104 protein-coding genes and 1 pseudogene (1 of these 105 cut by a window edge) are annotated in these 113,203 nt (G+C 71.2%); 61 read left to right on the top strand and 44 right to left on the bottom strand.

Annotation, left to right across the window (positions count from 1 at the left end; genetic code table 11):
• The 9 genes from ET989_RS07580 to ET989_RS07540 form a co-directional block, all read left to right on the top strand.
• Nucleotides 1-121 carry the end of an FhaA domain-containing protein gene (locus ET989_RS07580; RefSeq protein WP_131167935.1) on the top strand. 587 nt of this gene lie to the left of the window's left edge, so only the last 121 of its 708 coding nucleotides appear in the window; its start codon lies beyond the left edge, outside the window; it ends in the stop codon at nt 119-121.
• Nucleotides 114-584: an FHA domain-containing protein FhaB/FipA gene (locus ET989_RS07575; protein WP_131167934.1), complete on the top strand. Its 471-nt coding sequence runs from the start codon at nt 114-116 to the stop codon at nt 582-584. Before ET989_RS07580 ends, ET989_RS07575 begins: the two co-directional genes overlap by 8 nt.
• Before the next feature lie 3 nt (nt 585-587).
• On the top strand, nt 588-2,117 hold the full coding sequence (locus ET989_RS07570) for a PP2C family protein-serine/threonine phosphatase (RefSeq protein WP_131167933.1): 1,530 nt from the start codon (nt 588-590) through the stop codon (nt 2,115-2,117).
• Nucleotides 2,118-2,166: 49 nt separating this feature from the next.
• Nucleotides 2,167-3,675, top strand: a complete 1,509-nt coding sequence (locus ET989_RS07565) for an FtsW/RodA/SpoVE family cell cycle protein (protein WP_131168003.1) — start codon at nt 2,167-2,169, stop codon at nt 3,673-3,675.
• Nucleotides 3,672-5,108, top strand: a complete 1,437-nt coding sequence (locus ET989_RS07560) for a peptidoglycan D,D-transpeptidase FtsI family protein (RefSeq protein WP_131167932.1) — start codon at nt 3,672-3,674, stop codon at nt 5,106-5,108. The genes ET989_RS07565 and ET989_RS07560 overlap by 4 nt, the downstream gene beginning before the upstream one ends.
• A gap of 98 nt (nt 5,109-5,206) precedes the next feature.
• Nucleotides 5,207-7,048: a Stk1 family PASTA domain-containing Ser/Thr kinase gene (gene pknB / locus ET989_RS07555; RefSeq protein ID WP_131168002.1), complete on the top strand. Its 1,842-nt coding sequence runs from the start codon at nt 5,207-5,209 to the stop codon at nt 7,046-7,048.
• Between the two features lie 50 nt (nt 7,049-7,098).
• On the top strand, nt 7,099-7,404 hold the full coding sequence (locus ET989_RS07550) for a cell division protein CrgA (RefSeq protein WP_131167931.1): 306 nt from the start codon (nt 7,099-7,101) through the stop codon (nt 7,402-7,404).
• A 17-nt stretch (nt 7,405-7,421) separates the two neighbouring features.
• Nucleotides 7,422-8,180: a DUF881 domain-containing protein gene (locus ET989_RS07545; protein ID WP_131167930.1), complete on the top strand. Its 759-nt coding sequence runs from the start codon at nt 7,422-7,424 to the stop codon at nt 8,178-8,180.
• A gap of 131 nt (nt 8,181-8,311) precedes the next feature.
• Nucleotides 8,312-8,944 carry an aminodeoxychorismate/anthranilate synthase component II gene (locus tag ET989_RS07540; protein WP_131167929.1) on the top strand — a complete coding sequence of 211 codons (633 nt, stop codon included), beginning with the start codon at nt 8,312-8,314 and terminating at the stop codon, nt 8,942-8,944.
• Nucleotides 8,945-9,057: 113 nt separating this feature from the next.
• Here ET989_RS07540 and lysS read toward each other — a convergent pair whose 3' ends face one another.
• Nucleotides 9,058-10,584: a lysine--tRNA ligase gene (gene lysS / locus ET989_RS07535; RefSeq protein WP_131167928.1), complete on the bottom strand. Its 1,527-nt coding sequence runs from the start codon at nt 10,582-10,584 to the stop codon at nt 9,058-9,060.
• Nucleotides 10,585-10,633: 49 nt separating this feature from the next.
• On the opposite strand from lysS, the gene ET989_RS07530 reads away from it, so the two are divergent.
• On the top strand, nt 10,634-11,479 hold the full coding sequence (locus tag ET989_RS07530; RefSeq protein ID WP_131167927.1) for an SGNH/GDSL hydrolase family protein: 846 nt from the start codon (nt 10,634-10,636) through the stop codon (nt 11,477-11,479).
• A gap of 40 nt (nt 11,480-11,519) precedes the next feature.
• Nucleotides 11,520-12,896 (top strand): glucose-6-phosphate dehydrogenase, encoded by a 1,377-nt coding sequence (locus ET989_RS07525; protein ID WP_131167926.1) that lies wholly within the window; start codon nt 11,520-11,522, stop codon nt 12,894-12,896.
• A 105-nt stretch (nt 12,897-13,001) separates the two neighbouring features.
• Here the strand turns inward: ET989_RS07525 and ET989_RS07520 are convergent, their stop codons facing one another.
• The 3 genes from ET989_RS07520 to ET989_RS07510 all read right to left on the bottom strand — a co-directional run bounded on the left by ET989_RS07520 (nt 13,002) and on the right by ET989_RS07510 (nt 16,807).
• Nucleotides 13,002-13,886, bottom strand: coding sequence for a sugar ABC transporter permease (locus ET989_RS07520; RefSeq protein ID WP_131167925.1), 885 nt, complete (start codon nt 13,884-13,886; stop codon nt 13,002-13,004).
• Nucleotides 13,886-15,475, bottom strand: coding sequence for an ABC transporter permease subunit (locus ET989_RS07515; protein WP_241656258.1), 1,590 nt, complete (start codon nt 15,473-15,475; stop codon nt 13,886-13,888). The genes ET989_RS07520 and ET989_RS07515 overlap by 1 nt, the downstream gene beginning before the upstream one ends.
• A gap of 93 nt (nt 15,476-15,568) precedes the next feature.
• Nucleotides 15,569-16,807 (bottom strand): sugar ABC transporter substrate-binding protein, encoded by a 1,239-nt coding sequence (locus tag ET989_RS07510; RefSeq protein ID WP_131167924.1) that lies wholly within the window; start codon nt 16,805-16,807, stop codon nt 15,569-15,571.
• A gap of 263 nt (nt 16,808-17,070) precedes the next feature.
• On the opposite strand from ET989_RS07510, the gene ET989_RS07505 reads away from it, so the two are divergent.
• Entirely contained in the window at nt 17,071-18,090 is a 1,020-nt protein-coding gene (locus ET989_RS07505; protein ID WP_131167923.1) for a LacI family DNA-binding transcriptional regulator, read from the top strand.
• Between the two features lie 53 nt (nt 18,091-18,143).
• Here the strand turns inward: ET989_RS07505 and ET989_RS07500 are convergent, their stop codons facing one another.
• From ET989_RS07500 to ET989_RS07490, 3 genes are read right to left on the bottom strand one after another with little or no spacing between them, the layout of a single operon-like run.
• Complete coding sequence (locus ET989_RS07500; protein ID WP_131167922.1) at nt 18,144-18,626, bottom strand: methylated-DNA--[protein]-cysteine S-methyltransferase; 483 nt, start codon at nt 18,624-18,626, stop codon at nt 18,144-18,146.
• Complete coding sequence (locus ET989_RS07495) at nt 18,623-20,095, bottom strand: AlkA N-terminal domain-containing protein (protein WP_180320767.1); 1,473 nt, start codon at nt 20,093-20,095, stop codon at nt 18,623-18,625. Before ET989_RS07495 ends, ET989_RS07500 begins: the two co-directional genes overlap by 4 nt.
• A complete protein-coding gene (locus tag ET989_RS07490) occupies nt 20,095-21,129 on the bottom strand; it encodes a diacylglycerol/lipid kinase family protein (RefSeq protein WP_131167920.1) in 1,035 nt (344 codons plus the stop codon). Before ET989_RS07490 ends, ET989_RS07495 begins: the two co-directional genes overlap by 1 nt.
• 237 nt (nt 21,130-21,366) lie before the next feature.
• Here ET989_RS07490 and ET989_RS07485 point away from each other — a divergent pair, with 237 nt between their 5' ends.
• Genes ET989_RS07485 through ET989_RS07475 form a run of 3 tightly spaced genes read left to right on the top strand, consistent with a single transcriptional unit; the run spans nt 21,367 to nt 25,362 of the window.
• A complete protein-coding gene (locus ET989_RS07485; RefSeq protein ID WP_421958214.1) occupies nt 21,367-23,121 on the top strand; it encodes an ABC transporter ATP-binding protein in 1,755 nt (584 codons plus the stop codon).
• Nucleotides 23,118-25,070 (top strand): ABC transporter ATP-binding protein, encoded by a 1,953-nt coding sequence (locus ET989_RS07480; protein ID WP_131167919.1) that lies wholly within the window; start codon nt 23,118-23,120, stop codon nt 25,068-25,070. Before ET989_RS07485 ends, ET989_RS07480 begins: the two co-directional genes overlap by 4 nt.
• On the top strand, nt 25,063-25,362 hold the full coding sequence (locus ET989_RS07475) for a TDT family transporter (RefSeq protein ID WP_131167918.1): 300 nt from the start codon (nt 25,063-25,065) through the stop codon (nt 25,360-25,362). Before ET989_RS07480 ends, ET989_RS07475 begins: the two co-directional genes overlap by 8 nt.
• A gap of 219 nt (nt 25,363-25,581) precedes the next feature.
• Here ET989_RS07475 and ET989_RS07470 read toward each other — a convergent pair whose 3' ends face one another.
• The 3 genes from ET989_RS07470 to ET989_RS07460 form a co-directional block, all read right to left on the bottom strand.
• Nucleotides 25,582-27,798: a glycoside hydrolase family 3 C-terminal domain-containing protein gene (locus ET989_RS07470; RefSeq protein WP_131167917.1), complete on the bottom strand. Its 2,217-nt coding sequence runs from the start codon at nt 27,796-27,798 to the stop codon at nt 25,582-25,584.
• 36 nt (nt 27,799-27,834) lie between these two features.
• Nucleotides 27,835-28,575 (bottom strand): VIT1/CCC1 transporter family protein, encoded by a 741-nt coding sequence (locus ET989_RS07465; RefSeq protein WP_131167916.1) that lies wholly within the window; start codon nt 28,573-28,575, stop codon nt 27,835-27,837.
• Nucleotides 28,576-28,704: 129 nt separating this feature from the next.
• Complete coding sequence (locus ET989_RS07460; RefSeq protein WP_131167915.1) at nt 28,705-29,043, bottom strand: BlaI/MecI/CopY family transcriptional regulator; 339 nt, start codon at nt 29,041-29,043, stop codon at nt 28,705-28,707.
• A gap of 59 nt (nt 29,044-29,102) precedes the next feature.
• On the opposite strand from ET989_RS07460, the gene ET989_RS07455 reads away from it, so the two are divergent.
• From ET989_RS07455 to ET989_RS07415, 9 genes are all read left to right on the top strand, one after another.
• Nucleotides 29,103-30,623, top strand: a complete 1,521-nt coding sequence (locus ET989_RS07455) for a cytochrome ubiquinol oxidase subunit I (protein ID WP_131167914.1) — start codon at nt 29,103-29,105, stop codon at nt 30,621-30,623.
• A 16-nt stretch (nt 30,624-30,639) separates the two neighbouring features.
• Nucleotides 30,640-31,701, top strand: coding sequence for a cytochrome d ubiquinol oxidase subunit II (cydB, locus tag ET989_RS07450; protein ID WP_131167913.1), 1,062 nt, complete (start codon nt 30,640-30,642; stop codon nt 31,699-31,701).
• Nucleotides 31,702-31,878: 177 nt separating this feature from the next.
• The gene (gene cydD / locus ET989_RS07445) at nt 31,879-33,504 is read left to right on the top strand and encodes a thiol reductant ABC exporter subunit CydD (protein ID WP_131167999.1); all 1,626 of its coding nucleotides are present in this window, start codon (nt 31,879-31,881) and stop codon (nt 33,502-33,504) included.
• Nucleotides 33,504-35,066 carry a thiol reductant ABC exporter subunit CydC gene (gene cydC / locus ET989_RS07440; protein WP_131167998.1) on the top strand — a complete coding sequence of 521 codons (1,563 nt, stop codon included), beginning with the start codon at nt 33,504-33,506 and terminating at the stop codon, nt 35,064-35,066. Before cydD ends, cydC begins: the two co-directional genes overlap by 1 nt.
• A gap of 235 nt (nt 35,067-35,301) precedes the next feature.
• A complete protein-coding gene (locus ET989_RS07435; RefSeq protein ID WP_131167912.1) occupies nt 35,302-36,264 on the top strand; it encodes a siderophore ABC transporter substrate-binding protein in 963 nt (320 codons plus the stop codon).
• Nucleotides 36,264-37,286: an ABC transporter permease gene (locus ET989_RS07430; RefSeq protein ID WP_131167911.1), complete on the top strand. Its 1,023-nt coding sequence runs from the start codon at nt 36,264-36,266 to the stop codon at nt 37,284-37,286. Before ET989_RS07435 ends, ET989_RS07430 begins: the two co-directional genes overlap by 1 nt.
• A complete protein-coding gene (locus tag ET989_RS07425; RefSeq protein WP_206662265.1) occupies nt 37,279-38,307 on the top strand; it encodes an iron chelate uptake ABC transporter family permease subunit in 1,029 nt (342 codons plus the stop codon). Before ET989_RS07430 ends, ET989_RS07425 begins: the two co-directional genes overlap by 8 nt.
• Nucleotides 38,304-39,065, top strand: a complete 762-nt coding sequence (locus ET989_RS07420; protein WP_131167910.1) for an iron ABC transporter ATP-binding protein — start codon at nt 38,304-38,306, stop codon at nt 39,063-39,065. The genes ET989_RS07425 and ET989_RS07420 overlap by 4 nt, the downstream gene beginning before the upstream one ends.
• Nucleotides 39,066-39,240: 175 nt before the next feature.
• Nucleotides 39,241-39,753, top strand: a complete 513-nt coding sequence (locus ET989_RS07415) for a DUF4112 domain-containing protein (protein WP_206662264.1) — start codon at nt 39,241-39,243, stop codon at nt 39,751-39,753.
• A gap of 117 nt (nt 39,754-39,870) precedes the next feature.
• Here the strand turns inward: ET989_RS07415 and ET989_RS07410 are convergent, their stop codons facing one another.
• Nucleotides 39,871-41,340, bottom strand: coding sequence for an MFS transporter (locus ET989_RS07410; RefSeq protein ID WP_131167909.1), 1,470 nt, complete (start codon nt 41,338-41,340; stop codon nt 39,871-39,873).
• A gap of 239 nt (nt 41,341-41,579) precedes the next feature.
• On the opposite strand from ET989_RS07410, the gene ET989_RS07405 reads away from it, so the two are divergent.
• From ET989_RS07405 to ET989_RS07385, 5 genes are all read left to right on the top strand, one after another.
• The gene (locus tag ET989_RS07405) at nt 41,580-41,873 is read left to right on the top strand and encodes a thiamine-binding protein (RefSeq protein ID WP_131167908.1); all 294 of its coding nucleotides are present in this window, start codon (nt 41,580-41,582) and stop codon (nt 41,871-41,873) included.
• On the top strand, nt 41,870-42,424 hold the full coding sequence (locus ET989_RS07400; RefSeq protein ID WP_131167907.1) for a GNAT family N-acetyltransferase: 555 nt from the start codon (nt 41,870-41,872) through the stop codon (nt 42,422-42,424). The genes ET989_RS07405 and ET989_RS07400 overlap by 4 nt, the downstream gene beginning before the upstream one ends.
• A 99-nt stretch (nt 42,425-42,523) precedes the next feature.
• Nucleotides 42,524-44,161 (top strand): NAD(P)-binding protein, encoded by a 1,638-nt coding sequence (locus ET989_RS07395; protein ID WP_131167906.1) that lies wholly within the window; start codon nt 42,524-42,526, stop codon nt 44,159-44,161.
• 27 nt (nt 44,162-44,188) lie between these two features.
• The gene (nifJ, locus tag ET989_RS07390) at nt 44,189-47,755 is read left to right on the top strand and encodes a pyruvate:ferredoxin (flavodoxin) oxidoreductase (protein WP_131167905.1); all 3,567 of its coding nucleotides are present in this window, start codon (nt 44,189-44,191) and stop codon (nt 47,753-47,755) included.
• A gap of 5 nt (nt 47,756-47,760) precedes the next feature.
• Entirely contained in the window at nt 47,761-48,771 is a 1,011-nt protein-coding gene (locus tag ET989_RS07385) for a dihydroorotate dehydrogenase-like protein (protein ID WP_131167904.1), read from the top strand.
• Between the two features lie 219 nt (nt 48,772-48,990).
• Here the strand turns inward: ET989_RS07385 and ET989_RS07380 are convergent, their stop codons facing one another.
• Nucleotides 48,991-49,896, bottom strand: coding sequence for an SDR family oxidoreductase (locus ET989_RS07380; RefSeq protein ID WP_131167903.1), 906 nt, complete (start codon nt 49,894-49,896; stop codon nt 48,991-48,993).
• 136 nt (nt 49,897-50,032) lie between these two features.
• Here ET989_RS07380 and ET989_RS07375 point away from each other — a divergent pair, with 136 nt between their 5' ends.
• A complete protein-coding gene (locus ET989_RS07375; RefSeq protein ID WP_165490082.1) occupies nt 50,033-51,358 on the top strand; it encodes a glycosyltransferase in 1,326 nt (441 codons plus the stop codon).
• Nucleotides 51,351-51,731 carry a YchJ family protein gene (locus tag ET989_RS07370; RefSeq protein ID WP_131167901.1) on the top strand — a complete coding sequence of 127 codons (381 nt, stop codon included), beginning with the start codon at nt 51,351-51,353 and terminating at the stop codon, nt 51,729-51,731. Before ET989_RS07375 ends, ET989_RS07370 begins: the two co-directional genes overlap by 8 nt.
• Before the next feature lie 177 nt (nt 51,732-51,908).
• Here the strand turns inward: ET989_RS07370 and ET989_RS07365 are convergent, their stop codons facing one another.
• The 3 genes from ET989_RS07365 to ET989_RS07355 form a co-directional block, all read right to left on the bottom strand.
• Entirely contained in the window at nt 51,909-54,179 is a 2,271-nt protein-coding gene (locus ET989_RS07365) for a heavy metal translocating P-type ATPase (protein ID WP_277751354.1), read from the bottom strand.
• Nucleotides 54,180-54,315: 136 nt separating this feature from the next.
• Nucleotides 54,316-54,768 carry a heavy-metal-associated domain-containing protein gene (locus tag ET989_RS15565; protein ID WP_241656257.1) on the bottom strand — a complete coding sequence of 151 codons (453 nt, stop codon included), beginning with the start codon at nt 54,766-54,768 and terminating at the stop codon, nt 54,316-54,318.
• 25 nt (nt 54,769-54,793) lie between these two features.
• Nucleotides 54,794-55,180, bottom strand: coding sequence for a metal-sensitive transcriptional regulator (locus tag ET989_RS07355; protein WP_131167900.1), 387 nt, complete (start codon nt 55,178-55,180; stop codon nt 54,794-54,796).
• A 442-nt stretch (nt 55,181-55,622) separates the two neighbouring features.
• Here ET989_RS07355 and ET989_RS07350 point away from each other — a divergent pair, with 442 nt between their 5' ends.
• Nucleotides 55,623-58,280 carry a replicative DNA helicase gene (locus ET989_RS07350; protein ID WP_131167899.1) on the top strand — a complete coding sequence of 886 codons (2,658 nt, stop codon included), beginning with the start codon at nt 55,623-55,625 and terminating at the stop codon, nt 58,278-58,280.
• A gap of 119 nt (nt 58,281-58,399) precedes the next feature.
• Nucleotides 58,400-58,789, top strand: a complete 390-nt coding sequence (locus tag ET989_RS14895; RefSeq protein WP_165490081.1) for a hypothetical protein — start codon at nt 58,400-58,402, stop codon at nt 58,787-58,789.
• Between the two features lie 339 nt (nt 58,790-59,128).
• On the opposite strand, the gene ET989_RS07340 is transcribed toward ET989_RS14895, so the two are convergent.
• The 4 genes and pseudogenes from ET989_RS07340 to arsB all read right to left on the bottom strand — a co-directional run bounded on the left by ET989_RS07340 (nt 59,129) and on the right by arsB (nt 61,756).
• Nucleotides 59,129-59,737, bottom strand: a complete 609-nt coding sequence (locus tag ET989_RS07340) for an arsenate reductase ArsC (RefSeq protein ID WP_241656256.1) — start codon at nt 59,735-59,737, stop codon at nt 59,129-59,131.
• Nucleotides 59,738-59,747: 10 nt separating this feature from the next.
• Nucleotides 59,748-60,155, bottom strand: a complete 408-nt coding sequence (locus ET989_RS15555) for an arsenate reductase ArsC (protein ID WP_241656266.1) — start codon at nt 60,153-60,155, stop codon at nt 59,748-59,750.
• A 159-nt stretch (nt 60,156-60,314) separates the two neighbouring features.
• Nucleotides 60,315-60,602, bottom strand: a pseudogene (locus ET989_RS15550) (arsenate-mycothiol transferase ArsC); the annotation flags it as partial.
• 8 nt (nt 60,603-60,610) lie between these two features.
• On the bottom strand, nt 60,611-61,756 hold the full coding sequence (gene arsB / locus ET989_RS07330; RefSeq protein ID WP_131167897.1) for an ACR3 family arsenite efflux transporter: 1,146 nt from the start codon (nt 61,754-61,756) through the stop codon (nt 60,611-60,613).
• A 71-nt stretch (nt 61,757-61,827) separates the two neighbouring features.
• On the opposite strand from arsB, the gene ET989_RS07325 reads away from it, so the two are divergent.
• The 9 genes from ET989_RS07325 (at nt 61,828) to ET989_RS07285 (ending at nt 70,700) form a co-directional block, all read left to right on the top strand.
• A complete protein-coding gene (locus ET989_RS07325; protein WP_131167896.1) occupies nt 61,828-62,205 on the top strand; it encodes an ArsR/SmtB family transcription factor in 378 nt (125 codons plus the stop codon).
• Between the two features lie 95 nt (nt 62,206-62,300).
• A complete protein-coding gene (arsD, locus tag ET989_RS07320) occupies nt 62,301-62,672 on the top strand; it encodes an arsenite efflux transporter metallochaperone ArsD (RefSeq protein WP_131167895.1) in 372 nt (123 codons plus the stop codon).
• A gap of 30 nt (nt 62,673-62,702) precedes the next feature.
• Complete coding sequence (gene arsA / locus ET989_RS07315; protein ID WP_131167894.1) at nt 62,703-64,478, top strand: arsenical pump-driving ATPase; 1,776 nt, start codon at nt 62,703-62,705, stop codon at nt 64,476-64,478.
• Nucleotides 64,479-64,879: 401 nt separating this feature from the next.
• Nucleotides 64,880-66,274, top strand: coding sequence for an MATE family efflux transporter (locus tag ET989_RS07310; protein WP_131167893.1), 1,395 nt, complete (start codon nt 64,880-64,882; stop codon nt 66,272-66,274).
• Between the two features lie 385 nt (nt 66,275-66,659).
• Nucleotides 66,660-67,652 (top strand): ABC transporter substrate-binding protein, encoded by a 993-nt coding sequence (locus ET989_RS07305; protein WP_131167892.1) that lies wholly within the window; start codon nt 66,660-66,662, stop codon nt 67,650-67,652.
• A complete protein-coding gene (locus ET989_RS07300; protein ID WP_131167891.1) occupies nt 67,649-68,746 on the top strand; it encodes a FecCD family ABC transporter permease in 1,098 nt (365 codons plus the stop codon). Before ET989_RS07305 ends, ET989_RS07300 begins: the two co-directional genes overlap by 4 nt.
• Nucleotides 68,743-69,603, top strand: a complete 861-nt coding sequence (locus ET989_RS07295; protein WP_131167890.1) for an ABC transporter ATP-binding protein — start codon at nt 68,743-68,745, stop codon at nt 69,601-69,603. The genes ET989_RS07300 and ET989_RS07295 overlap by 4 nt, the downstream gene beginning before the upstream one ends.
• A complete protein-coding gene (gene cobO, locus ET989_RS07290; protein ID WP_131167889.1) occupies nt 69,600-70,166 on the top strand; it encodes a cob(I)yrinic acid a,c-diamide adenosyltransferase in 567 nt (188 codons plus the stop codon). The genes ET989_RS07295 and cobO overlap by 4 nt, the downstream gene beginning before the upstream one ends.
• 54 nt (nt 70,167-70,220) lie before the next feature.
• On the top strand, nt 70,221-70,700 hold the full coding sequence (locus ET989_RS07285) for a hypothetical protein (protein ID WP_131167888.1): 480 nt from the start codon (nt 70,221-70,223) through the stop codon (nt 70,698-70,700).
• Between the two features lie 77 nt (nt 70,701-70,777).
• Here the strand turns inward: ET989_RS07285 and ET989_RS07280 are convergent, their stop codons facing one another.
• Nucleotides 70,778-72,064 carry an ammonium transporter gene (locus tag ET989_RS07280; RefSeq protein WP_241656255.1) on the bottom strand — a complete coding sequence of 429 codons (1,287 nt, stop codon included), beginning with the start codon at nt 72,062-72,064 and terminating at the stop codon, nt 70,778-70,780.
• A 175-nt stretch (nt 72,065-72,239) separates the two neighbouring features.
• Entirely contained in the window at nt 72,240-72,890 is a 651-nt protein-coding gene (locus ET989_RS07275; protein WP_131167887.1) for a hypothetical protein, read from the bottom strand.
• A 201-nt stretch (nt 72,891-73,091) separates the two neighbouring features.
• On the opposite strand from ET989_RS07275, the gene ET989_RS07270 reads away from it, so the two are divergent.
• A complete protein-coding gene (locus tag ET989_RS07270; protein WP_131167886.1) occupies nt 73,092-75,428 on the top strand; it encodes a RecQ family ATP-dependent DNA helicase in 2,337 nt (778 codons plus the stop codon).
• Between the two features lie 24 nt (nt 75,429-75,452).
• On the opposite strand, the gene ET989_RS07265 is transcribed toward ET989_RS07270, so the two are convergent.
• The gene (locus ET989_RS07265) at nt 75,453-76,805 is read right to left on the bottom strand and encodes a M23 family metallopeptidase (protein ID WP_131167885.1); all 1,353 of its coding nucleotides are present in this window, start codon (nt 76,803-76,805) and stop codon (nt 75,453-75,455) included.
• Between the two features lie 165 nt (nt 76,806-76,970).
• Between ET989_RS07265 and ET989_RS15545 the strand changes: the two genes are divergently transcribed.
• Nucleotides 76,971-77,177: a hypothetical protein gene (locus ET989_RS15545; RefSeq protein WP_165490077.1), complete on the top strand. Its 207-nt coding sequence runs from the start codon at nt 76,971-76,973 to the stop codon at nt 77,175-77,177.
• Nucleotides 77,174-78,667, top strand: a complete 1,494-nt coding sequence (locus ET989_RS07260) for an ATP-dependent DNA ligase (protein WP_338324531.1) — start codon at nt 77,174-77,176, stop codon at nt 78,665-78,667. The genes ET989_RS15545 and ET989_RS07260 overlap by 4 nt, the downstream gene beginning before the upstream one ends.
• 645 nt (nt 78,668-79,312) lie before the next feature.
• On the opposite strand, the gene ET989_RS07255 is transcribed toward ET989_RS07260, so the two are convergent.
• Nucleotides 79,313-80,299 (bottom strand): pirin family protein, encoded by a 987-nt coding sequence (locus ET989_RS07255; protein ID WP_131167884.1) that lies wholly within the window; start codon nt 80,297-80,299, stop codon nt 79,313-79,315.
• Between the two features lie 181 nt (nt 80,300-80,480).
• Between ET989_RS07255 and ET989_RS07250 the strand changes: the two genes are divergently transcribed.
• Nucleotides 80,481-81,767, top strand: a complete 1,287-nt coding sequence (locus ET989_RS07250; RefSeq protein WP_131167883.1) for a thymidine phosphorylase — start codon at nt 80,481-80,483, stop codon at nt 81,765-81,767.
• A gap of 160 nt (nt 81,768-81,927) precedes the next feature.
• Here ET989_RS07250 and ET989_RS07245 read toward each other — a convergent pair whose 3' ends face one another.
• Genes ET989_RS07245 through ET989_RS14885 form a run of 3 tightly spaced genes read right to left on the bottom strand, consistent with a single transcriptional unit; the run spans nt 81,928 to nt 84,177 of the window.
• Nucleotides 81,928-83,055, bottom strand: a complete 1,128-nt coding sequence (locus tag ET989_RS07245; RefSeq protein WP_131167882.1) for a trans-sulfuration enzyme family protein — start codon at nt 83,053-83,055, stop codon at nt 81,928-81,930.
• Nucleotides 83,052-83,981, bottom strand: a complete 930-nt coding sequence (locus ET989_RS07240) for an NAD(P)H-dependent flavin oxidoreductase (protein ID WP_241656254.1) — start codon at nt 83,979-83,981, stop codon at nt 83,052-83,054. Before ET989_RS07240 ends, ET989_RS07245 begins: the two co-directional genes overlap by 4 nt.
• Entirely contained in the window at nt 83,974-84,177 is a 204-nt protein-coding gene (locus ET989_RS14885; protein WP_165490076.1) for a hypothetical protein, read from the bottom strand. The genes ET989_RS07240 and ET989_RS14885 overlap by 8 nt, the downstream gene beginning before the upstream one ends.
• Before the next feature lie 138 nt (nt 84,178-84,315).
• Here ET989_RS14885 and ET989_RS07235 point away from each other — a divergent pair, with 138 nt between their 5' ends.
• Both ET989_RS07235 and mgrA read left to right on the top strand, forming a co-directional pair.
• Nucleotides 84,316-84,465, top strand: coding sequence for a hypothetical protein (locus ET989_RS07235; RefSeq protein WP_206662262.1), 150 nt, complete (start codon nt 84,316-84,318; stop codon nt 84,463-84,465).
• A 53-nt stretch (nt 84,466-84,518) separates the two neighbouring features.
• Nucleotides 84,519-85,553, top strand: coding sequence for an L-glyceraldehyde 3-phosphate reductase (gene mgrA, locus ET989_RS07230; protein WP_131167881.1), 1,035 nt, complete (start codon nt 84,519-84,521; stop codon nt 85,551-85,553).
• Nucleotides 85,554-85,765: 212 nt separating this feature from the next.
• Here the strand turns inward: mgrA and ET989_RS07225 are convergent, their stop codons facing one another.
• Both ET989_RS07225 and ET989_RS07220 read right to left on the bottom strand, forming a co-directional pair.
• On the bottom strand, nt 85,766-85,987 hold the full coding sequence (locus ET989_RS07225) for a hypothetical protein (protein WP_131167880.1): 222 nt from the start codon (nt 85,985-85,987) through the stop codon (nt 85,766-85,768).
• Between the two features lie 5 nt (nt 85,988-85,992).
• Nucleotides 85,993-86,346, bottom strand: a complete 354-nt coding sequence (locus ET989_RS07220) for an SHOCT domain-containing protein (protein WP_131167879.1) — start codon at nt 86,344-86,346, stop codon at nt 85,993-85,995.
• Nucleotides 86,347-86,489: 143 nt separating this feature from the next.
• On the opposite strand from ET989_RS07220, the gene ET989_RS07215 reads away from it, so the two are divergent.
• From ET989_RS07215 to ET989_RS07200, 4 genes are all read left to right on the top strand, one after another.
• A complete protein-coding gene (locus ET989_RS07215; RefSeq protein WP_165490080.1) occupies nt 86,490-87,668 on the top strand; it encodes a sensor histidine kinase in 1,179 nt (392 codons plus the stop codon).
• Complete coding sequence (locus ET989_RS07210) at nt 87,665-88,327, top strand: response regulator (RefSeq protein WP_206662261.1); 663 nt, start codon at nt 87,665-87,667, stop codon at nt 88,325-88,327. The genes ET989_RS07215 and ET989_RS07210 overlap by 4 nt, the downstream gene beginning before the upstream one ends.
• A 154-nt stretch (nt 88,328-88,481) precedes the next feature.
• The gene (locus ET989_RS07205; RefSeq protein WP_131167877.1) at nt 88,482-89,147 is read left to right on the top strand and encodes an SIMPL domain-containing protein; all 666 of its coding nucleotides are present in this window, start codon (nt 88,482-88,484) and stop codon (nt 89,145-89,147) included.
• Nucleotides 89,144-89,488, top strand: coding sequence for a GNAT family N-acetyltransferase (locus tag ET989_RS07200; RefSeq protein WP_131167876.1), 345 nt, complete (start codon nt 89,144-89,146; stop codon nt 89,486-89,488). The genes ET989_RS07205 and ET989_RS07200 overlap by 4 nt, the downstream gene beginning before the upstream one ends.
• Nucleotides 89,489-89,518: 30 nt before the next feature.
• Here the strand turns inward: ET989_RS07200 and ET989_RS07195 are convergent, their stop codons facing one another.
• Together ET989_RS07195 and ET989_RS07190 are read right to left on the bottom strand one after the other, a co-directional pair.
• The gene (locus ET989_RS07195; protein ID WP_131167875.1) at nt 89,519-90,664 is read right to left on the bottom strand and encodes an acyl-CoA dehydrogenase family protein; all 1,146 of its coding nucleotides are present in this window, start codon (nt 90,662-90,664) and stop codon (nt 89,519-89,521) included.
• 82 nt (nt 90,665-90,746) lie between these two features.
• Nucleotides 90,747-91,610, bottom strand: coding sequence for an exodeoxyribonuclease III (locus tag ET989_RS07190; protein ID WP_131167874.1), 864 nt, complete (start codon nt 91,608-91,610; stop codon nt 90,747-90,749).
• Between the two features lie 560 nt (nt 91,611-92,170).
• Between ET989_RS07190 and ET989_RS15790 the strand changes: the two genes are divergently transcribed.
• The gene (locus tag ET989_RS15790) at nt 92,171-92,296 is read left to right on the top strand and encodes a hypothetical protein (RefSeq protein WP_277751353.1); all 126 of its coding nucleotides are present in this window, start codon (nt 92,171-92,173) and stop codon (nt 92,294-92,296) included.
• A 70-nt stretch (nt 92,297-92,366) separates the two neighbouring features.
• On the opposite strand, the gene ET989_RS07185 is transcribed toward ET989_RS15790, so the two are convergent.
• The 11 genes from ET989_RS07185 to ET989_RS07135 form a co-directional block, all read right to left on the bottom strand.
• A complete protein-coding gene (locus tag ET989_RS07185; RefSeq protein ID WP_131167873.1) occupies nt 92,367-92,657 on the bottom strand; it encodes an antitoxin in 291 nt (96 codons plus the stop codon).
• Nucleotides 92,658-92,889: 232 nt separating this feature from the next.
• The gene (fumC, locus tag ET989_RS07180; protein ID WP_131167872.1) at nt 92,890-94,284 is read right to left on the bottom strand and encodes a class II fumarate hydratase; all 1,395 of its coding nucleotides are present in this window, start codon (nt 94,282-94,284) and stop codon (nt 92,890-92,892) included.
• On the bottom strand, nt 94,281-94,607 hold the full coding sequence (locus ET989_RS07175) for a 4a-hydroxytetrahydrobiopterin dehydratase (RefSeq protein WP_131167871.1): 327 nt from the start codon (nt 94,605-94,607) through the stop codon (nt 94,281-94,283). The genes fumC and ET989_RS07175 overlap by 4 nt, the downstream gene beginning before the upstream one ends.
• 93 nt (nt 94,608-94,700) lie before the next feature.
• The gene (otnC, locus tag ET989_RS07170) at nt 94,701-95,318 is read right to left on the bottom strand and encodes a 3-oxo-tetronate 4-phosphate decarboxylase (protein ID WP_131167870.1); all 618 of its coding nucleotides are present in this window, start codon (nt 95,316-95,318) and stop codon (nt 94,701-94,703) included.
• A 17-nt stretch (nt 95,319-95,335) separates the two neighbouring features.
• Nucleotides 95,336-96,745 (bottom strand): GntP family permease, encoded by a 1,410-nt coding sequence (locus ET989_RS07165; protein ID WP_131167869.1) that lies wholly within the window; start codon nt 96,743-96,745, stop codon nt 95,336-95,338.
• An 11-nt stretch (nt 96,746-96,756) separates the two neighbouring features.
• Complete coding sequence (denD, locus tag ET989_RS07160) at nt 96,757-97,722, bottom strand: D-erythronate dehydrogenase (RefSeq protein WP_131167868.1); 966 nt, start codon at nt 97,720-97,722, stop codon at nt 96,757-96,759.
• Between the two features lie 126 nt (nt 97,723-97,848).
• Nucleotides 97,849-98,619, bottom strand: coding sequence for a DeoR/GlpR family DNA-binding transcription regulator (locus ET989_RS07155; RefSeq protein ID WP_131167867.1), 771 nt, complete (start codon nt 98,617-98,619; stop codon nt 97,849-97,851).
• Nucleotides 98,616-99,395: a 2-oxo-tetronate isomerase gene (gene otnI / locus ET989_RS07150; RefSeq protein WP_131167866.1), complete on the bottom strand. Its 780-nt coding sequence runs from the start codon at nt 99,393-99,395 to the stop codon at nt 98,616-98,618. The genes ET989_RS07155 and otnI overlap by 4 nt, the downstream gene beginning before the upstream one ends.
• A gap of 27 nt (nt 99,396-99,422) precedes the next feature.
• The gene (otnK, locus tag ET989_RS07145; RefSeq protein ID WP_131167865.1) at nt 99,423-100,667 is read right to left on the bottom strand and encodes a 3-oxo-tetronate kinase; all 1,245 of its coding nucleotides are present in this window, start codon (nt 100,665-100,667) and stop codon (nt 99,423-99,425) included.
• A 113-nt stretch (nt 100,668-100,780) separates the two neighbouring features.
• A complete protein-coding gene (locus tag ET989_RS07140) occupies nt 100,781-101,188 on the bottom strand; it encodes a VOC family protein (RefSeq protein WP_131167864.1) in 408 nt (135 codons plus the stop codon).
• A gap of 1 nt (nt 101,189) precedes the next feature.
• Nucleotides 101,190-101,525, bottom strand: a complete 336-nt coding sequence (locus tag ET989_RS07135) for a DUF2218 domain-containing protein (protein WP_206662260.1) — start codon at nt 101,523-101,525, stop codon at nt 101,190-101,192.
• A gap of 173 nt (nt 101,526-101,698) precedes the next feature.
• On the opposite strand from ET989_RS07135, the gene ET989_RS07130 reads away from it, so the two are divergent.
• The 3 genes from ET989_RS07130 to ET989_RS07120 are packed head-to-tail and all read left to right on the top strand — an operon-like array spanning nt 101,699 to nt 106,198.
• Nucleotides 101,699-102,625, top strand: coding sequence for a DMT family transporter (locus ET989_RS07130; RefSeq protein ID WP_165490079.1), 927 nt, complete (start codon nt 101,699-101,701; stop codon nt 102,623-102,625).
• Nucleotides 102,626-102,638: 13 nt separating this feature from the next.
• Complete coding sequence (locus ET989_RS07125) at nt 102,639-104,429, top strand: glycoside hydrolase family 2 protein (RefSeq protein ID WP_131167862.1); 1,791 nt, start codon at nt 102,639-102,641, stop codon at nt 104,427-104,429.
• Nucleotides 104,430-104,485: 56 nt separating this feature from the next.
• Nucleotides 104,486-106,198 carry a glycoside hydrolase family 13 protein gene (locus ET989_RS07120; protein WP_131167861.1) on the top strand — a complete coding sequence of 571 codons (1,713 nt, stop codon included), beginning with the start codon at nt 104,486-104,488 and terminating at the stop codon, nt 106,196-106,198.
• Here the strand turns inward: ET989_RS07120 and ET989_RS07115 are convergent.
• Entirely contained in the window at nt 106,191-107,264 is a 1,074-nt protein-coding gene (locus ET989_RS07115) for a GNAT family N-acetyltransferase (RefSeq protein ID WP_131167860.1), read from the bottom strand. The two genes, ET989_RS07120 and ET989_RS07115, sit on opposite strands and share 8 nt — an antisense overlap.
• Nucleotides 107,265-107,475: 211 nt before the next feature.
• Here ET989_RS07115 and ET989_RS07110 point away from each other — a divergent pair, with 211 nt between their 5' ends.
• Nucleotides 107,476-108,945: an MDR family MFS transporter gene (locus ET989_RS07110; protein ID WP_131167859.1), complete on the top strand. Its 1,470-nt coding sequence runs from the start codon at nt 107,476-107,478 to the stop codon at nt 108,943-108,945.
• Nucleotides 108,946-109,141: 196 nt separating this feature from the next.
• On the opposite strand, the gene ET989_RS07105 is transcribed toward ET989_RS07110, so the two are convergent.
• Nucleotides 109,142-109,771, bottom strand: coding sequence for an IMPACT family protein (locus tag ET989_RS07105; protein WP_131167858.1), 630 nt, complete (start codon nt 109,769-109,771; stop codon nt 109,142-109,144).
• 44 nt (nt 109,772-109,815) lie between these two features.
• Between ET989_RS07105 and cobT the strand changes: the two genes are divergently transcribed.
• A complete protein-coding gene (cobT, locus tag ET989_RS07100; RefSeq protein WP_131167857.1) occupies nt 109,816-110,832 on the top strand; it encodes a nicotinate-nucleotide--dimethylbenzimidazole phosphoribosyltransferase in 1,017 nt (338 codons plus the stop codon).
• Complete coding sequence (locus ET989_RS07095; RefSeq protein ID WP_131167856.1) at nt 110,832-111,617, top strand: adenosylcobinamide-GDP ribazoletransferase; 786 nt, start codon at nt 110,832-110,834, stop codon at nt 111,615-111,617. Before cobT ends, ET989_RS07095 begins: the two co-directional genes overlap by 1 nt.
• A 3-nt stretch (nt 111,618-111,620) precedes the next feature.
• Here the strand turns inward: ET989_RS07095 and ET989_RS07090 are convergent, their stop codons facing one another.
• Nucleotides 111,621-112,151, bottom strand: coding sequence for a bifunctional adenosylcobinamide kinase/adenosylcobinamide-phosphate guanylyltransferase (locus ET989_RS07090; RefSeq protein ID WP_131167855.1), 531 nt, complete (start codon nt 112,149-112,151; stop codon nt 111,621-111,623).
• 42 nt (nt 112,152-112,193) lie between these two features.
• On the opposite strand from ET989_RS07090, the gene ET989_RS07085 reads away from it, so the two are divergent.
• Both ET989_RS07085 and ET989_RS07080 read left to right on the top strand, forming a co-directional pair.
• Entirely contained in the window at nt 112,194-112,742 is a 549-nt protein-coding gene (locus tag ET989_RS07085) for a histidine phosphatase family protein (RefSeq protein WP_131167854.1), read from the top strand.
• Between the two features lie 142 nt (nt 112,743-112,884).
• Nucleotides 112,885-113,203 (top strand): hypothetical protein (locus tag ET989_RS07080; protein ID WP_131167853.1); only part of this gene is annotated, 319 nt, incomplete at its 3' end.

Here is a 113,203-nt window from a genome sequence, read left to right as displayed (position 1 = left end):
CTCGACCAACGGCATCGTGGTCGACGGCCGGCGCGTCCAGTCCGCGCCGCTGCGGGACGGCTCGCGCGTGGAGCTGGGCAACACGCGCATGCTGGTCAGGTCCCCGGTGACCGATGTCTGAGCTCCTGGTCCTGGCCCTGAAGTTCGCGTTCCTCGCCCTGCTGTGGGTCTTCATTCTGTTCACCGGCGCCGTCATCCGCTCCGACCTGTTCGGACGCCGCGTGCCAGCCGCCGTGGCCGCCGCACCCGTGGCGTCCGCCCGCGCGCAGGGCCGCCGGAACCGCCGCAAGGGGAGCGTCCCGACCACACTGCGCATCACCAAGGGCAAGCAGGCCGGCCTCACCATGGGCCTGGGCGATCACCTGAAGATCGGGCGCAGCACCGACTGCCAGCTGATCCTCGACGACGACTACGTCTCGACCCGCCACGCCCGCATCTACCGCTCCGACGGGGGCTACCTGGTCGAGGACCTGGGCTCCACCAACGGCACCTACCTCAACAACGAGCGGCTCAGCTCGCCCGCCCCGTTCACCCCGGCCGACACGCTGCGCATCGGCCGGACCCTTCTGGTCGTGGAGGCCTGAGCCATGGCCCTGACGCTCGGCTACGACTCCCACTCGGAGATCGGGCTGGTCCGCAGCAACAACCAGGACTCGGCCTACACGAGCCCGCACATGCTCATGGTCGCCGACGGCATGGGCGGCGCCGCCGCTGGTGACCTCGCCTCCGCGGTCGCGACGTGGGAGCTGCGCAAGACCGACGAGTCGCTGGCCGACCTCATCGCCGCGGCCCGGGCCGAGCGCCTCGCGGCCGCCGCGGAGGCGGCCGAGGAGTCGGCCGAAGCGCCCGCGGACATCGACGAAGGTGACGACCCCGGCGACCTGGTGGACGTGCTGACCGTCATGGCCGGCGCGCTGGCCCGCACCAACGACCGGCTGGTCGAACTCGTCGAGGACGACCCCGAGCTGGCCGGCATGGGCACCACCGTCTGCGGCTTCGTGCTCGACCAGGACCGGCTCGCCGTGGTCAACATCGGCGACTCGCGCGCCTACCTCGTTCGCGACGGCGCCCTGCACCGGGTCACCCGCGACCACAGCTGGGTGCAGACGCTCGTCGACGAGGGCCGCATCACCGAGGAGGAGGCGCTGAACCACCCGCACCGCTCCCTCGTCCTGCGCGTGCTCAACGGCTCCTCCCAGCACGAACCCGACCTCGGCTGGCTCGACGTCACCCCCGGCGACCGTCTGCTGGTGTGCTCCGACGGCCTGTGCGGCCTCGTGACGGACGCCGCCATCGCGTCCGTGGCGACCGCCGGGCTGCCCCGCACCGAGACGATCGAGAAGCTGGTCGACCTCGCCCACCGCGCCGGCGGCTACGACAACATCACGCTCATCGTCGCCGACGTCGAGGCTGACGGGACGCCCGGGCCGGTGTCCATGATCGGTGCCGCCGCGATCGTCGAGGCGCCGACGGGCGCCGAGCACACTGCCACGATCACCGGGCTGGACGCCGACGCCGACGTCGACGGGGTCGCCGACGAGCGCGCCATCACCGAGGACGAGCGCTACGCCTTGTCGGGCCGTCGCAGGGCATCCACCTGGGTGAAGCTCACCCTCGCGATCCTGCTGCCCGTGCTCGCCTTGGCCGGCGGCGCGTTCGGCTGGTACTCCTACACCCAAACCCGCTACTTCATCGGTGAATCCGACGCCAACGTGGCCCTCTACCGGGGTGTCCCCGACCGCGTGCTCGGCCTCGACCTCTCCACCCTCCTCGAGACCGACACCACCCGCATCGCGGACCTGCCGCCCTACTACGCGGCCAAAGTGAACGCGACTATTGGGGTGGCCGACCTGCCGTCGGCCCAGAGCACGCTCATCGAGCTGCGCGAGAAGGCCAACCAGTGCATCGCCCAGCGCGAGGCCCGCGCCCGCGCGACCGCCGTCCCCACCCCCGCGCCGACACCCACGGCATCGGTCCTCGATCCGTCCGGGGCCCCGACGCCGGGGGTCAACCCCACCGCCGCGCCCGTCGAGGGCGCCACCGCGACCCCGACCCCCGAGGCGACCCCATCCCCGACCCCGAGCGCCACCCCCGTCACCGCCCCCGAGGAGTGCTGACGTGGCCGAGGTCGTCGTCCACCGTCGCCGCACCGGCACCTCCCTGGTGATGATGCTGTTCGCCCTCGCGCTGGGGGCGGCTGGCTACGTGCTCACGAGCCTGAACCAGAACGGCACCTTTCCCGCCGACTGGCTGATGTCGGCCGGGCCGCTGCAGTTCGGCGGGCCCTGGTTCGTGGGTGTGGCCGCCTGGTTCGCCCTGGGGCTGCTGTGCTGGGGCATCACCGTGTGGCGCCTGCCGTACGCCGACCCGCTGATCCTGCCCGTGGCGTTCCTGCTCACCGGGCTGGGGGTCTCGATGATCCATCGCCTCGACCAGGCCGACGGCAAGCGCAGCGCCGAGCTGCAGATGCTGTGGCTGTTCCTGGCCGTGGCCGTGTTCATCGCCGTCGTGGTCTGGTTGCGCGACCACCGCCGCCTGCAGCGCTACACCTACCTGTGGTTCCTGGCCGGCTTCCTCCTGCTGCTGGCGCCCCTCCTGCCGGTGCTGGGCAAGGAGAACCACGGCGCCCGCATCTGGATCGAGGTCGGCCCCTTCAGCTTCCAGCCCGCCGAGATCGCCCGCATCGTGCTGTCGATCGCCTTCGCCGCCTACCTGGTGGAGAAGAAGGACGTGCTGGCGATGGCCGGACGCCGCTTCCTGGGCATCGACTTCCCCCGACCGCGCGACCTGGGGCCCATCCTCATCGCGTGGGGCTTCGCCCTGGTCATCCTCGTCTTCCAGAAGGATCTCGGCACCACCCTGCTGTTCTTCGGCCTCTTCGTGGCGATGCTGTACGTCGCGACCGAGCGGCCCAGCTGGGCGATCCTCGGCACGCTGATGGTGGTCGTCCTCGGCGTCGTCGGCTACAACGCCTTCGGCCATGTCCAGACCCGCTTCGAGTCGTGGCTGAACCCGTTCGCCGACTACGACCGCAACGGCCAGGTCATCAACGCACAGTTCGGGTTCGCCTGGGGCGGCCTGTTCGGCAGCGGCTGGGGCGAGGGGCGTCCGTACCTGACGCCGCTGGCCAAGAACGACTTCATCGCCGCCGCCCTGGGCGAGGAGCTCGGGCTGTTCGGGCTCGTCGCCGTGATCCTGCTGTTCGGTTTCATCGTCGCCCGCCTGTTGCGCGCGGCGCTCGGGTCGGGCGAGGGCTTCGGCAAGCTGCTGGCCACCGGCCTGGCGTTCGTGTTCGCGCTGCAGGTGTTCGTCATCGTCGGCGGAGTCACCCGCCTGCTGCCGCTGACCGGCCTCACCACGCCGTTCGTGTCGCAGGGCGGCAGCTCGCTGCTGTCGAACTTCCTCCTGCTCGGGCTGATGCTGACGATCACCCACCAGGTCCGCCGCCCGCCGCTGGAGCACGCCGAGACCGGCGAGTACGTCCTGCTCTCGGCCGACGCCACGCAGACACTGCCGGTCGTCGGGGGGGCACGCGCGGCGACCGAGCCCGCCGCGCCCGCCGCCGGGGCCGTCGACGCACCGCGTCCGGACCCCGAGGACTTCGGCGCCCCCGGCCCCGAGCCCATCGCCGCCTCACCGATAACCGCACCTCCGCCGGACGGGGAGGCGCCGTGAACGGCCCCATCCGCCGCGTCGCGGTCGTCGTGATGCTCATGTTCCTCGCGCTCATGCTGAACGCGTCCTACAGCTACGTGTTCCGCACCGAGTCGCTCAGCTCCGACCCGGCCAACCGCCGCGTCCGCGACGCCGAATTCGGCACCGACCGCGGCGACATCCTCGTCGGCAACACCCCGATCGTCACCTCCACCCCGGTCGAGGACCGGTTCGGCTTCCAGCGCACCTACAACCAGGGGCGGCTGTACGCCGGTATCACCGGCTACTACTCGTTCCTGTACGGCGGGTCGGGGCTGGAGCGGACGTACTCCAGCCAGCTCGCCGGCACCTCCGACGTACAGGTGCTGCAGAACATCGTGGACGCCGCGTCCGGCAGGCGTCCGCAGGGCGCCAGCCTCCAGACGACCCTGGACGCCCGCGCCCAGCAGGCTGCTGCGCAGGCCCTGGGCGACCGCCCCGGCGCCGTCGTGGCGCTGGACTACACCACCGGCGGCGTGCTGGCGATGGTGACCTCACCGTCGTTCGACCCCAACGCTCTGGCATCCCACGACATCGCCGCCACCCAGACCGCGTGGCAGCAGCTCAACGACGACCCGGCCAAGCCACTGACGAACCGGGCCGTCCGCGAGGTGTACCCGCCCGGGTCGACGTTCAAGCTCGTCGTCAGCGCCGCCGCACTCGAGTCGGGCATGACCCCGGACACCACGGTCGCCTCGCCGGCGTCCCTGCGCCTGCCGGACTCCACGTTCGAGATGACCGGCGACTGCGGCGGCGAGGAAGTCTCGCTGCGCCAGGCGCTGCAGGTCTCCTGCAACACCGCCTACGCGCTGCTCGGCGACCAGCTGGGCGCTGACGCCCTGCGCCGCCAGGCCGAGAAGTTCGGCTTCGGCTCGCCGGTGATGCCCGAGCTGAACGGCGTCCCCTCGCGCTTCCCCACCGACCCGGACCGGGCGCAGACCATGCTCAGCGCCATCGGCGGTTTCGACGTCGCCGCGTCACCACTGCAGATGGCGATGGTGGTCGCAGGCATCGCCAACGACGGCGTCGTGATGGAGCCGCACGTGGTCAGCCAGGTGCGCGGCGCCGACCTGAACGTGATCAGCACGCACGCACCGCGTCCGCTTTCAACGGCCATGTCCGGCGCGAATGCCCGCGCCCTGCAGGACATGATGGTGAGCGTGGTTGAGAACGGGACCGGCCGACGCGCCCAGATCCCCGGCGTGCGCGTCGGGGGCAAGACGGGCACGGCCGTCACGGCGTCCGCCGGCAGCGGCTCGACCCGCGTCCCGTACGCCTGGTTCGTGGCCTTCGCCGAGGATCCGACGGTCGCCGTCGCGGTGTTCGTTCAGGACGCCGGGGTCGACGGCTCCGAGATCTCCGGCGGGCGCTACGCCGCCCCCGTCGCCCAAGCCGTGATCGAGGCGGTGCGATGACCGACGAACACATCCCCCGCAGGGCCAAGCAGGGCCCTGACGGGTACGCGCAGGAGCGGGACCGATCGGGCCCCGACCCGCACAGCAGGGAGGGCAACATGACCGACCAACCCAGGATCCTGGGTGGCCGCTACGAGATAGGCCGCGTCATCGGTCGAGGCGGGATGGCCCTGGTCAGCCAGGCGCGCGACCTGCGGCTCGGCCGCGACGTGGCCATCAAGGAACTGCGCACCGACCTGGCCGGCGACCCGACGTTCCAGGCGCGCTTCCGCCGCGAGGCCCAGGCCGCCGCCGGCCTCAACCACCCGAACATCGTCTCGGTCTACGACACCGGCGAGGAGATGGACCCGCAGTCCCAGACGCCCGTGCCGTACATCGTCATGGAGCTCGTCCAGGGCCGGACGTTGCGCGACATCCTCCGCGACGGCCGCAAGATCCTGCCGCGCCGGGCGCTCGAGTTCACCGTCGGCGTCCTCGAGGCGCTGGCGTACAGCCACAAGTCCGGCATCATCCACCGCGACATCAAGCCGGCCAACGTCATGCTGACCTCCACCGGCATCGTCAAGGTCATGGACTTCGGCATCGCCCGGGCCGTGGCCGACACGTCCTCGACGATGACGCAGACGGCCGCCGTGATCGGCACCGCCCAGTACCTCTCCCCCGAGCAGGCCCGCGGCGAGACCGTGGACGCCCGTTCCGACATCTACTCCGCCGGCTGCCTGATGTACGAGCTGATGGTCAGCCGCCCTCCGTTCCAGGGCGACTCACCGGTCTCGGTGGCCTACCAGCACGTGCGCGAGCAACCGGTCCCGCCCTCGCAGCTCGACCCCGAGATCACCGCCCCCATGGACGCGGTCGTGCTCAAGGCCCTCGCCAAGGACCCCGACGACCGGTACGCCACGGCCGGGGAGATGCGGGACGACGTCCAGCGCATCCTCGGCGGCCAGCGGGTCACCGCCACGCTGCCGCCTCCCGTCCCCCCGCTGGTGGCCGCACCCAGCGCGTCCGCCGCCTCCGCGGCGACCGCCGTGCTGCCCGCCGGTGCCGCCGCCGCAAACATCCCCGTCGACCAGACGATGGGCGGGATGGGCGCCACGATGGGCACCGGCACCATGCCTCCCGTGGGCCCCGAGCAGCGCAGGAGCCGCGCCGGCCTGTGGTGGACGCTCGCGATCGTCTCCCTGCTTCTGGTCGGCCTCGTGGCCGGCTGGCAGCTGATGCTGCGCAACCAGGAGCCCGCGGTCAAGGAGGTGCCGGTCCCGGCCGGCCTGCTCTACAAGACCGAGGCCCAGGCGACCGCCCTGCTCCTCGAGGTGGGCCTGAAGGCCCGCACGTCCAGCGAGGAGACGGCGGACGCCACCACCATCGGCCAGGTGCTGCGCACCGACCCGATCGCCGGCACCCCCGTGCCCGAGGGCAGCGAAGTGCTGCTGGTGATCAACGCCGGCCCGAAGATGGCGACGATCCCCGAGGGGCTGTTGCGAATGAAGGAGGAGGACGCCCTCAAGGCGCTCGCCGACGCCGGGCTCACCGGGCGCGCGGTCGCGGCCAACGACGAGGACAAGGACGACGTCAAGGGCACGGTCATCAACGTGACGCCTGCCGAGGGTACGTCGATCCCCGCCACGCAGGTCGTCACGCTGACCATCGCCACCGGCCAGAGCCGCCTGCCGTCCCTGTTGGGCATGACCCGGGAGGAGGCACTGCAGGAGGCGGCCGACTACGGCTTCAACAACCTCGTCTTCGAGCCGGAGGACGGCACCACGGTGCTCCGCACCGACCCGCAGCCCCAGACGCTCATCGACCGGGACGCCCGGGTGACCGTCCACCTCCAGCCGGCGGCGCCGAGCCCCTCGCCGACGCCGGCCCGTCGGACGCCCGACCCGACGACGGAGCCCGACCCGAGTGAGCCCACCCCGTCGCCATCGCCGACCCCATGACGCCCGCGGGTATGCTGTGGCACGTCCCCCCTGAGCAGGAGTGAACGCACGTGCCGGAATCCAAGAGCCGCAAGCAGGCCGACCTCAAGAAGAAGTCCGCCCGCCAGGCCGCCGTCGCCGAGGAGCGTGCCGAGAAGAAGAGACTCGGCAAGGCGGGCCTCGGTGAGTCCCGCGGTTGGGTCGTCCCCACCTTCATCACCCTGATGCTGCTCGGCGTGCTGTGGCTGGTCGTGTGGTACCTGACGGCGTCCACAGGCATCTACGTGCCCGGCATGAGCGACATCGGCAACTGGAACCTGCTGATCGCGATGCTGCTGATGGGCGGCTCCTTCGGCGTCGCGACGCTCTGGAAGTAGTGCCGAGAGGAGCGGCCATGGACACGGGTGACACGCTGCGTCGCGCCCGCGACAAGGCGCGCGCCACCCGCGGACCGCTCCGCATCGCGACGGTCGTCGTGTGCGTCCTGGCCGGCTTCATGATGGCGACCGGCGCGCTGGCGTCACGCGGGAACGACCTGCGGCCCGCGCGCACCACCCAGCTTGCCGCCCTCGTCCAGGCCGAGGCCGACCGCGCCGACCAGCTCGCCCGGACGGCCGCGAATCTGCGCTCGGAGGTCGACGGTCTGGCGCGCACGCGTGCCGACGACGCGGGCGGCCCCGCGGTGGCTGACCTGACGGCTGCGGCCGAGCGGGCCGACTCCGTGCCTGTGTCCGGCCCCGCGCTGACCGTGACGCTGCGGGACGCCCCCGCGTCCGTGCAGCCGGCGGGCGTGGACGCCGACCTGCTGATCGTCCACCAGCAGGACATCCAGGCCGTCGTGAACGCCCTGTGGGCCGGCGGCGCGGAGGCCATGACCATCCAGGGCCAGCGCGTCTCGTCGCGGACGGGCATCAAGTGCGTCGGCAACACGGTCGTGCTGCACGGCGTCCCGTACGCCCCGCCGTACCGGATCACCGCGATCGGCGACGTGGCGCAGTTGGAAGATGCTCTGCGGACCAGCGACTACCTGCGCCTCTACCGCCAGTACGTGGACGCCTACCGTCTCGGCTACGACGTCGCCCGCGCCGGTCGGGTCGAGATGCCCGCCTATGCCGGCCCCGCCGAGTTCACCCACGCGGAGGTCACCCGCTAGCCCGCCGAGGGCTTGGGTTCGATCCGTCGAGGGCTTGGGTTCGGGACGCCGAGGGCTTGGGTTCGGGACGCCGAGGGCTTGGGTTCGGGACGCCGAGGGCTTGGGTTCGCGGCATCGGCGAGAATGTCCCCATGGCTCGGATCCTCGTCGTGGACAACTACGACTCGTTCGTGTGGAACATCGTCAGCTACCTCGCGCAGATCGGCGCCGAGGTGGAGGTGTGGCGCAACGATGACCCCCGCTTCGACGACGAGTCCTGGACTGACGGGTTCGACGGCGTCCTGCTCTCCCCCGGTCCCGGGACGCCCGAGGCCGCCGGCGTGTGTATCGACGTGGTGCGCACCAAGGGCGAACAGATCCCCATCTTCGGCGTCTGCCTGGGCCTGCAATCGATCGGCGTCGCGTACGGCGGCGTCGTCGGGCGGGCACCCGAACTGCTGCACGGCAAGACGTCGCTCGTGCACCACGATGGACGCGGCGTGTTCGCCGGCCTGCCCAACCCGTTCACGGCGACGCGCTATCACTCGCTCGCCATCGACCCCGAGACGGTGCCGGACGAGCTGGAGGTCAGCGCCCGCACCGATTCCGGCGTCATCATGGCCGTCCGGCACCGGACGCTACCGGTCGAGAGCGTGCAGTTCCACCCCGAGTCGGTGCTCACCGAGGGGGGCTACCAGATGCTCGCCAACTGGCTGGCGGCCTGCGGCGACACGGACGCCCCGGCCCGTGCGGCCGGCCTCGCGCCGCTGATGTCCGCGCGCTGAACCCAAGCCCTCGGCGTCCGGAACACAAGCCCTCGGCGTCCGGAACCGAAGCCCTCGGCGGATCGAACCCAAGCCCTCGGCGGATCGAACCCAAGCCCTCGACGGGGGGGCTGTCAGCCCTGGGGCTTGAGCAGCGGGAAGAGGATCGTCTCGCGGATGCCCTTGTTGGTGAAGAGCATGATCAGGCGGTCGATGCCCAGGCCCAGGCCGCCCATCGGCGGGGCGCCGAACTCGAGGGCGTTGAGGAAGTCCTCGTCGAGCTGCATGGCCTCGGGGTCGCCCTTGGCGGCCAGCAGCGACTGCTCGGTGAAACGCTCGCGCTGGATGACCGGGTCGATCAGCTCCGAGAAGCCGGTGCCGCGCTCCATGCCGCCGATGATGAGGTCCCAGGCCTCGACCAGACGCGGGTCGTCGCGGTGCGGACGGGCCAGCGGCTGGGCGATGGCCGGGTAGTCGCACACGAACGTGGGCTGGATCAGCGTGGGCTCGACGACCTCCCCGAACAGCTCCATCGCGAGCTTGCCGTCGGAGAGCTTGGGGTCGAACTCGACCCCGTGCTGCTCGGCGAGCTCCTCCAGCTCGGCGCGGGTGGTGTCGGGCGTGATCTCGCGGCCGAACGCCTCCGACAACCCGGTGTAGAACGGCAGCCAGAGCCACTCGCCGTCCAGGTCGATGACCCCGGCCTCCGTCTCGACCTGGCGCGAGCCGACGGCGTCCGCGGCGTCCACGATCACCTGCTGGATGACCGCGGCGATGCCCTTCTGGTCGATCCAGGCCTCGTAGCACTCCAGCATCGTGAACTCGGCCGAGTGCGAGCTGTCGATGCCCTCGTTGCGGAAGATCCGGCCCATCTCGTACACCTTCTCGGTGCCACCGACCATGGCGCGCTTGAGGTAGAGCTCGAGCGCGATGCGCAGGGTCATGTCGATGTCGAACGCGTTGAGGTGCGTCGTGAACGGGCGCGCGGCGGCGCCGCCGTGGATCAGCTGCAGCGTGGGCGTCTCGACCTCGATGTAGCCCAGCCGGTGCAGCGTTTCGCGGACGCTGCGGGTGATCGCCGCCCGCGTCCGCACCATGGCGCGGGCGTCGTCGCGCACGACCAGGTCTGCGTAGCGCTGGCGGACGCGGGTCTCCTCCGACAGCTCGTTGTGCAGCGTCGGCAGCGGGCGGAGCGCCTTGGACGCCAGCACCCAGTCGGTCGCCATGATCGACAGCTCGCCGCGCTTGGACGCGATCACGCGGCCCGTCACCGACACGAAGTCCCCCAGGTCGGTGTCGGCCTTCCAGGCGTCCAGCGAGTCCTGGCCAACCTCGGCCAGCGAGAGCATGACCTGCAGGCGGTCGCCATCGGCGTCCTGGGTGAACTGGTCGGCCAGCGTCGCGAAGCACAGTTTGCCGGTGTTGCGCTGGAACATGATCCGCCCGGCTACGCTCACCACGACGTCGGTCTCCTCGCCCGGCGCGAGGTGGCCCCACTCGGCGCGCACCGCGGCGAGCGCGTGCGTGCGCGGCACCTCGACGGGGTACGGCTGGCGGCCCTCGGCCAGCAGCCGCTCGCGCTTGGCCAGGCGCACCTGGACCTGCTCGGAGACGGACGGCTGGGGGGCGGCGGACGCCGCGCGCTGATGCTTGTCGTTCACCCCGCCACCCTACCGAGAACCGCCGCGGACGAAGTGGGATGCTTGGCTCGTGAAGTGCTCCGCCCCGAAGCTCGCGTCCCTGGCAGGCACGGCCGCCCTGCTGGCGGGGTGCGCCCTGACGACACCGTCGACCGGCACGTCCGTCCCGGCGCCCCCATCTTCCCCGGCCGCACACGCCGCAACCCCCGCCGCACCCACGCCGGCCGGCACCGCGTCCGGCGCACCCGCCCCCGCGAGCGTCCCGACGTTGTTCGCGGTACAGACGCTGCTGAATTCCCCCACCGAGCTCGACATCGCGGTCTTCGGCGACTCGACCGGCGACGAGATGACGGAGTGGCCCGCCCTGTGGGCCACCGAGATGAGCAGCGACCACGCCGTGACCCTCAACCGATGGATCACGAGCTCGGGCCGGTACGAGGAGCGCGTCCTGAGCGGTGACGGCCCGCACCGCACCGTGTGGAACTGCTCGGTCAGCGGCTGGAAGCCGTCGAACTTCTACGACCACGTCGACGACTGCCTGCCCGAGGCCCCCGACGTGGTGGTCATCTCGCTCGGACACAACAACAATTCCGACCCGACCCAGGCACTCCCCCAGCTGCAGACGCTCCTGGGCCTCGTGCGCGATCAGGCCACCCCGGACGTCCCGATCGTGATCACGATGCAGAACCAGGTGACCACCCCCGAGCGGCTCCCCGCCGCCGACGAGGTGACCCGCCTCATCGCCGAGTGGGCCATCGAGGAGAAGTACCCCATCATCGACGTCTACCACGCCTTCACCGACGCCTCCGGCGGCGCCGGGCCGCTCCTCAAGCCCGACGGACTGCACCCCAACGAGGCCGGCTCGGTGCTGTGGGCCGACACGGTCGTGGAGACGTTGACCCCCTGGCGTTCCTGAGGCCGTCTAGGGTTGGAGCACCCTCGTGGAAGGAACGCCCATGCCCAACGGGCCCGTGACCCTCGTCATCCTCGGTGCCTCGGGTGACCTCACCCGCCGCCTGCTCCTGCCCGGGCTGGGCACGCTGCTGCGGACCCGCCCCGACCTCGACGTGAAGCTGGTCGGCGCAGCCTTTGAGGCGCTCGACGAGGCGGAGTGGCGCAAGCGCGTCAGCGAGGCGCTCGCAGACGGCGGTTGCCGGGTGGAGCGGGCCGAGCGGATGGCGTCCGAGACCCGCTACGCCCAGCTCGACGTGACGGACGGCGCGGCGATGAAGGCGTTCCTGGCCGACATCGACGAGGCCGGACGCCCCATCGTCCTGTATTTCGCGCTGCCGCCGGCGATCAGCCAGAAGGCGTGCGAGGTGCTGTCGACGCTCGAGCTGCCAGTGGGGCTGCGCGTGGCGATCGAGAAGCCGTTCGGGTCGAGCCTGGAGTCGGCCAGGGCGTTCAACCAGCTGCTCACGTCCGTGGTGCCCGAGGAGCGGATCTTCCGCGTCGACCACTACCTCGGCAAGGCGACCGTAGTGAACCTGCTGGGCATCCGCTTCGGCAACCGCATCTTCGAGCCGGTGTGGAACGCCAACAACATCGAGCGCGTCGAGATCATCGCCGACGAGGGGCTCGCCCTCGAGGGCCGCGCCGGGTACTACGACAAGGCGGGCGCACTGAAGGACATGATCCAGTCGCACCTGCTGCTGGTGATGGCGATCTTCGCCATGGAGGAGCCGGCCAACATCGACGCCGTCGAGCTGCGCGACCTCATGATGCACACGCTGCGCGCGACCAAGCTGTGGTCGGGCGAGGGCGAGGTTCCGTCGCGGCGCGCGCGGTACGCGGCCGGCACGATCGACGGACGTGAGGTGCCCGACTACACCGCCGAGCCGGGTGTCGACCCCGCGCGCCAGACCGAGACGCTGGCCCAGCTCACCGTGGAGATCTGCAACGCCCGCTGGGCCGGTGTCCCCTTCCGGCTGCGGTCGGGCAAGGCGCTGGGTGACGGGTTCCGCGGCATCGTGGTCAAGTTCAAGCCGGTGGCGCACCTGCCGGGCGGGTTCCACAACGAGGCTCCCCCCAACGTGATGGTGATCGGCATCTCGCCGGAGAGCATCGCGCTCTCGATCACCACCAACGCCGAGGGCGACCGCTGGGACCTCGAGCAGACCACCCTGTCGACCGAGCTGTCGGAGTCGCCGATCCGCCCCTACGGCGAGATCCTCGACGGCATCCTGTCCGGGGACCCGCTGCTCTCGGTGCGGGGCGACGTGGCCGAGGAGTGCTGGCGCATCCTCACGCCGGTGTTCGAGGCGTGGTCGTCCGGCGAGGTGCCGCTGGACGAGTACACCGCGGGCTCGTACGGCCCCACCTCCTGGAACTGAGCGCCGAGGACTCACCTAACTACCGCCGAGGACTCGTGGTCGTCATGACGACCACGAGTCCTCGGCGGTAGTTGGATGAGTCCTCGGCGGGTTCGGCGGTGGCGCTCAGCCCTTCACGCCACCGGCGGTGAGGCCGGCGACGATGTACTTCTGCAGGTACATGAACAGCAGGATGATCGGGATGGCCGCGACCACCGCGCCCGCCGCGAACAGCGACCACGGGGCGTTGCGCTCGTCGGAGGCCCACACGTACAGGCCGACGGCCAGGGTGTAGTTCTCGGGCCGGGCCAGGATGATCCGGGCCAGGATGAACTCACCGTAGGTGCCGACGAAGGACAGCAGCCCGACGACCGACAGGATCGGCGTGACGAGCGGCATGATCATCCCCCAGAAGATCTGGGCGTGGGTGGCGCCGTCGATCTTGGCGGCCTCGTCCAGGTCGTCCGGGATCGTGTTGAAGAACCCGTACATGAGGAACGTGTTCGCACCCAGCGCGCCGCCCAGGTAGACGGCGATGAGGCCCAGCAGCGACCCGATGCCGAGCACCGGGAAGATGTCGCCGATGGTGAGCAGCAGCAGGAAGATGGCGACGAAGGCCAGCATCTGCGGGAACATCTGGATGATGAGCAGCGCGGTCAGCGACCCGCGGCGTCCCTTGAACCGGAACCGGCTGAAGGCGTAGGCCGCGGCGGCCGCCATCAGCACCGTCCCGACCGCGGTGGCCGTGGCGACGATGAACGAGTGCAGCATCCAGCGCGGGAACAGCGACCCCAGCAGGGTCTGATAGTTCTCGAGCGAGACCTTCTCGAACAGGCGGATCGAGCCGGTCAGGGTGCCGCCCGGGTTGAACGAGGCCGACATCACGTACAGCAGCGGGAACACACAGATCGCGATCATGACGAGGGCGACGATGTGCTTCCAGCCGACCTCCTTCCACCAGCGCAGGCCGCTGACGGGGGACTTGTTGGCGTTCTCGAGCTTGACGGCCATCACATGATCTCCTCGAGCTTGCGGGTCTGGCGGAAGCCCAGCCACGAGATGAAGCCGACGATGAAGAAGATCATGATCGACATCGCGCTGGCGAGGCCGTACTGCTTGACGCCCGACTCGAAGGCCACGGAGTAGACCATCGAGATCAGGATGTCGGTCTCACCCATGATGATCGGCAGGCCCGGGTAGTTGGGACCACCGCCGGTCAGCATGTAGATGAGCGAGAAGTTGTTGAAGTTGAACGCGAACGACGCGATCAGCAGCGGCGCCACCGACACCATCAGCAGCGGCAGGGTGATCGACCAGAACCGGCGCATCGGGCCGGCGCCGTCCATGACGCCCGCCTCGGTGAGCTCGCCGGGGATCGCCTGCAGCGCACCGGTGCAGATCAGGAACATGTAGGGGAAGCCCAGCCACAGGTTCACCAACAGGATCGAGATCTTCGCAAGGTCACCGTCGCCGAGCCAGTTGATGTCGGCACCGCCGAGCAGCATGTTGTTGATGATGCCGAAGTCGCGGTTGAGCATGCCCTTCCACACCAGCGCAGCTAGGAAGCCCGGGAACGCGTACGGGAGGATGAACATGGCCCGGTAGAACGTGCGGCCCTTGACGCGCGGGTCGTTGAAGATGACCGCGAGGGCGAGGCCGAGCGCGAAGGTGGTCAGCACCGACAGGATGGCGAACGCGAACGTCCAGGCCATGACCGACAGGAACGGGCCCTGCAGGCGGCTGTCGGTGAACATGCGGGTGAAGTTGTCGGTACCCACGAAGACGCGCCAGCCGGGGTTCAGCGACGAGCCGTCCTCGGCCACGTAGAGGCCCTGCTTGGGGTCGGCCTTGTAAACCTTGCCCTCGGCGTTGGTGAACGTGTCGGCGGCCTCGTCGTAGTCGAGCAGCGACTTGGCCGTGTAGGCGGTCGAGCCGTTGTCGGTGCGCAGCCAGCCGTCGTCGGGGTTGTCGGAGACGGAGACGCGCAGCCCGAGCACGTCGGCCTGGCGCTGCTGGATCTCGGAGATCGGCAGGATCGTCGCGCCGGGCACCTCGGTGACGCGGTTGTTGTCGGACGCCGCACCGGCCACCTCGGCCAGCGGCTGCTCCGCGGTGCCCGCCTTCACGACGCCGTCGTCGACGATCGCGAAGCCGAGCTGACCGTTCTGCTCGAGGACGGCGACAGGATGGGTCGGCGTGCCCTCGACGCGGCGGTCGGAGGTCTTGAGGATCTGGGTGATGGCCGGGCCCTTGGCGTCGTTGTGGCCGTCACCGTAGTTGGTGAACGCGACGTAGGCGGTGTTGCCCATCACGTAGAGCTGGTACACCAGCAGGAACGCGAGCCCGGGCAGGAGGTACTTGGCCGGGATGGCCCGCTTGCTGAAGTAGACGTAGTTGGCCACCACGAGCAGGGCGGCGAGCGCGGCCAGGACCCAGTACTCACCCTGCGCCCAGGAGGCCATGATCCCGTACACGCCGAAGGCGTTGACGAGGGCCATCAGGACGAGCTTCACGTAGAAGCCGGGGCGGGACAGGTCGCGCGCGTGCGAGAGCGGTGGCTTGGTCGGCGCCGGCGGCGCCTGCTTTGTGTCGAGGGACACGTCGTTCCTTCCCTTCCGGTCGCGTCAGTGCGGCCTGGCAAGCAAAGTGGGCGGGGCGAGAAACCTCACCCCGCCCATCTTGTCACAAGTGGCTCAGAAGCCGGCCTTGATGTTCTCGACCATGGTCTTCCAGGCGGCGACCGGGTCGGCGGCCTGACCGTTGATGATGCTCACCTCAGTGTTGCCCCAGTGGCTCCACACGGCGCCCATCTCGGGGATGGAGGGCATGGGCTGGCCGTTCTTGCCGGCCTCGGCGAAACCGGCGAGCAGCTCGTCGGTGATGCCCTCGGCGACCGAGGTGTCGGCCGGGACGCGACCGCCCAGGTCGAACAGCTTCTGCTGGGCCTCGGTGGTGGCCATGTAGTCGAGGAACTGGTTGGCGAGGATGCCGTTCTCGGACTTGGAGGAGAGGTAGACACCCTGGACACCCAAGAACGGGGCGGAGGGCTGGCCACCGGCGGAGGGAACCGCCAGGACGGAGATGTCCATGCCGGCCTCGGTGAAGGCGGCGGTGTTCCACGGACCCGTGATCATGTACGGGCTCTTGCCGTCGAGGAAGGCCTGCTTGGCCTGGTCGCCACCCATGGAGACGGACGCGACCTTCTCGTCGGCCAGCTTCTTCAGGTAGGTCGCGAAGGCCTCGCCCTCAGCACCCTCCATGCCCAGCTCGTTGGTGTAGGAGCCGTCGGCGTTGGACTTGAAGACCGGGGCGCCGAAGGAGGTCTGGATCGGGTACATGTGGTACGCGTCACCCCCGTCGCCGACCTGGATGATGGCCGGGAACTCGGCGCCGGCGCCCTTGCCCTGCTCGATCAGGGCGTCGAACGTGTCCGGGGTGTCCTGGACGATCTTGTTGTTGCGGACCAGCGCGATGTTCTCGACCGCGTAGGGGACGCCGTACAGGGCGCCGTCGTACTGGAAGGCGGCGACGGTGTTGTCGGCCAGCTTGCCCTTGTCGCCGAGCTCGATCGGGGAGATCAGGCCGTTGGAGACGAGCTCACCGGTCCAGTCGTGCGCGCCGACGATCAGGTCGGGGCCCTCACCGGTCGGGGCCTGGGCCACGAAGTCGGTCTTGATGTCGGCGGTCGGCTTCTGCACGACGTCGAGGGCGACGCCGGAGGCCGAGACGAAGTCCTCGCCCAGCGCCTTGAAGTCGTCGATGCGGGTCTCGTCGACCCAGATGGTCAGGTTGCCGGCGGCGGCCGCAGGGGTCGTCGCAGCGGCCGCGGTCGAGGCGGTGGCCGGCGTGGTGGCCGGGGCACCCGTGCTGCCACAGGCGGCGAGGCTGAGGGCCACGCCTGCGGCCAGCATCGTGACGATGCTCTTGCGCATTGGTTTCTCCTTCAATGAGGACGGCTCCCGTGCCGGCCCCGTGGGTTGGCCCAACCGTACCCCATCCGCCTGCAAGTTTCAGGGGCCTTTTTCGTAACGATTTCATCACCTGGCGTGATTGCTGCGGGCCCCTGCGCCACTGTTGAGGCAGGGACGATGCCCTGACAAAATTACTTGTCGAGGTGACCAATCTGAACCCTCCTGCAACGCTTGCAGTAAGGTGGCGCATTACCCCGGTATCCCGGAGGAGGGAGGGGCACCCGATGACGTCCGTTGCCAAGGCGCGGCTGGCCGACCTGGCCGCCGCGGCCGGTGTCTCCACCGCGACCGTTTCGCGCGTGCTCAACGGCAAGCCCGGCGTGCGCCCCGACACCCGCGACGCCGTCCACGCGGCGGCGGAGGCCATGGGCTACACGCTGGAGAAGACGGGCCCGCGGCGTCCGGGGCCGGTGGCGATCATGCTGCCCGAGCTGTCCAACCCTTCGTTCACCGCGTTCGCCGAGATCCTCGACTCGCTGCTGTACGCCGCGGGCGTCCGCACGTTCGTGTGCCCCGCCGGCCCAACCGGCATGAGCGAGGACCAGCACCTGGCCGCCCTCCTCGACATCAACCTCGCCGGCATCGTGTCGGTCAGCGGCATCCCCGCCAACAACACCCTGTCCGTGGAGCCCTACCAGCGCGTGATCGCGAGCGGCATCCCGACCGTGTTCATCAACGCGCCCTCGGACGAACTGGCCGCGGGCTTCTTCTCGTGCTCGGACGCCGAGGCCGTGGCCGCGTCCGTCGCCCACCTGCGCACCCTCGGCCACACGCGCATCGGCCTGGCCGTCGGCAACGAGCGGTTCACGCCGGCCCGCCGCAAGGTGGCCGCTTTCCGCGCGCTCGGGTTCGGCCCCGACAGCGTGGCCACCACGATGTTCACCGCCGAGGGCGGCCAGGTCGCGGCCGGGCGGCTCATCGCATCGGGGCACACCGCCGTCGTGTGCGGCTCGGACCTCATGGCGCTGGGCGTCGTCCGCGAGGCGCACGTGCGGGGGATGTCGGTGCCCGAGGACCTGTCCGTGGTCGGTTTCGACGACTCGCCGCTGATGGCGTTCACCGACCCGGGCCTGACGACGGTGCGCCAGCCGGTGCGCCCGATCGCCGAGGCGGCCGTGTCGGCGTTGCTGCGCGCCATCTCCGACGGCACGACGCCGGACCCGACCGAGGTTCTGTTCCACCCGGACCTGATCATCCGCCGCTCGACCGGGCCCGCGCCCTCGCGTCCGGCGATCCACGTCTGACCGTGCGACACATCTGAGTGACGGATCGCACGCCCTGGCGTGCGATCCGTCACTCAGAGTTGTCGCACGCCGCGTTCGTGGTCGAGCAGCCACCGCTTACGGTCGACGCCGCCCGCGTAGCCGGTCATCGCCCCCGAGGCGCCGACCATCCGGTGGCAGGGCACGATGATGCTGATCGGGTTGCGGCCCGTCGCCGCCCCCACCGCCCGGGACGCCCCGGGCCGGCCGAGCGCGGCCGCCACCTCGCCGTAGCTGCGGGTCTCCCCCGCCGGGATCGCGCGCAGGGCGTCCCACACCTCCTGCTGGAACGCGGTGCCGCGCGGGGCCAGTTCCACGTCGAAGTCGGCGCGCTCGCCGGCGAAGTACTCGGCGAGCTGGGCGACGGCGTCCGCGGCGACGGTGTCGTCGCGCTCCCCCAGCGCCTCGGGCAGCGGGAAGTACTTCTGCCCGTCGGTGTAGAGCGCACAGAGGGTGCCCGCGTCGTCGACGACCAGGGTCAACGTGCCGACGGGCGAGTCGATGGTGCGATGCTTCACGAATCCTCCTGCGGCAGGTGGTTGATCGGGTGGTCGAGGGCCGCCCACAGGTGCTGGGTGGCGTAGGCGCGCCTCGGACGCCAGCGTGTGGCGTGCGCGTCGAGGTCGGTGATGCCCAGGCGCTCGGCGCCCTTGACGACACCGAGGTCACGGGCCGGGAAGGCGTCGGGGTCGCCGAGCGATCGCATGGCGACGATCTCGACGGTCCACGGGCCGATGCCGCGCAGCGAGGCCAGCGCGGTGCGGGCGGCGTCCCGGTCGGCACCCGGCGACAGATCGACCACACCGGAATCCAGCGCGCGTGCGAGGCCGACGAGCGTGGCGAAGCGGGAGTCCGGGCCCGCGAGCGCATCGCGTGCTGGATTCGTGAGGGCCTCGGCGGTGGGGAACAGGTGGGTGAGCCCACCGACCGGGTCGGTGACCGGGACGCCGTACGCCTGGACCAAGCGGGCGGCGTGGGTGCGGGCCGCGGCGGTGGAGACCTGCTGGCCCAGCACGGCGCGCAGCGCGAACTCCTCGCCGTCGACCGTGCGGGGCACGCGACGCCCAGGGGCGGCCTCGACCAGCGGGGCCAGCGCGGGGTCGGACGCCAGCGCGGCGTCCACGGCAACGGGGTCGGCGTCCAGATCCAAGAGCCGACGGCACCGCCCGATGGCGGGGGTCAGGTCGCGCGGGTCGGCCAGGTGGAGCGTTGCGGCGACGTGGTCGTCGCGCGGGGCAAGGGAGGCGAAGCCCGGGCCGTGCGGGAGGCGGAGCGTGCGCCGGTAGGCGCCGTCGCGCCACTCCTCCACGCTGGGGACGGCAGTGGCGGCCAGATGTCCGAAGACGTTGGAGGGGTCGAAGGGCCGCCTGAACGCCAGCCGCAGCGATACCTCGAGCAGCCGGTCGGGACGGGCGGTGGCGTGGGGACTGCGCCGCTGGGCCCGCAGCGTGGAGGGCGTGCTCGCGTACGCGGCTCGGACCGTGTCGTTGAAGGAGCGGATCGACCCGAACCCGGCGGCGAAGGCCACCTCGGGCAGCGGCAGGTCGGTGGTCTGCAGCAGGATCCGCGCGGTGTGGGCGCGCTGGGTGCGAGCCAGCGCCAGCGGTGAGGCGCCGAGCTCGTCGAGGGTCAGGCGCTGCACCTGCCTGACCGAGTAGCCCAGCCGGGACGCCAGGCCGTCCACGCCCTCGCGGTCGACGACCCCGTCGCCGATCAGCCGCATCGCGCGCGCCGTCGTGTCGGCGCGCACGTCCCAGTCGGGCGAGCCGGGGACGGCGTCCGGCCGGCAGCGCTTGCAGGCGCGGAACCCGGCGGCCTGGGCCGCGGCCGCGCTGGGGTGGAACGTCATGTGGTGGTGCGCCGGGGTGCGGGCGGGGCACGACGGCCTGCAGTAGATGCCGGTGCTGGTGACGCCGGTGTAGAAGCTGCCGTCGAACCGCGCGTCGCGGCTCGCGACGGCCGCCAGGCAGGTCTCACGATCGAGCATCACCCGTTCATGGTCGCGCGTGTCGACGGGCGCGGTCTAGCAGGAAGGCGACACGGCAGCACGAGCCCTCGGCGGGAAGCGTGGCTCAGGTCCAGCCCTCCCGGGGCGGCCGGCACGCGGACGGGCAGGGCGCCCGCGTGCACCTCGCACAGCATCGCGCGGACCTGGCCCACGGCGTCCCCGTCGAGCTCGCCCTCCTCCGGGCTCCCGAGCAGCACCTCCACCTTCTGGGCCTGCACGCGCTTCACCGACGGGTGGCCCAGCCGGTGGCGCGTGGCGAAGTCGAGCAGCACCGAACCCCACCCGAGGAACCCCTTCGGGGAGACCACGAGGGCGTCCAGGAGGCCGTCGTCGACGCGGGCGTCCGGCATGAGCTTGGCGCCGGCGGTGAGCTCGCCGCAGTTGCCGACCATGACCGTGCGGGCGTGCTGGCTGCGTGCGCGGTGGCCGTCGGCGACCACGCTGACGCGGAACCCCTTGCGCAGCAGCGACTTGCCGGCCGCGAGCACGTAGGCGATCCAGCCGACCTTCTTCTTCACGTCCTCATCCACGTTCGCCATGGTCTCGGCGTCCAACCCCACCCCGGCCGCGACGAGGAAAACCTCCACGTCGCCGTCGTCGAAAGAGGCCCGCCCGACGTCGATGCGCCGGGTCGTGCCGGTCAGCGCGATGCGGAGGGACTCGGCCAGGTCGTCGATCGGCAGCCCCAGGTTGCGGGCGAGCAGGTTGCCCGTGCCGGCGGGCAGCAGGCCCAGCGGCACCTCGGCCTCGTCGTCCGGCGGGCGCACCTCGAGCAGGCCTTGCACCACGGACCGGACGGTGCCGTCGCCGCCCAGCGAGCACACCAGGGTGGCACCGTCGCGGACGGCCTGCACCGCCTGCCCGCGACCGGGGTCCTCCACGGTCGTCTCGTACCACCGCGGCTCCGGCCAACCAGCCTCGGCCGCCACCACCGCGGTGCTGCCCTTCACCTCGTCCAGATCGGAGAACTTGGACGGGTTGGCGACGATCGCGACCACTCCGGGTTGGCTCATGCGAAGAGCCTAGTTCCCGCGCTCGCCACCGGTTGCCACACGACCGGGACGGTCGGGCTACGGTCGAGGACGAGAGAGAAGCGAGGCCCGATGCTCGAGGTGACGGTCGTCGGCCGGCTCTGACCCCGGCAGTGCAGCTCTGTCCGAGCGCGCACGTATGATTCCCGCGTGACCCGTGCCCCCAGCCCCGCGCCCCCGGCGACTTCATCCGGCGGGCCGGCGCCCACGGCGTCCCGCGTGGCTCCCGCCAAGCGCGGCGCCCTGACCCGAACCCTGCGCACGTACCTGCGTCCGTACGTCGGCCCCCTGGTCGCCGTCGTGCTGCTGCAGCTGCTCTCCAGTGGCGCGTCGCTGTTCCTGCCCACGCTGAACGCCCGCATCATCGACGAGGGCGTGGCGGTCGGCGACATCGGCGCCATCTGGCGGCTCGGCGCGCTCATGCTGGGCCTCACGGTGGTGCAGATCATCGGGCAGGCGTCCGCGATCTACTTCGGTGCGCGCACGGCGATGGGGTTCGGGCGCGACCTGCGCGCGGCGATCTTCGACCGGGTGCTCTCGTTCAGCGCCCGCGAGGTCAGCCAGTTCGGGGCGCCCAGCCTGATCACGCGCACGACCAACGACGTCCAGCAGGTGCAGCAGCTGGTCATGATGACGGCGTTCATGATCGTGGGCGCGCCGATCATGATGGCCGGCGGCCTGTTCATGGCGCTGCGCGAGGACATCGGGCTGAGCTGGCTCGTCGCCGTCGCGGTGCTCGGCATGGGCGCGGTGATCATCGTGATCCTGCTGCAGGCGCTGCCGCTGTTCCGGCAGCTGCAGACCCGCATCGACACCCTCAACCGCGTGCTGCGCGAGCAGATCAGCGGCCTGCGGGTCATCCGCGCGTTCGTGCGCGAGCCGCACGAGGCCGCCCGGTTCGAGCGCGCCAACGGCGACCTCACCACCACGTCGCTGCGGGTCGGACGCCGCATGCTCACGTTCTTCCCCGTGGTGCAGCTCGTGATGGCGACCTCGTCGGTGGGCGTCATGTGGTTCGGCGGCCTGCGCGTGGACGCCGGAGAGATGCAGATCGGCCAGCTCACCGCGTTCGTGCAGTACCTGACGATGATCCTGATGAGCGTGATGATGTCGACGATGCTGCTGATGATCGCGCCGCGCGCGCAGGTCTGCGCCGTCCGCATCCAGGAGGTGCTGCGGACGAGCTCATCGGTGGTGCCGCCGACCGACGGCGTCCGCGAGGGGCTGTCCCACGGCGAGGTGCGTCTGGACCACGTCACGTTCAGCTACCCCGGCGCCGAGGTGCCGGTGCTCAGCGAGATCTCCTTCACCGTCCGGGCCGGCGAGACCACGGGCATCATCGGCTCGACGGGCTCGGGCAAGTCGACACTGATCAGCCTGATCCCGCGCCTGTTCGACGCCACGGGCGGGCGCGTGCTCGTCGACGGCGTGGACGTCCGCGCCCTCGACCCCGAGGTGTTGTGGACCTCCATCGGCCTGGTGCCCCAGCGTCCCTACCTGTTCACCGGCACGGTGGCGTCCAACCTGCGCTACGGCAATCCCGAGGCGACCGACGAGGAGCTCTGGCACGCCCTCGAGGTCGCCCAGGCGCGCGACTTCGTCGAGAGCATGCCCGGCCAGCTGAACGCCCCCATCGCCCAGGGCGGGACCAACGTGTCCGGCGGACAGCGGCAGCGCCTGTCGATCGCCCGGGCGCTGGTGCGGCGTCCGAACGTGTACCTGTTCGACGACAGCTTCTCAGCCCTCGACGTCGCCACGGACGCCCGCCTGCGGGCCGCGCTGGCGTCCGAGACGGCGGACGCCGCGGTGGTGATCGTCGGCCAGCGCATCGCCACGATCCGGGACGCCGACCAGATCGTCGTGCTCGACGACGGCCGCATCGAGGGAATCGGCACGCACGAGCACCTGCTGGCGACCTGCCCGACGTACGCCGAGATCGTGGAGTCCCAGTTCAAGGCGGAGGAGGCGGCATGAGCAAGGTGTCGGACGCCCCCGAGCGCCCCAAGCACGGCCCACAGGTGCGCGGCCACGGCCCCGGCGCGATGGGCCCGCAGGAGAAGGCGATCAACTTCCTGCCCTCGCTCAAGCGCCTTCTCGGCACGCTGCGGCCCGAGCGCACCAAGATCATCCTCGTCGTCGCGCTGACGGTCGTGGCGCAGGTCGCCAACGTGGTGAACCCGGCGATTCTCGGCGAGATGACCAACCTGCTCTTCCGCGGCCTCCTCGGTAAGGACATGGCTGCCGGCGCCTCGCTGGAGTCGGTCGTCAACGACCTGCGCGCCCGCGGGCAGGGCACCTACGCCGACCTGGTCGCTGGCATGGACGTGGTGCCCGGCCAGGGCGTCGACTGGGAGGCCGTCGCCCGGGTCGGCTGGCTCGCCGTCGGGCTGGCGGTGGGCGGCGCGGCCGTGATGTGGGCGTCCGGCTGGCTGCTGAACGACGTGGTGCAGAAGTCGGTCTACCGGCTGCGCGCCGACGTCAAGGCCAAACTCGACAGGCTCCCGCTGGGCTACTTCGACCGGCAGCCGCGCGGCGAGCTGCTCAGCCGGGTCACCAACGACATCGACAACGTCGCCACCTCGCTGCAGCAAACCCTGTCGCAGCTGCTCAGCAACCTGCTGACGCTGGTCGGCGTCCTCTTCATGATGTTCTGGGTCTCCCCTCTGCTCGCGCTGGTGGCGATCGTGTCGGTGCCCCTCTCGATGGCTGCGGCGATGGCGATCGGCAAGCGGTCGCAGTCGCGGTTCGCCGCCATGTGGAAGTCGACGGGCGACCTCAACGCCCAGGTCGAAGAGGCCTACACCGGCCACGCGCTGGTCAAGGTGTTCGGGCGCTCGCGCGAGGTGGCGGCAGCGTTCCAGCGCGACAACGAGAAGCTGCACGACGCCGCCTTCGGAGCCCAGTTCATCTCGGGGTTGATGATGCCGGTGATGTTCTTCATCGGGAACCTGTCCTACGTCGTCATCGCCGTCGTGGGCGGCCTGCGGGTGGCGTCCGGCCAGATGTCGCTGGGCGCGGTGCAGGCGTTCATCCAGTACTCGCGCATGTTCAGCCACCCCATCACGTCGGTGGCGTCCATGGCGAACCTGCTGCAGTCGGGTGTCGCGTCCGCCGAGCGGGTCTTCCAGGTGCTGGACGCCGACGAGCAGGTGCCCGACACCCCCGGCGCCCTGCCGGCACCCCTGCGCGGTCGGGTGGCGTTCGAGGACGTGACGTTCCGCTACGAGGAGGACCGCCCGCTGATCGAGCGGTTGTCGTTCGTCGCCGAGCCCGGGTCGACGGTCGCCATCGTGGGGCCCACCGGCGCCGGGAAGACCACGCTGGTCAACTTGCTGATGCGCTTCTACGAGCTGGATTCGGGCCGCATCACAGTGGACGGGGTGGACATCGCGTCGGTGCCCCGCGCCGAACTGCGCGCCCGCACCGGCATGGTGCTGCAGGACACGTGGCTCTTCGGCGGGACGATCAGGCAGAACATCGCCTACGGGCGTCCGGGCGCCACCGAGGACGAGATCCTGGCTGCGGCGACGGCCACCTACGTGGACCGCTTCGTCCACTCGTTGCCCGAGGGCTACGACACGGTCATCGACGAGGAGGCCTCGAACGTCTCGGCGGGCGAGCGGCAGCTGATCACGATCGCGCGGGCGTTCCTGGCCGACCCGTCCATCCTGATCCTGGACGAGGCGACCAGCTTGGTCGACACCCGCACCGAACTGCTGCTGCAGCGCGCCATGGCCGCCCTGCGCACCGACCGCACGGCGTTCGTCATCGCGCACCGCCTCTCGACCATCCGGGACGCCGACGTGATCCTCGTCATGGCCGAGGGACGCATCGTCGAGCAGGGTTCTCACGACGAGCTCCTGGCCGCCCGGGGCGCCTACTTCGACCTGTACCAGTCCCAGTTCGCCGGAGCGGTTGAGTAGAACCCCTTTACTTGGCCCCGCCGGCTGGGTCACTGTTTCCTCCATCGGAACACGAAGGAGGAACCACTTCGTCACGCCGACCTGGATCCCCGTCGTCGCGGGGCTGTGCACCTTCTACCTGGTCGGCCCGTGGACGGGGCGCCCGCTGGAGCAGTTCTCCATCGCGCTCGTCCTGCTCGCCATCGGCGCCGTGCTGGGCGTGGTGACGTACCTCATCAACAGAACGATCAAGAACCGCCCGACGCAGATCTCCCACGAGGAGTACCTGAGCTCGGACGGCACCCGCAACTAGACCCCGCCGCGGCGAAGCGGGAGGCACGACCACAGCCCCGGCTTTGACTGCCGACAGCCCCGGCGTTGAATGCCGACGGCCCCTGACCGGGGCTGTGGGCGTCGAAACCCGGGGCTGTGGGCGTCGAAACCCGGGGCTCTCGGCGTCGAAACCCGGGGCTCTCGGCGTCGAAACCCGGGGCTCTGGTCGTGCCTCCCGCTTCGCCGCGGCGGAGGGGCCTCAGCCGTGGGAAGCCAGAACGGCGTCCACGTCGGCGGCGGTCAGCGGGATGCCGGGGAACTTCGCGAACCGGCGCAGCGGCGCGCCACCCACGACGGCGATGACCTCCTCAGGCAGCGAGAACCCCTGACCGCCGGGCACCCGGGCCAGGAGGGCGGCCCACGCCTGATCGTCGGCCATCCACTCGGCCAGCGTCGACTCGGCGTGCAGCCTGACGCGGCGCGCAGGCATGTCCAGGCGGAGCTCCTGCACCAGCGGCAGGTCCCGCACGTTCGGGCCCGCCTCGATCGTGAACAGACCCGACTCGACGACCCACCGGTCGTGCACCTCCGACCAGAACGCGAAGGCCCGCGAGTCCAGCGGCAGGGTGACCGTGCGCGACTCCCCCGGCTCGAGGCGCACCTTGGCGAAGGCACGCAACTCGCGCGGCGGTCGCGGCACGGACGCAGGCGCGTTACCCACGTACACCTGGACGACCTCGCTCCCGGCGCGTTCGCCGGTGTTGGTGACGGTCACCTGCACGACGATGCGCAGGTCGCCGGACGCCGGCGTCCCGGTCACCTTCGCGACCAGCTTGTCGTAGGAGAACGTCGTGTAGCCCAGCCCGAACCCGAACGGGAAGGCGACCTCCCGGTCGGCGGCGTCGAAGCCGCGATAGCCCACGAAGACGCCCTCGCCGTAGTCCACGTGACCCGACTCGCCCGGGAACATCAACGACGAGGGGTGGTCGGCCAACCGGAGGGCCAGCGTCTCGGTGAGGCGCCCGGACGGCTCGGCGTCGCCCACCAGGACGTCGGCCAGCGCCAGCGCGCCAGCCTGCCCGCCCAGCCATCCCTCGAGGAGCGCCGCGCACTGGTCGGCCCACGGCGCGACCTCGACCGCCGCACCGTTGGACAGCACCACCACGATCGGCTTGCCCGTCTCGGCGAGCTCCGCCAGCAGCGCCAGCTGCACGTCGGGCAGCCGCAGGTGGGTGCGGTCCACGCCCTCGGTCTCCTCGGCGTCCGGCAGGCCCAGGCACAGCACCACGACGTCGGACGCCTCGGCCGCGGCCACCGCCTCGTCCACCAGCGCGTCGTCGGACTCGCCCGAGAGCAGGAAGCCGGGCGCGAACGTGACCCGCCGCCGGGACGCCAGCGTGTCGACCAACCGCTCCACGCGCGTGGCGTTCACCCTCGACGACCCCCCGCCCTGGAAGCGCGGCGTCCGGGCGAACTCGCCGACCAGCGCCACGCTCGCGCGCGGGGCCAGCGGCAGGACGCCGTCGTTGGCCAGCAGCACCATCGACTCCCGCGCCGCCTCGCGGGCGAGCTGGTGGTGCTCGGCCTCGTCGACCGGCGTGGTGTCACGCACGGCGTCCATCGCACGCTCGGTCAGCGCGAGGATGCGCGCGGCTGCCAGCTCGAGGATTTCGCGGCTGAGCTGGCCCGACTCGACGGCCGCGGCGACCTCCACGTCGGAGTTGCCCTGCTCGTGCGGCATCTCCAGGTCGAGGCCGGCCACCAGCGACTCGACCCGGTCGACGACCGCGCCCCAGTCGCTGACGACGGCGCCGTCGTAGTCCCAGTCGCCGCGCAGGACGTCGGTGAGCAGCCACGGGTTCTCGCTGACCAGCGTTCCGTTGAGTCGGTTGTAGGCGCACATCACCATCCATGGGTGCGCCGAGCCGATGACCGTCTCGAACGCGGGGAGGTAGATCTCGCGCAGGGCCCGCTCGCTGACGCGGGCGTCCACCCGCATGCGGTCGGTCTCCTGGTTGTTGGCGGCGAAGTGCTTCACGCACGCGCCCACGCCCTGGGACTGCAGCCCGTAGACCATGGCGGACGCCAGCCTGCCGGCCACCAGGGGGTCCTCGCTGAAGTACTCGAAGTTGCGCCCGCACAGCGGCGAACGCTTGATGTTGATGCCCGGGCCGAGGACGACGTCGACGCCTTGGGCGACGGCCTCGCGTCCGAGCGCGGTACCGACCCTCTTCAGCAGCGCCGGGTTCCAGCTGGACGCCAACCCGACGGCGGGCGGGAAGCAGGTGGCCGGACGACTCTCGCCGAGCGCGGCGGTCTCCTCCACGCGCAGCCCGTGTGGCCCGTCGGCCATGTGGACGCGGGGGACGCCGAGGCGCTCCACGCCGCTGGTGTGCCAGTTGCCGTCACCGCAGACGAGCTTGCTCAGTTCCTCGGTGGTGGCCTGGGTGATGACGTCGTCGACTTCGAAGCCCATGCTCCATGATCCCACGCGGAGAGGCGTCGCGAAGGGTCAGGCGATGCCGCCGCCGACGAGCATGCCGATCGCGTAGGTGATCGCCATGGCGAGGACGCCGCCGCTGACCACCCGGACCACCGCCGGCAGGACCCGCGCGCCTCCGATCCTGGCGCTGAGCACGCCGGTCAAGACCAGCGCACCCACGACGGCGCCCGCCGTCGCCCAGACCCGGACCGACGGCGCGGTGAGCACCATCACCAGCAGGGGCACCAGCGCGCCGAGCACGAACGCACCCATGGACGCCCCTGCGGCGTGCCACGGGTTGACCAGCTCGTCGGGGTCGATGCCCAGCTCGGCCTCGGCGTGCGCGCCGAGCGCGTCGTGGTGGGTCAGCTGGGTGGCGACCTGGTGGGCGAGGTCGGGGGTCAGGCCCTTGGCCTCGTACAGGGAGGCGAGTTCGGCGAGCTCCTGGTCGGGCAGGTTCTCCAGCTCCCAGCGCTCCCGGGCGAGCAGGGCGCGCTCGCTGTCGCGTTGGGCGCTGACCGAGACGTACTCCCCGACCGCCATCGACAGCGCCCCCGCGCTGAGGCCTGCGACGCCCGCGACGAGGATCGCGAAGGAGTCGGTCGTGGCGCCGGCCACACCCATCACCATGGCTGCGACCGAGACGATGCCGTCGTTGGCGCCCAGGACGCCCGCGCGCAGCTTGTTCAACATCGAGCTGTGGGACCCGCCGCCCGTCTCTGCGGCGGTGTGCCCGGCGACGGCGGCGGAGGTTGTGACGGGGCCGGTCATACCTGGACTCTGCACCCGAAATGGGGCGCTGGCAACGAAGGATAGGCTCCCCTACCGGCCCCTCGAGTGGCTGTGCACGGCTCAGGTGCGCGCGCCCCCGAGACTCGATGGGCGCACCCCAGGGACCCGTCAGGCGTCGCCGACGGCAGCCACCAGCGGCGCCTCGGAGACGACGCGCCGCAAAACCTCGGAGCGCTCCTCGTCGGTGAGGCCATCCAGCGCTTCGTTGACGGTGGCGACGTGCAGGTCCAACCGCGAGCGGGCGGGCTCGTACAACCAGGCCCGGCCGTCCAGTTGGCGGGCGACCACGCCCTTCTTCGCGAGGCGGTCCAGAACCGTCATGACCGTCGTGTAGGCGATCTCCCTGCCCCTGGCCAACTCCTCGTGCACGTCACGCACCGGGGTGGGGGCGTGGCGGGCCCACAACACGTCCATCACTGCGTGTTCGAGGTCACCGAGGATTGGCATGGACACCATGGTAACCACAAAACTTGACCGACTACGACATGCAGTAGTACATTCCCGCCATGAGTCCGGAAACCATTGCTCGCTGGCAATTCGGGATCACGACGGTCTACCACTACTTCTTCGTACCGGTGACCATCGCCCTGTCGCTCCTGGTCGCAGTCATGCAGACCATGTGGTATCGCTCGGGTGACGAGAAGTTTCTCCGCCTGACCAAGTTCTTCGGCAAGTTGTTCCTGATCAACTTCGCCATGGGTGTCGTCACCGGCATCGTGCAGGAGTTCCAGTTCGGCATGAACTGGTCGGAGTACTCCCGCTTCGTGGGTGACATCTTCGGCGCCCCCCTCGCCCTGGAGGCCCTGCTGGCCTTCTTCCTCGAGTCCACCTTCCTCGGCCTGTGGATCTTCGGCTGGGACAAGCTGCCCAGGAAGCTCCACCTCATGGCCATCTGGCTGGTGGCCATCGGCACGATGCTGAGCGCGGTCTTCATCCTCGCGGCGAACAGCTTCATGCAGAACCCGGTCGGCGCCACCTACAACCCGCTCACCGACCGCGCCGAGATGACCGACTTCCTCGCGCTGCTCACCAACCCGGTGTTCCTGGCCACCTTCCCGCACACGCTCGCGGCCGCCTACATGACGGCGTCCGGCTTCGTGCTCGCCGTCTCCGGCTGGCACCTGGCCCGCCTCAACAAGGCCAACCGCACCGCGCAGGAGGACGCCGACGTCGACGCCTACCGCTGGGCCGCCAAGCTGGGCGCCTGGATCCTGCTCGTCTCGGGCGCCGCCGTGATCCTGTCCGGCGACTTCCAGGGCAAGGTCATGTACCAGGTGCAGCCCATGAAGATGGCCGCCGCCGAGGCGCTGTACGAGACCGCCGGCGGCGACGGCGAGATGGCCCCCTTCTCGCTGCTGACCATCGGCACGCTGGACGGTTCGCGTCCGCTCTTCGAGCTGCACGTTCCCGGCGTCCTGGGCCTGCTCGCCAAGGGTGACCCGTACGCCCAGATCCCCGGCATCCGCGACCTCGAGGCCCAGTACACCGCCGAGCTCGCCAGCGCCGAGTTCAACCTGCCGGTCGACGGCGGCGAGAACGCCCTGCAGGCCGCCTACGCGGACAAGCTGCGCACCGTGGGCATCACCGAGTTCGTCCCGAACATCCCGGTCAGCTACTGGAGCTTCCGCATCATGATGACGCTGGGCTTCATCGCGATGGCGATCGGCGCCTACGCGCTGTTCGTCCTGCGCAAGGGCAGGCTGCCCAAGCCGTCCGCGTTCTGGAACGTCCTGATGTTCACCGCCGTCCTGGCGCCCCTGTTCGGCAACAGCTTCGGCTGGATCTTCACCGAGATGGGCCGCCAGCCGTGGATCGTCGCGGGTGTCCTGCCCACGGCGTCCGCTGTGTCGCCGGGCGTGAGCGCGGGCGAGGTGTTCCTGACCATGGTGCTCTACACCGTCATCTACGGCGCCCTCGCCGTGGTCGAGATCGGACTGATGAACAAGTACGTCCGGCTCGGCCTGCCCGCCGAGGTGCCCCCCGTCGAGATCAAGGGTGAGGACGACGTCCTCTCCTTCGCGTACTGAGAAGGAGTGATCGGACATGCTTCTCCCCCTCGCCGCTGAAGCCAGCAACCTCCAGGTCGTCTGGTACATCCTCATCGCCGTCTTGTGGATCGGGTACCTCATCCTCGAGGGATTCGACTACGGCGTCGGCATGCTCATCCCGTTCCTCGGCAAGACCGAGAAGGAACGCCGCGTCATCGTGAACACCGTCGGCCCGCTGTGGGACGGCAACGAGGTCTGGCTGCTCACCGCCGGTGGCGCCACCTTCGCCGCCTTCCCGGGCTGGTACGCGACGTTGTTCTCCGGCCTCTACCTGCCGCTGTTCCTGATCCTCGTCGGCCTCATCATCCGGGGCGTGTCGTTCGAGTACCGGGCCAAGAACCCGGACGCCCGCTGGCGCAACACCTTCGACTGGATGGCGGCCACCGGCTCCTTCATCGTGTCGCTCGTGTTCGGTGTCGGGTTCGCGAACTTCATCATCGGCATGCCGGTGGCCCTCGCCGAGGGCAGCAACCACCTGCACGTCTTCACCGGTGGCTTCTGGAGCCTGTTCAGCCCGTTCGCCCTGCTGGGCGGCGTGGTGCTCGTGGTGCTGTTCCTGTTCCACGGCGCGAACTTCCTGGCGCTGAAGACCAAGGGCGTCGTGCACGACCGCGCCAAGGCCTTCTCGGCCAAGGTCGGCCTGGCCGCCATCGTCGGCGGCGCGATCTACCTGGTGTGGGCGAACATCGCCTACGGCTGGGGCGCGATCGGGTGGGTGCTCACTGTGCTGGCCGCCGCGGGCCTCATCGGCTCCTGGCTCGCCATCCGCGCCGGGCGTGACGGCTGGGCGTTCGTTGCTACCACCGTGACGATCCTGCTGGTCGCCGTCTGGATCTTCGGCCGCATGTGGCCGAACCTGGGCTTCGACAACTCCGCCGCCGCGATGCCGCTCGACCGCGTCACCGCCGCGTCCACCGACCTGACCCTCACCATCATGACCGGCGCCGCCGTGGTCTTCGTCCCGATCGTGCTCGCCTACCAGGCGTGGACGGTGTGGATCTTCCGCAAGCGGATCAGCACTCACAACATGCCCGACGACGTGGCGGTCGCCGCCTAGTCTGTGGGGGTGCCCAAGGAAGACAACGGCAGGGGCGGCGTCCGGCCGGACGCCGTCCCTTCCGTTGCGTCCGGGGGGTCGGACGCCGTGGGCCCGACGGACGCCCCCGCCCGGCCCCGGGCGTCCGGCCCCATCGACCCCCGCCTGCTGCGCCGCGGGCGGGCCACCGCCGGCTACATGGCCGGCGGCGTCCTCATCGGCTGCCTCACCGCGATCCTGACCGTCCTTCAGGCGTGGGTGCTCTCGCGCGCGATCGCGGGCGTCTTCGACGCAGCTCCCGGCCTCGACTACACCTCCCCCGTGCCCGGCACGGGCGCGTGGCCCGCGCTCGGGGGGATCATCGCCACCCTCGCCGCGATCTTCGGCGGCAAGGCGTTGCTCGCCTGGCTCAACACCCTGCTCGCCCACCGCGCCGCCGCCTCCGTGAAGTCGCGCCTGCGTCGCGACGTGATGGCCGCACGGTTGGCGTCGCCGCTGGACGACCGCACCTCCTCGGCCGGCCTGGTCAACCTGCTCACCGTCGGCCTGGACGCCCTCGACGGCTTCTATGCCAAGTACCTCCCGCAACTTCTGCTGGCGGTGACGGTGCCGCTCATCGTCGGCGTCGCGATCCTGACCGCCGACCTGACCTCGGCGATCATCGTCGCCCTCACGCTGCCGCTCATCCCGGTCTTCATGATGCTCGTCGGCTGGACGACCGAGGCCCGCACCGCCCGCCGCTGGCGCACCCAGCAGCGCCTCGCCCGGCACTTCGCCGACCTGGTCGCCGGCCTCCCCACCCTGCAGGTGTTCGGGCGGGCCAAGGCCCAGGCGATCGGCCTGCGCAAGACCGAGGACGCCCACCGCGCCGAGACGATGGGCACGCTGCGCATCTCGTTCCTGTCGGCGCTGGTGCTGGAACTGCTGGCCACCCTGTCGGTGGCCGTCGTCGCCGTGACCATCGGGTTCCGGGTCGTGCACCACGAGATCGATCTCGCCACCGCCCTGTTCGTGCTGATCCTGGCCCCCGAGGCGTTCCTGCCCGTGCGCCAGGTGGGCGTCCACTACCACGACGCCGCCGACGGCATGGCCGCCGCGCAGCAGGCCTTCGACGTGATCGAGGGCGCTGAGGCCCCTGACGTGCGAGCCGAGGAGGCCCCTGAGGTGCGAGCGCCAGCGAGCCTCGAAGGGCCGGCCGCCACCGCCCTCGTCCGCGTGGACGCCGTGGGCCACACGTACCCGGGGGCGTCCGGACCGGCCGTCACGGGGGTGTCGTTCGACGTCGCGCCGGGCGAACTCGTCGTGCTCACCGGGCCCTCGGGCGGGGGCAAGACGACGGTGCTGAACGCGCTGGTGGGCTTCCTCTCCCCCACCACGGGAACGGTGCAGGTGCCCGAGCGCCGGCGCATCGCGTACGTGGGCCAGAACCCCGGCATGCTGGCCGGCACCATCGCCGACAACGTCCGGCTGGGCGACGCAAGGGCGTCCGACGCCGGAGTGGCCGACGCCCTCACCCGCGCCGGCGCCCCCGGCATGGACCCCGCCCGCACCGTCGGCGACGACGGCGAGGGGCTGTCGGCGGGCGAACGCCGCCGCGTGGCGACCGCCCGCGCGCTGGTGCGCATCGACGCCGGCGCCGACCTGATGCTGCTCGACGAGCCCACCGCCGGGCTGGACGCCGAGGCCGAGGAGGCTCTCCTGCGCAGCCTGCGCGCCACCGGCGTGGCCGCGGTCGTGGTGTCCCACCGGCCCGCGGTGCTGGCCGAGGCCGACCGGGTCGTGGTGATCGGGGGCTCCGCCAACGGCGAGGGGGGCGCATCGTGATGGACCTCGTCGCCCGACTCCTGCGGGCCGCCCCGGGCGGCTGGGCCCGCATCGCGCTGGCCGTGCTGCTCGCGGCGTGCGCCTCCTTCTCGTCGGTCGCCCTGATGGGGGTGTCGGCGTGGCTCCTGTCGCGCGCCGCCGAGCACCCGCCCGTCATGTACCTGACCGCCGCCGCAGTGCTGGTGCGCGCGTTCGGCATCTCCCGCGGCGTCTTCCGCTACCTCGAACGGCTGGTCGGCCACGACATCGGCCTGCGCCTGCAGTCCGCACTGCGGCTGGACACCTATTCCACGCTCGCCCGCACCACCCTGCTCGGACGCCGGCGCGGCGACCTCCTCACCCGCGTGGTGGCCGACGTGGACGCCGTGCTCGACCTGGTCGTCCGGGTGCTGCTGCCCTTCCTGTCGGGGCTCTTTGTGATCCTCGCCACGACGGTGGTCATCGGGGTCTTCTCGTGGCCGGCGGCCTTCGCCCTGCTGCTCAGCGCCGTGCTGGCCGGCGGGGTCGCCCCGTGGCTGGCGGCGCGGCTGTCCGCCCGGGCGGACGCGGCGTCCGTTCCCGCGCGGGGAGAGCTGGCCAACGTCGTGCACGAGCTCGCCCGGACGGCTCCCGACCTGGTGGCCTACGAGGCCGACGGAGCGGCCCTGGACCGCCTGGCCGAGGCCGACGCGAAGCTGGCCGCCATCGACGCCCGCGCCGCCTGGACGCGCGGGCTCGCCACCGCCGTGCAGGCGCTCGCCGCCGGGGTCGCCGTCGTCGCCGGACTGTGGTTCGGCACGCAAGCCGTCCGCGCCGGCACGCTCGACCACACGATGCTCGCCGTCCTCACTCTGGTGCCGCTGGCCCTGCACGAGGTGTTCAACGACTTCACCAAGGCCGCCCAGACGTGGACGCGCGCCCGGGTGGCCCTGGACCGCGTCCGCGAGGTGCTCTCCACCAATGCCGTCGGTTCCGGCGACCTACCGGCGTCCGACCCCGTCGCGGTGCCCCGCCTGGCCGTCCGCGACCTCACGATCGGCTGGCCGGGGGCCGCACCGCTGGCGTCCGGCCTCGACTTCACCGTGGGGCCGGGCGAGCGGGTCGCGCTCGTGGGCCCCTCGGGGGTCGGCAAGACGACCCTGGCGGCCACGGTGCTCGGGCTGATCCCGCCGGTGGCCGGCCGGGTCGAGGTTGAGGGACGCGTCGGCTACCTCGCCCAGGACACCCACGTCTTCTCCACCACCGTCAGCGAGAACGTCCGCATCGGCAACCGCGCCGCGACCGAGGACGACGTGGCGGACGCCCTCGCCCAGGTCCGCCTCGACGTCGACCCCGGACGCCTCGTCGGCGAGTTGGGCACAGCGCTGTCGGGCGGCGAGCAGCGACGCCTGGGGCTGTCGCGGCTCGTGGTGGGCGACGCCCAGGTGCTGGTGCTGGACGAGCCGTCCGAGCACCTCGACCCCGGGACCGCCGACGCCCTCCTCGACGACGTGTGGGCGCAGGCGTCCGACAAGCCGCTGCTGGTGATCACCCACGACCCCGGCGTCGTGTCCCGCTGCGACCGGGTGGTCCAGCTGGGCTGATTTCACCGCCCCAGGGGCTCTCGGCGCACAGGACCGGGGCTCTCGGCGTAAGACACCGGGGCTCTCGGCGCAGGGGGGCGCTCCGAGGGTCGCTCAGCTCCCATCTCGGGGGCTCGGCGCATTACGCAATGGAATCGTCTCGTTATTCGGCCTTCAACTTGTCGTGCCGCGTTCCGCCGTGCTTAGGTGTACCTAAGTTAGGCAACCCTAACCTTCCGATCCCCTCTGGAGAACCATGAACCGCCTCACCCGCGTGGCCCTTCCCGCCGTCGTCGCGACTTTGGCCCTCGCCGGCTGCTCCGCGTCCAGCGCGACCCCGGCCGGCTCGACTGCCGCCCCGAGCGACTCCGCTCCCAGCACGATCTCCATCACCCACAAGCAGGGCACCGCCGAGGTCACGAAGAACCCGGCGAAGGTCGTCGTGCTCGACTGGGCCGCCCTCGACACCATGGACGAGCTCGACCTCGAGGACCGCGTCGTCGGCATTGCCCAGTCCGCCGCCATGCCCAAGGCCCTGGACACCTACGCCGCCGTCAAGACCGTCGGCACCGCCCAGGAGCCCGACCTCGAGGCCATCGCGGCGCTCGACCCCGACGCGATCATCATCTCCGGCCGCTCCGCCGCCAAGTACGCCGAGCTCAACCAGGTCGCCCCGACGATCGACCTGAGCTCCGACAACGCCAAGCCGATCGAGTCGCTGAAGACCAGCACCCAGGCCCTCGGCGACCTGTTCGACGTGCGCGCCGAGGCCGACGCCGAGCTGGCCGAACTGGACAAGGTCATCGCCGACGCCAAGGGCGCGGTGAAGACGGACGCGCGCTCGCTGATCCTGCTCACCTCCGGCGGCAAGGTCTCCGCGTTCGGGCCCGGCGCCCGCTTCGGCGGCCTGATCCACGACGTGCTCGGCGTCCCCGCCGCGTCGACCGACCTCGAGGCGTCCCAGCACGGCCAGGCCGTGAGCTTCGAGTTCATCGCCGAGACCAACCCCGAGGTGCTGTTCGTCATCGACCGCGACGCCGCCATCGGCCAGGAGGGCGCCGCGGCCAAGCAGGTGCTCGACAACCCGCTCGTCGCCCGCACCCCGGCGTGGACGAACGACAAGGTCGTCTACCTCGACGGCTCCGACTGGTACACCATCGGCTTCGGTCTGGACTCCACCGAGCGCATGGTCAAGGCCGTCCAGGACGCCCTGAGCTGATGAGCGTCCTCGCCCCCGCCCGCACCCCCGCGAGCACCACGGCACCACGGACCGCCGTCCGCGCGCGCAGCAACGCTGCGCTCGTGGGCGGCGTCGCCGCGCTCGCGGTGCTCGCGGCCGTGTCGCTGTTCGTGGGGGTGGCGGACGTCTCCCTCGGCGACGTGCTGTCGGGCCGCGCCGACTACGAGCTCATCGCCGTCAGCCGCATCCCGCGCACGCTGGCGCTCGTGCTGGCCGGCGCCGCCCTGGCGACCTCGGGCCTGATCATGCAGTTGCTGACCCGCAACGTGTTCGTCGAGCCGTCCACCGCGGGCACGCTCGACTTCGCGACGCTGGGCCTGCTCGCCTGCGCGCTCTTCTGGCCTGACGCCCCCGTCCTCGTGAAGATGGTGCTCGGCACCACCTTCGCGCTGATGGGCACCGCAGTCTTCCTCCGCATCCTCAAGGTCGTGCCCCTCAAGGACGTCCTGATCGTGCCCCTGGTGGGCCTCATGCTCGGCGGCGTCATCGGCGCCTTCGCCACGTTCATCGCCTATCGCACCGACCTGATCCAGAGCCTCAACGCCTGGACCACCGGCGACTTCTCCGCCGTCATCGCCGGCCGCTTCGAGCTGCTCTGGATCGCCGGCGCCCTCGTCGTCGTCGCCGGAATCGTCGCCGACCGGTTCACCGTGGCCGGCCTGGGCGAGGCGTTCACCACGAACCTCGGGCTCGACTACCGGCGCACGATGACCATCGGCATGACCGTCGTCGCCGTGACCTCCGCCACGGTCGTGATCACCGTCGGCGCGCTCCCCTTCCTCGGCCTGGTCGTGCCCAACGTCGTCCGCGCCGCCATCGGCGACAACGCCCGCCGCTCGGTGCCGTGGGTGGCCCTGCTCGGCGCGGCCCTCGTCCTGCTGTGCGACCTGGTGGCGCGCCTGGTCATCCACCCCTTCGAGCTGCCGATCGCCACGGTGCTCGGCATCGTCGGCGCGGTGGCGTTCCTGATCCTGCTGTCCCGGAGGCGCGTCCGTGGCTGAGACGCTCACCGCCCGCCCCACGCACGACCTGCCGTCCGAGGGCTCCTCTCGCGCCCGCGCCGGGCTGTGGTCGCGCCCGGGCGTCCGGCTCGGCCTGCTGGTCGCGCTCGCGGCGGCCAGCGTGGCGGTCTACCTGCTCACCGGCCTGTCTGGCAACCTCGGCTTCATCCTCGGACGCCGCGCGGTCACGCTGGCCACGCTCGTCCTCGTGGCGACAGCGGTCGGGGTGTCGACCGTCCTGTTCCACACGGTGACGGCCAACCGGATCCTCACCCCGTCGATCATGGGGCTCGACTCCCTCTACATCGCGCTGCAGACCGCGGCTGTGTTCGTGTTCGGCGCGTTCGGGGCGTCCACCCTGCCGGCCGTGCCGATGTTCGCCCTCGAACTGCTGGCCATGGTCGCGTTCTCGCTGCTGCTGTTCTCTCTGGTGATGGGACGCTTCGGGCGCAGCCTCACGCTGATGCTGCTCGTGGGCGTCCTCGTGGGCGGCATGTTCCGCGGGGTGTCGTCGTTCCTGCAGCGGCTGATGAGCCCCGAGGACTTCCAGGTGCTGTCGGACCGCTTCTTCGCCGACTTCACCGGCGCCGACCCGGCCCTGCTCGGCGTCAGCGCGATCGTCGTCGGCGCCCTCACGCTCGCCGCATGGCTCGCCCGGCACCAGCTGGACGTCGTCGGCCTCGGCCGCGACCTCGCGATCTGCCTGGGCATCAACCACCGGCGCCTGACGATGGTCGTGCTGGTGGGAGTGGCGCTCATGGTCGGCACCTCCACCGCGCTGGTCGGGCCCACGATGTTCTTCGGCCTGTTGTCCAGCCACCTCGCCTACCGGGCGCTCGGCACCCAGCGGCACGCCTGGACGATCCCCGGCTCGATCCTCGCCGGCACCGTCGCCCTCGTCGGGGGCCAGTGGGCGTTCGAGAGGGTGCTCGGGCTGGAAGGTAGCCTGTCGATGATCGTCGAGTTCGTCGGCGGCATCACGTTCATCGTCCTGTTGTTGGCTGGAGGTCGTCGCCGGTGATCATCGCCACGCATGTCAGCGCGGCCTACGGCGAGACCATCGTCGTCGACGACGTCAGCATCCTCGTGCCCAAGGGCGGCGTCACGGCGCTCGTGGGGCCCAACGGCGCCGGCAAGTCGACGCTGCTCGCCGTCATGGCGCGCCTGATGGGCGCCAAGGCGGGCACAGTGTCGGTGGACGGCCTCGACGTCACCACCACCCCCTCGGAGGTGCTGGCCAAGCGGCTGGCGATCCTCAAGCAGGACAACCACCCCGGCATCCGCCTCACCGTCCGCGACCTGGTCGGCTTCGGCCGCTACCCCCACAGCAAGGGGCGCCTGACCGACGCCGACCGCGTCCACGTGGAGCAGGCCCTCGACTGGCTCGATCTGACGGGCATGGGCGACCGGTTCCTCGACGAGCTGTCCGGCGGCCAGCGCCAGCGGGCGTTCGTCGCCATGGTGCTCGCCCAGGACACCGACTACATCCTGCTCGACGAGCCCCTGAACAACCTCGACATGGCCCACGCGGTGTCGATGATGAAGCGCCTGCGCAAGGCGGCCGACGAGCTGGAGCGCACCATCGTGGTCGTCCTGCACGACCTGAACGCCGCCGCGGTCTACGCCGACCACATGGTCGCGATGGCCGACGGGCGCGTGGTGGCCGCCGGCAAGACCCCGACCCTGATGCGCGAGGGGCTGCTGAGCGACGTGTTCGGTCTGCCCATCGAGGTGCACGAGGTCGCCGGACGCCCCCAGGCCGTCTTCTACGCGCGCTGACCCCGCGGCCTCCGGGCCCCGGACATGCCTCGACCGGGGTACCTCATACGTACCCCGGTCGCCGTGGTTCCCATTCCATCGGGCCGGACGCCGCGGGCGTGGGAGGCGCGCCGGTCGGGGCCGCGTGCGGGGACGCCCGGAGGTGCGCGGACGGCGTCGTGCCTAGTCTGGGCGGGTGAACAAGCGCCTCTCGGACTCGCCGCGACCACACGCTCCCCTCGCCTACCCCGACATCGCGATGAGCCGCGCCCTGGCGCGCTTCAGCGACGACCTGGTGAAGATCCCCGGCACGGACATCGGCATCGGGGCGGACGCCGTGGTCGGGCTGATCCCGGGCGTCGGGGACCTCATCGGGACCGGCCTGTCCAGCGCCATCATGGTGGACGCCGTGCGTCAGCGCGTCCCGATCCCCACCCTGGCGCGGATGGGCTTCAACCTGCTGCTGGACACCGGGCTCGGCTTCGTGCCCGTCGTCGGCGACGCCGCCGACGTGGTGCACCGGGCGAACCGCAAGAACTACCGCCTGCTGGAACAGGCCGTGGCCCAGGGCAAGCACGTCGACGTGAGCGCCAAGGGCTACCTCGGCATGGCGATCGCCACGGTGGTCGGCTTCGTGCTGGTGTCGCTGGTGCTGGTGGGCCTGCTGATCTGGGCCATCGTCGCCGGCCTCGGCGCGCTCCTCCCCTGACGCAGAATCACCGAGGACTCGCCCAACTACCGCCGAGGACTCGTGGTCGTCATGACGACCACGAGTCCTCGGCGGTAGTTGGGCGAGTCCTGGGCGGAGCCGGGGGTCAGGGCAGGATCAGAACTTGCCCTGCTCGATCAGCGCGGTGCGCTCGGCCTGCAGGTGCACATCCTTCTCGTACGTCTTGTAGAACACGAAGAAGTAGATCGCGTTGATGAAGTACGGGATCGAGACCAGCAGCAGGATGGTGAGCGGCAGGCTGCCGATCGCCTTGGACACGTTGCCGAGCACGAGGCTGTAGACCACGTTGATGCCGCCCTGGATCAGGGAGAACAGCACGGCGAACGAGGTGGCGGACAGCTGCTTGGGGCAGACGGAAGACACCATCGGGAGGACACAGCCGGAGAAGCCGATGGAGAAGATCAGGCCCATGAGGAAGACGAGCACGTAGTAGACGATGCTCGGGTCCTGCAGCACCTGCTGGCCGTCACCGGACTGGATGCCGGGCGTCCAGACCTTGTAGAAGTACATGGTGATCGCGATGATCGAGCCGAAGAGTACGGCGTAGATCTGGAACAGCATGATGCGGCCCTTGTGGCCGAACTTCTTCACGAAGACATCGGCGAGGAAGCCACCAATGAGTGCGGAAAGCATCGCACCGATCTGGAAGACCGTGTAGAGGTAGGAGCCGTTCTTCACGCCGAAGCCCATGTCGCGGGCCCACACCTGACCCATGAAGCCGAAGAGCACCAGTGAGGTGACCAGCAGCAGCATCGGGGCGATCAGGGCGATGGTCGGGATCTTGAACAGCTTGACGGCATCGGCGAGCGAGAACAAGCCGGCCTCGGACTTGAGCTCGTCGGCGTTCTCCTTCTCCACCTTCTTGGGCTCGTTCACGAAGATCAGGATCAGGATGCCGGAGACGATCGACAGGACGCCCATGGTGATGAAGGCGTAGCGCCAACCGTTGGGGTCGCCACCGAACTGGCCGAGCGCCGGGGTCATGACGAAGCCGAGGGCGGCCGACGTCGCACGGACGGTGCCGAACGCCTTGCCGCGCTCGGAACGCTTGTACAGCGAGCCGAGCAGGCCGTTGAGGATGGGCTCGGACGCCACGGTGCCGACCAGCGAGATGCCGTACAGGACGAGCAGCATCGTCCAGGACTGGGCAAAGGCGGCGCCAAGGGTCCACACGCCCCACAGGCCGGTGACGATGAAGAGGATCAGCTTGCGGCCGAAGCGGTCGGCCAGCATGGCCCAGACAGGGCCGAAGATCATGCGAGCGGCGTTGCCGAGGGCGTTCAGCAGACCGAGTTCGGCGTCTGAGAGGCCGAACGCGTTCATGATCTGCGGGAAGAACGTCTTGGAGACGCCACCCTCGGAGTTGTCGATGGACTGCGAGACGCCCAGCGCGATGGTGGCGCCCACGCGCCCCTTCGGCGGCACGAAGTCCCTCTCGTCGTCGGTCTCGTCGCCGTCGACGACCGTGACGCCGGCGGGGGTCACGGCGGCCATGTCATCGGTGCCGGGAACCTGGGTCGACCCGCCCAGTGGATCGCCCTCGGGGCGGTAGTTGTTGTCAGGCATCTGCCCAGAACCTTTCTTCGATGAAAACCTGTTCTTCGCCGAACCGTCCCGCTACCGTCCACACGGCTCCTGCGGCGCGGGCCTTCGCTCGGCTACGAGCAGTATCACCACGCGCACACCGTTCCGCCGCAGAACGCCGCAAGTTGCCATCGGTTGACATCGACGGACGCAGGAAGTGCGCCGTCGGGGCCCGGAGCCCGTGCAACAAAAGGCCACGCATTCCCTCCTACGATGGGAACATGCTCGTTGCCTTCTCCGTCGCCCCCTCCGGTGGCCCCACCGGCGACTCGGTCGCGGAGGCTGTCGCGGCCGCCGTCCGGGTGGTCCGCGCGTCCGGTCTGCCGCACCACACCGACGCCATGTTCACCACCATCGAGGGCACGTGGGACGAGTGCTTCGACGTCGTCCGCCGCGCCACCGAGGCCGTCGGGCAGTTTGGCCCCCGGGTCTCGCTCGTGCTCAAGGCCGACATCCGCCCGGGCCACACCGGGGAGCTCGAGGGCAAGCTCCAGCGCCTGGAGCAGCACCTGTGACGATCCTCCCCGTCACCCACGACGACGTCAGCGACGTCGTCCGCGCCCACATCGCGCTGCAGCACGTCAGCTACGCCCACGTCGCCGACGGCGGCCACGCCGCCGCGCTGTGGGGCACGTACGACCGGCGGGTCGCCGATCTGCACGACGCGGTGGACGCCGCGGCCGCGGCCCGGGCGTCCGGCCGCGAGCCGGAGGCCACCCACTGGGTGGCCCGCACCGACCGCGGCGCCGTGGCCGGCCTCGCGGCGGCGTTCCGCGGGGTGGGGGAATGGGAGCACGACCTGTTCGGCGACGCCTGGCGCCCGTCGGGGGCCGCGTGGTGCCTGGACACTCTCTACGTCATGCCGCACCTGCGCGGCGCCCGCCTCGGCCAACGCCTGCTGGACACCGCCCTGCGCGCCCGCCCCGCCTACCTGTGGGTGATCGCGGCCAACGAGTCGGCCATGCGGTTCTACGAGCGCAACGGCTTCGCCCCCGACGGGTTCATCGGCCGCTCGGGCCCCGGCTGGGGCGACATGGACATGGTCCGCATGGTGCGCACGGCCTGACCCCTCGCCCATCGGCACTTGCCCCGGTCTCCGACTGTCGCGTTTTCTACTACAAGAGGTAGTGTTGCGCCCAGACTCGTCACCACCGGAGGTTGAGCGATGGACCAGCAGCCCGCGCCCCGCAGCAATCTGACGCACCTGCCCGACCTGGGGGCGTCCACCGGCCGGGTCGGCCCCACCCGCGTGCGGATGCCGATCTACGTCGACCTTCTGCCCCCCTGCAACAACGCGTGCCCGGCGGGCGAGAACATCCAGGAGTGGCTGCGGCTGGTCAAGGCCAAGGACGACGAGGGCGCCTGGCGGGAACTGACCCGCAACAACCCCTTCCCCGCCATCCACGGCCGCGTCTGCTACCACCCGTGCGAGACGGCCTGCAACCGCGTCGAGTTGGACGGCGCAGTGAGTATCCACTCCGTCGAGCGCTATCTGGGCGACCTGGCGATCGAGCAGGGGTGGCGGTTCCAGGCCCCGGCTCGCACGAGCGGACGCCGCGTGCTGGTGATCGGCTCGGGCCCCTCGGGCCTGTCGGCGGCCTACCACCTCGCGATGCTCGGCCACGAGGTCGAGGTGCACGACTCCTCTGATCTGCCCGGCGGGATGATGCGCTACGGCATCCCCGAGTACCGGCTGCCACGCGACGTCCTCGACGCCGAGATCGACCGCATCCGCGCCCTCGGCGTCACCTTCGTGCAGAACCACACCGTCACCGACCTGGTCGCGGAGCAGGCGCAGGGCAACTTCGACGCCGTGTTCGTCGCCATCGGCGCCCACCTCTCCAAGCGCGTCGACATCCCGACCAGGGACGCCGGGCGCATCGTGGACGCGGTCAGCTTCCTGCGCGACGTCGCCTCCGGCGAGCGCCCCGTGATCGGTCGCCGCGTGGCGGTCTACGGCGGCGGCAACACCGCCATGGACGCCGCCCGCGTAGCCCAGCGCCTGGGGGCGGAGGAGTCGATCGTCGTCTACCGTCGCACCGCCGAGCAGATGCCCGCCCACGCCGGCGAGCGCGACGAGGCCGTCCGCGAGGGCGTGAAGATGAACTGGCTGCGCACCATCAGCCAGGTCGACGAGGGCCGGATGCAGGTCGAGATCATGGAGCTCGACGAGAACGGCAGGGCGGTCGGCACCGGCCGCTTCGAGACCCTCGAGGCCGACACCGTGATCCTGGCCCTGGGCCAGGAGGCGGACTCGGGCTTCCTCAAGCAGATCCCCGGCATGCGGTTCGACGGCGATGTCGTCCAGGTCGACACCCGCACGCTGATGACCGACGTGCCCGGCATCTTCGCCGGCGGTGACGCGGTCCCCTCCGAGCGCACGGTCACCGTCGGGGTCGGCCACGGAAAGAAGGCGTCCCGCGTCATCGACCGCTGGCTGGCGAGCCGCCCGGTCGTCGACAACCCGAAGAACGACCTGGCCACGTTCGACAAGCTCAACCTCTGGTACTGGGGCGATGACCGCGCCACCACCCAGCCCGAGTTGGACGTCGCTCAACGCCTCAACTTCGACGAGATCGTGGGCGGCCTGACCGACGACCAGGCGCGCACCGAGGCGTGGCGCTGCCTGAGCTGCGGCAACTGCATCGAGTGCGACGGCTGCCTGGGGTCGTGCCCCGAGGACGCGGTGATCAAGCTCGGCAAGGGCCTGCGCTACCGCTACGACTACACCAAGTGCACCGGCTGCGGCACCTGCTACGAGCAGTGCCCCGTGCACGCCATCGAGATGATCCCCGAGCGCTGACCGCGCGACGCGAGCAAGGAACCCACCATGACGAAGGCCATCATCGACGGCAACGAGGCCGCGGTATCCGTCGCGTACCGCCTCAACGAGCTGTGCTCCATCTACCCGATCACCCCGTCCTCCACGATGGCCGAGCTCGCCGACGAGTGGGCGGCCAAGGGACAGGCGAACGTCTTCGGGGTGAAGCCCACCGTGATCGAGATGCAGTCCGAGGGAGGTGCGGCCGGCGCGCTGCACGGCGCCCTGCAGGGCGGCGCGATGAGCACGACGTTCACGGCCAGCCAGGGCCTGCTGCTGATGATCCCGAACATGTACAAGATCGCCGGCGAGCTCACCTCGACGGTGTTCCACGTGGCCGCACGTTCGATCGCGGCCCAGGGCCTCTCCATCTTCGGCGACCACCAGGACGTGATGGCCGTCCGCCAGACCGGCTTCGCCCTGCTCGGCTCGGCCTCGGTGCAGGAGTCGCACGACATGGCGGCCGTCGCGCAGCTGTCGACGCTGCGCAGCCGCGTCCCGTTCATCCACTTCTTCGACGGGTTCCGCACCAGCCACGAGCTGAACACGCTCGACATGCTCAGCGACGACGACCTGCGCGCCTACGTGCCCGAGGAGCTCATCCTCGATCACCGCCGCCGAGCGCTCAGCCCAGAGCACCCCTACATCCGCGGCACCGCGCAGAACCCCGACACCTACTTCCAGTCGCGCGAGACCGTCAACCCGTTCTACGCGCGCGTGCCCGGCATCGTGCAGCAGGCCATGGACGAGTTCGCCGACCTGACCGGGCGCGCCTACCGCCTGGTCGAGTACCACGGCGCGCCGGACGCCGACCGCATCCTGATCATCATGGGGTCGGCCGCCCAGACCGCCATCCAGGCCGTCGAGCACCTCGTCGCGCGCGGCGAGAAGGTCGGCGTCGTCCAGCTGCGCCTCTACCGGCCCTTCCCGGTCGAGGAGGTGCTGGCCGCTATCCCGGGGTCGGTCACGCGCATCGCCGTCATGGACCGCACCACGGAGCCGGGCGCCGGCGGCGAGCCGCTGTTCCTCGACGTGACCAGCGCGCTGGCCGAGGCCGTGGCGTCAGGACGCCGTGCGACCCTGCCGCGCGTCATCGGCGGCCGCTACGGCCTCTCCAGCAAGGAGTTCACCCCCGGCATGGTCGTCGGCGTGTTCGACGAGCTGGCCACGGCGTCCCCGCGGCCGCGGTTCACGGTCGGCATCAACGACGACGTGTCGCTGACCAGCATCGACTACCCGGGCTGGCTGGATGTGGAGTCGCCCGAGACGCTACGCGCGGTCTTCTACGGCATCGGCTCCGACGGCACCGTCGGCGCCAACAAGAACACCATCAAGATCCTGGGCGGCATGGAGGGCACCTACGCCCAGGGCTACTTCGTCTACGACTCCAAGAAGTCGGGGTCGCGCACGGTCTCGCACCTGCGCTTCGGGCCGGAGCCGATCACCGCGCCCTACCTGGTCAACGCCGCCGGTTTCATCGGGGTGCACCACTGGTCGATCCTCGAGCGGGTCGACGTGCTGCGCCACGCGCGCCGGGGCACCGTCGTGCTCGTCAACGCGCCGTACTCCCCCGACGGACTGTTCGCGCGGCTGCCCCGCCGCATGCAGGAGAAGCTCATCGAGCTGGAGTGCGAGGTGTGGACGGTCGACGCCAACGCCGTCGCCCGCACCGCCGGCATGGGCAACCGCACCAACACCGTGCTGCAGACCTGCTTCTTCGCGATCTCGAAGGTGATGCCGCGCGAGGCCGCCATCGAGGAGGTCAAGAAGTCCATCCGCAAGACGTACGGACGCCGGGGGCCCGACGTGGTCGCGAAGAACGAGGCTGCCGTGGACGCCGCGATCGCCCACCTGCACCGGGTCGAGGTGCCCGAGGCTCCGGCCTCCGACGTGGCGATGGTGGCGCCCGTCCCGCTGGGCGTGCCGAAGTTCGTCCGCGACGTCACGTCGCGGATGCTGCTGGACGAGGGCGACGACCTGCCGGTCTCGGCACTGCCGGTCGACGGCACCTACCCCTCCGGAACGACCCAGTACGAGAAGCGCAACATCTCCGACATCATCGCCGTCTGGGATGAGACGGCCTGCATCCAGTGCGGCAACTGCGCGCTCGTCTGCCCACACGCCGTGCTGCGCGCAAGGTACTACCCCGACACCGCCCTGGCCGGGGCGCCGTCGTCCTTCCAGTCGGCCGAGCTGAACGCGGCCGGCCTGCCCGGCTCGCGCTACACCCTGCAGGTGTACGCAGAGGACTGCACCGGCTGCGGCCTGTGCGTCGAGGCGTGCCCGGTGAAGGTCGCCGACGGCGGTGGCCGCAAGGCCATCAACCTCGAGCCCGTCCTGGAGCGCGACGTGCCCCGCGAGAACATCCGCTTCTTCGAGACCATCACGATCAACCAGCGCAGCCGGGTCGACTTCGCGACGGTGCGCGGCGTCCAGTTCCTGGAGCCGCTGTTCGAGTTCTCCGGCGCCTGCACCGGCTGCGGCGAGACGCCCTACCTGAAGCTCTTGAGTCAGCTGTTCGGCGGGCGGACCTCGATCGCGAACGCGACGGGCTGCTCGTCCATCTACGGCGGCAACCTGCCCACGACCCCGTGGTCGAGCAACCGGTACGGGCGCGGGCCGGCGTGGTCCAACTCGCTCTTCGAGGACAACGCCGAGTTCGGCCTGGGCCTGCGCCTGGCCGCCGACCTGCAGACCCGGCTGGCGCGCACGCGCCTGGAGGAGATGCGCGACGTCATCGACGACGACGGCCTGGTCGACGGCATCCTCGAGAACGACCAGCTGTACGAGTCGGACCTCTCGGCCCAGTTCCGGGCCGTCGAGGAACTCAAGCACACGCTGGAGAAGATGGAGGGCCCGAAGGCCGCCGACCTGCGCTCGGTCGCCGACCACCTGCTGCGTCGCTCCGTGTGGATCGTCGGCGGCGACGGCTGGGCCTACGACATCGGCTCGGGCGGGCTGGACCACGTGCTGGCCTCGGGCCGCAACGTCAACGTGCTCGTGCTCGACACCGAGGTGTACTCCAACACCGGCGGGCAGGCCTCGAAGGCCACCCCCATGGGCGCGGTGGCGAAGTTCGCCTCCGGCGGCAAGGAGACCATCAGCAAGGACCTGGCCCTGCAGGCCATCGCGTACGGCAACGTTTATGTCGCCCGCGTGGCGATGGGCGCCGACCCGCAGCAGACGCTCAAGGCGTTCCGCGAGGCGGAGGCCTACGACGGCCCGTCGCTGATCCTGGCGTACAGCCACTGCATCGCCCACGGCATCGACATGCAGAAGGGCCTGGACCAGCAGTACTTGGCCGTCAACTCCGGGCACTGGCCGCTCATGCGGTTCAACCCGGTGCTGCGCATGCAGGGCAAGAACCCGTTCCTGCTCGACTCGCCGCGCCCGCGGTTCCCGCTGAAGAAGTACCACGAGAACGAGCTGCGTTTCCGCATGCTGGCCTCGTCCGACCCCGAGACGGCCGAGCGCATGCTGGAATACGGCCAGATGCAGGTGAACCGCCGCTGGCGGGACTACGAGGAGATGTCGACCCGGACCGCGGCGGAGTTCGCGGCCGACGCCAAGGAGTGAGGGACATGGACCTGACCACGCACTACCTCGGGCTCGAACTCGAGCACCCCGTCGTGGCATCGGCCGGACCCCTGTCCCAAACGGTCGCCGGCGTGCAGGGCCTCGTCGACGGCGGCGCATCCGCCGTCGTCCTCTACTCGCTGTTCGAGGAGCAGCTGCGCGCCGAAGTCGCCCGCGACGAGCAGCTGATCGACGCGCAGAGCAACGCGTTCGCCGAGGCGCTGGACTACTTCCCGACCACCCCGATCACGACCCGCTCGGCCGCCTACTCGTACCTGTCGCTGCTGGAGCGCTCGGCCAAGTCCGTCGACGTGCCGGTCATCGCGTCCCTGAACGGGGCCGACCTGGGCGGCTGGGTGGAGTTCTCCCGCGAGCTGGCCGACGCGGGGGCGTCCGCCATCGAGCTGAACATCTACCTGGTCCCCGGCGACGTGAAGACCTCCGGCGACGTCGTCGTGGAGCGCCACCTGGAGATCGTCTCGGCGGTCTCCGACGCCGTGTCCGTGCCCGTGTCGGTCAAGCTGTCGCCGTACTTCTCCTCGGTCGGCGACGTGGCGCTGCAGCTGGTGGACGCCGGGGCGTCCGGCCTGGTGCTGTTCAACCGGTTCCTGAACCCCGACATCGACATCGAGACCCTCACGACGGACGCCGGGTTCGAGCTGTCGACGCCCCAGGAGGGCCGCCTCCCCCGCATGTGGATCGCCTCCCTGCGCAACCACACCACCGCCTCGCTGGCGGGCACCTCGGGCGTGGAGTCCTCCGACGACGTCGTGAAGTACCTGCTCGCCGGCGCGGACGTGGTCATGACCACCGCCGCCCTCATCCGGCACGGGCGGTCCTACAGCCGCGAGCTCGTCGGCGGGCTGCAGTCGTGGATGGTCCGCAAGGGCTTCGCATCGCTGGATCAGGTGCGCGGCATGCTCGCCGTCCCGACGATGTGGGATGGCGAGGCCGTGCGTCGCGGTGGCTACGTCTCGGCGATCCAGGACGCCAAGGCCCGCTACGGGGCGCTGTAGCCAGCCGTGGTGCGGGTCTGAGTGCGGGTTCTAGGCCGCGTGCGACGGATCTGGCTGGCGGCCCTGCCCGTGTGTGGCGAATCTGGCTGACGGTCCTGCCCGTGTGTGGCGAATCTGGCTGACGGTTAGCACGCCAGGGCGTGCTAACCGTCAGCCAGATTCGTCACACGGGCGGGCGCAACAGCACTCAGACCTGTCGCCCGGTCCTGCAGAGGTGCCTCAGAAGACGGGCTTGCCGCCCGTCACGCCGATCACGGTGCCCGTGACGTAGGACGCCTCGAGCGGGCTCGCCAGGAACACGAACGCGCCTGCGAGCTCGGACGGCTGGCCAGGGCGACCCAGCGGGGTGTCCGCGCCGAAGGACGGCATGCTGTCGCCCTTCTTGGTGGCCGGCTGCAGCGGCGTCCAGATCGGGCCGGGCGCGACGGCGTTCACGCGGATGCCCTTCTCCCCCAGCTCCTGGGCGAGGTTCACGGTGATGTTGTTGATCGCCGCCTTGGTCGAGGCGTAGTCGATGAGCGCCTCGGAGGGGTCGTAGGCCTGGATCGAGCTCACGTTGATGATGCTGGAGCCCTTGCCCAGGTGCTTCAGCGCCTGCTGGCTGACCCAGATCAGCGCGTACAGGTTCACCTTCATGACCTGGTCCATCTCGTCGGTCTTCACCGAGGCAAGGCCGTGCTCACGGCGTCCCCACTGGAAGCCGGCGTTGTTGACCAGGACGTCCAGGCCTCCCAGGCCCTCCGCGGCCTCGTCGACCATCGCGCGGGCGGCCTTCTCGTCACTGATGTCGGCAGGCACCAGCACGCAGCGGCGTCCGGCCTTCTCGACCCACTTCTTGGTGTCCTCGGCATCGGACTGCTCGTCGGGCAGGTAGTTCAGGGCGACGTCGGCGCCCTCGCGGGCGAAGGCGATCGCCACGGCGCGGCCGATGCCGGAGTCGCCGCCGGTGATGAGGGCCTTCAGGCCCGAGAGCCGGTCGCGGCCGACCCAGGTCTCCTCGCCGTGGTCGGGGTGCGGCTCCATCTCGGACGTGAGGCCCGGGGGCTGCTGCTCCTGGGCGGGGAACCCGCCCTCGTCGATGGTCAGGGATCGTGCGGTGCGGTCGATGGCATGCAGATCGGTCATGGCATCCTGTCTACCACGGACGTCAAGCGTTTCTGCTAGTCATCGAAAGATGGCTAAGCTCGTCGAAGTCGAGCCCCACCGGCCCCCGGTGCGCTCCGTTCGAGGACTGCCAACCGGTGACCTAGACTCCCCAGCGATGGACGAGACGACAAGCCCGACCGCGGAGGCCCCCCTCAAGGTCGCGCTCTTCACCGACATGTACGGGCCCGGGCACTCCGGACTGCTGTACGCCGTGCAGTTCCTCGAGGGCGAGCTGCTGAAGGCGGGATGCCACGTGCAGGTCGTGGCGCCCGCGTGCGACGGCCCGAACCCCCACCGCGGGGAGCCTGGGCGCACCGAGGTGCGGCTGAAGTCGATCCGCCTACCGGGCATGCCGATGGCCGTGCCGAACGGGCGGGGCTTCGAGCAGGCGCTGGACGCCTTCGCCGCCGACCCGCCGGACGTCATCCACGTGCACGGGCTGGGTGCGGCCGGGATGCTCGGCGTCTGGGCGGCAGACCGCCTCGAGGTGCCTCTCATGGTCACGTGGCACACCGACTTCGAGGCGTACGCCGACCACTACGCGCTGCTGACGCCGTTCCTCGACGCCTACTACCGCCTGATCAAGGCGTCCGCGCACGGCATGAAGCGCCCCGCCCTGCAGGACATGCGCCGCTGGATGAGCGTGAAGTTCTGGAAGCGCGGCATGTCCCGGCGCAACCTGTTGAACGCCGCCCGCGCCATGCTGCAGGCCGCCGACCTGGTCACCACGCCGTCGGACAAGACGGCCACCCGCGTCCGCGAGCTCTCCCCCCGCAGCCACATCAAGGTCGTCCCGAACGGGGCGGACGCCCTCCCGCCCGGCGAGCCGCTGCCCCCGGCGTCCGGCCCCCGCATCCTGTACGTGGGGCGGATCGCCGCCGAGAAGAACGTCTCGCTGCTGCTGGAGGCGTTCGAGTGGGTGCGCGAGGAGATCCCGGAGGCCGAGCTCATGGTGGTCGGCGACTGGCACGCCGCGCCGCCCGTCCTGGAGACGCGGCTGCGCCGGGCCCGTTCCCGCGGCGGCGTCACACTGGTCGGTCAGGTTCCGCGCGACAAGCTCGGCCCCTACTACGCCTCGGCGGACGTGTTCGCGTTCCCGTCGCTCACCGACACCCAGGCACTGGTGCTGCACGAGGCCGCCCACGCGGGGCTGCCGATCGTGTCGGTCGACCACGAGCTGCGACTGGTGCTGGACGAGGGCGTCAACGGCGCCATCGCGCGCCCGACGCCGGAGTCGCTGGCCCGCCAGCTGGTGATGATGCTGCACAAGCTGTCCGACCCCGAGTTCAAGGCCGCCGCCCAGGCGCGGTCACGCCAGATGGCGGGCTGGTGGACGATCGCGAACCAGTCCGCCGCGATTCTCGACCTGTACCGGGCGCTCGCGGCGGGCGAGGAGGTCCCCGAGTCCATGAAGGCGATCCCGCCCAACGGCGATGCGTGAGACCTGCCCCTGCGGAACGGGCAGGCCCTACGAGGCGTGCTGCGGCGCGATCCACGACGGACGCCGCGTGGCGGCCACGGCCGTCCAGCTGATGCGGTCGCGGTACTCCGCGTTCGCGCTCGGCCTGGAGGGCTACCTGTTGGAGTCGTGGCACCCCTCCACCCGGCCCGCCTCGGTCGACCTCGACCCGGCCATGACCTGGACCGGCCTGGTCATCGAGGACACCACCAAGGGCTCGGCCTGGGAGGACGACGGAACTGTCCGGTTCGCCGCCTCTTGGGAGTCGGGGCGCCACGCGGGCGTCCTGCGCGAGACGTCGCGCTTCGCCCTGCTGGACGGGCGCTGGGTGTACGTGAACGGCACGCTCCACTAGTCACGGTCGGCCGGTTCGTCGAGGCCCCTCGACGAGCTCAGGCAGGGGGTGGTGTGCGCCCACGGGTGTGCACTTCGAGGCGGCGATCCCATCGCTGTGGCGATGGTTCTGCGAGCTCGAAGTGCACACCGGGGCGGGCGACGGACTCAGGGCTGGGAGGATCGGGTCATGGGCCGCTCAGCGGGTCGAGGGACGGAACCCGCGCAGCAGCAGCGAGTTGGCGACGACGAACACCGAGCTGAACGCCATGGCGGCGCCGGCGATCATCGGCGTCAGCATGCCCAGCGCGGCCAGCGGGATCGCGGCGACGTTGTACGCGAACGCCCAGAACAGGTTGGTCCGGATCGTGCGCAGCGTGCGCCGCGACAGCCGGATCGCGTCGACCGCCAGCATGAGGTCGCCGCGCATCAGGGTGATGCCGGCGGCCTCCTTGGCGGCGTCGGTTCCCGACCCCATGGCGATGCCGAGGTCGGACGCCGCGAGCGCGGCCGCGTCGTTGACGCCGTCGCCGACCATCGCCACCTGCCCGCGGGCCTGCAGCTCGCGGACCACCTCGACCTTGCCCTCGGGGCGCACGTTCGCGCGCACCTCGTCGATGCCGACCCGTGTCGCCACCGCGCGTGCGGCGCGTTCGTTGTCGCCGGTCAGCAGCACCGGGGTCAGGCCGAGATCCTTCATCCGGCCGATCGCCTCGGCCGACGACTCCTTGACCGTGTCGGCCAGGGAGATGACCCCGACTGCGCGGCCGCCTGAGCCGTCCCGGCTGTCTGAGCTCGGCGATGCCCCGTCGACCGGCCCAGGGAGCCGGACCTGCACCACGACGGGCGTCTCGCCGCGACTTTGGGCGTCCTCGATGACGGACGCGAGCGCGGAAGGCAAGCCCTCGGCGGCGTCCGGCCGCAGGACGGCGACCTCGACCCCGTCGACCAGCGCGCGGACGCCCTCGCCGGGGGTGTTCTCGAACTGCCCCAGCTCGCCCAGCCCGCCATCGGACGCCGCCGCGACGATGGCGCGGGCCAGGGGGTGCTCCGAGCCGGACTCGGCTGTGCCGGCCAGGCGGAGCAGCTCGGCCTCCGTGACCCCGTCGGCCGGGTGGACGGCCACGACGCGCAGGTCGCCGCGGGTGACGGTGCCGGTCTTGTCCAGCGCGATGGTGCGGACGGCTCGGGCGCGCTCGAGCACGTCCGGGCCGGCGATGATCGCGCCCATCCGGGCGCCGACGCCGGTGCCGACCAACAGGGCGGTCGGGGTGGCGAGGCCGAGGGCGCACGGGCAGGCGATGATCAGCACGGCCACCGCCGCCGTGGCGGCGAACAGGATGCCCTCCCCCGCCAGCAGCCACCCCACGAAGGTCAGCGCGGCGATGACGAGGACGATGGGCACGAAGATGCCCGAGATCCTGTCGGCGAGCGCCTGGATCGGCGCCTTCCGGGTCTGGGCCTCCTCGACCATGCGCGCCATGCGGGCCAGCTCGGTGTCGCCGCCGAGCGCGGTGGCGCGCACGACGAGGCGTCCGTTCGCGTTCAGCGTGGCGCCGAGCACGCGATCGCCCGGGTGCTTGTCGACGGGAACCGACTCACCGGTGACCATCGCCTCGTCGACGGCGCCGGTGCCCGACACGATCACACCGTCCGTCGCGATCTTCTCGCCCGGGCGGACGACGAACTCGTCGTCCAGCTTGAGGAAGTCGATGGGAAGGCGCTGCTCCACGCCGTCGCGCAACACGGTGGCCTCGGACGCCCCGAGCGTCAGCAGGGCGCGCAGCGCCTCGGAACTCTGGCTCTTGGAGCGGGCCTCGAACCAGCGTCCGGCCAACAGGAACGTCGTGATGCCGGCGACGGCCTCGAAGTAGACCGAGGCTCCGTCCGAGCGCCCGATCGAGAACTCGAAGGGGTGCGTGTAGTGGAGGTCGCCGGCGTGGGTGAAGAGCAGTGCCCACACCGAGTACCAGAACGCGGCGGAGGTGCCGAGCGAGATCAGGGTGTCCATCGTGGTGGCGCCGTGCTTGAGGTTGACCCACGCGGAGTGGTGGAAGCGGCGTCCGGCCCAGAAGTAGACGGGCGCGGTCAGCAGCAGGGACGCCCACGTCCAGCCCGGGAACTGCAGGGCGGGAACCATCGCGATCGCGATGACGGGGACGGCGAGGACGGCGCTGAGCACCAGGTCCCGGCGGATGGGGGCCGCGCGGTCGACCTGGGGCGCCGCCGGGTCGGGACGCCGTGCGCCGTAGCCGGTGGCCTCGACGACCTTGATGAGGTCGGAGGTGGTGGTGCCGAGCGGGGCCAGGACCTTGGCCTTCTCGGTGGCGTAGTTGACGGACGCGATGACGCCGTCGACCTTGTTGAGCTTCTTCTCGATGCGGGCCGCGCAGCTCGCGCAGGTCATGCCGTCGATGTCGAGTTCGAACGATTCACGTCGCTCGTCGTTTGTCGTGGGCGTGATGGCCACGGTGGATCACTCCTTGGTGCGGAGGACCGGCGGGTGGTCGGGCGACCCCGAGGACTGACCGGCCCTGGCGGAAGGGTTGGGTATTCAGGTGTGGGGCCCGGCTGGGCCTGCCTCGACAGGCCCAGCCGGGGAATCATCAGGAGACGGTGTAGTCGCCCGCCTCGGCGACGGCCTCCACGATGCGGTCGAAGTCGACCGGGGCTTCCGAGGCCACCTTCAGCGAGCCGGACTCCAGGTCGACCTGCACGTCGGTGACGCCGGGGATCGCGGAGATCTCCTCGGTGACCGCGTTGACGCAGTGGCTGCAGGTCATGCCGGAGACGGTGTACTGGGCCACCTGGCCGCCACCGATGACGCCGCTGGCGGCCGACGGTGCGGCCGAGCCGGACGAGGCCTTGTCGCCGCAGGTACAGGGCTTGCCCTCCTGGCAGCCGCAGTCGCAGTCCGGGCCGCAGTTGCAGCCGGCGGCCTGGGCCTGGGGCTCCTGCACCGGGGTGGCCTGGGCGTCGCCGCCACAGCCACAGCCGCCACAGCCACACCCCCCGCCGGAGGCGGCGGCGTTGGCGTCCTTGATCGTGAGGTCAACCATGGTGATTCTCCTTGTGAATGGTGGGTCAGCTGCGGACGAGGCGCGCGATCGCTTCGGACGCCTCCTGGATCTTCTCCTCCGCGGCCGGGCCACCCTCGCGGGCGGCTGCGACCACGCAGTGGGCCATGTGGTCCTCGAGGAGTTCGAGCGCGACGGACTGCAGCGCCTTCGTCATGGCGGAGATCTGCGTCAGGATGTCGATGCAGTACTTCTCCTCCTCCACCATGCGCTGGAGCCCGCGGGCCTGACCCTCGATGCGGCGCAGGCGGCGCTGGTAGTTCTCCTTCGCCGTGATGTAGCCGTGCTGGTGGTCGGCGTCCGCGGCTTCACCGTGGCAGCCACAGCCGGCTGGCGACGCCACGTCCAGCGTGCTCGCGTCGTCGGGGATCGTGGGGATGGTGCGCTCGGTCATGTTTCCTCCTCGCACCGGAAATCATACCCCCCAGGGGTGTGTTCCCCCAAAGCTCAGCGACACTTGAGCAGATACCCTCGTCCCTGTGGACAACCGGTGCATGACTCGGCCCCATAGCACCCCGCACGGGAGGGTGGTCAACCTCCGGCGCCACTCATCCCAAGAAGTGAAAAGTCTCCCCCATCCCCAGCCTCCACGCACCATACGCCCTAGCCGGAGCGCGGTTGAGGCGAGAAGTTCTGCGGGATCCCCAGCTACGACGGCGTGTCGCGCACAGGCCGGACGCCGTGGGTCCACAGTCATCCACAGTTCATCCACAACCGGGGGTGGATGACTCGTTTGGCGGCGGGGCACACAGGGTCTAACGTCGTCTGAACCCCCGACGGCCAGGAAGTGTCAGACCCTGCCGCTTGAGTGGGAGCAGGTCGGATGAGGGAGTGGGATGTCGGAGCAGCGTGGGCAGTGGTCGGACAATGTCGTCCCCTTCGAGCAGCGCGGCAGCGGCTACGCCGATCGGACGCCCCCGCAGGATCTGGCCGCCGAGCAGAGCGTGCTCGGCGCGATGCTGTTGAGCAAGGACGCGATCGGCGAGGTCACCGAAGTGCTGAAGGGCCGCGACTTCTACCGGCCCGCGCACGAGTACGTCTTTGACGCGGTCATGGACCTCTACGGCGCCGGCGAGCCGGTGGACGCCATCACGGTGGCCGACCACCTCGGCAAGAAGGGCCAGATCAGCCAGATCGGCGGCCACATCTACCTGCATGAGCTGCTGTCCTCGGTGTCGGTGACGGCGAACGCCACCTACTACGCCGAGATCGTCCGCGACAAGGCGATCCTGCGTCGTCTGGTCGATGCGTCGATGAAGATCTCCCAGATGGGCTACCAGGCCGAGGGTGACGTCACCGGCATCGTCGACCGGGCCCAGCAGACGATCTACGAGGTCGCCGAGAACCGGACGAAGGAGGACTACCAGCCCTTGTCGGAGCTGGTGGAGCTTACCCTCGACGAGATCGAGGCGCTGACCCAGCACGGCCAGATGGCCGGAGTCCCGACCGGGTTCATCGACCTGGACCACCTGACCAACGGGCTACACCCGGGCCAGATGATCATCATCGCCGCCCGTCCCGGCATGGGTAAGTCGACGCTGGGGCTGGACTTCGCACGCGCGGCGTCCATTCGCCACGGCCTGTGCTCGGTCTTCTTCAGCCTGGAGATGACGAAGTCGGAGATCGTGATGCGCCTCATGTCCGCGGAGTCGGGCGTGCCGCTGAACGCGATCCGCAAGGGCGACATGACCGAGGAGTACTGGCAGCGCATCTCGAACAAGACCGCGCAGGTGTCGCGGGCGCCGCTGTTCATCGACGACTCCCCCAACCTGACGATGATGGAGATCCGCGCCAAGGCGCGCCGCCTGAAGCAGCGCAACGACCTCAAGCTGATCATCATCGACTACATGCAGCTGATGACCTCGGGCAAGAAGGTCGAATCCCGCCAGCTCGAGGTCTCGGAGTTCTCCCGCCAGATCAAGCTCTTGGCCAAGGAACTCGAGGTTCCCGTCGTCGCGCTGTCGCAGCTCAACCGTGGCCCCGAGGCGCGCCAGGACAAGAAGCCGATGCTGTCGGACCTGCGCGAGTCAGGCTGCCTGACCGCCGACACGCGCGTGCTGCGCGCCGACACGGGTGCCGAGGTGACGATGGGTTCGCTGCTGGAGTCAGGTGAGCGCAACGTGCCGGTGTGGTCGTTGGACGCCTCGGGTCGCTTGGTCGCCCGCCCCATGACGCACGTCTTCTCGTCGGGGGTCAAGGAGGTCTTCCGGCTGCGGTTGGCGTCCGGACGCGAGGTGAAGGCGTCGGCCAACCACCCCTTCCTGACCTACGGCGGCTGGGTGCCGCTGGGCGAACTGACCGAGGGCACTCGCGTGGCGATCCCAAGGATGGTGCCCCAGCCGCTGAATCCGATCCAGCGCGATGACGACGAAGTGATCCTGCTCGCGCACCTGCTGGGTGACGGCTCGTTCGTGAAGCGCCAGCCGATCCGTTACGCATCCATCGACGAGTTGAACCTCGAGATCGTCGCGGACGCTGCGGATCGTCGGTTCGGCATCACGGCCGTGCGTGACGAATACGCCGCCGCTCGCGTGACGACGCTGCGCCTGCCTGCGCCGTTCCACCTGACGCACGGACGCCGCAACCCAATCGCCGCGTGGCTGGACGAGATGGGTCTATTCGGGAAGCGTTCGCACGAGAAGTTCGTGCCCGACTGGGTGCACCAGTTGCCGCGCGAGCAGGTCGGCCTCTTCCTGAGCCACTTGTGGGCCACAGACGGGTCGGTCCGCTGGGACGACAAGGCCGGGCAAGGACGCATCTACTACGCGACCTCCAGCCGCCGACTGGCCGACGACGTCATGCGTCTGCTCGGTCGCTTCGGCATCGTCGCACGCCTCAAGACAGCCCAGAAGGCCGGCTACCGCGACGGCTACCACGTGCTTATCAACGGCGCGGCAGCCCAGCGCTTGTTCTGCTGGGAGATCGGCGTCTGGGGCGCCCGCCGCGAAGGTGTCAACGAGGTCTTGCGGAATCTCGAGGGCATCGTCCCGAACACGAACCTGGACACCGTGCCCGCCGAGGCTTGGCGGAAGGTGCGCGCACAGTTGGTGACGGCCGGCATGACCCACCGTCAGTTCGCTGCTGCCATGGAGACGCAGTTCTGCGGCTCGACGATGTGGAAGCACTCCCCCAGTCGCGAGCGCTTGGCTCGTGCTGCCCGCATCGTGGGGTCGGCAGAACTCGAACGCGAGGCCACCAGCGACATCTACTGGGACGCCGTCGCCTCCATCGAGTTCGTGGGCGAGGAAGAGGTCTACGACGCGACCGTTCTGGACACCCACAACTTCATCGCTGATGGCATCAGCGTGCACAACTCCCTGGAGCAGGATGCGGACATGGTGATCCTCCTCCACCGTGAGGATGCCTACGACAAGCAGTCCCCTCGCCAGGGAGAGGCCGACTTCATCGTGGCCAAGCATCGAAACGGTGCCACCGACACCCTGCCAGTGGCGTTCCAGGGTGCCCTCAGTCGGTTCGTGGACATGCAGCGCTAGAGCCCTCGGGCGTCTTGTCGAGATGCAGGGAACTCTTCAAGAACCTCCGACTTTGCTTCATATGAAACCCCTGAGGAACAACTCTCAGGTTCCCGCAGGACATGATCCCGAGGAGACTGATGCCGGCCACCCCTGCGGACCTGATGCTCCACGACGTGATCGAGGAGTATGCAGCGAAGCCCGCGGACCCCTCTTTCACGCGGCTCTATAGCGACACCCAGTTCGGGCACATGTTCGCGGTCCTTCACGAGCAGTTGAACGATCACTTCCTTGCCATCAATGGTCGCGCGGAGTCAACACACCACTACTGGGCGGAGAACAGCCGAGAGCTCCTCGCCTTGATCAAGAACCTGAAGCAGCACCTACATGACTTGGGTCGGTACGGGTTCGACATCCAACTCGATGCGCGGTACTGGTCGGCAATTGAGCGCTGCAAGCCATGGCTGTCCCCCAGTGGCGGCAGCACCGTAGGCGTGGCCGTCGGGGGCGACGCGGCGGGCGGAGAGTAGGACGTCGAGCCCGCCGCCGGAACCGAGGTCGAGCACGACCTGGCCCGGTTCCAGCGCCGCGAGGGCCGTGGGGTTTCCGCACCCCAGGGAGGCCGCCAGCGCCGCCTCGAACGGGGTGTGTGGGTCGTACAGGTTGCGCGTGATGGGGTCGTCCGTCGTGGAACCCGCCGGCGACGAACCGCAGCACCCGCCGCCCCCACAACACGCGGCCCCGCTCGCGGCGTTCGGGGTGTCGAGGACCTGGAGATGGGCGCGGGCGGTGGCCGTGTAGTGCTCCTGGACCGCTTGGTGGACGTTGCGGTGTGCCGGGTCGGATTCGGGGGACATGAGGGACCTTCTTCAGTCGAGGATGCGGCGCAGGAGTTCGGCGACCCGCTGCTGCAGGTCGTCGCGGATGTCACGCACCACGGGGAGCGGCTGGCCGGCGGGATCGGCGACCTGCCAGTCCTCGTAGATCTTGCCCGGGTAGTAGGGGCACGTGTCGCCGCACCCCATGGTGATCACGACGTCGGCAGCCTGAACGACGGTGTCGGTGAGCGGCTTGGGGTAGGCGGCGGTCAGGGCGATGCCGCGCTCGGCCAGCGCCTCGACCACGAGGGGGTTGATGTCCCCGGTGGGCTGGGAGCCGGCCGAGCGGACGTGGACCCGGCGCGCGGACAGGTGCTCGGTGAGGGCTGCGGCCATCTGGGACCGTCCGGCGTTGTGGACACAGATGAACAGGACCTCGGGGACCTTCTTCGCGACCCGCCCCTCGGCCTGGGCCTTGGCCATCAGTTGCTCGCGGGCCTGCCGCGCCACGAGGACGGGCAGAAAGGTCTCCACGTGCGCGCGGGGTTCCAGCAGGGCGCGCGCGGCGTCGACCGCCTCGGCGACGTCATCGGGGGTGAACACGCCCCGGTAGCTGTACTCGAGGTCGGCCTTCAGGGTCTCGTAGGCGTCCGGGATCACGGCAGGCCCCTCACCGGTCGCCGGGCAGCGGCTGGACGGGTACGTCGAGCGACGCGAGCAGCTCGGTCACGCGGCGCTTGATGTCGTCGCGGATGGGGCGCACGGCGTCCACGCCCTGGCCGGCCGGGTCCTCCAGCACCCAGTCCTCGTAGCGCTTGCCCGGATAGAACGGGCAGGTGTCGCCGCAGCCCATGGTGATGACGACGTCGGACGCCCGCACGGCCTGGTCGGTCAGCACCTTCGGCTTCTCGGCCGAGATGTCGATTCCCTCCTCCAGCAGCGCCTCCCGCACCGCGGGATTGATGGTCTCGGCCGGGGCCGAGCCGGCTGAGCGCACCTCGACCGCACCGCCGGAGAGGTGGTGGGCATAGGCAGCCGCCATCTGGGACCGCCCGGCGTTGTGCACGCACACGAACATGACCGAGGGGCGCTGCTCGACACCGAGTTCGGACGCCAGCGCCCCAACGCGGGCGTCGATGTCGTCGCGGATGATGTTCATTCGGGCCGCGCCCTCGATGCCGCGGAGGCTGGGCTCATCGGTCTCCCAGCGTTCGATGGTGGCCTTCATGCCCTCGACCGGCTCGACCTGGGCGTCCGCCCCGAGGATGACGACCCGGTCGGCGGTGCGGAGCAGGTCGGGATCGATGCCCTTGGGGGTGGCGCCGGCCATGCTGGCGCCGACCTCGACCACGGACGCCACGGACTCGGCGTTCACGCCGGCCTCGACCGGCTTGGGCCTGGTACCGGCGGAGTGGATGGCGACGGCGTCCCCGACCCTGCGGCGCAGGAGCGCCTCGGCCATCTGGGACTTGCCGGCGTTCGACACGCAGACGAACAGGACGGTGGGACGGCGATCGGTGGTCATGGGTCTCCTCAAGGGGACGAAGGGGACGAAGGGGTCGATGCGGTCGAGCGGGACGGGACGCTGGGGTCGCCGGGGAACAGGCGCGGGGCCAGCCACAGGCTGACGTAGACGAGGCCCACGAGGATCGGCACCTCGATCAGCGGGCCGACCACTCCGGCCAGCGCCTGGCCGGAGGTGATGCCGAAGGTGCCGATCGCGACCGCGATGGCGAGCTCGAAGTTGTTGCCGGCCGCGGTGAACGCGACGGTGGCCGAGAGCGCGTAGTCCAGGCCAACCGCGCGCGAGGCCAGCAGCGAGCCGAGCCACATCAGCGCGAAGTACGCCAGCAGGGGTAGCGCGATCCGGGCCACGTCGAGCGGTCGGGAGAGGATCTCGTCGCCCTGCAGGGCGAACAGCAGCACGATGGTGAACAGCAGCCCGTACAGCGCCCAAGGCCCGAGCCTCGGCAGGAACCGCTCTGCGTACCAGGTGCGCCCCTTGGCGCGCTCACCGACGTACCGGGTGAGGAACCCGGCGGCCAGCGGGATCCCGAGGAACACCAGCACGCTCACGAAGATCGCCCACACGGAGAACTCCGCCGAGGTGGTCGGTAGGCCCAGCCAGCTCGGCAGGACCTGCAGGTAGAACCAGCCCAGCGCGGAGAAGGCGATGACCTGGAACACCGAGTTGACCGCGACCAGGACCGCGGCGGCCTCGCGGTCGCCGCAGGCGAGGTCGTTCCAGATCAGCACCATCGCGATGCAGCGGGCCAACCCGACGATGATCAGGCCTGTCCGGTACTCGGGGAGGTCGGGCAGCAACAGCCACGCCAGCGCGAACATGAGCGCAGGGCCGAGCACCCAGTTGAGCACCAGGGAGAGGGCCATCAGCCGCTTGTTGGCCGTGACGCGGTGGGTCTCGTCGTACCGGACCTTGGCCAGCACCGGGTACATCATCACGAGCAGGCCCAAGGCGATGGGCAGCGACACCGACCCGATCTTCACCGCTTCGAGGGCCGGGGCCAGGCCCGGCACGAGGCGTCCGAGCAGCAGCCCGACCGCCATCGCGGCGATGATCCACACCGGGAGGAACCGGTCCAGGACGCTCATCTTCGCGGCCACGGTCGCGTGGGCTGCCGAGTGGGTTTGGGTGGGCGCCACGATCGCACCTCTCATATCGACGACGTTCGATCCTCATCCTTCCCGACTGCATCGACACCTGTCAATATGGCGGCTACACTGGCCGGATGGCACGCGCGGCACTGGACCTCAGCAATCTCGTCATCGAGGCCGAGACGTGTGCCACGGCGGCCCCCGACGTGATGCCCGCCGAGCGCGCCGGTTGCCTCGCCGACACGTTCAAGGCGCTGGCCGACCCGACCCGGGTGCGGCTCCTGGCGCACCTGGCCGCCTCCCCGGACGGCACGGCCTGCGCCTGCCACCTCCCGGACGCCCTGGGTATCAGCCAGCCCACCCTCTCCCACCACTTGAAGAAGCTCACCGAGGCCGGGCTGGTCACGCGCGAGCAGCGTGGGCGCTGGGCCCACTACACCGTGGTGAGGAACGTCCTCGATGTCGCGCGGGACTTCCTCGGCGAATCCACCGAGGGCCCTCGCTGCTGCTGACCGACGCCGACTTCTCCGGGATCGCATTGGCGCACGTCGATATGGGCTACCCTAGGGCTATATCGATGAGCGTCAATTAGTCACTGGGAGGGGCCATGGCCGTCATCCGCGTCTTCGAACCCGCACTGTGCTGCAACACCGGTGTGTGTGGCACCGACGTCGACGAGAGCCTGGTCCGGTTCACCGCGGACCTGAACGCCGTGAAAGGCGAGGGCGTCGACATCGCCCGGGCCAACCTGGCGACCGATCCGGCGGCCTTCGCGGCGAACCCGATCGCGGTGGCCTTCGTCCAGACCGTCGGCTCCGCCGGCCTGCCCCTGACCGTGGTGGACGACATCACCGTGCTCACCGGCCGCTACCCCACGCGCGAGGAGCTGCAGCAGTGGGCGGGCGTCACACCGGCACTGCGCATCGAATTGCCCCTGTCCACCGCCGGTGGTTGTGGCGGCTCCACCGGCTGCTGCTGATTCCCCACCGAGCCAGAAGGAGACCCGGCCATGCGCTTCCTCGACAACCCGCCCCGCCACCTGTTCTTCACCGGCAAGGGGGGCGTGGGCAAGACCAGCATCGCGTGCGCCAGCGCGGTGGTGCTGGCCCGGCGCGGGAAGCGCGTGCTGCTGGTCAGCACCGACCCCGCGAGCAACGTGGGGCAGGTCTTCGGCACAGCGATCGGCAACCGGGTCACCGCCATCACGCAGGTCCCCGGCCTGTCCGCCATCGAGATCGACCCCGCCCAGGCAGCCGCCGACTACCGGGAGCAGATCCTGGCGCCCGTGCGTCCGCTGCTGCCCCCCGTCGAGATCGCGGCCATCACCGAACAGCTGTCCGGCTCCTGCACCACCGAGATCGCCTCGTTCAACGAGTTCACCATGCTGCTCGCCGACCCCACCGAGACCGCGGGCTTCGACCACGTCATCTTCGACACGGCCCCCACGGGGCACACCATCCGGCTGCTGCAACTGCCCGGCAGCTGGACGAGCTTCCTCGACCAGGGCAAGGGCGACGCCTCGTGCCTGGGCCCGATGAGCGGGCTGGAGAAGAACCGTGCCACGTATCGCGCGGCCGTGCAGGCCCTGACCGATCCAGGCACGACCCGGTTGGTGCTGGTCGCCCGCGCCCAGGCCAGCACCCTCAGGGAGGTCGCCCGCACCCACGACGAGCTCTCTGCACTCGGCATCCGCCCGACCCACCTCGTCCTCAACGGCGTCCTGCCCCCCAGCCCCGCGGGAGACTCCCTCCACCAAGCGATCCGCGACCGCGAGCAACAGGTTCTCGCGAACCTGCCCGCCACCCTGACCGGGCTGGCCAGGGACGAGATCGCCCTCAAACCGACCAACATGGTCGGCCTGCCCGCCCTCGAGCACCTGTTCTCGGACGACCTCCCCGCCGGCGAGGCGCCGGAGGCACTGTTGGTCGGTGGGGACGCTCCGGCCGGACTGTCCTCGCTGATCGACGACCTCGAGGCCCAAGGCCACGGGCTGGTGATGACGATGGGAAAGGGCGGCGTCGGCAAGACCACGATCGCGGCCGCCATCGCGGTGGCACTCGCCGAACGGGGCCACCGCGTCCACCTCACGACCACTGACCCCGCCGCCCACCTGAGCGCCACCCTCGAGGCCGGCGTGGCCAACCTCACCGTCGACGCCATCGACCCTGAACAGGCCACGCAGGCCTACCGGGACCGCGTGATGGCCACCAAGGGCAAGAACCTGGACGACGCCGGCCGAGCCGCGCTGCTGGAGGACCTGATGAGCCCCTGCACCGAGGAGGTCGCCGTCTTCCAGGAGTTCAGTCGTGCGGTGAACCAGGCCCGGACGCAGTTCGTCGTCATGGACACCGCACCCACCGGCCACACGCTGCTCCTCATGGACGCCACCGGCTCCTACCACCGCGACATCATGCGCCACCTCGACGAGAGCCAACGGACGCGGAACACCACGCCCCTGATGCGCCTCCAGGATCCCGGGCACACCAGGATCATCATCGTCACCCTGCCCGAGACCACCCCCATCCTGGAGGCCGAGGAACTCGTCGAGGACCTCGAGCGCGCCCACATCCACCCCTGGGCATGGGTCGTCAACAACTCGCTCAGCGCCGCCGCGCCCACCTCGCCGTTCCTCGTCCGTCGAGCCAACAACGAGGCCGAACACCTCAACCGAGTGCGCGCCATCGCCCCCAGGGTCGCGGTCGTGCCCCTCCAGTCGCGGGAGCCCATCGGCGTCCCGGCCCTCGAGGACCTGGTCCGGCCGCAGGAGGTCCTGGCCGCTCGGTAGCGTTGAGCCACCAAGGCTGGGTTCGTGTGGGCCATCCCCACACCTTCTGGTGCACGGTGGCGACCCTGTTCCACGAGGCGGGAATCCACTCCGGCAAGCGGTACACGCAGACCCACCCTCGACGGTGACTGGCTGGGTCAGCAGCGAGTTGGGTTGACATCTGGTCTGTGGTCCCGGGTGGGGATCGAGCGCCGTTACCGCCCAGTTTTCGAGCGCCGTCGACACATGCCCACCGCGTCCGGGTGGGCACGTTCGCAGCACCAACACGCGACAACCTTGCCAACTGCGTTAACGATCGCCTGTGACAGGAGTAGGGTCGGTGAACGCGCCACGTGCGCACCACACCAACCACCATCCACCGGCAGCGGAGCCGACCTGTCTTCGCTGCCCGGAAAGCTGTCATGACCAAGTCCCTTACCGTTGGCCCACCCGTCCGGCTCATCATCCTGTTCACGCTGCCCTTGTTGTTGGGCAATCTCTTCCAGCAGCTCTACGCCGTCGCCGACACCCTCGTCGTCGGACGCCTCCTCGGCGTCGACGCCCTGGCCGCGGTCGGGGCGTCCGGGAGCTTGCAGTTCCTGCTCTTCGGCTTCGCGATGGGCGCGTCGACGGGCATGGGCATCCCCGTCGCGCGCGCATTCGGCAGCGGGGACCTGCGCGCCACGCGCCGGGCCGTCGCGGCCGGGGCGATCGTGGCCGGGCTCATCGCGCTCGCGATCACCCTGGTCGGCACCCTCGGCTCGCACGCCCTACTCAGCCTGCTGGGCACGCCCGCCGAACTCATGCCGGACGCCCAGACCTTCTTGTCTGTCTTCTTCGCCGGCAGCGTGGTCACGGTGGGGTTCAACTTCCTCAGCTCGATGATTCGCGCCCTGGGTGACTCCCGGACGCCCCTGGTCTTCCTGATCATCGCCAGCGTCCTCAACGTGGGGCTCGTCCTGCTGTTCATCGCGGTATTCCGGTGGGGTGTGGGCGGCGCCGCCCTGGCGACCGTGGCCGCCCAGGGCATCTCGGTGGCGCTGTGCCTGGTGCTGATCGGGTTCCGCATCCCCCAGTTGCGTCTGCGCGCGGCTGACTGGCGAGTCGGGAGGGTTGAACTCGGCGAAGCTGCGCGCCTGGGCCTCAGCATGGGCTTCCAGATGTCGGTGATCGCCATCGGCGCGGCCGTGCTGCAGTACGGCATCAACTCCCTCGGCACGGACGCCGTGGCCGCCTTCACCGCTGCGCTGCGGGTCGACCAGGTTGCCGTGATCCCGCTCGCGTCGGTGGGCGTGGCGATCAGCACCTACGTGGCCCAGAACCGGGGCGCCGGCCAGTGGTGGCGGATCCGCTACGGCGTGCGGCAGACCGCGTTGATGGCGATGGGGTTGTCGCTGGTGCTGAGCTTGGCGATCCTGCTGTTCGGGACTGACTTGGCCGGGCTGTTCGTCGGCCCGGGCGAGCATCGCGTGGTCGCGATGGCCCATGAGTACCTGGTGATCAACGGGTCGCTGTACTGGGTGCTGGCGCTGCTGTTCGTGTGGCGCGGTGCGCTGCAGGGCATGGGCTCGACCTGGGTACCGACCGTCGCGGGCGTGATGGAGTTGCTGGCCCGCGCTGCTGTCGGGCTGATGTTGGTCGCGCCATTGGGATTCTTGGGCGTGACGTTGGCAGCGCCCTTGGCCTGGGTGGGCGCGTTGGTCCCGCTCGCGGCGGCGTGGTTCCTGCAACGGCGCCGGTTGGTGCTGGCCGAGCGTGCGCTGGCCGAGGCCGAGGCGACCGGGGTGTTGGAGCCGGTTGCGAGCTGCCGGGGGTGAGGCCGCTTCGAGCAGCGTCTGCGGCAGCGCCTCGAACCCGGGTCCGGTCTCGATCTTGAGGATGATCCCGGTTGTGTCCTGTCGGCGCATCGGGACGCGCAACCGACGGGACGCAAGCCGCGGGACGCAATCGGCGCACCCCCGCACTGTGGAGTAGAGTCGGCCAAGCTCCCACGCCGTGGGGGTGTCGTGGAGGGCAGTGAAGTCCGGTGAGAACCCGGCGCTGTACCGCAACTGTGGAACCGACCACCGAGTCGGTCGAGCCAGGTCACCTCCGCCACGACCACGCAACTTGTCCTCGGACGAAGGGACAGTTCGTGCAGCAGGGCCTCCGCCCGTTGCGGCCGACGACTTCGTCCTCCGCACCGAATACGGAGGATCACCCATGCACCACTCATCCGCACCCCTGTCGCGCAGGGTCTGGCTGGGCGCCGTCGCGCTCTTGCTCGCCCTCGCCGGCTGCACCCCCATGTCGGCGCCGGCCCCCGCGGGCACCCCGGCCAACACCGCCGCTACGACCCCGGCCGTGAGCGCCGCGGCCTTCCCCGTCGAGGTGACCAGCGGTGCCGCCGACAGCACCACGAAGGTGACGATCGACAAGTTGCCCGAAGCGATCGTCTCCCTCAGCCCCACCGCCACCGAGACCCTCTTCGCGATCGGCGCGGGCCCGCAGGTCAAGGCCGTCGACGACCAGTCCGACTACCCGGCCGAGGCGCCGCGCACCGACCTGTCTGGCTTCAAGCCGAACGTCGAGGCGATCCTCGCTCAGTCCCCCGACCTGGTCGTCACCGCCAGCAAGGACGCCGACCTCGTCGCCAGCCTCGCAAAGGCCTCCGTGCCCACCCTCGTGGTGCCCAGCGCGAAGACGTTCGAGGAGGCCTACGGCCAGATCGAGCGCATCGGTGCCGCGACCGGGCACACGTCCGAGGCGGCGACGCTCATCAGCAGCATGAAGCAACGGATCGACGCCGCGGTCGCCAAGGCCCCGAACCTGTCGGGCGTGACCTACTTCCACGAGCTCGACCCGGCCCTCTACACGGTGACGGGCAACACGTTCATCGGGGCCGTGTACTCCCTGTACGGACTCACCAGCATCGCCGACGCCACCGCCGCGGCCGGCGACGACTACCCGCAGCTGTCGGAGGAGTACGTCGTCAGCGCCAACCCCGACCTCATCCTGCTGGCCGACAGCCAGTGCTGCAGCGTCACGCCCGAGCTCGTCGCGCAGCGCCCGGGTTGGGCGGGCATCCGTGCCGTCGAGCAGAAGCAGGTCATCGTGCTCGATGAGGACATCGCCAGCCGGTGGGGTCCGCGCGTGGCCGACTTCGTCGAGAACCTGGGCGAGGTCGTCTCCACGCTGGAGCTCGCCAAGGCATGACCACCTCGCGCACGGTCGAATCCACCGACCACCCCGGGGTCACCGTCCCCACCGCCATCCGGGCCTGGTCCCGGTGGCGGTGGGTGCGGCCCAGCCGGTGGGTCCTGGCCTCGATCGTGCTGGCCGGCGCCCTGCTCCTGGGCGCCCTCGTGGGCCCCGCGGGCCTGACCGCACGCAGCGTGCTGCTCGAACTCGTCGGGGCCCTGCCCGGTGTCCACGTCGACTCGGGCCTGACGGCCCAGCAGCAGGCGATCCTGTGGCAGATCCGGTTGCCGCGCGTCGTGCTCGGCGCGCTGGTGGGGGCGAGCCTGGCTGTGTCGGGCGCGGCCTACCAAGGCGTGTTCCGCAACCCCTTGGCCGATCCCTACCTGCTGGGCGTCTCCGCGGGTGCCGGGCTCGGGGCAACCTTGGCGATCGTGCAGGGTGGGGCCGGCTTGCCGTTCGTCGTGCCGCTGCTCGCCTTCGGCGGTGGGCTGCTCGCCGTGGCGGCCACCTACGCGCTGGGCAACACCGTCGGCGGAGGACGCACCTCAGCCGTGATCGTGCTGGCCGGCGTCGCGGTGGCCGCGTTCTTCAGCGCCGTCCAGAACTTCGTGCAGCAGCGCTTTGACGACTCGCTGCTGGCGGTCTACTCCTGGATGCTCGGCCGCCTGAGCACCAACGGCTGGACCGACGTGGTCATGGTCCTGCCTCCGGTCGCCCTCAGCTGGGCCCTGTTGTTGCTGCACCGCCGCACCCTTGACGTGCTGGCCGTCGGCGACGTCGAGGCCGCCAGCCTGGGCGTCGACGTGGCCCGCGTGCGGCTCACCTTGGTGCTCATCGCGACGCTCGGCACGACGTCGGTCGTGGCCGTGAGCGGGCTCATCGGGTTCGTCGGCATCATCGTCCCCCATGCGGTGCGCATCGTGTTCGGGGCCTCGCACCGGCTGCTGCTGCCGCTGTCGATGACCTTCGGCGCGGCGTTCCTGGTGCTGGCCGACGTGGTGGCCCGCTCAGCCGTCGCGCCCGCCGAACTCCCGATCGGCGTGGTGACCGCGCTGGTGGGCGCGCCTTTCTTCCTCGTCGTGCTGCGCCGCAACAAGGTGGCTGCATGACCCCCGCGAGCACGACCAACCCCACGAGCGCCGACGTGCTGAGCTGCCGTGGGGTCGGGGTCCACCGGGGCGACAACGCCGTGGTCAGCGACCTCACCATGACCGTCCGCACCGGCGAGTGGGTGGCGCTGGTCGGACCCAACGGCGCCGGCAAGACCTCCCTCCTGCACGCGGTCGCCGGGCTTCTGCCCGCCACGGGCGAGCTGCGCGTCGACGGCCACCACCCGATGGCCCTGGGCCGCCGCGCCCTGGCCCGGGTGGTGGCGCTCATGCCGCAGCGCCCCGTGGTCCCGCCCGGCATGTCGGCGCGCCACCTCATCGCCCTGGGCCGGACACCCTACCTCGGCCGGTTCGCCACCGAGTCGGCCGCCGACCGGGACGCCGTCGACCACGAGATCGCCCGCCTGGGTCTGGCCGGGTTCGCCGACCGACCGGCCGACCAACTCTCGGGCGGTGAACTGCAACGGTGCATCCTGGCGCGCGCCCTGTGCCAGCAACCCCGCCTGCTGCTGCTCGACGAACCGACCAGCGCCCTCGACATCGGCCACCAGCAGACCGTGCTCGACCTCGTCGACGAACTGCGCGCCGAACGCGGCCTGACCGTGCTGGCCGCCATGCACGACCTCACCCTCGCCGCGCAGTACGCCGACCGGATGGTGCTGCTCGACCAGGGCCGCGTGGTGCACGACGGCCCGCCCGCCGACGTGTTGAGCGCGGCCCGTCTGGGCGCCACCTACGGTGCGCGCGTCGAGGTGCTCGACCGGCCGGCAGGGCCCGCGGTCGTCCCGATCCGTGCGACGCAACCCCCGCACCCGCGTGCCGCACATCGACCCGACCAGCTTGGAGGAACCCGATGAGCTCCGATGCCCTGCCCGTCCACCATCCGCCGCGCGAGCGCCGCAACGTCGACTCGCTGCTGATCGTCAACACCGGCGACGGCAAGGGCAAGTCGACCGCGGCCTTCGGCACGCTGATGCGCTCGGTCGCCCGCGGGTGGCCGGTGTGCGTGGTGCAGTTCATGAAGTCGGGCCAGTGGCGCGTCGGCGAGGCCGAGGTCGCCCGCCGGCTCGGCGTCACCTGGCTCACCCACGGCGACGGGTTCACCTGGGAGAGCGACGACCTGGACCGCTCGGCCGGCATCGCGCGCGAGGCCTGGCGGATCGCATCGCAGGTGTTGGCCTCTGGGGAGTACCGGCTCGTGATCCTCGACGAGGTGACCTACCCCATGAACTACGGCTGGGTGGACACCGCCGCGGTCATCGAGGCCCTGCGCTCGCGGTTCGCCACCACCAACGTCATCTGCACCGGCCGCAACGCCCCCGCGGAGTTGGTCGACCTGGCCGACACGGTCACCGAGATGCGCAACGTCAAGCACGCCTACCAAACAGGTGTGCGTGCCCGGCGCGGCATCGACTTCTGACGCAGCGTCCGGGTTGGCTCTGGGCCGCCGTGCCCGGGCAACTAGCCTGACCCCATGGCCACACGACCAAGCGACAGCGAACTGGAACACCTACGGGCGGCGGTGGCCGCACCCGGGCGCCGCACGATGGCCCGCAGCGAGGTGCACGGCTGGAACCGCCGTTGGTCAGGCAACGACACCGACATCCTCGACCGCCACCTCCAGCGCACCGGCGTCGCCCGCTTCTCCCGAACCGCCGACGACCGCTACATCCGCTGCTTCGATGCCCAGGACCGCCTCGTCATGGTCATCGCCCCGGGCTACGTCGTGTTCGAGGGCCCGTGGGCGAACCACGAATGCGACCCCGAGTGGCTCGGGATCGCCCTGTCGACGCTGGGCGCGTCCGCCTCCGCACCCCGAACGCCGACGTCGCGGTCGCAGTCGCCCCGAGCCACCACCCCGCGGACGCCGACCCGTAGCACCCCAGAACCCAAGTTCTGTCCGCGCTGCTTCCTGCAGCTCACGACCACGGGCGCTTGCGGGAACTGCGACTGAGGCCGGTCCGACCCAGCAGCAGAAGTCGGGCCCCGCCTGCTAGTCGAGGCGGGGCCCGTATCGGTTGGGGTGGGTGGTCAGTGCTTCTCGAGCTCCCCGGCCTCGTCGGTCGCACCGGTGTAGGCCAGCGCCACCTCGAGGTCGTAGGCGGTCTCGCGGTGCTCGGACAGGTCGATGCCGCCGACCTCGTCCTCCGGCGCGATGCGGAAGCCCATGGTCTTGTGGATCGCGAAGGCGATCAGCGCGGTCACGGCCACGGTGTAGACGGTGGTGACCAGCACGGCCACGACCTGCGAGGTCATGATCGAGAAGCCGCCGCCGTAGAGGAGGCCGGCTCGGCCGTCCTCCTGCGCCACGGCCAACAGGCCGATGGCGAGTGTGCCCCAGAGGCCGGCGACAAAGTGCAGGCCGACCACGTCGAGGGAGTCGTCGATGCCGAGCTTGAACTTCACGTTGACCGCGAAGCAGCAGATGGCGCCGGCGACGGCGCCGATGATGAGCGCGCCCAGCGGGGTGACGAAGGCACAGGCCGGGGTGATCGCGACCAGGCCGGCCACGATGCCAGAGGCGGCTCCGATGGAGGTCATGCGACCGTCCCGCAGCTGCTCGGCGAACAGCCAGGCCACCAGGGCGGCACCCGGTGCGACGAGGGTGTTGACCCAGATCAGTCCGCCCTCGGCGAGGGAGCCCGCGGCGCCACCGTTGAAGCCGAACCAACCGAACCACAGCAGCGCGGCGCCCAGCATCACGAAGGGGACGTTGTGCGGCTTGTGCAGCGACGGCGCGAAGCCGGCGCGGCGTCCGATCATCACGGCCAGGACGAGCGCGGCCAGACCGGCCGCCATGTGCACCACGAGGCCACCGGCGAAGTCGAGGGCCTCACCGACGACCGAACCGATCGCGCCGTCGGCCCCGAGCAGACCGCCACCCCAGACCATGTAGGCCAGCGGGGCGTAAACGAGGGTGACCCAGAGCGGGACAAAGACCATCCACGCCTTGAAGCGGGCACGGTCGGCCACCGCTCCCGAGATGAGGGCGACCGTGATGATCGCGAAGGTCGAGCCGTAGCCGACGCCGACCAGGTCCTCACCGGGCAGGTTCTGCAGGCCGAAGGCGGTGATCGGGTCGGCCACGATCCCGGCGATGCTGGTGCCGCCGCCGCTCATCGAGTAGCCCCACAGGACCCACACCACCGCGACGAGCCCCATCGCGCCGAAGCTCATCATCATCATGTTGATCGCCGAACGAGCTCGCGACAGCCCGCCGTAGAAGAACGCCAGACCCGGCGTCATCAGCAGGACGAGGGCCGCGGAGACCATCACCCAGACCTGGGATGCCACCCCCCACATCGCTTCCGTTTCCATCTCCTTGGACCTTTCTCACGTGACCGCTCCCGCGGCTGTCGTCGTTCCCGCCCCCACGGGGCGCCGAGGCCCATCTCACGGGATCGGTGTTTCACGCAGGTGCGCGTTCCGCGTCGGCCGTGTTACGGCGTGCAACGATCACGCAACGGCGGCGACGAGACGGCCGACAGCTCCCTCAGTCGGTGCGGCGCGGGGAGCCGGCGAGCCAGCGCAACCCGACGCCCGTGACAAGGGCGAACGCCAGCGCGAGCACGGCCGCCATGGCCAGCGAGCCGGTGAGGGCGCCGTCGGCGGTGGCGGGGTCCATGACCTGGCGGGCGACCCAGGCGATGCCCAGGCCGGTCGCGGCGGCGACGACCGTGAGCGGGATCCACAGCCAGGCCTTGCGCACGACCCGGCGCAGCAGCAGCCACTGCAGCGCCGGGACGGCGATGACGAGCACGACGGCGCCGGCCAGCAAGGCCGCCAGCACGCGGCGCGAGGCCAGGTTGAGCGGCTCACCGAGCTGCTCGAGGGTGACTGGCAGCATGCCCACCGCCCACGCCACCATCGCGCCGGCGCTGGTGACGAGCGTCCAGCCGGCGCGCGGCACGGCGACCGCCGTCCCGCTCAGCGCTCCGGCCTGGGCGGCCCCGAGCACCAGCCCCATGACCGCGCCCGCGAGCGCGACCGTGGGGTAGGTGAGCCACGGCGGGGTGCCGAGCCGTTCGGCGAGCAGGAACCCGAAGGCCGGTGCGAAGAGGCTCAGCAGCCCGCCGAGGGTGACCAGCACCACCCACCAGCCCAGCCCGAACGGGCGGGGCTGCACCGCCCTTGTCGCTCCCATGGTTGCCTAGGTTATGGCGTTCCAGAGCTGGTAGACACCCATGATGACGAAGAGCACCGCGGTGATGCCCAGGCCTCGCCCACGGCGTCCGGCCCGTGGCCGACAAAGGCGGACGCCCGCGCCCACCTGCACGAGCGACGCAGGACGCTGGGAGGCGACCCCGGCGACGGAACTGTCGGCGGCTCGTGCCAGAGTGGACGCATGACGCAACGGGAGTTCTGGGCCGAGGAGCCGCCAGCCGACTTGGACGACCTCCCACCGGATCCGCAGGATGCGTGGCTCCCACCGGACGCCGAGGCGACGACTCCCCCGCCCACCCGGCGTCCGACGCGACCCGAAACGCGCCCCGTGTCCCCGGCGCCGGCGGTGGACCGCGGCGCCGAGGGCCTGCGCGAGGAGGCGGTGGCCGTCCTGCGCGACCTGACCGGACGCCCCGACGCCGAGTTCCACCCCGGCCAGTTCGAGGCCATCGAGGCGCTGGTCGCCCGGCACGAACGGGCGTTGGTGGTGCAGCGGACGGGCTGGGGCAAGTCGGCGGTCTACTTCATCGCGGCGCTGTTGCAGCGCCGCGCGGGCGCCGGACCGGCCCTGATCGTGTCGCCCCTGCTGGCGCTGATGCGCGACCAGGTCGCGGCGGCCGAACGCGCGGGCGTCCGGGCGGCGGCGATCAACTCCGCCAACGTGACCGAATGGCGCCAGATCGAGCAGCACCTGGCAGACGACGACGTGGACGTGCTGTTCGTCTCCCCCGAGCGGCTGGTGAACCCGAGGTTCCGGGCCGAGCAGCTGCCGACCTTGGTCGCCCGGTGCGGGCTGCTGGTGATCGACGAGGCGCACTGCATCAGCGACTGGGGCCACGACTTCCGGCCCGACTACCGGCGCATCCGCGACCTGATCGCCGAGCTGCCGGCGTCCGTGCCGGTGCTGGCCACGACCGCGACCGCCAACGAGCGCGTGGTCGCCGATGTGGCCGAGCAGATGGCCGCGGGCGGCCACGAGGTGTTCACCCTGCGGGGCCCGCTGGCACGGGAGTCGCTGCGGCTCGGCGTCCTCGAGCTCGGCACCCCGGCGCGGCGGCTCGCCTGGCTCGCCGAACACCTGGACGCGCTGCCCGGAAGCGGCATCGTCTACTGCCTGACCGTGTCCGCGGCGGAGGACGCCGCCGCGCTGCTGGCCAAGGCCGGCCACCGCGTGCTCCCCTACACCGGCCGCACGGACGCCGCCGAGCGCGAGGCCGCCGAGGGGGCGTTGAAGCGCAACGAGGTGAAGGCTCTGGTGGCGACCTCGGCCCTCGGCATGGGGTTCGACAAGCCCGACCTCGGCTTCGTCGTGCACGTCGGCGCTCCCAGCTCGCCGGTGGCGTACTACCAGCAGGTCGGCCGCGCGGGCCGCGCGACGGCGAGCGCCGACGTCCTGCTGCTGCCGGGCACGGAGGACCGGGACATCTGGCACTGGTTCGCCACCAACGCGATGCCGACCCAGGCGAAGGCGGACGCCGTGCTCGGGGCCCTCGGCGAGGCGGGCGGCCCGCTGTCGGTGGCGGCGCTGGAGGCGCGGGTCGACATCCGGCGCAGCCCGCTGGAGCTGCTGCTCAAGGTGCTCGCCGTCGACGGGGCGGTCGAGTACGTCCAGGGCGGCTGGGTCTCGACCGGGGCCCCGTGGGTCTACGACACCGAGCGCTACGAGCGGGTCGCCGCCGCCCGGGTCGCCGAGCAGGACGCCATGCTGGCCTACCAGCGGCTGGGCACCGACAAGGCGCGACCGGGCGAGCAGTGCCGCATGGCCTTCCTCACCTCGGCGCTGGACGACCCGCACACGACTCCGTGCGGGCGGTGCGACGTGTGCACCCGACCGTGGTTCCCGACCGAAGTGACCGTCGGCACGCTCGACCGGGCCAAGGAGACCCTCGACCACGTCGGCGTGCCGCTGGCCCCGCGCGCGCTGTGGCCCACCGGGCTCGACACGCTGGGCCTGCTCGTCGACGGCCGCCCCGTGAAGGGCAAGATCCCGCCCGAGGAGCAGGTCGCGCAGGGGCGCGTCGTCGCACGGCTCACCGACCTCGGCTGGGGCGGACGCCTGCGCGACCTGTTCGCCACCGACACCGGGGGCCGGGCGGTCGACGCCGAGGTGCCCCCGGAGCTGGGCCGCGCGGTCGTGCGCGTGCTGGCCGGCTGGGACTGGGATGCCCGCCCCGCCGCCGTGGTGTGGGTGCCGAGCCTCGGGCGCCCTCGGCTGGTGCAGTCGCTGGCCACGGGCGTCGCCGCGGCAGGCCGGCTGGAGTTGCTGGGCCCGCTGGAGCTGGTGCCGTCCGCGGAGCCGTTGCGGGGCTCGACCAACTCGGCCTACCGGGTGCGCGACGTGTGGGGTCGGTTCACCGTGCCGCCGGCGATGGCCGAGCGCCTCGCCGCGCTCGAGGGCCCGGTGCTGCTGATCGACGACCTCGTCGACTCGCGCTGGACGATGACGGTCGCCGGGCGCCTGCTACGCCGGGCCGGGGCGGACGCCGTCCTGCCGCTCGCGCTCGCGTCGGTGGGGTGACGCCCGGCCCCTGATCGGTGCCGGTCAGGGGATGTAGCGCATCGGGTCGACGGGCGTCCCGTTCTCGTAGACCTGCAGGTGCAGGTGGCAGCCGGTCGACAGGCCGGTCGTGCCGACGTAGCCGATGAGCTGGCCCATGTCGACGCGCTGGCCCGTGCTCACGGCCATCCGCGACTGGTGGGCGTACCCGGTCATCAGCGACTTGCCGCCGATGACGCCGTGGTCGATGACCACGTAGTTGCCGAAGCCGCCCTGCCAGCCGGCCTTCACGACCGTGCCCGACTGGGCCGCGTACAGCGGGACGCCGCAGGCGGCACCCCAGTCGTTGCCGTTGTGCGCGCGCCAGTACTTCAGGATCGGGTGGAACCGGGGGCCGAACGGCGAGCCCGGGCGCGCCAGCACCGGCCGGATGAAGCCGTGCCGGCTGAGGATCATCTGCGGCCCGTCGTTGACCAGCGGGTACGTCTTCGGGTCGCTGGACACCACGCCCATCGCCACGAGGCGGACGATGTCCTCGCGCGATCCGCCCCGGGCGAGCTGCTCTGCGGCGCGGCTGGCCACCTCGCCCTGCACCTTCGCCTCCTCGGCGAGCAGGGACTGGTAGGCGACGTTGTCTGCGTCCAGCGCCCTCTGGGCCTCGGTGCGGAACGCCTCGTTGCGTGTCACGAGCGCGGCCACCTCGGACTCCTGCGCGACCGCGGAGCGCTCCAGCCGGGTGATGCGGGCGACGTTGTCGGCGCTGCGACGCTTGTCGGCGGCCACCTTCGCCTCGATGGCCGCCTGGGCGGCCTCGGCGTCCGCGAGGCGACGCTCGAGGACCTTCAGCTCGTCCATCCGCTGGGCGGTGGAGTCGAAGATCGTGGTGTCCCACTGGAGGCGCTGGCCGATCTCGCTGGGGTTGCGCCCCCCGAGCACCACGACGATGCCGGCGAGGTTGGTCTGGCGTTGGTAGGCGTCCCGGGCGGCGCTGCTGATGAGCTTCTGCTGCTCGGCCACGTGGTCGCGCGCCTGCGCGGTCTCCGCCTGCGCTGTGCGCAGCAGGGCCCGCTGGCGGCGCAGCTCTTCGGCCAGCTCGTCGTCGAGGCGCTCGGCCTCGACGAGGTCGGCGCGCGTCCTGTCCAGTGCGGCGCGCGCCTCGTCGAGCTGCCGCTGGGACGCCTCGAGCGCGGCCTCGGCGTCCGCCAACTCGGAGCTGTGCTCGTCGATCGCGGCGCGGCTCTGTTCGAGCTCGCGGGCGATCTGGGCGTGTCGGTCGGACAACGGGTCGGCGCTCGCGGGCAGCACGGCGCCCCACAGGAGGGCGATGCTGGCGGCTCCGGCAGCGAGCGCGCGGACGGCGCGTCGGCCGGGAGCCGTGGAGCAGGCGGAGGAAGGCACCTGTCGCACGTACGGTCCCCTATCGGATCGGTTGGCGTGCTGCCGAGGTTACGGGCGACGCGCGCGCGATCCCGGCCGGACGCGCCGGGGGATGAGCTTTCACAGCCATGGCGGGCGCTGCGGCGAGCGTGCAGACTTGGGGGCACATCCACCGCAGGAGGAACCATGACCGACTCCACCGGCCCACTCGACGAACTGCGCGACAACCTCACCGGCTCGGCTGCCGGCGACTACGCCCCCCGCATCGACGGCGACTCGGTCGCCGACACCCAGGTTCCCTCGGACGCCGACGTCAGCCCCCTCGACCGCCCCGCGGACGAGGAGAAGGTCGCCGTCCGCGAGGAGGACTCGGACGGGGCGCCGGAACTCTGATCCTCCTCGACGATCTGGCCCAGGCCTCCGAGCGGGTCGCCGCGACCCGGTCGCGCTCGCAGAAGGTCGCGCACCTCGCCGAGGTGCTCGGCCGTGCGGACGCCGCCGAGGTCGAGGTGGCCGCCACCTACCTGGGCGGGGCGATCCGCCAGCGGCGCACCGGCGTCGGCTGGCGCGCATTCGCCACGCCGGCTCCCGCGGCGTCCGACCCCACGCTGACCGTGCTGGAAGTGGACGCCGCCCTCGCCCACCTGGCCACCCTGTCCGGCCCGGGCTCGCAGGCCGCGCGCACCGAGGCCCTGGCCGACCTGCTCGGGCGGGCGACCGAGCGCGAGCAGCGCTACCTCGCGGCCCTGGTCACCGGGGACCTTCGGCAGGGCGCGCTCGCCGGACTGCTCGTCGAAGCGATCGCGAAGGCGGCCGGAGTGGCGCTGGCCGAGGTGCGGCGTGCCGCCATGCTGGCCGGGTCGATCCCCGCCGTCGCGCTCACGGCGCTGACCGAGGGGGCCGAGGGCTTGGCCGTGTACCGGGTGCGGGTCTTCACCCCCGTGCTGCCGATGCTCGCGGCGTCCGCCCCGACTGTCGCCGACGCGCTGGAGAAGGCCGCACCCGGGCGTCCGGTGGCGGTGGAGGCCAAGCTCGACGGCATCCGCATCCAGGCCCACAAACGCGGTGACGAGGTGCGTCTTTACACGCGCTCGCTCGACGAGGTGACCGAGCGGTTCCCCGCGGTGGCCGACGTCGTGCGCGCCATCGACGCCGACACCCTCATCGCCGACGGCGAGGCCCTCGCGCTGGACGCCGACGGGCGCCCCCGCCTCTTCCAGGACACCGCCTCGGGCGCCGCGGGCGGGCTGACGCCCTACTTCTTCGACGCGCTGCTGCTCGACGGCGAACCCTTGCTGGACCTGCCACTGTCCGAGCGTCTGGCGCGGCTGGCCGAGCGGGTGCCCGCCCGGCACATGGTGCAGCGCACGGTCACCGACCAGCCCGCCGTCGCGCAGGCCTTCACCGACCACGTGCTCGTCCAGGGCCATGAGGGCGTCGTGGTCAAGGACGTCGACGCCCCCTACGACGCCGGACGCCGCGGCTCGGCCTGGGTCAAGGTCAAGCCCGTCCACACGCTCGACCTGGTGGTGCTGGCCGTCGAGTGGGGGTCGGGACGCCGCCGGGGCTGGCTGTCCAACATCCACCTGGGGGCGCGTGATGGGGCCGGCGGGTTCGTGATGCTCGGCAAGACCTTCAAGGGCATGACCGACGAGATGCTGCGCTGGCAGACCGGACGGTTCCTCGCGCTGGAGACCCACCGCGAGGGGCACGTGGTGTTCGTCCGCCCCGAGCAGGTCGTCGAGATCGCCTTCGACGGCCTGCAGCGCTCGACGCGCTACCCCGGTGGCGTCGCCCTGCGCTTCGCGCGGGTGGTGCGCTACCGCGACGACAAGACCGCCAGCCAGGCGGACACTCTGGAGACGGTCCTCGCCCTGTTCTGAGCGCAGTTCGGCTCTCGCCCGAGGTCGGGGGCCGACCGCGAAAGTGCGTGCTTCAGGGCGGTGCGAGCAGTGGAAAAGGCGTACGGCCCGTCGGGGGACGGGCCGTACGTAGTTGATGTGACTCTTCCTGGGGGAAAGCACTGTCGCGGGGGTGGGACGACTCGACTCATCCTCGCACTGTTCACGACGCCCAGAAACGCAGAGGCGTGTCCCCGTGAAGGCCTCCTCTCCCCCAAAAGGATGAGGCGGAGACGGCCTGCGATGTGCGACGAAAGTGCTACCTTCGGAGCCCTGACCACCTGCTTTGCCGCGCCACCCCGGAAACGACCCCTCAACCGCGCCGTAGGATCGTTACCCAACCGTGATCGGCGATCTTGAAGGCCCTCACTCACTCGGGCGGATCCGGGCGCGTCCGTCGAACGGCGTCCGATCGTGACGGACCGGATCGCCTGACGCGCCAGCCAGCCGTCCCGCGCCGCGCCAGCCAGGTGTCCTCGCCCGCCAGGTGTGCGTGCCCGCCAGGTGTCCTCGCCCGCCAGGTGTGCGGTTCGAGCTCACAGAACTAGCGCCACAGCGGGCGGATCGCCGCCTCGAAGTGCACACCCAGGGTGTCGTACTACCCGCCAGGCCCAGCAAGCCTCGGGCTCAGGTTTCCCGCCCGCGCCGGAAGCGGCGCTTGAGTCGCAGGTCGGACGGCAGGGCGGGCGCCTTGAGGCGGGCCGTGGAGCCGCGGTAGCCGTCCACGCGGCCGAAGCGGTCCTCCGGCGCGTCGTTCCATTCCTTGCGCAGCCGGACGATGTCGTCGTGGCTGCGGCCGATGAAGTTCCACCACATCACGATGCCCTCGTCGAAAGGCTCGCCGCCCAGCAGCATGAGCCGGGCGGGGGCGTCCGTCGGATTGTGCAGGCGCAGGTGGTCCAGCCCCGCGTCGCGGACGCCGAGCACCGCGTTGTCGAGGCGGACGCCGTCGAAGTCGACACACCCCGTGTCCACCAGGACGCCGTGCTCGAAGCCCGGGTCGACCGCCGTCTCCCACGTGGCGCCGGGCTCCAGGATGACCTGCGACCCCAGCAGTGGCGTCACGGTGTTGATGGGCGAGGGCTGGTCCCCGAGGCGTCCGATGAACGTGCGTGCGCGGACGCCGGGGGCGGGGGCGTCCACGTCGGGCACGAAGTGCTGGAACTCGCGCGTGAGATCGGCGCTGTGCTCCGGCAGGGCGACCCACAGCTGGACGCCGTGCAGCGCGGCCCGGCTGTGGGCCGAGACCTCCGAGTGCGCGATGCCGTACCCGGAGGTCATCAGGTTCACCTCGCCCGGGCGCACCATCGCGTGCACGCCGCCGGAGTCGCGGTGCTCGATCTCGCCACTGAACAGCCACGACACGGTCTGGAGGGAGGTGTGCGGGTGCGGCGGCACGTCCATGCACGCCCCCTCCTCGGGACCGTAGTGGTCGATGAAGCACCACGCGCCGACGAAGGATCGACTCATGTTCGGCAAGGTGCGGCGCACGCGCAGGGAGTCCTCGCCGCCCAGGGGCACGTCCTTGGGCGGGTAGGTGTCGACCTGCGTGGGCGGGTGCTGGTGCCCGTGCTCGCAGACCCGGACGTCGGGATGGGTCTCGGTGTTGCTCACCCGGCCAGCATCAGCCACAGCCTCGTCGGCCGCAAGGGCGGACGCCGTGGCCGCCTCCTCTCCACCGGGGGTCCACGATGAACCCCGGCGCGTCCAGCATCTTCGCGAACTGCTCGTCGTCCATGCCCCACTCCTCCACCGTCGAGGATTCGGCGCCTACGGAACCCTTAGGCTGGCACGCATGGTTGAGCGCTTCGATGCTGTTGACGTCATCCGGACCAAGCGGGACGGCGGCGTGCTGTCCGACGAGCAGATCGACTGGGTGGTGGACGCCTACACCCGGGGGGTCGTCGCCGACGAACAGATGTCGGCCCTGGCGATGGCGATCTTCCTCAACGGGATGCAGCGCGGCGAGATCGTCCGCTGGACCAACGCGATGATCAACTCCGGCGAGCGCCTCGACTTCACCGTGCTCGGCGCCACCGCTGACAAGCACTCCACAGGCGGTGTGGGCGACAAGATCACGCTGCCGCTGGTGCCCCTGGTCGCCGCGTTCGGCGTCCGGGTGCCGCAGCTGTCGGGCCGCGGCCTGGGCCACACCGGGGGGACGCTGGACAAGATGGAGTCCATCCCCGGCTGGCGGGCGGCGCTGTCCAACGACGAGATGATGACGATCCTGCGCGAGGTCGGTGGCGTGATCTGTGCGGCGGGGGCGGGCCTGGCCCCGGCCGACAAGAAGCTGTACGCCCTGCGCGACACCACCGCGACCGTCGAGGCGATCCCGCTGATCGCGAGCTCGATCATGAGCAAGAAGATCGCCGAGGGCACCGGCGCGCTGGTGCTCGACGTGAAGACCGGCGCGGGCGCGTTCATGCGCGACGAGGAGCGCGCCCGGGAGTTGGCGCGCACGATGGTCGACCTCGGCACCGACGCGGGCCTGACGACGGTGGCGCTGCTCACGGACATGTCCGTGCCGCTGGGCCTGACGGTCGGCAACGCGCTCGAAGTGCGCGAGTCGGTCGAGGTGCTCGCCGGCGGCGGGCCGTCCGACATCATCGAGCTCACCGTCGCGCTGGCCCGCGAGATGCTCGCCGCGGCCGGCCAGCCGGACGCCGACGTGGAGGCCGCCCTCGCCGACGGCCGGGCGATGGACGTCTGGAAGCGGATGGTGGCCGCCCAGGGGGGCGACCCGGACGCCGACCTGCCCGTCGCCGCCCACACGCACACGGTGACCGCCGAGGCCAACGGCGTCCTTTCCGACATGGACGCGATGGGCATCGCCGTCGCCGCCTGGCGCCTGGGCGCCGGGCGCGCCCGCAAGGAGGACCCGGTCGACTTCGCCGCCGGCGTCGAGCTGCACGCCAAGCCGGGCGACTCCGTCCGCGCCGGCGACGCCGTCATGACGCTGCACACCTCCGACGAGGCCAAGTTCCCGCGAGCGTTCGAGGCGCTCGAGGGCGCCCTCACGTGGGCGGATCCGGGCACGACCGTCGAACGGCGTCCGATCGTGATCGACCGGATCGCCTGAGACGCCAGCCCACCAGCCAGCCCGCGCCTTCGCCCGCGCCGCCCGCCGCCCGCCAGGTGTGCGGTTCGAGCTCACAGAACTAGCGCCACAGCGGGCGGATCGCCGCCTCGAAGTGCACACCCGGGGGTGGCGCCCCACCCGCCCGTGCTGCGCCGACCCGTCACCCGAGGGCCGCGTCGAGGTCGCGCCAGAGGTCCTCGACGTCCTCGAGGCCGACCGACAGGCGCAGTAGCGCCTCGGGCACCGTGGTCGGCTCCGACGGGATGCGCCGCCGCCGCTCGATCAGCGACTCCACCCCGCCCAGGCTCGTGGCCGGCGTCCACAGCCGGACGCGCTGGGTGACGGCCGTGGCCGCCTCCCGGCCCCCGACGGGCTCGATGGCGACCATCGCGCCGAACCCGCGCATCGTGCGGGCGGCGACCGCGTGGCCGGCGTCGTCGGGCAGCCCCGGGTAGCGGACGCGCGCCACCGCCGGGTGCTCGGCCAGGCGCCGGGCGAGCTCGGCGGCGGTCTCCTGCTGGCGGGCCAGCCGGACGCCGAGGGTGCGGACGCCGCGCAGCGCCAGCCACGCCTCGAAAGGCCCGGGGATCGCCCCGCGCAGCGTACGGTGGTCGACCAGACGCTCGTGCAGGGCGTCGTCAGTGGTGACGAGCGCCCCGAGCAGCACGTCGGAGTGGCCGGCGAGGTACTTGGTCGCCGAGTGCAGCACGACGTCCGCCCCGAGGTCGAGCGGGTTCTGCAGCAGCGGCGTGGCGAAGGTGTTGTCGACGCCCACCCGGACGTCGGCGTCCCGGGCAGCGGCGATGAGGGCGGGCAGGTCGGCGACCTCCAGCAGCGGGTTGGTCGGCGACTCGAGCAGCAGCCAGTCGGCCCCCGGCAGGGCCGCGCGCACGGCGTCCGTGTCGGCGACGTCGACCAGGGTGAGCCGCAGGTCCCCCACCGCGTCGAGTTCACGTGCCAACGCGAGCATGGCGTTGTACGACGTCTCCCCCATCACGACCCGGGCACCCCGGGGCACGAGCGCGAACAGGGCCGTGCCGGCCGCCATGCCGGACGCGAAGGTGACCGCCCGGCCGTGCTCCAGCCCGCCGAGCACCTCCTCCAGGGCGGCCCAGGTGGCGTTTGTGTAGCGGCCGTAGATCGGGACGCCGTCGGCGAAGTCGCCGGGCGTGACGTGGGTGCTGGTCAGCTCGACCGGCGGGTTGACCGCCGAGCCGGGCGTCCGCGGGGGGCGGCCGAGCGCGACCGCGCGGGTCTCGGGCGCGAGCCCGTCGGCGTGGCCGGTCACACCCGGCCCCGCGCCTGCTCGTACTCGGAGGCCATCCGCTCGACGAGCTCGGCGACGTGCGGAACGTCCACGATGGCGGCGACGCCGTGCCCGGCGGACCAGATGTCCCGCCAAGCCTTGGCGTCGGCCTCGCTCGGGTTGGTGACGTGCCCCAGGTCAACAGGTCCGGTCGGGGCGTCCGGGTCGAGGCCCGCGGCGGCCAGCGACGCGCGCAGGAAGTTGGCCGGGATGGTGCTGACCGAGGGCGTGTAGACGATGTCGTGCGGCTCGGCCTCGACGACCATGCCCTTGTACGCCTCGGACGCCCCCGACTCCACGGTGGCGACGAAGCGCGTGCCGATGTAGGCGGCGTCCGCGCCGAGCGCGCGGGCGGCGGCGACGTCCGCGCCGGTGGAGAGCGCGCCTGCCAGCAGCACGAGCCCGTCGAACCACGGCCGCACGGCTGCGACCAGCGCGAACGGGTTGGTGTCCCCGGCGTGCCCACCGGCGCCCGCGGCGACGAGGATCAGCCCGTCGACCCCGGCCGCGGCGGCCTTGCGGGCGTGCCGCTCGTTGGTGACATCGTGCAGGACGATGCCGCCCCAGCCATGCACGGCGTCCACGACCTCGGCGGCCGCGCCCAGCGACGTGATGACGATCGGGACGCGGTGACGGGCCAGCACGGCCAGGTCGTCGCGAATCCGCCCGTTGGAGGAGTGGACGATCAGGTTGACCGCGAACGGGGCGTCGTCGGGTTCGAGCTGATCGGTGATGGTGGTCAGCCAGGTGTCGAGGTCCTCGGTGGTGCGCAGGTTGAGGGCCGGGAACGAGCCCACCACCCCGGCCTTGCAGCACGCGACGACCAGCTCGGGTGTCGACACCAGGAACAGGGGTGCGGCCACCACGGGCAGGCGCAGCCCGTCGAGGGCGGACATCCGGTCAGCCACGACGCGCCTCGGTGAGGGTGTCGGAGAGTTCGGCGCGGGCGAGGACGGCGGCCTCGGCCGAGGGCGGCTTCTCGCAGGTGAGCGTGCCCGGGACGCCGCTCGCTCCGGTCAGCAGCTGAGGCCACTGCTCGTGGTCGCGCCCGGTAGCGCGTGTCAGTGCCTCCGGCCCCATGTTCTGCTCGAGCGATCGTGCCATCGTCCCCCCTCGTCTGATCGGTGGTGCCAGCGTAGGGTCACCGGGAAGGAGGGACCATGCCGAAGACGAACAAGGACGGCTCGGCGAGGAGGTCCGAGCTGCCGTCGACCCCGGTCGGGTGGCGAGTCGGCGGGTGGCGTGGACGCCAACGCCACCAAGGAGCACCTGCTCGGGCTGGCCCGCCGGCTCGACGTGAAGGGGCGCTCACGCATGACCAAAGTGGAGCTCGTCGAGGCGCTACACAGGGCCAACGACGAGAAGGCCACGCGTGAGGCGCGCGAGGACTGACGCCCGCGTCCGGGTGACAGAATGGACCCTTCTACCAACTTGGGGGCTCATCCATGTACCGACCGGCCGACGACCGCTACGACACCATGCAGTACCGCCCGATCGGGAGGTCGGGGCTGAAGCTGCCCGCGGTGAGCCTGGGGTTGTGGCACAACTTCGGCGACGACGTGCCGTTCGAGCGGCAGCGGGCGATCCTCGAGACGGCGTTCGACCGCGGCGTCACGCACTTCGACCTGGCCAACAACTACGGCCCTCCCAACGGGTCTGCCGAGACCAACTTCGGACGCCACCTGCGCGAGTCGTTCTCGGGGTTGCGCGACGAGCTGGTGATCTCGTCCAAGGCCGGGTGGAACATGTGGCCTGGCCCCTACGGCGGCGTTGGCGGCTCGCGGAAGTACCTCATTGCGTCCTGCGACCAGTCGCTGAAGCGGATGGGCCTGGACTACGTCGACATCTTCTATCACCACCGCCCCGACCCGGACACGCCCCTGGAGGAGACCATGGGGGCGCTCGACCACATCGTCCGCTCCGGGCGCGCACTGTACGTCGGCATCTCGTCGTACTCGTCGGCGCTGACCGAGCAGGCGGTGCGCATCCTGAACGACCTGGGGACGCCGCTGCTCATCCACCAACCCAGCTACTCGATGCTCAACCGCTGGATCGAGAACGACGGCCTGCTCGACGTGCTGGGGGACGCCGGGGCGGGCTGCATCGCGTTCTCGCCGTTGGCCCAGGGCATGCTCACCTCGCGCTATCTCGACGGCGTGCCGGCCGACTCGCGAGCCTCGCAGGGCAAGTCGTTGGGTGCGGAGTTGCTGTCGGACGAGGCGCTGGGACACATCCGCGCGCTCAACGACATCGCGGCCGGGCGCGGGCAGTCCCTCGCCCAGATGGCCTTGGCGTGGGGCCTGCGAGACGAGCGGGTGACGTCGGTGCTGATCGGCGCCTCGCGCCCCGAACAGCTGCTCGACAACCTGGGCGCGCTGGACAACCTCACGTTCACCGACGCGGAACTGGAGGCCATCGACGAGCACGCCGTCGACGGCGGCATCGACCTGTGGCGCGGCGCGCGGCAGAGCAGGGGCTGAGGGCGGGGCGTCCGGGTTCGTGGGGGTCGACTGGTTGTCGGGTGAGGAACTGCACCGGCGCGTGATCACCGAGGGAGTGTTGCGCGCCGAGCGGTCGGTGTGGATCGCCACGGCCAACCTCAAGGACCTGCGCTGACCCCGTTTCGCCGAGGACTCCCCTAACTACCGCCGAGGACTCGTGGTCGTCTACACGACCACGAGTCCTCGGCGGTTCAGCGGGCTTGGATCAGGCTCAGCCGCTCGTAGTAGTCGTCGACGGTGAGGTCACCGTCGGCGAGGCGGCGGGCCAGGATGCGTTCGGCCTGGTCCGACGGAGACGCCGGCGCGCACAGGGCCGCACGACGGGTGCGCCAGGCCGGGTCCCAGGCGAAGGGGCCGATGCGCCCGACGCGGGAGAGCACCACCACGAACGCCACCAGGGCGATGATCCACATGGCGCTCACTCCCCCCGGTCCCGGGTCTCGCGCAGAGCGCTGGAGCGCTCGAGGTACTCGTCGGGCGTGATGTCACCGGACGCCAGCCGCTCGGCCAGCGTCGCCAGGGCCGCCTCCTCGGGCGACGGCTGCGTCCACGGGGGGCGGTGCCCGGCGGCACCGGGGCCGAAGCCGTGGCGGGGGCGGCCCGCCGACCCCTCCTCGCCGGCACGCCGGCGAGGGTCCCAGCGGACGGGCCCGAGGCCACCGCGACGGAAGAACACCTTGAACAGGACGATCCAGAGGATCAGGGCCAGGAGACCGGGCAGGAAGTGGCCGCCGACGACGGTCACGTGCAGGGGGAGCAGTGCTTCGTTCATGGCTCCATCGAACGCCGGCGGGGCGTCGCGTCCATCGGCCCCGGCGATGAACCTCACCCGGCCCCACGTACGCACCCCGACGTACCCGGCCCTACGTACGCAGGCGGATGCCGGCGCCCCGGCGAGGTCGTAGCCTTCGACGCATGGACCGACGCGTGCGCACCGTGGCCGGGGCCGTCGGCTCGGCGGTCGCGCTCGCGTTCGCCTGGCGCGTGGCCCCCTTCGCCCAGCACTACGGCGATGCGTCGTGGCGCACCGAGCCGACGCCGATGCCCATGGAGCCGCCCCCGCCCGAGGCCTACGCGGCCTTCGCCGCTCCCGCCATCGCGTCGATCGCCGCCGTCGTGGCGGGCATCCTGCTCCTGCACCGCCGCCCTCTGCCGGGCTTCCTCCTCGGCGTGGCCGGCCTCGTCGTGCACGGCGCGTTCGGCGGCCCCTCGTTCGGCGGATTCGTGCCCGCCCTCGTGCTCTCTTTGGGCCTGCTGCGCGCCCGCGGGCTCAACCGCGCCGCAGCGTGGCTGCCCCTGCTCCTGGTGGCCCTCTGGGCCACATGGTGGGACGCCCCGGGCCTCGGCCTGACCGACTGGCGCATGTGGTCCTCGATCGGCACCCAGTTCGCGTGGGTGCTCATCCCCACGCTGCTCGTGGCGCTCGCCATCGGCCGGCGCCAGACCCGGGCCCGCGAGCAGGCCGAGGCGGTCGAGCGCGCGGCGTCCGAGGAGCGGCTGCGGCTCGCCCGCGAGATCCACGACGTCGTCGGCCACTCGCTGTCGATGATCTCCCTGCAGTCCGGCGTCGCCCTGCGCGTGCTGGACGCCGACCCGGGCCAGGCGCGCACCTCGCTCGAGGCGATCCGCACGTCGTCGAAGGACGCCCTCGCCGAACTCCGCCACACCCTCGGCGCCTTCCGCGGCGACGACGCCGGCCCGCTGGCGCCCGCACCCAGCCTCGCCGCGGTCCCGGCCCTGGTGGACGAGGTCCGGGCGGGGGGCGTCCGGGTCGACCTGGCCCCACTGCCGGACGCCACGGGCATCGGCGCCGCCGCGCAGGCCGCCGCCTACCGCGTGGTGCAGGAGGCGCTCACGAACGCGATCCGGCACGCGCCGGGCACACTCGTCGCCGTCGCCGCCGAGCGGACGCCCCACGGTCTCGACATCACCGTCACCAACCCGCTGGCCCCGCAGGCCCACCCCGGACCGGAGGGCGGCGGCCTGCGCGGCATGCGCGAGAGGGTCGGGGCGCTCGGCGGCACCCTCGTCGCCGGGCCCGAGGGTGATCGCTTCCTCGTCCGTGCCCACCTGCCCACCCGGGAGCGACCGTGACCGACATCACCGTGCTGATCACCGACGACCAGGCCCTGGTCCGGATGGGGCTGCGCGCCCTCGTCGCGGCCGAGCCCGGCCTCACCGTGGTGGGCGAGGCCGCCGACGGCGACGAAGCGGTGGCGGCCGCACGCGCGCACCGGCCCGACGTGGTGCTCATGGACATCCGGATGCCCGGCACCGACGGGCTCACCGCCCTGCGCACCATCGCCGCCGACCCCGACCTGGCCGGCACCCACGTGGTCATGCTGACGACGTTCGAGCTCGACGAGTACGTGTTCGCGGCCCTGGAGGCGGGGGCGTCCGGGTTCCTCGTCAAGGACGCCGACCCCGACGACATCGTGCGCGCCATCCGGGCGGCGGCGTCCGGCGAGGGGCTGCTCTCCCCCACGGTGACGCGCCGGGTGATCAGCACGTTCGCGGGGCAGCGACGGACACCCACGGCGTCCCCTCGTCACCCGGGCCTGGACGACCTCACCGAACGGGAGCGCGAGGTGCTCGAGCTGGTCGCGGAGGGGCTCAACAACGACGAGCTGGCCGAGCGGCTGTTCATCTCGAAGGCGACCGCACGGACGCACGTCAGCCACATCCTGCTCAAGCTGGGCGCGCGCGACCGCGCCCAGCTTGTCGTGATCGCCCACCGCAACGGGCTCGCCTGACGGCTCCCAGTCGCCGCTCCAGCCTCGTCCTCATGAGTTTCGCTTCGTGAGACTAGTCTGGCGCTAGGGCCGCTCCCGGGGCACCGTCGGGAAACCGGAATCAAGGGCAACGAACGTCGCCGAACCCAGCCACCTCTGGACGAAAGGTGTAGTCATGCGCATCACGGTCGTCGGAAGCCACGCCTGGTCGATCGCGCCTGAGCGTGGCACGGTGCACCTGCTCGTGGACCTCGAGGGCGACGACCGCGCCGCCACGAGCCGGTCGGCGGCCGAGGTGGTGGACGCGCTGGGCCGCGACCTGCACCGCCTCCGGCAGGGGTCGGACGCCCCCCTCACCTGGTACAGCGTGGGCCCGTTGGTCACCCGCTCGTGGCGCCCGTGGGGCCCCGACGGCCAGCCCATGACGCCACGCTTCGGGGCGAGTGCCAACCTCAAGGCCAAGTTCCGCGACTTCACCGCCATGGCCGAGGCGACCACCCGGTGGGCCGAACACGACGGCGTCCAGGTGACGCACGTCGAGTGGGCGCTGACGGACGCCACCCGCACGGCCACCGAGGCCGCCGCGCTCACCCGCGCGGTCGAGGAGGCCCGCGGACGCGCGCTTGCCATCGCGCAGGCGGCCGGCTGGCGGGACATCGAGATCCAGGAGGTCGCCGACCCCGGCCTTCTCGCGGCTGAGCCGCCCGGCGGCCCGGTGCCCGTGGCGTCCGGCGCGATGCGGATGTCGTTCAAGGAGGACGCCGGAGGCGGCGGTGGGCTGGCCCCCGAGGACGTCCGCGGCGAAGCCGTCGTGCACGCGCGGTTCGAGGCTCACCGATGAGGTGGCCCAGCCGCCGCGACGTCGACCTCGAACGCGTCGAGGTGGTCGAGAACCCCGAGCGGCGGCGCTTCGAGGTGCGCGACGGCCGGACCGTGCTGGGCTGGACGACGTATGAGGAGACCTCGCAGCTCGTGGTGTTCCACCACACAGAGGTGAAGCCCCGCTGGGAGGGCACGGGGTTGGGCAGCAAGCTCGTCCGGGCCACCCTGGACCACGTCCGCGACCAGGGCAAGACGGTGCTCCCCCTGTGCTCATTCGTGGACGAGTGGATCGAGCGCCACCCCGACTACGCCGACCTCGTCTACGACCCGTCGAAGCCGTCAAGCACCCCCACCGGCTGACACCGCCCCGCCGAGAGCCCCTCGGGTGCCTCAGCGGGCGACCGGGCCCAGCACCACGTTCGCCCAGGCGCCGTGCAGTGACTCCTGGTCGGACGGCTGGAACAGCCCCGCCAGCACGTCGCGGTGCAGGCGGGACAGCTCGTGGCTGTTGGAGTACGACGACCCGCCGCACGCGCGGATCGACTGGTCGACCGCGTGCAGGGACGCCTCGGCCGCGGCGTTCTTCGCCGCGCTCAGCTTGGGCAGCCACAGCATGCCGTACTCGCGGCCCTCGTCGAGCTCGCGCGCGATGAGCGTGACCTCGGCGGCGGCCGAGTTCATCCGGATCGCCGCGCCCGCCAGACGCCAGCGGATGTCCGGGTCGTTGGCGTAGACGTCGTCGTTCTTCACCGAGCGACGCTTCTTCACGTGCTCCGCGGCGACCTCGATGGCCCGCTGGCCCAGCCCGAGGTAGGTGGCGGCGAGCAGCGCCTCGAAGTGGGCGAAGATGCCGAACACGATCGGCTCCAGCGACGGACCCGGGTCGACGACCTGCAGGACGCGGTCGGCCGGGGCAGGGGCGCCGACCAGCTTCGTCGAGTTGGACTGCGTGCCGCGCATGCCGAGGGTGTCCCAGTCGTCGGCGATCTCGAAGCCGCCGGCGTCCCGGGTGAGCACCGCGAAGACGTTGCGCACGGCGTCCGGGTCGGTGCGGTCGGCTCCGAAGGTGAGGAGGCGCGTCCAGACCGGGGCCAGCGACGTGAACACCTTCTGGCCGTGGAACGTGTAGCCGCCCGACCCGTCCGGGCGCGCGTCGGTGATCGACCCGAACAGCACCAGGTCGTTGCCCGGCTCGCTGATCGCGAACCCGAAGACCTCCCCGGACGCCGCCTCGCGCAGGATCCGCTCCCCCGCGGTCACTTCCCGGGCGACGAGGTGGCGGCCCACACCGACGATGATCTGGTGCATGTTGATGCCCAACGCCGTCGCGGGGGACGCCTTCGCGAGCCGGGTCTGCTCGGCGCAGACCTCCTCCAGGGTGAGCCCGCCGCCGCCGAACTCGGTGGGGACGAAGGCGGCGAGGTAGCCGGCGTCGCGCAGCTCGGCCAGGTCGGCGTCCGGGAAGGTGTTGGTGGCGTCGACCTCGGGCGCACGCTCGTGGACGCGTGCCAGCAGGTCATCGGTCAGGAAGGTCATGGCGTTCCTCTCGGTCTCGTCGCCACCTTAGGCTGCACCGCAGCGAGGGCTCCTACCTGGTGCCGGTCGCTGATGCGGGCTCTCAGGCGTCGCGCGACCCCTGGGGGAGGGTGACCCGCTTGCGGGTGGCCGGGCGCGACGGCGGCGGCACGACCGGGCCGATGTCACCGTCGGGCGCCTCGTCGAGGTCGACGATGACCGGCGCGTGGTCGGAGGGCAGCCTGCCCTTGCGCGCCTCGCGGTCGACCCAGGCCGCCCGGGCCCGGGTGGCGACGGGGGCAGAGGCCAGGATGAGGTCGATCCGCATCCCGAGGTCCTGGTGGAACATGCCGGCGCGGTAGTCCCAGTAGGAGAACACCCGCTCGTCCGGCCACCGCTCGCGCAGCACGTCGACGAGACCAAACGCGGCCACGGCGTCCCGCTCGGGCGGGGTCACGTGCGTGTGACCGACGTAGGCGGCGGGGTCGAAGACGTCGGCGTCCTTCGGGGCGATGTTGATGTCGCCGCACAACGCCACCGCGTCGGGACCGGCGGCCACGGCGTCCCGCAGCGCCCCGAGCCACGCCAGCTTGTAGCTGTAGTGGTCGGAGGCCACCTCGCGCCCGTTGGGCACGTACAGCGAGTGCACCCGGACGCCCGCGCACGTCGCGCTGATCGCCCGCGCTTCGGCCTTGTCGGCGTAGTCGGGCTGACCGCGGAAGCCCCGTTCGACGTCGTCCAGGCCCACCCGCGACAGCAGGGCGACGCCGTTCCACTGGCCCTGCCCGTGGTGGGCGAACGTGTAGCCGCGCTCGGCGAGGGGCTCGGCCAGCAGCGTGGCGAAGGCCTCGTCCGACAGCTTGGTCTCCTGCAGGCACACCACGTCCGGACGCCGCTGCTCCAGCCACGGCAGGAGCCGGGGCACGCGCTGCTTGACGGAGTTGACGTTCCACGTGGCGATCCTCACGCCGACGAGGCTAGCGCGCGATGAGCCGGGCGACCTCGGCCAGAACCGCCGCGTGCATTCTCCGGCCGGGGTGGTCGGACGCCGCCAGCGGGGCGCCGTCGTCGAAAGCGATCAGGCGTGCGGGAGAGAGTAGCGGCGATGAAATGGGGAAGAAATGCGCTTTCGCGTTGACATTGATTGTCAGGCTGGTCTAAGTTCAGGCACGGGCCATTTCGGCCACCCGTCGAACCAGAAAGGTGGTGGTACCCATGATGAACTTCACCGCAGGCAGTGTCGCCGGCAACGCGGGCATCATCGTCGGTGTCGGCACCCCGGTTCGGCTCCGCGCCAACGACTGAGGCTCCGCCTCGTCCTGACGCCGCCCCTCGCCGGCGACCTGCCTACCCCTCCTGCGCCACGGGTCCCTGAGGTGTGAGCTTCAGCGAGCCTCGAAGGGCACGACCAAGGTTCACGCAGAGCCATTTTCAGACCCCAGGGGCATTCTTTCGCGCACCCATTGAATCATTCGTGCGCGCATTTCCCCATTCAATTCCCAGCGCCCCCCGAAGGGAGGTTCTGCCATGCCCAAGCACAGCTCCCTGCTGCGCACCCTGCGCCAGCTGCTGGCCACCGAACGGCCCCACCGACCGGTGTCCTTGTACGACAAGGTCCAGCCCGACGCCCTCCGCCACCTGTGGAACCGGTGAGGCCATGACCCGGCGCAGACACGAACTCGCCCGCACTCCGTCGGAGTGCGGGCCAGTCTCGTTGGTGGCGTCAGGCCGTCGGCGGGGCCTCGGGATCCGTGGGGGGCTCCGGGTCGACGGGGCCATGCCCGGGGTCGGTCGGCAGCGGGTTGTTTGTGTTGTTCGGCAGGCCGAGCTGGCCCTCCACCCAGTCGCCAGCCTGGTCGATCTGCGCGGAGTACTTGCCGCCGGTCTTCTCGTCGACGAAGTCCTCGATCTTGTCGATGAAGCTGCGTGCCTGGTCCGGGTTCTGCTGCGCGTAGTCCTTGGCCTTGTCGACGTACTCGCCGGTGTTGCCAAACTGCTGCGGCTGGTCGGTCATGCTGCGTCCTCCCTGGTGGGTCGGTCCGTCACGTTCGTGACCCGGCTCAGGCTAGCCCCGGCACAGGGGCTGGGAATGAGGCCGTCCCCCGAGCCGAACCCCGAGACCTGTCCTGCCGACCACTGCGAACCACAGATGCACCTCGAAAGTGAATCTGCCTCTGCTGGAGCAGGTGCAGATTCACTTTCGAGGTGCATCTGTCGCCGGTGGGTGTCCAGCCGCTGCGAAGTGCCTACCCCGCGCTGGGGTGGGTCATGTCCGCCGGGACAACCCAGGCGTCGAACTCCTCCCCTGTGAGCTTGCCCGACCGGATCGCCGCCTCGCGCAAGGTCGAGCCGGTCTTGTGGGCGTCCTTGGCGATGGCAGCCGCGGCGTCGTAGCCGATGTGCCGGTTGAGGGCCGTGACCAGCATGAGGTTCGAGGACAGGTTGGCCTCGATGCGCTCGCGGTTGGGCTCCAGCCCGGCGACGCAGTGCTCGTTGAACGACGCCGAGGCATCCCCGATGAGACGGATGGACTCCAGCACGGCGTGCGCCATGACGGGCTTGAACACGTTGAGCTGGAAGTTGCCCTGCGAGCCGGCGAACGCGACGGTGACGTCGTTGCCGAACACGCGCGCGACCACCATGGTGACCGCCTCCGACTGGGTGGGGTTCACCTTGCCGGGCATGATCGACGACCCCGGCTCGTTCTCCGGGATCGTCAGCTCGCCGATGCCGTTGCGCGGCCCCGAGGCGTACCAGCGGACGTCGTTGGCGATCTTCATCAGCGCGCCGGCCAGCGTGCGCAGCGAGCCCGACACCTCGACAAGCGAGTCGTGCGCCGACAGGGCGGCGAACAGGTTGTCGGCCTGGCGGAACTCGAGCCCGGTCTCCGCCGAGATCTTGGCGGCGGTCAACCGCCCGAAGTCGGGGTGGGCGTTCAGGCCCGTTCCGACGGCGGTGCCGCCGATGGCGAGGTCGCGGGCGCGGGCGTCTGCGGCCCGAACACCTTCGAGCGCGAAGTCGAGCTGGGCGACCCAGCCGCCGATGACCTGGCCGAGCGTGACGGGGGTGGCGTCCTGCAGGTGGGTGCGGCCGACCATCACGACATCGGCGAACGCGGACGCCTTGGCCGCCAGCACGTCGCGCAGCGCCTCGACCGGGGGGTAGAGCCGGCCGTTCAGCTCTGAGACGACCGCGATGTGCATCGCCGTCGGGAAGGTGTCGTTGCTCGACTGCCCACGGTTCACGTGGTCGTTGGGGTGGACGGGCTCCTTGGAGCCGCGCTCGCCGCCGGCCAGCTCGATGGCGCGGTTGGAGATGACCTCGTTGGCGTTCATGTTCGACTGGGTGCCCGAACCGGTCTGGAACACCACCAGCGGGAAGTGCTCATCGAGGTCACCCGCGATCACCTCGTCGGCCGCCCGCACGATGAGGTCGGCCACGTCGGACGGCAGCTCACCGAGTTCCCCGTTGGCCTGCGCGGCGGCCTTCTTCAGGACGCCCAGGGCCCGCACCATCGGCCGGCCCCACACGAACGTGTCGCGGCCGATGTCGAAGTTGCCGATCGAGCGCTGCGTCTGTGCGCCCCAATAGGCGTCGTCGGGCACCTCGATGGTGCCCATGCTGTCCTTCTCGGTCCTCATGACTCGTCCTCCTCGAAGTCGGGGTCGGGTTGGGCGCCCAGCGTGCGGGCAGCCTCGATGATCTTGCGGGCCAGCTCGACGTCGCGGCGGCTCAGCCCGCCGACGTCGTGCGAGGTCAACCGTACGTCCACGTGGTCGTAGCGCAGGTCGACGTCGGGGTGGTGGTCGGCGGCGTCGGCGTCCCGACCGATCGCGACCACGAACTCGACGCCGGTGGCGAACGACCCGGTGTGGAAGCGGGCGCTGGCCACGTCATCGGCCACCCGCCAGTCGGCGACACCCTCCTGCGCGGTGAACTCGTCAGCGGTGATGGAATCCTTCATGCCTCATCATCCGTCGCCGGGGCGGTTTGGCCAAGGGCCCGGGGCAGATGCCCCGGGCCCCTCGGCTCGACTGTCGCAGGAACACCTGCACGCTCAGAGCAGTTCAGCGACCTGCTCGGCGTCCAGCGTGCGCGGTTGACTGCCCCGCAACAGCAGGGCCAACTGCGCGGTCACCTCGAGCTCCTCGGCCGCGTTGACCGCCGCCACCAGCGACGACCCGGCGACCAGGCTCCCGTGGTGGGCGAGGATGACCGCCGGGCCGCGCCGTGCGGCGTCCCGGATCTCGTCGACGACGTCGGCGCTGCCCGGGCGGAAGTACGGCACGACCGGGACGTCGGCCCCCACCCGCATGACGAAGTAGGGCGTCAACGGCGGGATCAGGGGCTCACCCGGCACCCACAGGCAGCTCAGCGCCGTCACGTGGGTGGAGTGGAGGTGGACCAGCGCGCCGGTGTCGGGACGCGCCTCGTACACCGCCTTGTGCATCGGGATCTCCTTGGAGGGGGGATCCCCCGCCGTGTGGACGAAGTCCTCGTCCAGCACCGACAGGCGGGCCGGGTCGAGGCGTCCGAGCGACGAATTCGTCGGGGTCATCAGGTACCCGCCGGGGATGCGCACGCTGATGTTGCCGGCGCTGCCCACCGAGTACCCCCGGTCGAACAGGCTCCCGGCCAGCGCCACGACCTGGTCACGGGTGTCCATGTTGTCCATCGGTCCTCCTCCACCACTCACATGAAGATATCGGCCACGAGGATGGCCACGAGCGAAGTGGCCCAAGCCACCGTCGTCGGCATCGACCAGGTCAGCAGCTGGTGCTTGACCTCCTTGACCCCCAGCATGCGGTTCACGACCCAGAACAGCGAGTCGTTGAAGTAGCTGAAGATCATGGCGCCCAGGGTGGCGGCCTGCGCGGCCAGCACCATGTTCACGTCGGGGATCTGCGCCAGGATCGGCGCAGACAGCGACGCGGACGTGATGATGGCAACCGTGCCCGACCCCTGCACCAGGCGCACCATGGTGGCGATGAAGAACGGGATCAGGATCGACGGCAGCGGCAGGCCCGCGACCCACTCGCCGATGTACTGGCCCACGCCGCTGTCGCGGAGCACGGCCCCGAGCGCGCCACCGGCACCGGTGACGAGCAGGATGATGCCCGCGGTCTCGATGCCCTTCTCCATGGTCTCGACCGTGTCGTGCCGGTTCGTGCCCCGGGTGAGGCCGTAGATGGCGATGATCACACCGAGCCCGACCGCGATGACCGGGTTGCCGATGAAGGACGTCGTCGCGACGACCCAGTCCGGCAGCGCACCCTCGTTGACGCCGGCCCAGGCGGCCACACCGGTGTTGAGGAAGATGAGCAGGATCGGCGCGACGATCGGCAGCATCGAGAGGAACAGCGAGGGCAGTTCCTTCTCGCGCTCGGCCGCCAGCTCGTTGAACTCCGCCAGCGCCTCGGACGCCGAGACCAGCGGCTCGCCGGTGTCGACCTCGATCATCTTCTCGATGCGGGGGCCCATCACCCGGGCGTACAGGGTGACGGTGATCAGGGCGGGGATGGTCAGGATCACGCCCCACAGGATCATGTCGCCGACCGGCACGCCGTAGATGCCCGCGGCACCCAGCGGGCCGGGGGTCGGCGGAACCGCGTGGTGGGTCAGCACCATGCCGCCGGCCAGCGCGATGCCCAGGGTGAGCACCGAGCGGTTCGCGCTGCGGGCCAGCGCCTTGACCAGCGGGTTGAGGATGACGAAGGCGCTGTCGACGAAGATCGGGATCGAGATGATGTAGCCCGCACCCGCCAGCGCCCACTCCTCCTTGCGCTTGCCCAGCCAGCGGATCATCGACAGGGCCAGGCGCTCGGCGGCGCCCGACACCTCGAGGATCGCGCCCATCATCACGCCGAAGCCGACCACCAGGCCGATCGTCGACAGCGTCGAGCCGAAGCCCGTCGTGATGGACTTGATGGCCGCATCAGGGGCCATGCCGGCGCTCAGCGCGGCGATGGACGCCGCGACGACGAGCGCGATGAGCGCGTGCACCTTCGTGCGCAGCACCAGGAAGATCAGGACCGCGATCGCGATGACCAGGCCGATGATGGCGGTCGGTCCGACCACGGGGGTCTCCAACAGGGTCAGCATGACGACTCCCCTCAGGCCTGCGGTGCGAACTCGTCGCGGTACTGGCGGACGGCGTCGGTGAACGAGGCGTCCCGGACGAAGCCGAGGGCCAGCGGGCGCTCGACGTCGAAGTCACCGGGCCAGGAGCAGACGATGTCCATGATCCGGGCGTCCTCCTCGTGGCTGACCAGGGCGCGGGCCTCAGCGCCGCCGACCTCGGTGAGGGCGTCCAGCATCGCACCGACGGTGACGGTGACGCCGGGCACGTTGATGGTGCGCCACTGACCCAGGTCGTCGCCGTCGACGACGAAGGCGTGCACCAGGTTGGCGACCGCGGCGTCCGGCGACGACAGCCACATGCGGGTGTCGAGCGGCACCGGGCAGGTGGACGGCTCGCCGTTCAGCGGCTCGCGAATGATGCCGCTGGCGAACGAGGACGCCGCGGAGTTGGGCTGGCCGGGGCGCACCGAGATCGTCGGCAGGCGCAGGACGCGACCGTCGACGAAGCCCTTGCGGGAGTACTCGTTGACGAGCAGCTCGCCGATGGCCTTGAGCGCGCCGTAGGTCGACTCGGGCCGGGTGGCGAGCGTCTCGGGGACGACGTCGGGCATCGTGCCCCCGAAGACGGCCAGCGAGCTGGTGAAGACGAAGCGCGGCTTCGTCCCGCCGGCGCGGCAGGCCTCGAGGAGCGTGCGGGTGCCGTCGACGTTGACCTGCATGGACAGGTCGAAGTCCACCTCGGAGCCGCCGCTGAGCACGGCCGCCAGGTGGTAGACGCCGACGGTGTCGTCGCCGACGACCTCGCGCAACAGCTCGGGGTCGGCGATGTCGCCCACGCGGGAGACCACGCGCGGGTCCTCGACGGGGCAGGGGGCGAGGTCGAGGGAGACGACCTCGTCGAAGGCGACCGGGAGCGAACCCCGGTCCTGGGCAGCCAGGAGCTGCCGGATGACGCGGCTGCCGAGGAATCCGGCGCCGCCGGTGACGATGACCTTCATCGAGCACCATCCTTTCGGTGGGTTGACCGGCACGAGGGCGCGCCGGGGTCTGATGGGGGGTGGGAACTGGGGGTTGGGGGCGGGTCAGGGAGCCGGGCCCGGCGGGCCGCGCTCAGCGGGCCGGGTTCAGTCCGCGGGGTCCACGAGGACCACTTTCAGGCCGGCCTCGCGGAGGGAGTCCCGCGCCGCCTCGGACAGGCCGCTGTCGGTGATCAGCGCCTCGAACCGGCCGAGCTTGACCGATCGGTGCGCCATCACGCGGCCGTACTTGGAGCTGTCGGTGACCAGGTAGGTGGTGGTGGCGTGGTCGACGATCGCGTCCTTGACCGTGCGCTTGGCGGCGCTCGCGATCGAGGTGCCGCGGGCGTCGAAGGCGGGGGTGGACAGGAACGCGACGTCGATGTTGAACCGCCCGATCGCGTCGGCGACCAACTCGCCCTCGGTGGACAGGTTGGCCCGGTCGACCTGGCCGGCGGCCAGGTACAGCTCGCTGGTGGACCGTTCGGCCAGCAGGCGGGCGATCACGAGGTCGTTGGTGACGACCACGAGGTCGGCCCGGTCGGCGATTTCCTCGGCGATGGCCAGCGTGGTGGTGCCGGCGTCCAGGAAGACGAGGTTGCCGGGGCCGACGAACTCGGCGGCTCGCCGGGCGATGGCCCGCTTCTCGCCGGGCCGCAGTTCGGCCTTGGTGGCGTGGCTGTCGTCGAGCGCCAGGCGGGACGGCAACGCCACCCCACCGGAGACGGAGCTGACCCGGCCCTGCGCCTCGAGGGTGGCGATGTCGCGGCGGACCGTCATGTGCGACACGTCGAGGAGCGTTACGAGGTCGGCGATGCTCGCCGTCCCCTGCTCGGCCAGGACGCGCAGGATGGTCCGCTGGCGCTCGACGGGGATCACGACTGGCCCCGGTAGGCGTCCAGCCAGCCCAGGCCCGCGGTGGTCTCGCCGGCCGGGTTGTACTCGCAGCCGACCCAGCCGTCGTAGCCGACCCGGTCGAGCGTGGCCAGCACGTACGGGTAGTACAGCTCGCCGCGGTCGGGCTCGTGCCGCTCGGGCACCGAGGCCAGCTGCACGTGGCCGATCCGGTCGGCGACCGCCTCGGTGAGGTGGGTGATGTCGCCGTCGGTGAGCTGGGCGTGGTACAGGTCGTACTGCAGCTTCACGTTGGGGCGGTCGATCTCGGCCAGCACGTCGAGCACGTGCGCGACGCTGGGCAGGAAGTAGCCGGGCACGTTGTACGGGTTCAGCGGCTCCAGCGTGATCAGGACGCCGTCGGCTGCGGCCCGCTCGGCGGCGTACCGGACGTGCTTGACGTACCGGACCCGGTGGTCGGCCGAGTCGGGGTCGGCCAGGCCGGCCATCAGGTGCAGCTTGGGCACGCCGAGGGCTCGCGCGTACTCCAGCGCCTGGTCGACCGAGGCCAGGAACTCCTCCTCGCGGCCCGGCATGGCGGCCAGGCCCTTCTCGCCGGCGTCCCAGTCGCCGGGGTAGAAGTTGAACAGGGCGATCTCCAGGCCGTGCTCGTCGAGCCGCGCCTTGATCTCGCCGGCGGGGTGGGCGTACGGGAACAGGAACTCGACGGCCTTGAAGCCGGCACGGGCGGCGGCGCCGAAGCGGTCGAGGAAGTCGACCTCGGTGAACATCATGGACAGGTTGGCGGCGAAGCGGGGCATGGTGGCTCTCCTGGTTTCTCGGGCGGGTCAGGCCTGGGCGCGGGTGAAGAAGTCGACGTCGCCGAAGTTGCCGGACTTCAGCGCGAGCTCGGTGCGGTCGTCGAGCGAGCGCACCCACGGCACGCCCGGCGCGATCTGCGGGCCGACGTGGAAGCCGTCGACACCCAGGGCGGTGGTCACCGACCCGGACGTCTCGCCCCCGGCCACGACGAAGCGGCGGACGCCGGCGGCCGACAGCTCGCGGGCGAGCCAGCCGAACAGCGCCTCGACGGCCTCGGACACCTCGGCGGCCCCGTGGGCCTCCTGCAGGCGGCTGACCTCGTCGGGCCCGGCGGTGGCGTACACCAGCGGCGCGGGCTCGGCGGGCTGGGCGAGCACCCAGGCGAGCACCTCGGCGCGGTACGCGTCGGGGTCGGCGACGAGGCGGTCGACGTCGACCGACAGGGCCGGGGCATCGGCGCGGTAGGCGGCGACCTGCGCGTTGGTCATCACCGAGCAGGAGCCCGACAGCACGACCGTCCGGCCCTCGACCGGCTGCCACGGCGCCGACTGGACGCCGTCGGTCCCGGTCGCCAGCGCGCGCGCGACGCCGGCGCCCAGGCCGGACCCGCCCGTGGTCAGCGGCAGGTCGACGGTCGCGGCTCCGATGGTGGTCAGGTCGACGTCGGTGAGCGTGTCGAGCACGGCGTACCGGACGCCGTCCTCCGCCAGGCGCGCGAGGGCCGCGCGCGTGGCGTCCGGCCCCTGCTGGATGACGGCGAACGGGACGACGCCCGCCCGGCCGGAGCTCTGGGCCTCCATGACGCGCACGAGGTTGGGGTCGGTCATCGGGGTGACCGGGTGGTTGCGCATGCCGGATTCGCTGAGCAGCACGTCGCCGACGAACAGGTGGCCCTGGTAGACGGTGCGGCCGTTGACCGGCAGCGAGGGGCAGATGACGGTGAGGTCGGCGCCGAGGGCCGCCATGAGGGCGTCGGTGACCGGGCCGATGTTGCCGGCCGGCGTGCTGTCGAAGGTCGAGCAGTACTTGAACAGGATGCGCTCGGCGCCGGCAGCGCGCAGCGCGTCGAGGGCGGCCAGGCTCATGCTGACGGCCTCGTCGGCGGGGATCGAGCGGCTCTTGAGGCTGACCACGATGGCGTCGGCCTGCGGCAGCGGGCCCTCGGGCACACCGTTGACCTGCACGGCCGACAGCCCGTTGGACACCAGGAAGCCGGCGATGTCGGTGGCGCCGGTGAAGTCGTCGGCGATGACGCCGAGCCGAATCGTCATGTGATCTCCTCGTTGAGAACGCGCCCAGGCTCCCGCCAGGCTGAACTTTTCCTAACGATAGATCACAAAACTTCACACAGCAAGGGGTTGCCGAACCTCTGCGGGGCAGTTCGTCAGCGGTTGCGGGTGCTCAGCACGCAGAATTCGTTGCCCTCGGGGTCGGCCAGCACGGTCCACGTCACGGCGGCGTCGTCCTGGCCCACGTCGACCCGGGACGCCCCGAGGTCCAGCAGGCGGGCGATCTCGGCGTCCCGGTCCTGCGACGTGTGGGGCGCGAGGTCGATGTGCAGCCGGTTCTTCACCGTCTTGCCCTCGGGCACCGGCACGAAGACGAGGCCCTGGCCGCGCGCCATCCACTCCTCGACGTCGTCGACCGGGTCCTCGCTCATCCCCTTCGGGATCGCGACGGCCTCGTCGGGGGTGTCGTAGACGACGTCCCAGTCGAGGGCCTGCGCCCACCAGTGCACCTGGGCCTGCGGGTCGTGGCAGTCGACCACGACGGTGTACCACTTCAGGGCCATGTCACTCCCCCTCGTGCCGGTGCTCGGAGCCCGGCGTGCCGTCGGTGCGCGCCCACGCGCAGACCAGTTCGTCCTTGGCACCGAACTTGACCAGGTGGCGCCCCACCACGCCCTCGAGCCGGTCGCGCGCCTCGGCGTCGTCGGCCTCCAGGCCCATCAGCAGGACGCCGTCGCCCGCGGCCAGCGTCACCCGGCCCGAGCCGAAGTCGACCCAACCCTCCTGGGCCTGCTCGTCCCACTCGGCGGCGACCTTGCGGCCCAGGTGCGAGGCGAGCTGCTTGGCGTAGCGGCCCGGCCGGTCGGTGGCGACCGAAGCGGTGCTGGTCATCTGCGTCATGGGGCAAAGCTACCCCGCCGATTGGGTTGTCGACGGCGGCAAGGTCGTCGGTGTGGTGGCCCAAGCCGACGTCGCCCGCGAGCTCGACGAGGGCACCACGCGAGGTCGTGGAGGAGATCTCGCAGTAGCGTCACACGGGGGGCGCCCACGCGCGCCGTGCGAGGATGCCCCGCGTGACGCACCACCGGACGGGCCTCGGCTGGCTCGTGCTCGCCGGCCTGACCTGGGGCACCTCGGGCACGCTCGGCGTCCTGCTGCGCGGTGAGTCGGGGCTGGCCCTGCTGCCGGCGGGCGGGTACCGCATCCTCGTCGGCGGCCTGCTGATCCTGGGCTTCGTGCTGCTCACCGGGCGGCTGCGGCTGCCGAGCACGGCGTCCGCGTGGGGCCGGGTGGCCGCGCTGGGCTTCGCCTCGGGGCTGTACCAGGTGACGTTCTTCTCGGCGATCGGCTTCGTGGGCATCGCCGTCGCGACGCTCATCACGATCGGGTCGACCCCGCTGATGGTGCTCACGATCGAGGCGCTCACCGGTCGGGTCCGCCTCACGGGACGCCTCGCGCTCGCCCTGGGCGCCGCCCTGGTCGGGCTGCTCCTGCTGGCAGGCTCGCCGCCGGAGGGGATCGCGTTCGGCGACGCCCTGATCGGGGCGGGACTGTCGCTGGTGGCCGGGGCGTCCTTCGCGGGCATCTCGCTGCTGGGCGCCAACCCCGACCCGGACTTCGACGACGCCACGGGCACGGGTCTGGCGTTTCTCGGCGGAGGGGCCGCGGTGCTGGCGGTCGCCACCCTCTTCGGACCCATCGGCTTCACCATCACCCCGCTGTCGCTGGTGCTGGTCGTCGCCCTGGGGCTGGTCCCGACGGCCGTGTCCTACCTGTCCTACCTGCGCGGGCTGCGCACGCAGTCGGGGACGATCGGCTCGCTGGTCGCCCTGCTCGAACCGGTGACCGCGACCACGCTCGCCGCCCTGGTGTTCCGCGAGTGGCTCACGCCGCCGGCGGCCCTCGGCGCCGCAGTGCTGCTGTCCGCCGTCGTGCTCACCACGCTCGGCCCCCGCTCCACGGTGCCGCGTGACACGATGGAGCCCGAGCTCCATCCCTGACGGAGGTTTCCCCATGGTCGACACTCCCCCCGCCCGACCTGCCCCCGACCACCCCCGCCCCACGTTCGCGCGCCCGCGCTGGGCCTGCCTCGACGGGCCGTGGGACTTCGCCGAGGGCCGCCCCGGCGACACGCCCCGCGACTGGGACTGGGACTGCACGATCGAGGTCCCGTTCCCGCCCGAGTCCGCGGCGTCCGGGTTGGGGCTGGAGCGCTGCGACCACCCGCGCTACCGGCGCACGTTCACGCTGGGCTCGGACATCGAGGCGCCCGGGCCCGGCGAGCGGCTGCTGCTGCACTGCGAGGGCGTTGACCACGAGGCCCGCGTGTGGGTCGACGGGCAGTTCGTCGGCAGGCACGAGGGCGGCTACACCCCGTTCACGCTCGACATCACGGACGCCCTGGGCGAGGGCCCCGGCCACGAGGTCGTCATCGCCGCGACCGACCTGGCCCGCGACCTCGAACAGCCCCGCGGCAAGCAGGACTGGCACGACCAGCCGCACGCCATCTGGTACGGCCGCTCGTCGGGGATCTGGCGCTCGGTGTGGCTCGAGGTCGTGCCCGCGACCCGGCTGGCGTCCGTGGCCTGGACGACGCTGGACACGTTCGGCCGCCTCCGCGGCGACATCCGCATCGAGGGCTGGGCCGAGGACGACGACCTGGCCGTCGAGGCGTCCTTCGCGGCGGCCGGCATCGATCTGGGCACGGTGCGGGTCGGGGCCACGGCGTCCGTGGTCGAGGTGGGTGCCCGGCTGGGGCGGGCCGCGCACGCCGACACCCCGCTGCTCTACTGGACCCCCGACAACCCGATGCTCATCGACGTGCGGCTGCGGCTGGTGCGGGGCGACGAGGTCCTGGACGAGGTGGCCGGCTACACCGGGCTGCGCACGATCGGCGTGCGCGGCGGCACCGTCGAACTCAACGGCGTGGCGGTTTTCTCGCGGCTGGTCCTGGAGCAGGCGTACTGGCCCGACACCCACTTCACCGCGCCGTCGCTCGAGGCGCTGCGGGCGGAGGCCGAGCTCATCAAGGGGATGGGGTTCAACGGACTGCGGATCCACCAGGTCAGCGCCGACCCGCGGTTCCTGCGCACATGCGACGAGGTGGGGTTGATGGTGTGGGCCGACGTCCCGGCGGCGTATGTGCACACGCCGCGGTCGACGGCCCTGAACAGCCGGACCCTGACCGAGCTCGTCGAGCGCGACCGCAACCACCCCAGCGTGGTGGCGTGGGTGCCCTACAACGAGAGTTGGGGCGTGTTCGAGGTGGCCGACTCGGCCCAGCAGCAGGCGGCCGTGCGGGCGGCGTACTGGCTGGCCAAGGCCCTCGACCCGTCGCGGCTGGCGATCGGCAACGACGGCTGGGAGAACGTGGCCGGCGACCTGGTCGGCGTGCACGACTACACCCACGACCCCGCCGTGCTGGCCGCCCGCTACGGGTCGCCGGACGCCGTGTCCGCCACCCTGAGCGGCGTGCGGCCCGGCGGCAAGCTGCTGCTCGTGGACGCCCCCACCCCCGGCACGCCGGCGGTGCTGAGCGAGTTCGGCGGCGTCTCGCTACCGCGGGAGGCCGACTCGTGGGGCTACGGCGCCGTCCCCGACGCGTCCGCCCTCCTGGGGAAGGTCGCGGGGTTGGTCGCCAAGGTGGGGGCGGCGTCCGGGCTGGTCGGCTTCTGCTGGACGCAACTGACCGACTGCCTGCAGGAGCAGAACGGGCTGGCGTGGCCCGACCGCACCCCGAAGGCGCCGCTGGGGGCGCTGCGCGAGGCGATCGGCGCTCAACCCCCACCTATTTCTTTGTTGTGAAATAAACGGGCCGAAACGCTTGACCCGCGGCCCGGCGACGGGTTGGCTTGTGCCCCATGAGCAACCCGCACTTCCTCGACCCCGACTGGTGGCGCCACGCCGTCGTCTATCAGGTCTACCCACGCTCGTTCGCGGACGCTGACAACGACGGCACGGGTGACGTCCGCGGCATCACGGAGAAGCTCCGCTACCTCGCCGAGTTGGGCGTCGACGCGGTGTGGGTGAGCCCTTGGTACCCCTCCCCGCTGCTGGACGGCGGCTACGACGTCGCCGACTACCGCGACATCTCCCCCGACTTCGGCACCCTCGCCGACGCCGACGCGTTCATCGCCAAGGCGCACGAGCTCGGCATCCGCGTGTTCATCGACCTGGTGCCCAACCATTCCTCCTGGGAGCACCCCTGGTTCAAGGAGGCGCTGGCCGCGGCCCCGGGCTCGCCCGAGCGCGACCGCTACATCTTCCGCGATGGGCGCGGTGAGGACGGCGAGCTGCCGCCCAACAACTGGGCGTCCGTCTTCGGTGGCCCCGCCTGGACGCGCACCACCAACGCCGACGGCACGCCCGGCCAGTGGTACCTGCACATGTTCGACATCAGCCAGCCGGACTGGAACTGGGACAACCCCGAGATCCCGGACATGTTCGACGACGTGCTGCGGTTCTGGTTCGACCGCGGCATCGACGGCTTCCGCGTCGATGTCGCCGACTCGATGTCAAAGGACCCACTCCTGCCCGACATCGAGGTCGACCCGCAGACAGGGTTCGGCAGCAACGACAAGCGCGTCGGCTCCCCGCAGTGGGACCACACGGGCGTTCCCGAGATCCAGCGCCGCTGGCGAGCCGTGGCCGACTCGTACGCCAACACCGAGCTGGGCGGCCGCGTGTTCGTGGCCGAGGCCTACCTCGACCCGATCGAGCGCCTCGTGGAGTACGTCCGCCCCGATCGGCTGCACACCACCTTCAACTTCGACGCCCTGCTCTCGGAGTGGTCGGCCGGCTCGCAGCGCGCGGTGATCGCCAAGACGATCCCGGCGCACGAGGCCGTCGGCGCGCCCACCACCTGGGTGCTCGGCAACCACGACAACGTGCGCGTGGCGACCCGCTACGGCAAGCCGATCACGGGCGTCGACTACACGGTGGTCGACCCGCTGGGCTCGGCCGGCGACCCGATCGAGCTCGGCGCCCAGCTCATCACGATGCCCACCGACCTCGAACTCGGACGCCGCCGCGCCCGCGCCGCCGCGCTGCTGGAGCTCTCGCTGCCCGGATCGGCCTACATCTACCAGGGCGAGGAACTCGGCCTGGAGGAGGTCGAGGACATCCCCGAGGCCCTGCTGCAGGACCCGGCCTGGGAGCGCTCCGGCCACCGCGTGCGCGGTCGCGACGGCTGCCGCGTGCCGCTGCCGTGGTCGGGTGGCGTCGCGCCGTTCGGCTTCGGCACGGACGCCGCCCCGTGGCTCCCCCAGCCGGCCCACTGGGGCGAGCTGACCGCCGAGAAGCAGGACGCCGATCCGGCCTCGACGCTGAACCTCTACCGGGCGGCCCTGAAGCTGCGCCGCGAGCGGCCGGACTTCCGCACCGACGCGCTGGAGTTCCACGAGGCCGACGGCGGCGACGTGCTGGCGTTCGTGCGCGGCTCCGGCACGCTGGTTGTGGTCAACTTCGGCGCCGATCCGGTCGACCTGCCCGCCGGCGAGGTGCTGGTGACCTCGGTCGGCCTCGTCGACGGGCGCCTGCCGTCCGACGCGGCGGCCTGGCTGTCGATCAGCTGACGCTGCGGCGCTTCCACACGCCGTCGTGGACGACGGTGACGAAGCCGGTCGCCTCGTTGACCGCGAGCATCGGCCGGTTCTCCTCGGCGTTCCAGGTGACCACGCGGGTGTGGTTGGGGTGGTGCTCGCGGAGTTCGGCGAGGTTGGCCAGCTTCATGAGCGCGCCCAGCCCGTGGCCGCGGTGCGCCCCTGCGACGACCGTGTCTTGCTGGTTCACCACCGTCGAGGTGCCGACGAACGCGCTGGTGAAGCCGACCAGCTCGCCGGTGGCACCCTCGACGGCGGCGACGGTGCGGATCGTCCGCCCGCCGCTGGCCGCGGAGGCCTCGAAGTCGGCCAGCCGTGCGTCGTCCCAGACCTCGGGCTCGAAGAGGACGCCGCCGCCCGGGGCGTCCGCCGCCATCTGTTCCTTGAGGCGGCACATCCCGGCCCGGTGGGGGGCCGGCGTCTCGCCGGCCCACGCCACCACGTCGTAGCCGGGCGCCCCGGCGCGGGCGGCGGCGAGGCGCTCGTCGAGGTCCGGCAGCGCCGCCAGGTCGACCATGCTGATCCGGTACACCTGCTCGAGCACGTACCCACGGGCGACCAGGGGAGCCACCTCGGGGTGGTCCGGGTCGACGCCGCCGAACCCGGTGGCGGCCGTGACCGCCCCGGACGCCGCAGCCAGCGACCCGCCGCGGAAGTCACCGCGCCCGAGCCCGGCGGCGACCTGTTCGCCGTGGGTGGTGAGCTCCTCGACGAGGTCGAGCACCTCGGCGTCCGGCAGGTCGGGCTCGGCCGAGATGACGATCTCGGCGACGTCGGTGGACTCCAGGAGCGGGGTGTAGACCTTGAGGGCGCCGACGAGTTGTCCGTCACGGTGCGCGACGAAGGCCCGGCAGGCCTCGGCCAGGGACGGCTGGAGGCTCGCCAGGCGCTCCTCGGGGCTGCGGGCGACGACGTCCGGCCCGAACCGCATCGCGTTGGAGCGCTCGGCGTGGGCGTGGAAGGCCCGGAAGGCGTCGCCGCGCGGGCCGGGCTCGTCCCAGCGTTCGGGCAGCTCGAGCGGGGTGACGACCAGGCTCATGGGGGTGCTCCTCGGGGGGCCGCCGCACCCTCCGGCGGGCAGCATTGCAGGATAGATCCGCGGCGCCGGGAGCAGCAATCCCCTTCTGCGGCGAGTCCGTGGCCGAGTTGCGCTCACATTGCTCAGCACGTGGGGGCCGATCTAGCATGGGACGTCCCCCACGTGCGGTCAGTGCTGACCGGCTTCCTCCCACAGAGTCCTCAGGAGCCCGATGTCTGCACCCGCCCGCCCGAGCAGGGAGCCGTCCGCCGTGACGCCCGACCAGCCGACCGGCAACCGGTCGATCATCGCCATCCTCCTGGTGGGCGCTTTCATCGTCATCCTCAACGAGACGACCATGAACGTGGCCCTGAGCCAGATCATGGGCGACTTCGGCGTCACCGAGCGCGTCGCCCAGTGGCTGACCACGGCCTTCATGCTGACGATGGCGATCGTCATCCCCATCACCGGCTGGATGCTGGAGCGCTTCCCCACCCGCACCGTCTTCACCCTCGCCATGGGGCTGTTCAGCCTCGGCACCGCCATCGCCGCGCTCGCACCGACCTTCGCGGTGCTGCTTTCGGGCCGGGTCGTGCAGGCGTCCGGCACGGCCATGATGATGCCGCTGCTGATGACGACCATCATGCAGCTGGTGCCCCCGCACGGACGCGGCCAGATGATGGGCAACATCTCGATGGTCATCGCCGTCGCCCCCGCGACCGGGCCCACCCTGTCGGGCCTGCTGCTGCAGCTGGGGTCGTGGCGCTTCATCTTCGCCTTCGTGCTGCCGATCGCCCTGGCCATCCTCGTGCTGGGCCGGATGCGGCTGCGCAACGCCAACGAGCCGCGCCCCGTCCCGCTGGACGGCTGGTCGATCCCGCTGACCGTCCTTGCCTTCGGGCCCCTCATCTACGGCCTGTCGCTGATCGGCGACACCACCATCCCCTTCTGGGAGCCCATGCTCGCCATCGGCGCCGGCATCGCCGGCCTGATCGGGTTCGCCGCCCGCCAGTTCGTGCTGCAGGCCCAGGAGCGCGCCTTCCTCGACCTGCGCACCTTCACCCACGGCACCTTCACCGTCGCGCTGATGATGATGGCCATCGGCATGATGGCGCTGTTCGGCACGATCATCATGCTGCCGCTGCTGCTCCAGCGCGTGTACGGACTGGAGCCTCTGCAGGTCGGCCTGATGATGCTGCCCGGCGGCGTCGCCATGGGCGTGATGGGGCCGCTGATCGGACGCCTCTACGACCGGGTTGGGCCGCGCCCGCTGGTGATCCCCGCTTCGCTGGTGGTGCTCGCGGTTTTCGTCGGGTTCTCCTTCCTCACCCCGTCCACCCCGTGGTGGCTGGTGATGGTCGGCCACATGACGATGTCCACGTCGTTCGCGTTCATCTTCACGCCGCTGTTCACGGTCGCGCTGGGCTCGCTGCCCAAGCGCCTCTACTCGCACGGGTCGGCGCTCATCGGCACGATCCAGCAGGTGGCCGGTGCCGCCGGCACGGCCCTGTTCGTCACCGTGTTCGCCATGCAGTCTGACGCCGCGGCCGCGGCCGGGGCGTCCCCCTCGACGGCCATGCTCGAGGGCGCGCACTGGGGGTTCCTGGGGGCGGGCGCCGTGTGGACGGCCGCCGTCGTAGCAGGGTTCTTCCTGCGCCGCCCCGCCGAGTCGGACACCGACGGGCCCGTCCTCGCGCACTGAGGGCCTCCTCGCGCATCACAGCGAACACACAGCCCACACATCGCCCGCGGCGAGACGGCTGGTGCACGGTGGACACCACAGGTGCCCACCTTCCGCGGCTCCGCCAGCGAGGGCTACACCATGACGATCAACGTGCCGATCGACCCCACGACCGCGCAGGCCGGTTCGGGGCGGGGACCCGGCCGCTGAGGCCGGTTCAGGCGGGCCGCTCCGTGACCGTCGACCCCAGCGGCACCAGCTCGACGTCCGACTGCGCCACCTCGCGCACGAGCGGCAGGGCGGCGTCCGGGTCGTCGACGGCCAGCGTCAGAAGCACGGACGCGCCCCAGTCGGCGTCCATCACGTCGACGCCGCGGTTCATCAACGCGCCCTGCACCCGCCCCGCATCGGCCGCCGGCACCTGCAGCCCCACCAGGTGACGGACCACCGGGCGCACCCGGGGCGCCGGTTCGAGGGAGGACGCCACGGCGTCCGAGTAGGCGCGCACCAGGCCCCCCGTCCCGAGCAGGACGCCGCCGAAGTAGCGCGTGACGACTGCGACCACGTTCGAGACGCCCGCGCCGCGCAGGACCTCCAGCATGGGCATCCCCGCAGTGCCGGCCGGCTCCCCGTCGTCGGAGGAACGCTCGACGGGTTGGGCGTCCGGCACGTCGACGATGAACGCGAGGCAGTGGTGGCGGGCGTCCGGATAGGCGGCCCGCACCGAGGCGATGACGGCGCGCGCGGCGTCCTCGTCGTCGACGCGCGCGAGGCGGGTGATGAACCGCGAGCGGCGGACCTCGATCTCCGCCTCCGCCGAGTAGCCGCGCGGCAGCCAGAGGGTCATGCCGACGATACTGCCACGCCCCGAGAGTGCGATGATGGCTGGCGATGAACGCTATCCAGCCGCCGAACCCCGATGTCCGCGCCGAGGCGCACGCCCTGAGCGATGCGCAGGCCAAACCGCAGGGCGCGCTCGGACGCCTCGAGTCGCTGGCCGCCTGGGTCGCGGCCTGCCAGGGCGAATGCCCGCCACGTCCGCTGACCGACGTGCGCGTTGTGGTCTTCGCCGGGGACCATGACGTCGCCGCGGCCGGAGTGTCGGCCTACCCGGCCGAGGTGACGCCGGCGATGGTGCACGGCATCCTCGCCGGGCGTGCGGGCGTGAACGCGCTGGCCCGCTCGGTGGGTGCGACCGTGAGCGTGTACGACCTCGGCGTCCGATCGCTGCAGGGCGTGCCGGACGCCGTGCGCCGCTTCCACGTGGGGCCGGCACGCGCGATCCACGTCGAGGACGCACTGACCCCCGACGAGCTGGAGCGCGCCCTCGCCGCCGGCGACACCATCGCCGCCGAGGCCGTCGAGGCCGGCGCACAGCTGCTCATCGCCGGTGACCTCGGCATCGGCAACACCACCCCGGCCGCCGCGCTGGTGGCCGCCAGCCTCGACCTGCGCGGCGCGGACGTCGCCGGGCGAGGGACCGGGCTGGACGACGAATCGCTGGCCCGCAAGGCCGCCCTGCTCGATGAGGCACTCTCCCGGGTCGGGGACCGCGCCATCGACCCCCGCCAGCGTCTGGCCGCGCTCGGTTCGGCCGACATCGCGGCCGCCGTCGGCTTCATGACCGGCGCCGTCCGACGCGGGGTGCCGTTGGTCGTCGACGGGCTGATCGCCTCGGCGGAGGCAGTGCTGGCCGACGAACTGGTCCCGGGCGCGCGGTACTGGATGGTCGCCGGGCACCGCTCCACCGAGCCGGGCTGCGCACTGGCCCAAATGCACCTCGGTCTCGAGCCGATCCTCGACCTCGGGATGCGCCTGGGCGAAGGGTCGGGCGCCGTGCTGTCCGTCGGCGTCCTCAACGCGGCGATCGCGGCGCTCCGCGAGGTCGCCCTGCTGTCGGAGATCTGATGGCGGTCGTCGACGGATTGCGCCTGGCCTGGGGGACGCTCACCGCCCTCCCCGGCCCCCCGCCGCGCACCGTCGACCGCGCCGTGGCCCGCGTCGCGATGTCGACCGGCTGGTTGGTGGTGCTACCCGTGATGGTGGCCATTGCCGCAGCCGGGTGGGGGCTGGTGGTCTTGGGGGTGCCTCCTCTTGCTGCCGGGTTGGTGACGATCGGGCTGGTGCAGCTGATGACGCGGGCCATTCACGCAGACGGGCTGGCCGACACCGCCGACGGGCTGGGGTCGGGGCGTCCGGCAGGGCAGGCGTTGGAGATCATGCGCCGCGGCGACGTCGGACCGATGGGCGCCGTCGCGCTCGTCCTCGTGCTGGGGCTGCAGGCGGTGCTGGTGGGGGACCTGCTCGCCCGTCCGGGCGGCTGGTTGTTCGTCGCGCTGGCACTGGGTGCCGGACGCCTGGCGCTGGCGTCCGCCTGCTCGGGCCCCATCCCGTCGGCGCGCCCCGACGGGCTGGGCGCCGCCGTGGCCGGGTCGGTGCCGCCGTGGCTGGTGACGGCGCTGCACCTGGGGTTGTTCCTGGGCGGCCTCGTGCTGGCGGAGGTGGTCGGGTCGGTGTTGGGCGGCGACATCCCGCGGCACGCATGGGCGTGGGGCATGGTGGTCGGACTCATGGCCACCAGCGCGACGGTCGGGCTCGCCGTCCGGAAGCTGGGCGGCATCACCGGCGACGTGTTGGGCGCGGCGGTCGAGTTGATGACCCTCGGCGTCCTGCTGGGCCTGGCGATCCGCTGACCCCTACAACCGCACGGCCCGTCCCGCGACCATCAGCACGACGTCGTCGACGACGGCACCCAGCGCCTGGTTGGCGCGTCCGAGCAGGTCGGCGAAGAGGCGTCCGGACGCGTGCTCGGACACGACGCCCCAGCCCACCTCGTTGGTGACCATCACGATCGGACCGGGGTGCGCCGCCACCGCGGCGGCCAGGTCGGCGATCCGCTCCTCGATGAGGGCGGTCGCCTCGGGGCGCGGGGTGTCCCAGCCCACGGCGTCCAGTTGGCGGGTCATCCACGTGCCGACGCAGTCGACGAGCGTGGGTCCGGACGCCTCGCGGAGCGCGGCGGCGACATCGACGGTCTCGACGGTGGTCCAGTCGGCGGGTCGGGCGAGGCGGTGCCGGGCCACCCGAGCGGCCCACTCCGCGTCGGTGGTCGGGTCGGCCGGGTAGCCGGGCGTCACGTAGGCCACTCCCTCCAGGCCTCGCAGCAGACCCTCGGCGTGGCTGGACTTACCACACCGGACGCCGCCGGTGACCAGGACTCGATTCACGGACACACACTAGCCATCCCCGCGGGAGTCTATGTTGGGGGCGTGAGATCGAACCCCCGTTTCACCTTCGTCCGCCACGGGCAGTGCGTGGCGAACGCGCAGGGACGCGTGGTGGGTCAGCTCGACAGCCCCCTGACGCCGCTCGGGCACACCCAGGCCGAGGGCGCCGCGGTCCTTCTGGCGGGACGCCGCGACCTGACGGCCGTCGTGTCGTCCGACCTGCAGCGCTCCCACGCGACCGCCCGGATCATCGCCGGCGTCCTGGACCTGCCGCTGTACCTGGAGCCCGGCCTGCGCGAGCAGACGTTCGGCACGATGGAGGGCCAGCTGTTCGCCGACCTGACCGCCCTCAGCCCGGGCGCGGAGCACATCAATGAGGTGCGGTGGGGCAACGGCGAGTCCGTCGCGGACGTCCACGCCCGCCTCATCGAGACCTTCGCCCGAATCGAGGCCGCCCACCCCGGACCGATCGTGCTGGTGACCCACGGGCACGTGATCCAGATCGCGATGTCCATGCTGCAGGGACGCGGCTTCCGCGACGTCGAGTGGTTCGACCTTCCCAACGGCGGCATCGTGAACGGACCAGCCTGAGGTCCCTGGGGTGTGAGCGGGGCGAGCCTCGAAGGGCCGGTCCTGTCAAGGGGTTTCGACCGGTGTGGATAGGTTCGTCGCGTTGTCCACAGGTTCGAATGTGTTGTTCTGATTGTCGGTGGTGGTGTTTAGCGTTGGGTGCATGGACCAGCCGACCCCCACCGCTTCCGCGTTGGCTGGTGCGCGTTCGCTGCTGGCGAGTATCGACCATGCTGGTCGCCGTCGGTTGGACGCCGAGGGGCGGCTTGGGTTGGTGAGCGAGGTCGTCGCGCTGGGGCGCCAGGTGGAGGCTTTGCGGGTGGTGTTGATCGCCGAGGCTGATCGGGCCAAGGCCGCTGAGACCGCACGGGGGACGAGTATGAAGACGTTGTTGGCGGTGTCGTCGAAGGTGACCGCGGCCGAGGCTGCTTCGTGGGTGTACGGCGGTCAGGAGGTCACAGCCCATCCTTTGGTGGCTCAGG

Source organism: Propioniciclava sinopodophylli, assembly GCF_004324755.1.
Classification (GTDB): Bacteria; Actinomycetota; Actinomycetes; order Propionibacteriales; family Propionibacteriaceae; genus Propioniciclava; species Propioniciclava sinopodophylli.
Note: the sequence above shows the minus strand (reverse complement) of the source record. Positions and strands in the feature narration are given on the sequence as shown.

Excerpts from the sequence above, each read along its gene's own strand:
- ET989_RS07575 (WP_131167934.1), top strand. The coding sequence starts at position 114 with ATGTCTGAGCTCCTGGTCCTGGCCCTGAAGTTCGCGTTCCTCGCCCTG.
- ET989_RS07570 (WP_131167933.1), top strand. The coding sequence starts at position 588 with ATGGCCCTGACGCTCGGCTACGACTCCCACTCGGAGATCGGGCTGGTC.
- ET989_RS07565 (WP_131168003.1), top strand. The coding sequence starts at position 2,167 with ATGATGCTGTTCGCCCTCGCGCTGGGGGCGGCTGGCTACGTGCTCACG.
- pknB (WP_131168002.1), top strand. The coding sequence starts at position 5,207 with ATGACCGACCAACCCAGGATCCTGGGTGGCCGCTACGAGATAGGCCGC.
- ET989_RS07545 (WP_131167930.1), top strand. The coding sequence starts at position 7,422 with ATGGACACGGGTGACACGCTGCGTCGCGCCCGCGACAAGGCGCGCGCC.
- ET989_RS07540 (WP_131167929.1), top strand. The coding sequence starts at position 8,312 with ATGGCTCGGATCCTCGTCGTGGACAACTACGACTCGTTCGTGTGGAAC.
- ET989_RS07525 (WP_131167926.1), top strand. The coding sequence starts at position 11,520 with ATGCCCAACGGGCCCGTGACCCTCGTCATCCTCGGTGCCTCGGGTGAC.
- ET989_RS07520 (WP_131167925.1), bottom strand. The coding sequence starts at position 13,886 with ATGGCCGTCAAGCTCGAGAACGCCAACAAGTCCCCCGTCAGCGGCCTG.
- ET989_RS07510 (WP_131167924.1), bottom strand. The coding sequence starts at position 16,807 with ATGCGCAAGAGCATCGTCACGATGCTGGCCGCAGGCGTGGCCCTCAGC.
- ET989_RS07505 (WP_131167923.1), top strand. The coding sequence starts at position 17,071 with ATGACGTCCGTTGCCAAGGCGCGGCTGGCCGACCTGGCCGCCGCGGCC.
- ET989_RS07495 (WP_180320767.1), bottom strand. The coding sequence starts at position 20,095 with ATGCTCGATCGTGAGACCTGCCTGGCGGCCGTCGCGAGCCGCGACGCG.
- ET989_RS07490 (WP_131167920.1), bottom strand. The coding sequence starts at position 21,129 with ATGAGCCAACCCGGAGTGGTCGCGATCGTCGCCAACCCGTCCAAGTTC.
- ET989_RS07480 (WP_131167919.1), top strand. The coding sequence starts at position 23,118 with ATGAGCAAGGTGTCGGACGCCCCCGAGCGCCCCAAGCACGGCCCACAG.
- ET989_RS07470 (WP_131167917.1), bottom strand. The coding sequence starts at position 27,798 with ATGGGCTTCGAAGTCGACGACGTCATCACCCAGGCCACCACCGAGGAA.
- ET989_RS07465 (WP_131167916.1), bottom strand. The coding sequence starts at position 28,575 with ATGACCGGCCCCGTCACAACCTCCGCCGCCGTCGCCGGGCACACCGCC.
- ET989_RS07460 (WP_131167915.1), bottom strand. The coding sequence starts at position 29,043 with ATGCCAATCCTCGGTGACCTCGAACACGCAGTGATGGACGTGTTGTGG.
- ET989_RS07455 (WP_131167914.1), top strand. The coding sequence starts at position 29,103 with ATGAGTCCGGAAACCATTGCTCGCTGGCAATTCGGGATCACGACGGTC.
- cydB (WP_131167913.1), top strand. The coding sequence starts at position 30,640 with ATGCTTCTCCCCCTCGCCGCTGAAGCCAGCAACCTCCAGGTCGTCTGG.
- cydD (WP_131167999.1), top strand. The coding sequence starts at position 31,879 with ATGGCCGGCGGCGTCCTCATCGGCTGCCTCACCGCGATCCTGACCGTC.
- cydC (WP_131167998.1), top strand. The coding sequence starts at position 33,504 with ATGGACCTCGTCGCCCGACTCCTGCGGGCCGCCCCGGGCGGCTGGGCC.
- ET989_RS07435 (WP_131167912.1), top strand. The coding sequence starts at position 35,302 with ATGAACCGCCTCACCCGCGTGGCCCTTCCCGCCGTCGTCGCGACTTTG.
- ET989_RS07430 (WP_131167911.1), top strand. The coding sequence starts at position 36,264 with ATGAGCGTCCTCGCCCCCGCCCGCACCCCCGCGAGCACCACGGCACCA.
- ET989_RS07410 (WP_131167909.1), bottom strand. The coding sequence starts at position 41,340 with ATGCCTGACAACAACTACCGCCCCGAGGGCGATCCACTGGGCGGGTCG.
- ET989_RS07405 (WP_131167908.1), top strand. The coding sequence starts at position 41,580 with ATGCTCGTTGCCTTCTCCGTCGCCCCCTCCGGTGGCCCCACCGGCGAC.
- ET989_RS07395 (WP_131167906.1), top strand. The coding sequence starts at position 42,524 with ATGGACCAGCAGCCCGCGCCCCGCAGCAATCTGACGCACCTGCCCGAC.
- nifJ (WP_131167905.1), top strand. The coding sequence starts at position 44,189 with ATGACGAAGGCCATCATCGACGGCAACGAGGCCGCGGTATCCGTCGCG.
- ET989_RS07385 (WP_131167904.1), top strand. The coding sequence starts at position 47,761 with ATGGACCTGACCACGCACTACCTCGGGCTCGAACTCGAGCACCCCGTC.
- ET989_RS07380 (WP_131167903.1), bottom strand. The coding sequence starts at position 49,896 with ATGACCGATCTGCATGCCATCGACCGCACCGCACGATCCCTGACCATC.
- ET989_RS07375 (WP_165490082.1), top strand. The coding sequence starts at position 50,033 with ATGGACGAGACGACAAGCCCGACCGCGGAGGCCCCCCTCAAGGTCGCG.
- ET989_RS07370 (WP_131167901.1), top strand. The coding sequence starts at position 51,351 with ATGCGTGAGACCTGCCCCTGCGGAACGGGCAGGCCCTACGAGGCGTGC.
- ET989_RS15565 (WP_241656257.1), bottom strand. The coding sequence starts at position 54,768 with ATGGTTGACCTCACGATCAAGGACGCCAACGCCGCCGCCTCCGGCGGG.
- ET989_RS07355 (WP_131167900.1), bottom strand. The coding sequence starts at position 55,180 with ATGACCGAGCGCACCATCCCCACGATCCCCGACGACGCGAGCACGCTG.
- ET989_RS07350 (WP_131167899.1), top strand. The coding sequence starts at position 55,623 with ATGTCGGAGCAGCGTGGGCAGTGGTCGGACAATGTCGTCCCCTTCGAG.
- ET989_RS14895 (WP_165490081.1), top strand. The coding sequence starts at position 58,400 with ATGCCGGCCACCCCTGCGGACCTGATGCTCCACGACGTGATCGAGGAG.
- ET989_RS15555 (WP_241656266.1), bottom strand. The coding sequence starts at position 60,155 with ATGTTCGTGTGCGTGCACAACGCCGGGCGGTCCCAGATGGCGGCTGCC.
- arsB (WP_131167897.1), bottom strand. The coding sequence starts at position 61,756 with ATGAGAGGTGCGATCGTGGCGCCCACCCAAACCCACTCGGCAGCCCAC.
- ET989_RS07325 (WP_131167896.1), top strand. The coding sequence starts at position 61,828 with ATGGCACGCGCGGCACTGGACCTCAGCAATCTCGTCATCGAGGCCGAG.
- arsD (WP_131167895.1), top strand. The coding sequence starts at position 62,301 with ATGGCCGTCATCCGCGTCTTCGAACCCGCACTGTGCTGCAACACCGGT.
- arsA (WP_131167894.1), top strand. The coding sequence starts at position 62,703 with ATGCGCTTCCTCGACAACCCGCCCCGCCACCTGTTCTTCACCGGCAAG.
- ET989_RS07310 (WP_131167893.1), top strand. The coding sequence starts at position 64,880 with ATGACCAAGTCCCTTACCGTTGGCCCACCCGTCCGGCTCATCATCCTG.
- ET989_RS07305 (WP_131167892.1), top strand. The coding sequence starts at position 66,660 with ATGCACCACTCATCCGCACCCCTGTCGCGCAGGGTCTGGCTGGGCGCC.
- ET989_RS07300 (WP_131167891.1), top strand. The coding sequence starts at position 67,649 with ATGACCACCTCGCGCACGGTCGAATCCACCGACCACCCCGGGGTCACC.
- ET989_RS07295 (WP_131167890.1), top strand. The coding sequence starts at position 68,743 with ATGACCCCCGCGAGCACGACCAACCCCACGAGCGCCGACGTGCTGAGC.
- cobO (WP_131167889.1), top strand. The coding sequence starts at position 69,600 with ATGAGCTCCGATGCCCTGCCCGTCCACCATCCGCCGCGCGAGCGCCGC.
- ET989_RS07285 (WP_131167888.1), top strand. The coding sequence starts at position 70,221 with ATGGCCACACGACCAAGCGACAGCGAACTGGAACACCTACGGGCGGCG.
- ET989_RS07280 (WP_241656255.1), bottom strand. The coding sequence starts at position 72,064 with ATGGAAACGGAAGCGATGTGGGGGGTGGCATCCCAGGTCTGGGTGATG.
- ET989_RS07275 (WP_131167887.1), bottom strand. The coding sequence starts at position 72,890 with ATGGGAGCGACAAGGGCGGTGCAGCCCCGCCCGTTCGGGCTGGGCTGG.
- ET989_RS07270 (WP_131167886.1), top strand. The coding sequence starts at position 73,092 with ATGACGCAACGGGAGTTCTGGGCCGAGGAGCCGCCAGCCGACTTGGAC.
- ET989_RS15545 (WP_165490077.1), top strand. The coding sequence starts at position 76,971 with ATGACCGACTCCACCGGCCCACTCGACGAACTGCGCGACAACCTCACC.
- ET989_RS07250 (WP_131167883.1), top strand. The coding sequence starts at position 80,481 with ATGGTTGAGCGCTTCGATGCTGTTGACGTCATCCGGACCAAGCGGGAC.
- ET989_RS14885 (WP_165490076.1), bottom strand. The coding sequence starts at position 84,177 with ATGGCACGATCGCTCGAGCAGAACATGGGGCCGGAGGCACTGACACGC.
- mgrA (WP_131167881.1), top strand. The coding sequence starts at position 84,519 with ATGTACCGACCGGCCGACGACCGCTACGACACCATGCAGTACCGCCCG.
- ET989_RS07225 (WP_131167880.1), bottom strand. The coding sequence starts at position 85,987 with ATGTGGATCATCGCCCTGGTGGCGTTCGTGGTGGTGCTCTCCCGCGTC.
- ET989_RS07220 (WP_131167879.1), bottom strand. The coding sequence starts at position 86,346 with ATGAACGAAGCACTGCTCCCCCTGCACGTGACCGTCGTCGGCGGCCAC.
- ET989_RS07215 (WP_165490080.1), top strand. The coding sequence starts at position 86,490 with ATGGACCGACGCGTGCGCACCGTGGCCGGGGCCGTCGGCTCGGCGGTC.
- ET989_RS07205 (WP_131167877.1), top strand. The coding sequence starts at position 88,482 with ATGCGCATCACGGTCGTCGGAAGCCACGCCTGGTCGATCGCGCCTGAG.
- ET989_RS07200 (WP_131167876.1), top strand. The coding sequence starts at position 89,144 with ATGAGGTGGCCCAGCCGCCGCGACGTCGACCTCGAACGCGTCGAGGTG.
- ET989_RS07195 (WP_131167875.1), bottom strand. The coding sequence starts at position 90,664 with ATGACCTTCCTGACCGATGACCTGCTGGCACGCGTCCACGAGCGTGCG.
- ET989_RS15790 (WP_277751353.1), top strand. The coding sequence starts at position 92,171 with ATGCCCAAGCACAGCTCCCTGCTGCGCACCCTGCGCCAGCTGCTGGCC.
- ET989_RS07185 (WP_131167873.1), bottom strand. The coding sequence starts at position 92,657 with ATGACCGACCAGCCGCAGCAGTTTGGCAACACCGGCGAGTACGTCGAC.
- fumC (WP_131167872.1), bottom strand. The coding sequence starts at position 94,284 with ATGAGGACCGAGAAGGACAGCATGGGCACCATCGAGGTGCCCGACGAC.
- ET989_RS07175 (WP_131167871.1), bottom strand. The coding sequence starts at position 94,607 with ATGAAGGATTCCATCACCGCTGACGAGTTCACCGCGCAGGAGGGTGTC.
- otnC (WP_131167870.1), bottom strand. The coding sequence starts at position 95,318 with ATGGACAACATGGACACCCGTGACCAGGTCGTGGCGCTGGCCGGGAGC.
- ET989_RS07165 (WP_131167869.1), bottom strand. The coding sequence starts at position 96,745 with ATGCTGACCCTGTTGGAGACCCCCGTGGTCGGACCGACCGCCATCATC.
- denD (WP_131167868.1), bottom strand. The coding sequence starts at position 97,722 with ATGAAGGTCATCGTCACCGGCGGCGCCGGATTCCTCGGCAGCCGCGTC.
- otnI (WP_131167866.1), bottom strand. The coding sequence starts at position 99,395 with ATGCCCCGCTTCGCCGCCAACCTGTCCATGATGTTCACCGAGGTCGAC.
- otnK (WP_131167865.1), bottom strand. The coding sequence starts at position 100,667 with ATGACGATTCGGCTCGGCGTCATCGCCGACGACTTCACCGGCGCCACC.
- ET989_RS07140 (WP_131167864.1), bottom strand. The coding sequence starts at position 101,188 with ATGGCCCTGAAGTGGTACACCGTCGTGGTCGACTGCCACGACCCGCAG.
- ET989_RS07135 (WP_206662260.1), bottom strand. The coding sequence starts at position 101,525 with ATGACGCAGATGACCAGCACCGCTTCGGTCGCCACCGACCGGCCGGGC.
- ET989_RS07125 (WP_131167862.1), top strand. The coding sequence starts at position 102,639 with ATGGTCGACACTCCCCCCGCCCGACCTGCCCCCGACCACCCCCGCCCC.
- ET989_RS07120 (WP_131167861.1), top strand. The coding sequence starts at position 104,486 with ATGAGCAACCCGCACTTCCTCGACCCCGACTGGTGGCGCCACGCCGTC.
- ET989_RS07115 (WP_131167860.1), bottom strand. The coding sequence starts at position 107,264 with ATGAGCCTGGTCGTCACCCCGCTCGAGCTGCCCGAACGCTGGGACGAG.
- ET989_RS07110 (WP_131167859.1), top strand. The coding sequence starts at position 107,476 with ATGTCTGCACCCGCCCGCCCGAGCAGGGAGCCGTCCGCCGTGACGCCC.
- ET989_RS07105 (WP_131167858.1), bottom strand. The coding sequence starts at position 109,771 with ATGACCCTCTGGCTGCCGCGCGGCTACTCGGCGGAGGCGGAGATCGAG.
- cobT (WP_131167857.1), top strand. The coding sequence starts at position 109,816 with ATGAACGCTATCCAGCCGCCGAACCCCGATGTCCGCGCCGAGGCGCAC.
- ET989_RS07095 (WP_131167856.1), top strand. The coding sequence starts at position 110,832 with ATGGCGGTCGTCGACGGATTGCGCCTGGCCTGGGGGACGCTCACCGCC.